Origin of the sequence: Rhizobium sp. MHM7A (assembly GCF_005862215.1) — a bacterium.
In the GTDB taxonomy this organism is placed as follows: Bacteria; Pseudomonadota; Alphaproteobacteria; order Rhizobiales; family Rhizobiaceae; genus Rhizobium; species Rhizobium bangladeshense.
Genome location: NZ_VCHT01000008.1, coordinates 112,491 through 227,238, shown reverse-complemented (window position 1 = coordinate 227,238; position 114,748 = coordinate 112,491). Strand labels below are relative to the sequence as shown.

At 60.6% G+C, this 114,748-nt stretch carries 100 protein-coding genes, 1 tRNA gene, 3 pseudogenes and 1 riboswitch (2 of these 105 only partly in view); of the genes and pseudogenes, 48 read left to right on the top strand and 56 right to left on the bottom strand.

The window, feature by feature from the left end; genetic code table 11:
- A protein-coding gene (locus FFR93_RS24810) for an aldo/keto reductase (protein ID WP_064707081.1) crosses the window boundary here: on the top strand, window positions 1-340 show its end. The gene continues 647 nt to the left of window position 1, outside the view; the window shows 340 of its 987 coding nt (coding positions 648-987); its start codon lies beyond the left edge, outside the window; its stop codon occupies window positions 338-340.
- A 71-nt stretch (window positions 341-411) separates the two neighbouring features.
- Here the strand turns inward: FFR93_RS24810 and FFR93_RS24805 are convergent, their stop codons facing one another.
- A complete protein-coding gene (locus tag FFR93_RS24805; RefSeq protein ID WP_138395126.1) occupies window positions 412-1,401 on the bottom strand; it encodes a zinc-dependent alcohol dehydrogenase family protein in 990 nt (329 codons plus the stop codon).
- Window positions 1,402-1,505: 104 nt separating this feature from the next.
- Between FFR93_RS24805 and FFR93_RS24800 the strand changes: the two are divergent.
- Window positions 1,506-2,364 (top strand): annotated as a pseudogene (locus tag FFR93_RS24800) (LysR family transcriptional regulator).
- A gap of 81 nt (window positions 2,365-2,445) precedes the next feature.
- Here the strand turns inward: FFR93_RS24800 and FFR93_RS24795 are convergent.
- The 6 genes from FFR93_RS24795 to clpP all read right to left on the bottom strand — a co-directional run bounded on the left by FFR93_RS24795 (window position 2,446) and on the right by clpP (window position 11,507).
- Complete coding sequence (locus tag FFR93_RS24795) at window positions 2,446-4,644, bottom strand: esterase-like activity of phytase family protein (protein ID WP_138395125.1); 2,199 nt, start codon at window positions 4,642-4,644, stop codon at window positions 2,446-2,448.
- Between the two features lie 93 nt (window positions 4,645-4,737).
- Complete coding sequence (locus FFR93_RS24790; protein ID WP_138395124.1) at window positions 4,738-5,637, bottom strand: DMT family transporter; 900 nt, start codon at window positions 5,635-5,637, stop codon at window positions 4,738-4,740.
- A 91-nt stretch (window positions 5,638-5,728) separates the two neighbouring features.
- Window positions 5,729-5,880: riboswitch (FMN riboswitch) on the bottom strand.
- 116 nt (window positions 5,881-5,996) lie between these two features.
- Complete coding sequence (hupB, locus tag FFR93_RS24785; protein ID WP_003558438.1) at window positions 5,997-6,272, bottom strand: DNA-binding protein HupB; 276 nt, start codon at window positions 6,270-6,272, stop codon at window positions 5,997-5,999.
- A gap of 206 nt (window positions 6,273-6,478) precedes the next feature.
- Window positions 6,479-8,896 (bottom strand): endopeptidase La, encoded by a 2,418-nt coding sequence (gene lon / locus FFR93_RS24780; RefSeq protein WP_138395123.1) that lies wholly within the window; start codon window positions 8,894-8,896, stop codon window positions 6,479-6,481.
- Window positions 8,897-9,298: 402 nt separating this feature from the next.
- Window positions 9,299-10,576: an ATP-dependent Clp protease ATP-binding subunit ClpX gene (gene clpX / locus FFR93_RS24775; RefSeq protein ID WP_004680013.1), complete on the bottom strand. Its 1,278-nt coding sequence runs from the start codon at window positions 10,574-10,576 to the stop codon at window positions 9,299-9,301.
- A gap of 301 nt (window positions 10,577-10,877) precedes the next feature.
- Window positions 10,878-11,507: an ATP-dependent Clp endopeptidase proteolytic subunit ClpP gene (gene clpP, locus FFR93_RS24770; RefSeq protein WP_038688182.1), complete on the bottom strand. Its 630-nt coding sequence runs from the start codon at window positions 11,505-11,507 to the stop codon at window positions 10,878-10,880.
- 394 nt (window positions 11,508-11,901) lie between these two features.
- Between clpP and FFR93_RS24765 the strand changes: the two genes are divergently transcribed.
- Window positions 11,902-13,155, top strand: a complete 1,254-nt coding sequence (locus tag FFR93_RS24765; protein WP_138395122.1) for a GGDEF domain-containing protein — start codon at window positions 11,902-11,904, stop codon at window positions 13,153-13,155.
- A 147-nt stretch (window positions 13,156-13,302) separates the two neighbouring features.
- On the top strand, window positions 13,303-14,547 hold the full coding sequence (locus FFR93_RS24760) for a cytochrome P450 (protein ID WP_138395121.1): 1,245 nt from the start codon (window positions 13,303-13,305) through the stop codon (window positions 14,545-14,547).
- 121 nt (window positions 14,548-14,668) lie between these two features.
- Here the strand turns inward: FFR93_RS24760 and FFR93_RS24755 are convergent, their stop codons facing one another.
- The 6 genes from FFR93_RS24755 to FFR93_RS24730 form a co-directional block, all read right to left on the bottom strand.
- Window positions 14,669-16,795 carry a bifunctional diguanylate cyclase/phosphodiesterase gene (locus FFR93_RS24755; protein ID WP_138395120.1) on the bottom strand — a complete coding sequence of 709 codons (2,127 nt, stop codon included), beginning with the start codon at window positions 16,793-16,795 and terminating at the stop codon, window positions 14,669-14,671.
- A gap of 235 nt (window positions 16,796-17,030) precedes the next feature.
- Window positions 17,031-17,384 (bottom strand): cupin domain-containing protein, encoded by a 354-nt coding sequence (locus tag FFR93_RS24750; RefSeq protein ID WP_064711203.1) that lies wholly within the window; start codon window positions 17,382-17,384, stop codon window positions 17,031-17,033.
- Window positions 17,385-17,676: 292 nt separating this feature from the next.
- The gene (locus tag FFR93_RS24745; RefSeq protein ID WP_138395119.1) at window positions 17,677-18,129 is read right to left on the bottom strand and encodes a DUF411 domain-containing protein; all 453 of its coding nucleotides are present in this window, start codon (window positions 18,127-18,129) and stop codon (window positions 17,677-17,679) included.
- On the bottom strand, window positions 18,126-21,299 hold the full coding sequence (locus tag FFR93_RS24740; RefSeq protein WP_138395118.1) for a CusA/CzcA family heavy metal efflux RND transporter: 3,174 nt from the start codon (window positions 21,297-21,299) through the stop codon (window positions 18,126-18,128). The genes FFR93_RS24745 and FFR93_RS24740 overlap by 4 nt, the downstream gene beginning before the upstream one ends.
- On the bottom strand, window positions 21,296-22,732 hold the full coding sequence (locus FFR93_RS24735; protein ID WP_246661362.1) for an efflux RND transporter periplasmic adaptor subunit: 1,437 nt from the start codon (window positions 22,730-22,732) through the stop codon (window positions 21,296-21,298). Before FFR93_RS24735 ends, FFR93_RS24740 begins: the two co-directional genes overlap by 4 nt.
- Window positions 22,729-23,133 carry a FixH family protein gene (locus tag FFR93_RS24730; RefSeq protein WP_138395117.1) on the bottom strand — a complete coding sequence of 135 codons (405 nt, stop codon included), beginning with the start codon at window positions 23,131-23,133 and terminating at the stop codon, window positions 22,729-22,731. The genes FFR93_RS24735 and FFR93_RS24730 overlap by 4 nt, the downstream gene beginning before the upstream one ends.
- A gap of 179 nt (window positions 23,134-23,312) precedes the next feature.
- Here FFR93_RS24730 and FFR93_RS41015 point away from each other — a divergent pair, with 179 nt between their 5' ends.
- Window positions 23,313-23,693 (top strand): hypothetical protein, encoded by a 381-nt coding sequence (locus tag FFR93_RS41015; protein WP_171049250.1) that lies wholly within the window; start codon window positions 23,313-23,315, stop codon window positions 23,691-23,693.
- A 367-nt stretch (window positions 23,694-24,060) separates the two neighbouring features.
- On the opposite strand, the gene FFR93_RS24720 is transcribed toward FFR93_RS41015, so the two are convergent.
- Together FFR93_RS24720 and FFR93_RS24715 are read right to left on the bottom strand one after the other, a co-directional pair.
- On the bottom strand, window positions 24,061-25,344 hold the full coding sequence (locus tag FFR93_RS24720; RefSeq protein ID WP_138395115.1) for an O-acetylhomoserine aminocarboxypropyltransferase: 1,284 nt from the start codon (window positions 25,342-25,344) through the stop codon (window positions 24,061-24,063).
- A 117-nt stretch (window positions 25,345-25,461) separates the two neighbouring features.
- Entirely contained in the window at window positions 25,462-25,890 is a 429-nt protein-coding gene (locus FFR93_RS24715; protein ID WP_138395114.1) for a CoA-binding protein, read from the bottom strand.
- A 141-nt stretch (window positions 25,891-26,031) separates the two neighbouring features.
- On the opposite strand from FFR93_RS24715, the pseudogene FFR93_RS41590 reads away from it, so the two are divergent.
- Window positions 26,032-26,216: pseudogene (locus FFR93_RS41590) on the top strand (hypothetical protein).
- 473 nt (window positions 26,217-26,689) lie between these two features.
- A complete protein-coding gene (locus tag FFR93_RS24705; protein WP_138395113.1) occupies window positions 26,690-27,526 on the top strand; it encodes an EamA family transporter in 837 nt (278 codons plus the stop codon).
- Here the strand turns inward: FFR93_RS24705 and FFR93_RS24700 are convergent, their stop codons facing one another.
- Entirely contained in the window at window positions 27,527-28,354 is an 828-nt protein-coding gene (locus FFR93_RS24700) for an enoyl-CoA hydratase (protein ID WP_138395112.1), read from the bottom strand. It lies immediately after the preceding gene.
- A gap of 100 nt (window positions 28,355-28,454) precedes the next feature.
- A complete protein-coding gene (locus FFR93_RS24695) occupies window positions 28,455-28,685 on the bottom strand; it encodes a DUF1127 domain-containing protein (RefSeq protein ID WP_138395111.1) in 231 nt (76 codons plus the stop codon).
- Between the two features lie 72 nt (window positions 28,686-28,757).
- On the opposite strand from FFR93_RS24695, the gene FFR93_RS24690 reads away from it, so the two are divergent.
- From FFR93_RS24690 to FFR93_RS24660, 7 genes are all read left to right on the top strand, one after another.
- Complete coding sequence (locus FFR93_RS24690) at window positions 28,758-29,657, top strand: LysR family transcriptional regulator (protein WP_171049248.1); 900 nt, start codon at window positions 28,758-28,760, stop codon at window positions 29,655-29,657.
- Between the two features lie 313 nt (window positions 29,658-29,970).
- Complete coding sequence (gene rplM / locus FFR93_RS24685) at window positions 29,971-30,435, top strand: 50S ribosomal protein L13 (RefSeq protein WP_012483399.1); 465 nt, start codon at window positions 29,971-29,973, stop codon at window positions 30,433-30,435.
- A 2-nt stretch (window positions 30,436-30,437) separates the two neighbouring features.
- Window positions 30,438-30,905, top strand: a complete 468-nt coding sequence (gene rpsI / locus FFR93_RS24680; protein WP_047616469.1) for a 30S ribosomal protein S9 — start codon at window positions 30,438-30,440, stop codon at window positions 30,903-30,905.
- A gap of 301 nt (window positions 30,906-31,206) precedes the next feature.
- Entirely contained in the window at window positions 31,207-32,397 is a 1,191-nt protein-coding gene (gene cml / locus FFR93_RS24675; RefSeq protein WP_138395109.1) for a CmlA/FloR family chloramphenicol efflux MFS transporter, read from the top strand.
- A gap of 223 nt (window positions 32,398-32,620) precedes the next feature.
- Entirely contained in the window at window positions 32,621-33,583 is a 963-nt protein-coding gene (speB, locus tag FFR93_RS24670; RefSeq protein WP_064711195.1) for an agmatinase, read from the top strand.
- Between the two features lie 62 nt (window positions 33,584-33,645).
- Window positions 33,646-34,578 (top strand): N-acetyl-gamma-glutamyl-phosphate reductase, encoded by a 933-nt coding sequence (argC, locus tag FFR93_RS24665; protein WP_138395108.1) that lies wholly within the window; start codon window positions 33,646-33,648, stop codon window positions 34,576-34,578.
- A gap of 4 nt (window positions 34,579-34,582) precedes the next feature.
- The gene (locus FFR93_RS24660) at window positions 34,583-35,374 is read left to right on the top strand and encodes a sulfite exporter TauE/SafE family protein (protein WP_138395107.1); all 792 of its coding nucleotides are present in this window, start codon (window positions 34,583-34,585) and stop codon (window positions 35,372-35,374) included.
- A gap of 22 nt (window positions 35,375-35,396) precedes the next feature.
- Here FFR93_RS24660 and FFR93_RS24655 read toward each other — a convergent pair whose 3' ends face one another.
- A complete protein-coding gene (locus FFR93_RS24655) occupies window positions 35,397-36,500 on the bottom strand; it encodes a COX15/CtaA family protein (protein WP_138395106.1) in 1,104 nt (367 codons plus the stop codon).
- Between the two features lie 114 nt (window positions 36,501-36,614).
- Here FFR93_RS24655 and FFR93_RS24650 point away from each other — a divergent pair, with 114 nt between their 5' ends.
- Together FFR93_RS24650 and FFR93_RS24645 are read left to right on the top strand one after the other, a co-directional pair.
- Window positions 36,615-36,824, top strand: coding sequence for a DUF2842 domain-containing protein (locus FFR93_RS24650; protein ID WP_064706896.1), 210 nt, complete (start codon window positions 36,615-36,617; stop codon window positions 36,822-36,824).
- A 118-nt stretch (window positions 36,825-36,942) separates the two neighbouring features.
- The gene (locus tag FFR93_RS24645) at window positions 36,943-38,184 is read left to right on the top strand and encodes a GNAT family N-acetyltransferase (RefSeq protein ID WP_138395105.1); all 1,242 of its coding nucleotides are present in this window, start codon (window positions 36,943-36,945) and stop codon (window positions 38,182-38,184) included.
- Between the two features lie 27 nt (window positions 38,185-38,211).
- Here the strand turns inward: FFR93_RS24645 and FFR93_RS24640 are convergent, their stop codons facing one another.
- Window positions 38,212-40,386, bottom strand: coding sequence for a Wzz/FepE/Etk N-terminal domain-containing protein (locus FFR93_RS24640; protein WP_138395104.1), 2,175 nt, complete (start codon window positions 40,384-40,386; stop codon window positions 38,212-38,214).
- Between the two features lie 189 nt (window positions 40,387-40,575).
- Here FFR93_RS24640 and FFR93_RS24635 point away from each other — a divergent pair, with 189 nt between their 5' ends.
- From FFR93_RS24635 to FFR93_RS24620, 4 genes are read left to right on the top strand one after another with little or no spacing between them, the layout of a single operon-like run.
- Window positions 40,576-41,151 (top strand): polysaccharide biosynthesis/export family protein, encoded by a 576-nt coding sequence (locus FFR93_RS24635; RefSeq protein ID WP_064706893.1) that lies wholly within the window; start codon window positions 40,576-40,578, stop codon window positions 41,149-41,151.
- A gap of 3 nt (window positions 41,152-41,154) precedes the next feature.
- The gene (locus FFR93_RS24630) at window positions 41,155-42,324 is read left to right on the top strand and encodes a glycosyltransferase (protein WP_138395103.1); all 1,170 of its coding nucleotides are present in this window, start codon (window positions 41,155-41,157) and stop codon (window positions 42,322-42,324) included.
- 56 nt (window positions 42,325-42,380) lie between these two features.
- On the top strand, window positions 42,381-43,943 hold the full coding sequence (locus FFR93_RS24625; RefSeq protein WP_138395102.1) for an undecaprenyl-phosphate glucose phosphotransferase: 1,563 nt from the start codon (window positions 42,381-42,383) through the stop codon (window positions 43,941-43,943).
- Window positions 43,940-45,184: an O-antigen ligase family protein gene (locus FFR93_RS24620; protein WP_138395101.1), complete on the top strand. Its 1,245-nt coding sequence runs from the start codon at window positions 43,940-43,942 to the stop codon at window positions 45,182-45,184. The genes FFR93_RS24625 and FFR93_RS24620 overlap by 4 nt, the downstream gene beginning before the upstream one ends.
- Before the next feature lie 25 nt (window positions 45,185-45,209).
- Here the strand turns inward: FFR93_RS24620 and FFR93_RS24615 are convergent, their stop codons facing one another.
- The 3 genes from FFR93_RS24615 to FFR93_RS24605 all read right to left on the bottom strand — a co-directional run bounded on the left by FFR93_RS24615 (window position 45,210) and on the right by FFR93_RS24605 (window position 48,401).
- Window positions 45,210-46,043, bottom strand: a complete 834-nt coding sequence (locus FFR93_RS24615; protein ID WP_138395100.1) for a carbohydrate ABC transporter permease — start codon at window positions 46,041-46,043, stop codon at window positions 45,210-45,212.
- Window positions 46,043-46,936: a sugar ABC transporter permease gene (locus tag FFR93_RS24610; RefSeq protein ID WP_138395099.1), complete on the bottom strand. Its 894-nt coding sequence runs from the start codon at window positions 46,934-46,936 to the stop codon at window positions 46,043-46,045. Before FFR93_RS24610 ends, FFR93_RS24615 begins: the two co-directional genes overlap by 1 nt.
- Window positions 46,937-47,066: 130 nt before the next feature.
- Window positions 47,067-48,401, bottom strand: coding sequence for an extracellular solute-binding protein (locus tag FFR93_RS24605; protein WP_138395098.1), 1,335 nt, complete (start codon window positions 48,399-48,401; stop codon window positions 47,067-47,069).
- A 177-nt stretch (window positions 48,402-48,578) separates the two neighbouring features.
- On the opposite strand from FFR93_RS24605, the gene FFR93_RS24600 reads away from it, so the two are divergent.
- Complete coding sequence (locus FFR93_RS24600; RefSeq protein ID WP_138395172.1) at window positions 48,579-49,193, top strand: GNAT family N-acetyltransferase; 615 nt, start codon at window positions 48,579-48,581, stop codon at window positions 49,191-49,193.
- Between the two features lie 20 nt (window positions 49,194-49,213).
- Here the strand turns inward: FFR93_RS24600 and FFR93_RS24595 are convergent, their stop codons facing one another.
- On the bottom strand, window positions 49,214-50,971 hold the full coding sequence (locus FFR93_RS24595) for a glycogen debranching protein (protein ID WP_138395097.1): 1,758 nt from the start codon (window positions 50,969-50,971) through the stop codon (window positions 49,214-49,216).
- Between the two features lie 359 nt (window positions 50,972-51,330).
- Here FFR93_RS24595 and FFR93_RS24590 point away from each other — a divergent pair, with 359 nt between their 5' ends.
- Both FFR93_RS24590 and FFR93_RS24585 read left to right on the top strand, forming a co-directional pair.
- Window positions 51,331-52,512 carry an ROK family transcriptional regulator gene (locus FFR93_RS24590; protein ID WP_138395096.1) on the top strand — a complete coding sequence of 394 codons (1,182 nt, stop codon included), beginning with the start codon at window positions 51,331-51,333 and terminating at the stop codon, window positions 52,510-52,512.
- Between the two features lie 155 nt (window positions 52,513-52,667).
- Window positions 52,668-52,961, top strand: a complete 294-nt coding sequence (locus tag FFR93_RS24585; protein ID WP_064706884.1) for a helix-turn-helix domain-containing protein — start codon at window positions 52,668-52,670, stop codon at window positions 52,959-52,961.
- Between the two features lie 60 nt (window positions 52,962-53,021).
- On the opposite strand, the gene FFR93_RS24580 is transcribed toward FFR93_RS24585, so the two are convergent.
- On the bottom strand, window positions 53,022-53,234 hold the full coding sequence (locus FFR93_RS24580) for a hypothetical protein (RefSeq protein ID WP_138395095.1): 213 nt from the start codon (window positions 53,232-53,234) through the stop codon (window positions 53,022-53,024).
- A 184-nt stretch (window positions 53,235-53,418) separates the two neighbouring features.
- On the opposite strand from FFR93_RS24580, the gene FFR93_RS24575 reads away from it, so the two are divergent.
- On the top strand, window positions 53,419-53,652 hold the full coding sequence (locus FFR93_RS24575; RefSeq protein ID WP_138395171.1) for a DUF982 domain-containing protein: 234 nt from the start codon (window positions 53,419-53,421) through the stop codon (window positions 53,650-53,652).
- Between the two features lie 85 nt (window positions 53,653-53,737).
- On the opposite strand, the gene FFR93_RS24570 is transcribed toward FFR93_RS24575, so the two are convergent.
- Complete coding sequence (locus FFR93_RS24570) at window positions 53,738-53,959, bottom strand: hypothetical protein (protein WP_138395094.1); 222 nt, start codon at window positions 53,957-53,959, stop codon at window positions 53,738-53,740.
- Between the two features lie 549 nt (window positions 53,960-54,508).
- On the opposite strand from FFR93_RS24570, the gene FFR93_RS24565 reads away from it, so the two are divergent.
- Window positions 54,509-55,141, top strand: coding sequence for a class I SAM-dependent methyltransferase (locus FFR93_RS24565; protein ID WP_138395093.1), 633 nt, complete (start codon window positions 54,509-54,511; stop codon window positions 55,139-55,141).
- A gap of 81 nt (window positions 55,142-55,222) precedes the next feature.
- Here the strand turns inward: FFR93_RS24565 and FFR93_RS24560 are convergent.
- The 7 genes from FFR93_RS24560 to bcsN all read right to left on the bottom strand — a co-directional run bounded on the left by FFR93_RS24560 (window position 55,223) and on the right by bcsN (window position 65,222).
- Window positions 55,223-55,299, bottom strand: a tRNA-Pro gene (locus tag FFR93_RS24560).
- A gap of 100 nt (window positions 55,300-55,399) precedes the next feature.
- On the bottom strand, window positions 55,400-56,068 hold the full coding sequence (locus FFR93_RS24555) for an HAD family hydrolase (RefSeq protein ID WP_138395092.1): 669 nt from the start codon (window positions 56,066-56,068) through the stop codon (window positions 55,400-55,402).
- Window positions 56,069-56,146: 78 nt separating this feature from the next.
- Entirely contained in the window at window positions 56,147-58,495 is a 2,349-nt protein-coding gene (locus FFR93_RS24550; RefSeq protein ID WP_171049254.1) for a cellulose synthase, read from the bottom strand.
- Between the two features lie 11 nt (window positions 58,496-58,506).
- Window positions 58,507-59,553: a glycosyl hydrolase family 8 gene (locus FFR93_RS24545; protein ID WP_138395090.1), complete on the bottom strand. Its 1,047-nt coding sequence runs from the start codon at window positions 59,551-59,553 to the stop codon at window positions 58,507-58,509.
- On the bottom strand, window positions 59,550-62,000 hold the full coding sequence (locus FFR93_RS24540) for a cellulose biosynthesis cyclic di-GMP-binding regulatory protein BcsB (protein ID WP_138395089.1): 2,451 nt from the start codon (window positions 61,998-62,000) through the stop codon (window positions 59,550-59,552). The genes FFR93_RS24545 and FFR93_RS24540 overlap by 4 nt, the downstream gene beginning before the upstream one ends.
- On the bottom strand, window positions 61,997-64,189 hold the full coding sequence (gene bcsA, locus FFR93_RS24535; RefSeq protein WP_138395088.1) for a UDP-forming cellulose synthase catalytic subunit: 2,193 nt from the start codon (window positions 64,187-64,189) through the stop codon (window positions 61,997-61,999). Before bcsA ends, FFR93_RS24540 begins: the two co-directional genes overlap by 4 nt.
- 58 nt (window positions 64,190-64,247) lie before the next feature.
- Window positions 64,248-65,222: a cellulose biosynthesis protein BcsN gene (gene bcsN / locus FFR93_RS24530; RefSeq protein WP_138395087.1), complete on the bottom strand. Its 975-nt coding sequence runs from the start codon at window positions 65,220-65,222 to the stop codon at window positions 64,248-64,250.
- A gap of 315 nt (window positions 65,223-65,537) precedes the next feature.
- Between bcsN and FFR93_RS24525 the strand changes: the two genes are divergently transcribed.
- On the top strand, window positions 65,538-65,852 hold the full coding sequence (locus FFR93_RS24525) for a DUF1236 domain-containing protein (protein WP_064706873.1): 315 nt from the start codon (window positions 65,538-65,540) through the stop codon (window positions 65,850-65,852).
- A gap of 23 nt (window positions 65,853-65,875) precedes the next feature.
- Here the strand turns inward: FFR93_RS24525 and FFR93_RS24520 are convergent, their stop codons facing one another.
- On the bottom strand, window positions 65,876-67,534 hold the full coding sequence (locus tag FFR93_RS24520) for an ATP-binding protein (protein WP_064706872.1): 1,659 nt from the start codon (window positions 67,532-67,534) through the stop codon (window positions 65,876-65,878).
- 271 nt (window positions 67,535-67,805) lie between these two features.
- Here FFR93_RS24520 and FFR93_RS24515 point away from each other — a divergent pair, with 271 nt between their 5' ends.
- Window positions 67,806-68,153, top strand: a complete 348-nt coding sequence (locus FFR93_RS24515; RefSeq protein ID WP_064707074.1) for a response regulator — start codon at window positions 67,806-67,808, stop codon at window positions 68,151-68,153.
- Window positions 68,154-68,509: 356 nt separating this feature from the next.
- On the opposite strand, the gene FFR93_RS24505 is transcribed toward FFR93_RS24515, so the two are convergent.
- From FFR93_RS24505 to FFR93_RS24480, 6 genes are all read right to left on the bottom strand, one after another.
- Window positions 68,510-69,052, bottom strand: a complete 543-nt coding sequence (locus FFR93_RS24505; protein ID WP_064706871.1) for a MerR family transcriptional regulator — start codon at window positions 69,050-69,052, stop codon at window positions 68,510-68,512.
- A 151-nt stretch (window positions 69,053-69,203) separates the two neighbouring features.
- On the bottom strand, window positions 69,204-69,542 hold the full coding sequence (locus FFR93_RS24500; protein ID WP_064707073.1) for an integration host factor subunit alpha: 339 nt from the start codon (window positions 69,540-69,542) through the stop codon (window positions 69,204-69,206).
- Window positions 69,543-69,648: 106 nt separating this feature from the next.
- Window positions 69,649-70,620, bottom strand: a complete 972-nt coding sequence (locus FFR93_RS24495) for a beta-ketoacyl-ACP synthase III (RefSeq protein WP_138395170.1) — start codon at window positions 70,618-70,620, stop codon at window positions 69,649-69,651.
- A gap of 20 nt (window positions 70,621-70,640) precedes the next feature.
- Window positions 70,641-71,687, bottom strand: coding sequence for a phosphate acyltransferase PlsX (plsX, locus tag FFR93_RS24490; RefSeq protein WP_064707072.1), 1,047 nt, complete (start codon window positions 71,685-71,687; stop codon window positions 70,641-70,643).
- Between the two features lie 99 nt (window positions 71,688-71,786).
- Window positions 71,787-72,341, bottom strand: a complete 555-nt coding sequence (locus FFR93_RS24485) for a DUF177 domain-containing protein (RefSeq protein ID WP_064711300.1) — start codon at window positions 72,339-72,341, stop codon at window positions 71,787-71,789.
- Window positions 72,342-72,352: 11 nt separating this feature from the next.
- On the bottom strand, window positions 72,353-72,943 hold the full coding sequence (locus FFR93_RS24480; protein ID WP_064707070.1) for a ubiquinol-cytochrome C chaperone family protein: 591 nt from the start codon (window positions 72,941-72,943) through the stop codon (window positions 72,353-72,355).
- A 187-nt stretch (window positions 72,944-73,130) separates the two neighbouring features.
- Here FFR93_RS24480 and FFR93_RS24475 point away from each other — a divergent pair, with 187 nt between their 5' ends.
- The gene (locus FFR93_RS24475; RefSeq protein WP_064706869.1) at window positions 73,131-73,664 is read left to right on the top strand and encodes an outer membrane protein assembly factor BamE; all 534 of its coding nucleotides are present in this window, start codon (window positions 73,131-73,133) and stop codon (window positions 73,662-73,664) included.
- Window positions 73,665-73,766: 102 nt separating this feature from the next.
- Here FFR93_RS24475 and FFR93_RS24470 read toward each other — a convergent pair whose 3' ends face one another.
- The 3 genes from FFR93_RS24470 to ribH form a co-directional block, all read right to left on the bottom strand.
- Window positions 73,767-75,905: a sodium-translocating pyrophosphatase gene (locus tag FFR93_RS24470; protein ID WP_064707069.1), complete on the bottom strand. Its 2,139-nt coding sequence runs from the start codon at window positions 75,903-75,905 to the stop codon at window positions 73,767-73,769.
- A 198-nt stretch (window positions 75,906-76,103) separates the two neighbouring features.
- Window positions 76,104-76,586, bottom strand: coding sequence for a transcription antitermination factor NusB (gene nusB / locus FFR93_RS24465; protein ID WP_138395085.1), 483 nt, complete (start codon window positions 76,584-76,586; stop codon window positions 76,104-76,106).
- Window positions 76,587-76,589: 3 nt separating this feature from the next.
- The gene (gene ribH / locus FFR93_RS24460; protein WP_138395084.1) at window positions 76,590-77,045 is read right to left on the bottom strand and encodes a 6,7-dimethyl-8-ribityllumazine synthase; all 456 of its coding nucleotides are present in this window, start codon (window positions 77,043-77,045) and stop codon (window positions 76,590-76,592) included.
- Window positions 77,046-77,391: 346 nt separating this feature from the next.
- Between ribH and FFR93_RS24455 the strand changes: the two genes are divergently transcribed.
- The 9 genes from FFR93_RS24455 to rfbA all read left to right on the top strand — a co-directional run bounded on the left by FFR93_RS24455 (window position 77,392) and on the right by rfbA (window position 85,713).
- Entirely contained in the window at window positions 77,392-77,751 is a 360-nt protein-coding gene (locus tag FFR93_RS24455; RefSeq protein ID WP_138395083.1) for a hypothetical protein, read from the top strand.
- A 175-nt stretch (window positions 77,752-77,926) separates the two neighbouring features.
- Window positions 77,927-78,430: a cupin domain-containing protein gene (locus tag FFR93_RS24450; protein ID WP_138395082.1), complete on the top strand. Its 504-nt coding sequence runs from the start codon at window positions 77,927-77,929 to the stop codon at window positions 78,428-78,430.
- Window positions 78,431-78,453: 23 nt separating this feature from the next.
- On the top strand, window positions 78,454-78,969 hold the full coding sequence (locus tag FFR93_RS24445) for a GNAT family N-acetyltransferase (protein WP_138395081.1): 516 nt from the start codon (window positions 78,454-78,456) through the stop codon (window positions 78,967-78,969).
- Between the two features lie 293 nt (window positions 78,970-79,262).
- Window positions 79,263-80,069 (top strand): hypothetical protein, encoded by an 807-nt coding sequence (locus FFR93_RS24440; RefSeq protein WP_138395080.1) that lies wholly within the window; start codon window positions 79,263-79,265, stop codon window positions 80,067-80,069.
- Between the two features lie 248 nt (window positions 80,070-80,317).
- Complete coding sequence (locus FFR93_RS24435; protein ID WP_138395079.1) at window positions 80,318-82,312, top strand: glycosyltransferase family 1 protein; 1,995 nt, start codon at window positions 80,318-80,320, stop codon at window positions 82,310-82,312.
- Window positions 82,302-82,880: a dTDP-4-dehydrorhamnose 3,5-epimerase gene (gene rfbC / locus FFR93_RS24430; protein WP_138395078.1), complete on the top strand. Its 579-nt coding sequence runs from the start codon at window positions 82,302-82,304 to the stop codon at window positions 82,878-82,880. Before FFR93_RS24435 ends, rfbC begins: the two co-directional genes overlap by 11 nt.
- Before the next feature lie 6 nt (window positions 82,881-82,886).
- Window positions 82,887-83,942 carry a dTDP-glucose 4,6-dehydratase gene (rfbB, locus tag FFR93_RS24425; RefSeq protein ID WP_138395077.1) on the top strand — a complete coding sequence of 352 codons (1,056 nt, stop codon included), beginning with the start codon at window positions 82,887-82,889 and terminating at the stop codon, window positions 83,940-83,942.
- 3 nt (window positions 83,943-83,945) lie between these two features.
- Window positions 83,946-84,833, top strand: a complete 888-nt coding sequence (gene rfbD / locus FFR93_RS24420; protein WP_138395076.1) for a dTDP-4-dehydrorhamnose reductase — start codon at window positions 83,946-83,948, stop codon at window positions 84,831-84,833.
- Window positions 84,834-84,843: 10 nt separating this feature from the next.
- Complete coding sequence (gene rfbA, locus FFR93_RS24415) at window positions 84,844-85,713, top strand: glucose-1-phosphate thymidylyltransferase RfbA (RefSeq protein WP_064706859.1); 870 nt, start codon at window positions 84,844-84,846, stop codon at window positions 85,711-85,713.
- A gap of 93 nt (window positions 85,714-85,806) precedes the next feature.
- Here the strand turns inward: rfbA and FFR93_RS24410 are convergent, their stop codons facing one another.
- The 7 genes from FFR93_RS24410 to FFR93_RS24380 form a co-directional block, all read right to left on the bottom strand.
- A complete protein-coding gene (locus FFR93_RS24410; RefSeq protein ID WP_138395075.1) occupies window positions 85,807-86,436 on the bottom strand; it encodes a riboflavin synthase in 630 nt (209 codons plus the stop codon).
- Window positions 86,436-87,746 (bottom strand): bifunctional diaminohydroxyphosphoribosylaminopyrimidine deaminase/5-amino-6-(5-phosphoribosylamino)uracil reductase RibD, encoded by a 1,311-nt coding sequence (ribD, locus tag FFR93_RS24405; protein ID WP_138395074.1) that lies wholly within the window; start codon window positions 87,744-87,746, stop codon window positions 86,436-86,438. Before ribD ends, FFR93_RS24410 begins: the two co-directional genes overlap by 1 nt.
- A 3-nt stretch (window positions 87,747-87,749) precedes the next feature.
- On the bottom strand, window positions 87,750-88,226 hold the full coding sequence (nrdR, locus tag FFR93_RS24400; protein ID WP_064706856.1) for a transcriptional regulator NrdR: 477 nt from the start codon (window positions 88,224-88,226) through the stop codon (window positions 87,750-87,752).
- 9 nt (window positions 88,227-88,235) lie between these two features.
- Window positions 88,236-89,534: a serine hydroxymethyltransferase gene (gene glyA, locus FFR93_RS24395; protein ID WP_064711176.1), complete on the bottom strand. Its 1,299-nt coding sequence runs from the start codon at window positions 89,532-89,534 to the stop codon at window positions 88,236-88,238.
- A 215-nt stretch (window positions 89,535-89,749) separates the two neighbouring features.
- A complete protein-coding gene (locus FFR93_RS24390; RefSeq protein ID WP_138395073.1) occupies window positions 89,750-91,051 on the bottom strand; it encodes a L,D-transpeptidase family protein in 1,302 nt (433 codons plus the stop codon).
- A 431-nt stretch (window positions 91,052-91,482) separates the two neighbouring features.
- On the bottom strand, window positions 91,483-91,998 hold the full coding sequence (locus tag FFR93_RS24385; RefSeq protein ID WP_064706853.1) for a MarR family winged helix-turn-helix transcriptional regulator: 516 nt from the start codon (window positions 91,996-91,998) through the stop codon (window positions 91,483-91,485).
- 130 nt (window positions 91,999-92,128) lie between these two features.
- Window positions 92,129-92,566, bottom strand: coding sequence for a DUF6163 family protein (locus FFR93_RS24380; protein WP_138395072.1), 438 nt, complete (start codon window positions 92,564-92,566; stop codon window positions 92,129-92,131).
- Between the two features lie 132 nt (window positions 92,567-92,698).
- Here FFR93_RS24380 and hemB point away from each other — a divergent pair, with 132 nt between their 5' ends.
- From hemB to FFR93_RS41585, 5 genes and pseudogenes are all read left to right on the top strand, one after another.
- Window positions 92,699-93,712, top strand: a complete 1,014-nt coding sequence (hemB, locus tag FFR93_RS24375; RefSeq protein ID WP_138395071.1) for a porphobilinogen synthase — start codon at window positions 92,699-92,701, stop codon at window positions 93,710-93,712.
- Window positions 93,713-93,786: 74 nt separating this feature from the next.
- Window positions 93,787-94,245, top strand: coding sequence for an RDD family protein (locus FFR93_RS24370; RefSeq protein ID WP_138395070.1), 459 nt, complete (start codon window positions 93,787-93,789; stop codon window positions 94,243-94,245).
- 195 nt (window positions 94,246-94,440) lie between these two features.
- Complete coding sequence (locus FFR93_RS24365) at window positions 94,441-95,217, top strand: arginyltransferase (protein ID WP_064706849.1); 777 nt, start codon at window positions 94,441-94,443, stop codon at window positions 95,215-95,217.
- Window positions 95,218-96,093 (top strand): DMT family transporter, encoded by an 876-nt coding sequence (locus FFR93_RS24360; protein WP_138395069.1) that lies wholly within the window; start codon window positions 95,218-95,220, stop codon window positions 96,091-96,093.
- Window position 96,094: 1 nt separating this feature from the next.
- A pseudogene (locus FFR93_RS41585) lies at window positions 96,095-96,178 on the top strand (type II toxin-antitoxin system death-on-curing family toxin); the annotation flags it as partial.
- On the opposite strand, the gene FFR93_RS24350 reads toward FFR93_RS41585, so the two are convergent.
- Window positions 96,168-96,629, bottom strand: a complete 462-nt coding sequence (locus FFR93_RS24350) for an SRPBCC domain-containing protein (RefSeq protein ID WP_064711174.1) — start codon at window positions 96,627-96,629, stop codon at window positions 96,168-96,170. The pseudogene FFR93_RS41585 and the gene FFR93_RS24350 sit on opposite strands and share 11 nt — an antisense overlap.
- Window positions 96,630-96,877: 248 nt before the next feature.
- Window positions 96,878-99,133 (bottom strand): DNA topoisomerase IV subunit A, encoded by a 2,256-nt coding sequence (gene parC / locus FFR93_RS24345; protein WP_138395068.1) that lies wholly within the window; start codon window positions 99,131-99,133, stop codon window positions 96,878-96,880.
- Between the two features lie 234 nt (window positions 99,134-99,367).
- Here parC and FFR93_RS24340 point away from each other — a divergent pair, with 234 nt between their 5' ends.
- Window positions 99,368-100,555, top strand: a complete 1,188-nt coding sequence (locus tag FFR93_RS24340; RefSeq protein ID WP_064711173.1) for a hypothetical protein — start codon at window positions 99,368-99,370, stop codon at window positions 100,553-100,555.
- A gap of 119 nt (window positions 100,556-100,674) precedes the next feature.
- On the opposite strand, the gene aspS is transcribed toward FFR93_RS24340, so the two are convergent.
- The gene (gene aspS, locus FFR93_RS24335) at window positions 100,675-102,465 is read right to left on the bottom strand and encodes an aspartate--tRNA ligase (RefSeq protein WP_138395067.1); all 1,791 of its coding nucleotides are present in this window, start codon (window positions 102,463-102,465) and stop codon (window positions 100,675-100,677) included.
- 255 nt (window positions 102,466-102,720) lie between these two features.
- Between aspS and FFR93_RS24325 the strand changes: the two genes are divergently transcribed.
- The 4 genes from FFR93_RS24325 (at window position 102,721) to FFR93_RS24310 (ending at window position 108,091) form a co-directional block, all read left to right on the top strand.
- A complete protein-coding gene (locus FFR93_RS24325) occupies window positions 102,721-104,112 on the top strand; it encodes a multicopper oxidase family protein (RefSeq protein ID WP_138395066.1) in 1,392 nt (463 codons plus the stop codon).
- A gap of 131 nt (window positions 104,113-104,243) precedes the next feature.
- Window positions 104,244-105,389, top strand: a complete 1,146-nt coding sequence (rnd, locus tag FFR93_RS24320; RefSeq protein ID WP_064706843.1) for a ribonuclease D — start codon at window positions 104,244-104,246, stop codon at window positions 105,387-105,389.
- A 173-nt stretch (window positions 105,390-105,562) separates the two neighbouring features.
- Window positions 105,563-106,624: an adenylate/guanylate cyclase domain-containing protein gene (locus FFR93_RS24315; RefSeq protein ID WP_064706842.1), complete on the top strand. Its 1,062-nt coding sequence runs from the start codon at window positions 105,563-105,565 to the stop codon at window positions 106,622-106,624.
- 108 nt (window positions 106,625-106,732) lie between these two features.
- Window positions 106,733-108,091: an esterase-like activity of phytase family protein gene (locus tag FFR93_RS24310; RefSeq protein ID WP_138395065.1), complete on the top strand. Its 1,359-nt coding sequence runs from the start codon at window positions 106,733-106,735 to the stop codon at window positions 108,089-108,091.
- Window positions 108,092-108,249: 158 nt separating this feature from the next.
- On the opposite strand, the gene ppx is transcribed toward FFR93_RS24310, so the two are convergent.
- The 4 genes from ppx to FFR93_RS24290 form a co-directional block, all read right to left on the bottom strand.
- Window positions 108,250-109,770, bottom strand: a complete 1,521-nt coding sequence (gene ppx, locus FFR93_RS24305) for an exopolyphosphatase (protein ID WP_064706840.1) — start codon at window positions 109,768-109,770, stop codon at window positions 108,250-108,252.
- Window positions 109,771-109,782: 12 nt separating this feature from the next.
- Window positions 109,783-111,987, bottom strand: coding sequence for an RNA degradosome polyphosphate kinase (locus FFR93_RS24300; RefSeq protein ID WP_138395064.1), 2,205 nt, complete (start codon window positions 111,985-111,987; stop codon window positions 109,783-109,785).
- A 64-nt stretch (window positions 111,988-112,051) separates the two neighbouring features.
- Window positions 112,052-112,765 carry a DnaA regulatory inactivator HdaA gene (hdaA, locus tag FFR93_RS24295; RefSeq protein ID WP_138395063.1) on the bottom strand — a complete coding sequence of 238 codons (714 nt, stop codon included), beginning with the start codon at window positions 112,763-112,765 and terminating at the stop codon, window positions 112,052-112,054.
- Entirely contained in the window at window positions 112,758-113,882 is a 1,125-nt protein-coding gene (locus FFR93_RS24290; RefSeq protein WP_138395062.1) for an AI-2E family transporter, read from the bottom strand. The genes hdaA and FFR93_RS24290 overlap by 8 nt, the downstream gene beginning before the upstream one ends.
- A gap of 244 nt (window positions 113,883-114,126) precedes the next feature.
- Between FFR93_RS24290 and purM the strand changes: the two genes are divergently transcribed.
- Window positions 114,127-114,748: the 5' portion of a phosphoribosylformylglycinamidine cyclo-ligase gene (gene purM / locus FFR93_RS24285; RefSeq protein WP_138395061.1), read on the top strand. Its footprint extends 452 nt past the window's final position; the window shows 622 of its 1,074 coding nt (coding positions 1-622); its start codon is at window positions 114,127-114,129; its stop codon lies beyond the right edge, outside the window.

Below are 114,748 nucleotides of genomic sequence, written 5' to 3'. Positions count from 1 at the left end.
GACGCAGTTTGCCAGCGACGACCACCGCAATTTCAACCGCCACGGCGAAGCTTTCGATGTCGGCGAGACCTTTGCGGGCGTACCTCTCGAGGTCGGGCTGCAGGCAGTCGAGGAAGTGCGCAAGCTGGTGCCTCAGGGCGCCACCATGGCCGCCTTTGCGCTACGCTGGATCCTTATGGCTGAAGCCGTCACTGTCGTCATCCCAGGCGCCCGCAATGCCGAACAGGCGAGAGCCAATGCGGCGGCCGCGGATCTCGCGCCGCTCTCGGCTGACGTCATGGCGGCGACACGCGAGATTTACGAGCGACTTATCGCGCCGCATGTGCATCAGCGCTGGTAAGCCCTGACAGCCCGTTCAAGCCCGGCTGTCCGCCTGGCCGGGCTTGAGACATTTTCCCAAGTAGGACGGAATCAGACCGTCACGACAATCTTGCCGAACTGCTCGTTCGATTCCAGGAAGCGGTGTGCCTCGACGATCTGCTCGAAGGGGAATGTCCTTGATATGACAGGCTCCAGCGCGCCGGACGCGAGCCCTTCGAGAATAAAGGTCTTTGCAGCCTGCAGCCGCGCCGGATCGCGGACAATCTCATGGACGAGATAACCGCGTAGGGTCAGGCCTTTGCCGAGCACCGCACGGACCGGAAACGGCGTCGGCTCGGGGTCCAATCCGCCATATTCGATGAAAATGCCGCCCGATGACATTGCCGCGCTCAGCGGCTCGAAGATGGGGCCGGCGACGGCATCGAAGACGACCCGCACGCCATCCGGGCCGGCGACGGCCTTCAGCTTCATTTGCAGATCTTCCTCCTGTGAAGCGAGGACATGCGCAGCACCGGCATCTTGCAATGCCTGACGCTTGACGGAGGTCCTGGTAATCGCAATCGGCGTCGCACCGACCTTGTTGGCAATCTGGATCGCAGCAAGTCCCACGCTGCTCGATGCCGCGGTCACGGCGACGAAATCACCTTTGCTCAACCTCGCAATGTCGATGAGTGCGCCGTAGGCCGTCAAATATGGCATCCAGACGGCAGCGGCGGCTTCCCAGGACAGCGTCGGCGGATGCCTGACGACGAATTCGGCGGGAAAGGTTATGAGTTCCGCATAAGCCGGCCACCGGACCATAGAGATGGGCGGGATGATGCTGACATGGTCGCCGGGCACAAACCCATCCACCCCCTCGCCCACCGCCTCGATGATACCAGCCGCTTCGAGGCCGAGGCCCGAGGGCAGCGGCGCAGTTTCGATATAGGCGCCTGACCGCAACAAAGCTTCAGCGCGATTGATGCCCAGCGCCTTGACGCGGATCTGAACCAACCCCGGCTGGGGCGCGGGAATCACTACATCCTCGATGCGGAGAACCTCGGGACCGCCAAGCTCACGAAAGCGGATTACACGTGCCATTCGATATCAACTCCAAAATGATTGAACCGAATGATCTATGCCAAGCCGCCTCCAGAAGATAAATTGGCCAAAAGGCAAGACAGAAGAAACCACGAGTTTGCAATATGGATCGTCTCACCAGCATGGCCGTCTTCGTGAAGGCCGTCGATCTGGGCTCATTCGCAGCGACGGCCGCGGCGCTTGGCCTGTCCGGACCGATGGTCGGCAAGCATATCCGCTTTCTTGAGGAGCGCCTGGGTGTGAGCCTCCTCAACCGGACGACGCGTCGCCAGAGCCTGACGGATTTCGGACGCGCCTATTACGAGCGCTGCCGGGTGATCCTTGCGGAGACCGAGGCTGCGGATGCGCTAGCAGTCGATCATCTTTCCGAACCCTGCGGAAGGCTGCGCGTCACCATGCGAACTCGCCCAGCGGCATCCGAACCTCGAACTTGATCTATCGCTCAGCGATCCTGTCATCGACCTCGCGGAGGGCGGCTACGATCTCGCGATCCGCACTGGCGAGTTGGAGGACAGGTCTGGCGTCATCGCGCGCCGTGTCGCGCGCCAGCGCATGGTGGTCTGCGCCTCGCCAGCCTATCTCGATGCCCAAGGCAGGCCCGAGCGGCTCGAGGATCTCGGCAGGCACGATGCAATCGTATATGCCCGCTCCGCCCGGCTCCGCCCGTGGCTTTTTCCGCGCGGCGACGAGCCACCGACTGAAATCAGGCCCAAGAGCCGTTTGAGGCTCGACGACCTCGATGCCATTGCTGATGCGGCAACGGCAGGCATGGGGCTCGCCTGGTTGCCCTCCTGGCTTATCCGGGACCGTGTGCAGGCAGGGATGCTGGTGGTGGTGCTGCCGGACGAGCCAGAATTCCCGTATGATTGTCATGCGCTGTGGCTGCAGACACCACATCTGCCGCTCAGAACTCGTCTTGCTGTCGACGCATTGGCGGCTGCATTGCCTAAACTCATGGCGTAGGCCAGGCTGTTCAGGGGCAAACCGGCAAATGAAACCGGCCGGGAGCTAAACCCGGCCTTTCATTTTCATGGGAACGCGAACTCAGTTAGTGGCGGTCAGGTTGACCGGGAAGAACAATGTTTCGCCGGAGGAGTCGCTCACACCGTCATTGTCGGTCACGCCATAGGCCTTGCCCGATGCGTCGAAGGCAAAACCTTCCAGCTTGTCGAGAACGTAGCCGTTGGTGGCCGACTTCAGGTCGCCTATGAAATCATGGGCTTCCGTCTTCCTGACGACAGGCAGTTCGCCACCGAGCTTGCCCGGCTTCAGGTCGGAGATTGCGACCTTGTAGAGCTTCTTCAGCTTGGCGGCGTCGCCGACCAGGTTGTCGCGCTCGATGATGTAGACGCTGTCGCCGTGGGCGGAAATCTCGGACAGTCCGACCCAGCCGCTTTCCGTCTTGTCGAGCGGATAGCGCACGGCGCCCCATTCCTTCTTCTTCGGATTGTAGGAGACGAGCTTCACGAAGCCCTTCTCGTCATCACCCCACTCGCGCTGGACGGCCATCCAGAGCGTGGCATCGTCGCCGGTGCCGACAATGGCGACGCCCTCGAAGCCGTAGCGGATTTCGTTGGCGGCAAATTCCTTCGGCAGGGCGATCTCGGCCTTGATGTCGCCCTTGGCATTGACGTTGTAGAGGGCATGCGGGACGAGGCGTTCGCTATACCCTTCCGAGGCCAGCCAGAAGGAACCGTCGGCGGCAGCCGCGATGCCTTCTATGTCGAGCTTCTGTGCCGGAGTGCCGTCACGCTTGACGACCAGCGCGTCGGTGATGACCGCCGGCTTCTTGCTGGCGTCGATCGTGTAGATCGTCGGCTGCGAGCCCAGAACGCTGTCGCTGACGGCGTAGAGCATGCCCGGTCTGCCGGGGACGGCGGCGAGACCCGAAAGCGCTGCGAAACCGATCGGATTGCCATCCTTCTCGGCGGAGACGATCTGCGGATAGGCTCTTTCGCCTTCCGAACGCTCGTAGATCATCACATGCGAGCGCGCGCCGCCATCCTTTCCGAGGTCGAGTTCATTTGCGGTGGCAAAGAGATTGCGCTGGGGAATCGCGATCGCGCCTTCCGGCGAAATACCCGACGGCAGCAGCTGGACGAGTTCGGGATCGGCGCCGGTATCCTTATAGACGCCGACGATCGAGGCGCGCTCGGCGAGCAGGAAGAAATAATTGTCGTCGCCGAACTTGGCGACTTCGAGACCTTCCGGCTCGACACCTTTCGATCCCGAACGGCTTTCGGGATAATGGCCGATATGGGAAACGGCGCGTTCGAAGGATGCGCCCGATTCGTAGAGGACCTTGCCCGTCTTGTCGAAGATGGTGAAGCCGCGCGAGCCGCCCTGGTAATCGCCTTCATTGGCAACGACGAGGCGGTTGTCGTCCAGCCACTTCACGGCATCAGGCTCGCGCAGCACACCTTTCGATTCGCTTGAGAATTTCAGGGCGCCGTCGCGCTTCGTGTCAATGCCGGAGAGATCGGCGCTGCCGGCGGTAAAGTGGGTCTTCACCTGAGCCGTGTTGGCGTCGATGATGACGATCTCGTTATTTTCCTGCAGCGTCAGGGCAATTTCGTTCAGGCCGTTGAAAGCGACGAATTCCGGCTCCGGATCTTCGGGGGTGACACCGGCACGCCCGGTCAGCGCCACGTGCTTGGTGGTGCCGCAATCGACTGTGCCGTTCTTGACCTGGAAGACGACGAGGTCGCCGGCCGGCATCTGCGGGAGCTTGCCGTCATTGACGTCTTCGTCGCGCTCGTTTTCGATCGCGATGGCACCGAGCGTCTTATCCTTGTTGAGGGCGATCGAATCCGGCTGGCCGCCGAGATCGCAGGTACTCTCGATCTTCTTCGTCGCCACGTCGACGATTGCGAGGCGGCCTGAGGGCTTGGTCTTGCTTTCGGAGGTGTTGACGGCAACCAGCGCCTTGCCGGCGCTCGAGGTGACCGATGTCGGCTCGCCATCCATCATAAGCGCGCCGGCGGCTCTCGGGGCCTTGGCGTCGGTGATGTCGATGAAGCCGATCGCACCGAGCGGGCTGTCGCTATAGATCAGGGTGTTGCCGTCGTCGGTCGCGGTGATGATTTCTGCCGATGTCACCGACAGCTTGTCCTTGTCACCAGGCAGGTTCTGGGCGACCGGGAAGGAGGCGACGCGGTTGAAGACCGGCTCAGCCGCAGCGGGAAAGGCAACAGATGCGAGAAGCACGGCAGCAAGCGCTGCCTTGCGGGATGAAATTGTCATGGAAACCCCCAATGTCGAAAGATCGAATAGAGGGGTTTTGCGGGACTGCCATGACAGACACATGACAGGCTGTAAGATTTCAGAGGCTTGGCGTCATGCGGTTTGCCTTTCCCGCCGCAGCTCGTTCCTCATGATGAAGAGCGATGCGGAAAGAATGAGTGCAGCGCCCAACCACAGATAGCCGGCGGGCGCGTAGCCGAAGAACAGCCAGCCGGCGAACACGTTGAGCGGCAGCTTCAGATCGTCGAACGGCTGGACGTAGGCGGCGTCGGCGCTGGCATAGGCAAGGGTCAGCAAATACTGCGCCACGACCGTCAGGAGGCCTGCCAGAAGGAAGAGCGCGAGTGTGGTGCCGGTAGGCACCGCAAAATCCGCCGCAAGCGCCAGACTGCCGTTGATCGGCGTCAGCAGCACCAACAGCCAGACAGTGATTGTCTCCGGCCTCTCGATGCCCGTCAGGCTCTTGGTGATGAGCGAGGAGGCACCCCAGAGCAGCGCCGAGAGGACCGGCAGGAGCGCGGCCCAGGTGAAACCGTCCGACCATGGCTGAAGGATGATCATCGCGCCGGCAAAGCCGACACCCGTCGCTGCCCAGCGGGCCGGGCCGACGCGCTCACCGAGGAACAGCCGGGCACCGAGGATGATGAAGAAGGGCGAGGTCATGACGAGCGCGATCGCCTGCCAGATCGGCACCGAGGCAAGACCCAGAACCCAGGCCTCGACGCCGAGCGCGGCAAAGAGGACGCGCACGACATGCCGCCACGGATAGTTCGTCCGCATGGCCGAAAGTCCGGCCTTGCGCAGAAAAGGCAAAGAGAAAAAGAAGGCGAAGGCATACTGCCAGAAGGCTGCGGAGGCCGGCGGAAAGGCGAGCCTCATGGTCAGCCACTGGGTGACGACGTTCAGGAGCGAGAAGGCCACGCCTCCGAGCACCATGAAAGCTGCGCCGGCAAAGGCGCGGGAACGCGGGAGTGCAAGGGAATTCTGATTCATGTCTTCCATCCAAAACAGGGACCAACATAAATCAGGACGCATGAGGCGATGACACGCGGACGCCGGCAGTCCCCTGCCCGCTCGCGGCCATGCTCATTCTCTTTCATCCGGACTATACCGTCGGCTCCGGAATTGCACTGGATCTGCTGACCCCTCCCCTGCCGAAGCTTGAGAAGGCGCTCGCGGGCTCGGGCCGCAGCCCTTACCGCCGGTGGGGACTTTCACCCCGCCCTGAGAACGGCATCTTTCGTAAAACAAAGCGCTGCCTGCGGCAAGCGGCAAAACAAAAGGGGTCCGGCACGCCGAACCCCTCGAAATCCTGTTCAGCCGTTCTCGTTTACGACTGGCGGACGATCAAATCAGCCGTTAACGGCGTCTTTCAGGCCCTTGCCGGGCGTGAACTTCGGCACGTTGCGGGCCGGAATATCGACTTCAGCGCCAGTCGACGGGTTGCGGCCCTTCGTTGCAGCGCGATGAGAAACGGTGAAGCTGCCGAAACCAGCAAGGCGGATGTCGCCCTTGTTCTTGAGTTCGGCCTGGACAACGTCGAAAACCGCGTCAACAGCGGAAGCCGCGTCAGACTTCGTCAGTCCTGCCTTTTCGGCGACTGCGGACACGAGTTCATTCTTGTTCATGTTTCCACCCCTTTCAAAATGGTATGAAACGACTCAAATCTAAGCTAGGCGCAGAATAGGTTTCATCAGGCCCGCCGGGAACCCAAAAGCCCTGCAAATCAAGGAAAAGCAAGCGTCTCCATGACGTTTTCACAAAAAAGGCTGGCGTTTCCGCCAGCCTTTTTGTGTCTTTTGCGCCAATTGGGCATAAATGTGGCAAATGCCACTCAATGCGCTATGGCTACGCCCGAGTCATCAAGGCCTTCCACCGATGTGATGACAGGCGTTTCCACCGTGCCATCCCACTCGATCGGCTCCGGCCGGCGGATCAGCGCATGCTTGATCACCTCGCCCATCCGGGAGACCGGGATGATCTCCATGCTGTTCTTCACATTGTCCGGAATCTCCGCCAGATCCTTGGCGTTTTCCTCCGGAATCAGCACCTTCTTGATGCCGCCGCGAAGCGCTGCGAGCAGCTTTTCCTTGAGACCGCCGATCGGCAGCACCCGGCCGCGAAGGGTAATTTCACCGGTCATGGCCACATGCTTGTTCACCGGAATGCCGGTCATGATCGATACGATGGCGGTTGCCATGGCGACACCGGCCGACGGGCCATCCTTCGGTGTCGCACCTTCCGGCACGTGCACGTGGATGTCGTTCTTTTCGAACATCGGCGGTTCGATGCCGAAATCGACGGCGCGCGAGCGGACATAAGAGGCCGCTGCCGAGATCGATTCCTTCATGACGTCCTTCAGATTGCCGGTAACCGTCATGCGGCCCTTGCCCGGCATCATTACGCCTTCGATGGTCAGCAGTTCGCCACCGACTTCCGTCCAGGCAAGACCGGTCACGACGCCGACCTGATCCTCGCCCTCGGCTTCGCCATGGCGGAAGCGCGGGACGCCGAGATAGTCGGCAATGTTGGCGGCCGTCACGTGAACGGACTTCGTCTTGCCCTTGATGATCTCGGTGACCGCCTTGCGGGCGAGCTTCATCAATTCGCGTTCGAAGCTGCGGACACCGGCTTCACGGGTGTACTGCTGGCTGATCGCCATCAGGGCGTCGTCGCTGACCGAGAATTCTTCCGGCTGCAACGCATGTTCCTTGATGGCCTTCGGCAGCAGGTGCCGCTTGGCGATCTCGCGCTTTTCGTCCTCGGTGTAGCCGGCAATCCGGATGATCTCCATGCGGTCCATCAGCGGTGCCGGAATATTCAGCGTATTCGCGGTGGTGATGAACATCACATCCGAGAGGTCATATTCGACTTCCAGATAGTGATCCATGAAGGTCGAGTTCTGCGCCGGATCGAGCACTTCGAGCAGAGCCGAGGACGGATCGCCGCGGAAATCCATGCCCATCTTGTCGATTTCGTCGAGCAGGAAGAGCGGGTTGGACTTCTTCGCCTTCTTCATCGACTGGATGACCTTGCCGGGCATCGAACCGATATAGGTGCGGCGATGACCGCGGATTTCAGCTTCGTCGCGAACGCCACCGAGCGCCATGCGGACATACTCACGGCCGGTTGCCTTGGCGATCGACTGCGCGAGCGAGGTCTTGCCGACGCCCGGAGGGCCGACGAGGCAGAGAATCGGGCCCTTGATCTTGGTGGCCCGGGCCTGCACGGCGAGATATTCGACGATGCGCTCCTTGACCTTGTCGAGACCGAAGTGATCGGCTTCAAGGATCTTTTCGGCGTTGTTGAGGTCCGCCTTGATCTTCGACTTCTTGCCCCAGGGAATGCCGAGCAGCCAATCCAGATAGTTGCGCACGACGGTGGCTTCGGCCGACATCGGGCTCATCTGGCGCAGCTTCTTCAGCTCCGCATCGGCCTTTTCACGGGCTTCCTTTGACAGCTTGGTCTTGGCGATGCGCTCTTCCAGTTCGCTCATCTCGTCGCGGCCTTCCTCGCCGTCGCCGAGTTCCTTCTGGATCGCCTTCATCTGCTCATTGAGGTAGTATTCGCGCTGGGTCTTCTCCATTTGGCGCTTAACGCGCGAGCGGATGCGCTTTTCGACCTGCAGTACCGAAATTTCGCCTTCCATGAAGCCGAGAGCCTTTTCGAGGCGCTGTTTGACGCTCGTCGTCTCCAGCATCTCCTGCTTCTCGGTGATCTTGATCGACAGATGCGAGGCGACCGTATCGGCGAGCTTGGAATAGTCGTCGATCTGGCTGGCGGCGCCGACCACTTCGGGCGAGATTTTCTTGTTGAGCTTCACATAGCTTTCGAATTCGGAAACGACCGAGCGCGACAAGGCTTCCAGTTCGACCGGATCGTCATGCGGCTCCTCGAGCACATGGCCGAGCGCCTCATAGAAATCCTCACGGCTCGTATAGGTGTCGATTTCGGCGCGGGCGCGGCCTTCGACCAGAACCTTGACGGTGCCATCAGGCAGCTTCAGCAGCTGCAGTACGTTTGCCACCGTGCCGACATTGTGGATCGCCGAAGGGTCCGGATCATCGTCGCTGGCGTTGATCTGCGTCACCAGCATGATCTGCTTGTCCGAGCCCATGACCTCTTCGAGCGCACGGATCGACTTTTCCCGACCGACAAACAGCGGCACGATCATATGCGGGAAAACCACGATGTCGCGCAGGGGCAGAACAGGGTAGGCAGTGCTGCTCGCTACAGACGTTTTCTTCGTCATTTTATGTCCTTTCCATCGTCCCGTTGCCGGGCTCTCTGCACGGCCGCTTGGGACCGGCCGGCACTCTCACTTGGCCTACAAGTGGAGGTTCTGACTACGCTTTTCAAGCCACGCTAACGCCCGCGTTCCACGGATGTGACAGCTTTATTACAACGGAACGCCAACACTATGAAGCGCGTGGCTGGACCGGCGCTTACCACTTCCGACCCGCTAAAATACAACGCCAGCAATAGGCTTACGGAATCGCTGCATCTTCACCAAGCACCGCCCCTTGCGCGACATCGGCAAAGGCAATTCCGGTCCCCACCGGCAAGATACTAACAGCGCCTCGCATGGTTTTTCAAATAGAAAGGGGCTCGCCCATGGCAAGCCCCTCAAAATAATGGTGCGAAAGCCACAAGATTACGCGGAAGCGTTGGCTTTTTCTTCCTGACGATCGGCATAGATGTAGAGCGGACGGGCCGAGCCGCGCACCACTTCCTCCGAGATCACGACCTCGCGGACGCCTTCCAGCGTCGGCAGTTCGAACATCGTGTCGAGCAGGATCTTTTCCATGATCGAACGAAGGCCGCGGGCGCCGGTCTTGCGCACGATCGCCTTGCGGGCGATTTCGCGCAACGCATCCTCATGGAAGGTCAGTTCCACATCTTCCATCTCGAATAGGCGCTGATACTGCTTTATAAGCGCGTTCTTCGGCTCGGACAGAATCTGGATTAGCGCGTCCTCGTCGAGATCCTCGAGCGTCGCCAGAACAGGCAGACGGCCGATGAACTCGGGAATGAGGCCGAACTTGACCAAGTCTTCCGGCTCCAGTTCGCGCAGGACTTCGCCGACGCGGCGGTCGTCCTGAGCCTTGACGGTCGCGCCGAAGCCGATCGAGGTCTTTTCGCCACGGGCGGAGATGATCTTGTCGAGGCCGGCGAATGCGCCGCCGCAGATGAACAAGATGTTCGTCGTGTCCACCTGCAGGAACTCCTGCTGCGGGTGCTTGCGACCGCCCTGCGGCGGAACAGATGCAACCGTGCCTTCCATGATCTTCAAGAGCGCCTGCTGAACGCCCTCGCCCGAGACGTCCCGAGTGATCGACGGATTGTCGGACTTGCGCGAGATCTTGTCGACTTCGTCGATATAGACGATGCCACGCTGCGCACGCTCGACATTGTAGTCAGCGGCCTGCAGGAGCTTCAGGATGATGTTTTCGACGTCCTCGCCGACATAACCGGCCTCCGTCAGCGTCGTCGCATCCGCCATGGTGAAGGGAACGTCAATGATGCGGGCAAGCGTCTGTGCAAGATAGGTCTTGCCGCAGCCGGTCGGACCGACGAGCATGATGTTCGACTTCGCCAGCTCGACTTCGCCGTTCTTAGAGGCGTGCGCCAGGCGCTTGTAATGGTTGTGAACGGCGACCGACAGGATCTTCTTTGCCTGCCGCTGGCCGATGACATATTCGTCGAGGACCTTGATGATGTCCTGAGGCGTCGGGACGCCGTCGCGGGACTTGACCATCGAGGATTTGTTTTCCTCGCGGATGATGTCCATGCACAATTCGACGCATTCATCGCAGATGAAGACGGTCGGTCCGGCAATCAGTTTCCGAACTTCGTGCTGGCTCTTTCCGCAGAACGAACAATAGAGGGTGTTCTTGCTGTCGCCGCCGTTGCTGCCGCTGACCTTGCTCATATCACTTTCCTTCCAGCACGCCGCATTTCAAGGCGAAATCGCGGTCCACTCTATCACTCCTGGCGGCACTCCGTTTCCGGAGCCTTTGCCGAGAAGGGCTTCAGGGGCTACGAACCGGTCCCAATCAACCATGTCCGGGTTCCGGCGGCAACGAATTCCCCTTCGAATGCCAAATGCTATGTCATAAAAATTCAACATAGCATTAATAGTTACTATTAGCGTCTTCGTCGCCGGATGAAAGCCTTGTTCGATCACAAATGAGATAGAACTGTGGCGAGGAAAACACCATCCCAATTAATTACTAGGCCTGCTCGCCTTCCATCTCAAGGCGCGACGTCAGAACCTTGTCGATCACGCCCCAGCCTTGGGCCTCGTCCGCATCCATAAAATGGTCACGATCGAGCGTCTTTTCAACTTCCTCATAGCTGCGGCCGGTGTGCTTGACATAGACCTCGTTCAGCCGACGCTTCATCTTCAGGATGTCGCGGGCGTGACGCTCGATGTCCGAGGCCTGGCCCTGGAAGCCGCCCGAGGGCTGGTGAACCATGATGCGGGAATTCGGCGTGGCGAAGCGCATGTCCTTATGGCCGGCCGCCAGCAGCAGCGATCCCATAGACGCGGCCTGGCCGATGCAGAGCGTCGACACCGCAGGCTTGATGAACTGCATAGTGTCGTAGATCGCCATGCCGGCGGTGACGACGCCACCGGGAGAATTGATATAGAGGGCGATTTCCTTCTTCGGGTTTTCCGCCTCGAGGAAGAGAAGCTGAGCGCAGACGAGCGTTGCCATGTGATCCTCGACGGCGCCGGTCAGGAAGATGATGCGTTCCTTCAACAGACGGGAATAGATGTCGTAGGAGCGTTCACCGCGGTTGGTCTGTTCCACGACCATCGGCACGAGGGCCATTGCGGTATCAACTGGGTTTCTCATGTGCGTCCTTTGTCAACGTCATGCCGGCAGGCCGGGAATCAAAGAAAATGTCTTATCCCTACATAGAGTGTCCCTGCCCTCCTCTTCAAGACACGCGTTTGGATAACGTTAAGAAGGCGGGCAAGGCGGCAAGGCTTCGACGCCGGCAGCCTCTTTCTCGCAAACGCCTGTCGGCCGCGAGCCCTCGATCTCGGCTCCCCCCGCTTTTCTCGATGACAGGATGAAGGAAAGGTTACTCCATTCGGCAGCGCTCACGCACGTTTACCCAACGGAAAGCCTATAGCCAGATAGCAGCCGAAAATCATGCCGCAGCGCAATGGCATTAAGGAACTGGCGAACTTCCTCCGCAAGGATGCGGGCCAACAGACAAGCCGACGGGCAAGGGGTTGCTGCCGTGTTCAATATCGCTACAGGTCTCGCCATCTGGTGTTCGGAGGCCATGACGCTCGCTTTGGTGCTTTTCGTCGCCTGGCGCCACAACGTCAGGAACGAAGCCTATCTCTATTGGGGCCTCGGCTTCTTTCTGACCGGCATCGGCTTTGCGATGATCTCGCTGCGCGGCGAAATACCCAGCCTGTTTTCGATCGAGGTGGGCAATGCCATCGCGCTGCTCGGCCAGAGCGCCTGGGTAGCGGGCTTTCTTGCACTCGACCGAAAGAAGATTGAATGGTGGGCTCTGCTGCCGCCGGCAATCTGGCTGGCCGGGGTGTTTCTGCCCTGGGTCAACACCGATTATTCCAACCGCGTCGTGCTCTATAATCTCGCTTCGGCGACGGGTGCCACGGCACTGGCCATGGCAGTCGCCGCCGGCGACATGCGCCGCGAGCGCACCCGCATCAAGCTGATGGGCGTGTTCGTCATCCAGGGCTGCCTATGTTTCGGCTCGGCGCTGACGATGGCGGTGACGCTGCCAAGCGATACCGAGGCAACCAATCTCGGCGGCGTCTCGGCAATGGCTAGCGCCTTCCTGCTCACCATCGCCTTCGCGCTCACATGCCGACTGGTCATGGAGCGCTCCGAACGGCACTTGCGTGCGATGACACTGACCGATTCCCTGACCGGCGTGCTTAACCGCCGTGGCCTGCTCGGCTATTTCGAATCCATCCAGGAGAGAGCCCATAGCGAGCAGCGGCAGGTCGCGGTGGTCCTTTTCGACCTTGACCATTTCAAACGCGTCAACGACCGCTTCGGCCATCAGTCCGGCGACGCCGTGCTCACCGCTTTCGCGCGCATGGCCCGGCAGTATATTCCAAACAACATCTTCGGCCGCATGGGCGGTGAAGAATTCGCCGCCTTCGCGGCCGTCGCGGACCAGACGGAAGCCGAGGCGATCGCCGAAGCTATCCGCACCGAATTCTGCCGCCTTCCCGTCAGCACCGGCGAGTCTATCGTTCCGGTCACCGTCAGCATCGGCATTGCGCTCGCCTCCTCGATCGAAGCCAATATGGACAAGCTGATCTCGGCCGCCGATCGGGCGCTCTATGCGGCCAAGGCCGCAGGCCGCAATTGCACGGTCACCTTCGGTGAGGCGGAAGCGGCGGCCCCGGCGCCTGCCACGCCGAGCACCACCGCCGGCGAACTCGTGCCGACGGTCGACGACCAGGTCGAGGCGCTGCGACGCATGGGCGCGCTCTCACGGGCCGGCTAGCATTAATTCTGAAAAACAGAATCAATCTTCAGGCTTAGACACAGATCTTAAAGTCATTGGCGCCCGATGCGGCGCGCCTCGTGTCCGGCCGGCACTCCTTACCTCTCATCTTTTCGAGGCCGGGCAAATCCGCTAAGCCTTCGGTTCATGACGATACCGCCCTTCCTCTCGATCGACCCTGCCCTCCGCCATGTCTCGCTGGACGCCCGCAATCCGGCCTTTTACGGCAATCCGAATGCCGTCTATGCCGCACTTCACGCCCATTGTCCGACCTTCTACTGGACAGAGCAGAAACAGTGGTTCTTCACCGGCTACGACCATGTGAACGGTCTGCTGCGCGACCGCCGCTTCGGCCGGCAGATCCTGCATATTGCCAGTCGCCAGGAGCTCGGCCTGGGCGAGCCGATGGCGCATCTTGAGAGTTTCGATCTCTCGGAACGTTATTCCCTGCTCGAGCTCGAACCGCCGGAGCACACGCGGCTGCGCACGCTCGTCAACCGCGCCTTCGTCTCCCGCCATGTCGAGAAGATGAAGCCGGAGCTTGTCGAGCTAGCAAACCGGCTAATTGACGACTTTGTGGGGAGGCGCGAGGTCGAGCTGCTCTCGGCCTTTGCCGACATCATCCCGGTGACGATGATTGCCCGCATGATCGGCATCCCCGAGGAGATGGGACCACAGCTGCTTGCCTGGTCGCATGCCTACGTCCGCATGTACATGTTCGGCCGAACGCGCGAGCAGGAGGACGAGGCCGAAAGGGCGGCGAGGGAATTTTCCGACTATGTCAGAGGAGTTATTGCGGAACGCCGGGCCGAACCGCGCGACGACCTGCTGACCCACATGATCCACACGGAGCACAAGGGTCAGTATCTCACCGAAGAAGAACTCATCTCAACGACGATCGTGCTGCTCAATGCCGGCCACGAAGCGACCGTGCACCAGATCGGCAACTCCGTGCACACCATCCTCAACAGCGGCTGCGATCCGGCGGAGCTCTTCCGGGACGAAGCCACGACCGAGCGAACGGTCGAGGAAACCCTGCGCATCTGTGCGCCGGTTCACATCTTCCAGCGTTGGGCTTTGGAGCCTGCCGAGATCGACGGTGTCTCCTTAAAGCGCGGCGACAAGGTCAGCCTCATCCTCGCCGCGGCCAACCTCGACCCGGCTAGATTCACCGATCCCCTCGCCTTCCGGCCCGATCGCAACGAGGCGCCCAACCTCTCCTTCGGCGCCGGCATCCATTTCTGCATCGGCGCACCGCTGGCGCGGCTGGAGCTCAACGTCGTGCTGCCCATCCTGTTCGAGCGGCTTTCCGGCCTCAAGCTGGCGAGGACGCCCGTGGTCAAGGACGTCTATCATTTCCACGGTCTCGACCGGCTGGATCTGCGGTGGTGAATGCCCCTTAGTAGATCAGCCGTACCGCCCGGTGATGTAATCTTTTGACCTTCATTGACTGGAAACTTTCAGGGGCCGGCCCGTATTCTACCACATAGCCTGATGTCGCAATCTCGTGGCATTAGGCTGCTTGTTCTTGAAGCTTGCTGGATATGTCGAACGCCGACATGGGTTTTCCGATTAAATAGCCTTGCAGTTGGTCGCAGCCGGCCTCCCGCAATATCGCTGCCTGGTGCATATTCTCAATGCCTTCTGCGGTGACCGGAATCTGCAGGGCGGTCGCCAGAGAGATGGTTGCCTTGAGAACATCGGCACCGTTCGAGGCCTGGTCGAGAGCGGACACGAGCGATCGGGCGATCTTCATCCGATCAAAGCCAAACTGCCGCAATGCGCCAATACTTGCATAGCCGCAGCCGAAGTCATCGAGCGCGAATTTGATACCGACCTGTTTTAGGTGATCTATCGACCGGCGGGCCTGATCCGGATTTGTCATGAGGACACCTTCGGTGATCTCCAATGTCAGGCGCCTCGGATCGAAATCGAGTTCCTGCAGGAGCGAGATCACCTCGGCGGCAAATTCCGGGTTGCAGAGCTGGACCGGCGAAACGTTGACGGACAGCGCCAGACCGGGCCAGTTCTTGGCATGCTCGATCGATGTCTTCAGCATATGCTCGCCGAGCGCATCGATGAGGCCGCATCTTTCGGCAAGCGAAATGAAAATCTCCGGGCTGATATTTCCTGTCGCAGTCCGCCAGCGGGCTAGCGCTTCAAGACCGGTGACAGCACCCGTCGTTGCAGAGACGAGAGGTTGGAAAACGGCTTCGATCGCACCGTTGCTTATGGCGCTCTTCAACTGGCTTTCCAATTCAGCGACCCTTTGGCGCTCCCGATCCAGCTCGAAATCGTATTCGATCGCCCGGCCTCTGCCATTCTCCTTGGCGCGATAGAGCGCCATATCAGCCCTGCGCAGAAGCTCCAAAGGCTCGATGTCTCCGTCACGCGCAGCAGCACCGATGCTCGCGCCAACCTCGATCGTTCGTCCATCGATTTTGAAGGGATCGGCAAACAGGGCCAGAATGGTCTCTTCTATCTCCTGGCGCGCGGCGGTTCCGACCTGCACCAGAGCAAATTCGTCGCCTCCGAGCCGCGCCGCGGCGACGACTTCTGAATGGCAGGCGCTCAGCCCGCTCGAAACGATCCGGATGAGGTCATCCCCAACCGCATGCCCCCAGGCATCATTGACCGCCTTGAAGCCATCGAGATCGACCAGATAGAGCCGAGGCGGCGAAATATCCGAGCCTTCCAGCTCTTCTAGCAGGGCGAGAAGCCCGTGCCTGTTCAGCAGGCCGCTCAGGCTATCGTGGTTCGCTTCGAATATAGCTGCCAGCGCCAGTTGGCGCAGGCGCCGCGCCTCGGATGCGCCCACCAGCAGAACGCCGACCAGGAACAGCACGAGGATGATGGTGGCGGCTGCAACATAAGGATAGACCTGCTGGAACACGGCGCTTCCCGGCGCTTTGCTCGGCCAGACGAGATGGCCCAAGACGGCCCCCTTCATGTCCGTGATCGGGGTGTTCAGCAGGCCCGGCTGGGGCGCGGCTGCAAGGCGCAAGCCCTCGAGTTCGTGTTCGTTCGAAAGTGTGCCAAGAACTTCCGAGTTGAATTCCTTGTAGAAGCTCAGCACGCTGAGCTCCGGGAGCTCGCCCTCCTCATCATAAGGCTGAATTGCCTGTGACGCGATCAGCGCGATCCCAGTTTCGGTCTTGATGAAGTTGACCACCGGCGCCTGTTCGAAATCGGCGGCTGTGTTGATCTGCCGGAAGAAGGCCTGGCCGAAGAAAGCACTCGGCTCGATTGGTTTGCCTTTGCCATAGGCGGAGATGACGGAGGAGCGGTCGGGACCGATCACGATCGCGCCGTCATAAAGCGGGTAGTCCTCGCTGGTTTTGCCCCAGTTCTCATAGGCCCAATCCGCGGCGCCGGCAGATGAAATCGCCTTATAGGCATCATCCCATACGGCGTTATCAGTCGTTGTCGCGCTCAGGCGACTGACAAAGGCTGCGATCGACGCGCGAGCGGCGCGGTTGGCCCTTGCATCGTCGATCTCGTTCGCCGACCGGGTCATCGTGGCGACGACGTGGGCCACAAGGCCGGTCAGTACGAGCGCGACGACGAGGAAGCAAACTGTTGTCACAATGATGGAAGACGTCTGCGTACGAACGTGCCTACCCGCAAGATTTGACGACATGCCAATCCCGAAAAGAATGAATTGCAAGGCCATGTCTGTAGTGACTGCAGGAGACATCATGTCCGCAATGCGCTGCAGATCAGATCTAGCATTTTGACGATGCAGGTCCCATTAATGGGAAAGATCAAATGCCTTCTATCCGCGAAAGAGAAGCGGTTATTTCAGGAGAAACAGCCCGTAATCGCCGCAAACCGGGACAGGCCCGTCATCGTCACAGTCGATCCGCAGCCGCTGCTCAAATCTTGATCACGTAGTCCTTGCGAGTCGTTTCAACGACTTCCCAGGTTCCCTTGAAGCCGGGTCTCAGGATCATCCGGTCGCCGCCCTTCAGGTGGACCGGCTCACCGCCGTCCTCCGTGACGATCGAATGACCGGACAGCAGGTTGAAATATTCCCACTCCTCGTAAACGATCCGCCACTTGCCGGGTGTCGCCTCCCAGATGCCGGAATAGAGGCCGCCTTCCGACTCCTCCAAGTTCCACGTACGGAACTGCGGGTCGCCGGAGATGATCCGGCCGGGGTCCGGGGCACCGAACTCCGGTTCGATGCCATCGATGTTGAAGGTGATGAAATTGGTGGCGGTCACCATGGGTCCCTCCGATCTCAGATGTTGTTCGTCACATACGTTTGACAACACCCCCGTTGAAATCATTGAGTTTCAAAGGAGACGACTTCACGTAGTGTGGCTGTTTCCTCACATTCCATTGCTCAGGTATAGGCCTTACGTCAAATACCTTGACCAACTCTGCAACCAGAACGTAGATCATTGTTTTGTTGACTGTTTTCGCACATCTTTAGTCGCCGAGGCCGGTGCCCTGGACGGTCAACCCTCGGCAACTTGCACCGTCGACATCATCGAAATTGAGCCGCATAGTTGATGGCTAAGCCTTGCCCATCCGCATGAACATTGTCGGCGTCATCTCCGGCTTGCTCAGGCTGTATACCTCATAAGCCGCTTTCGGATCGTCCCCCATTCCCAGTGAGCCGGCAGGCATGCCCGGCACTGCAAGACCGGCAATACGGGGTTTCTCGCTCATGACCTTTTCGACGGCTTCCAATGGGACGTGTCCTTCGAAGAAGTAATCGCCCACCACAGCGGTGTGGCACCCCTGCATGTTTTCTGGGATGCCAAGCTTGGCCTTTATTGCCATGAAATCCTCATCGCGAACAACGACGTTGAAATCAGCGTCGGCCATGGCTTTCGACCAAGCCTCGCAACACCCGCAGGTCGGGTCCTTGTAGACGTCCATCCGGAGCTGGGATGCGGACGCAGGTCGAGTTATGGCAGCAATAGCACTTGTCGCCGCCAGGCACATGAAAGCTCTGCGTTTCATGCTCGTTTCTCCTTCCGTTGATATTCGATTTCGTCAGGCTCGGCAGTTGCGAAGCCTGCTTCAGAGAGCGACCATCCCTTTATCAATCCGTAGACGGCCGGGATGACGACCAGTGTCAGGATGGTTGAAGACACCATCCCACCGATCATAGGCACGGCGATCCGCTGCATGATCTCCGAGCCGGTTCCAGTGCGCCACAGGATCGGAAGCAGCCCGGCCATGATCGCGACGACCGTCATCATCTTGGGCCGTACGCGCTCGACTGCTCCAATCATGATGGCGCGGTTCAGGTCCTGCCGTGTGAAGTCCCTTCGTTCCGCGAGCGCTTCGGCCTTCTGCTCGTTCATCGCATGATCGAGATAGATCAGCATGATGACACCTGTCTCCGCGGCGACGCCCGCCAGTGCTATGAAGCCGACCGCCACCGCGACGGAAGCGTTGAAGCCCAGCCACCACATTAGCCAGATGCCGCCTACCAGGGCAAAGGGCAGCGACAGCATGACGATCATCGTTTCGGTCAGCCGCTTGAAGTTAAGATAGAGCAGCAGGAATATCAGGGCCAATGTCAGCGGGACGACGATTGTCAGCCGCGCTTTTGCTCGCTCCAGGTATTCGAACTGTCCACTCCAAGCGACGGAATAGCCGGGGGGCATCCTGACCTTGTTGGCGACAGCCTTCTGTGCCTCAGCCACGTAGCCGCCGAGATCGCGGTTGGCGATATCGACGAAGATATAGACGGCCAGTTGGCCGTTTTCGGTTCGGATCGTCGTCGCCCCACGTGTGAGGTTGACTTCGGCCACCTCTCCGAGGGGAACGTTCCCGCCGCCGGGCAACGAAACAAGGACGTCCCGTGCGATAGATTGAGGGTCGCTTCGGGTGGATCGCGGATAGCGGATCGCTACGCCGTACCGCTCCCGGCCTTCCACGGTCGAGGTCACGACCTCCGAACCTAGCGCCTTTCCTATCACAGTCTGAACGTCGTCTACAGTCAAACCATAGCGTCCGAGCGCGATCCTGTCGGGAACGATATCCAGATAGTAGCCGCCGATTACCCGCTCGGCATAGGCGCTTGAGGTGCCCCGGATCGTCTTCAGGACGGCCTCGATTTGCCGGGCCACCTTCTCCATTTCGCCGAGGTCGGTGCCATAGACCTTGACCCCGACGGGCGTTCTGATGCCGGTGGAGAGCATGTCGATACGAGCGCGGATCGGCATGGTCCAGGCATTCGAAACGCCCGGGAATTGCAGGGCCGCATCCATCTCCCGCTTGAGGCTTTCCGTGGTCACCCCTGGCCGCCACTGTGACTTTGGCTTCAAGGTGATGATAGTCTCGAACATCTCCGTCGGTGCCGGGTCCGTGGCAGTCAGCGCCCTGCCGGCCTTGCCGAACACGCTTTCAACCTCAGGGAAGGATTTGATGATGCGATCCTGCGTCTGCATCAACTCCGCCGCCTTGGTGACGGAAATCCCCGGCAGTGTCGTCGGCATGTACATCAGCGTGCCTTCGTCAAGGTTCGGCATGAACTCGCTGCCGATATGCTGAACAGGCCAGACGCTTGCGGCGAGGATCGCAACGGCGGCAAGGATCGTCAGCGTCTTCACCTTGAGCACTCCCGATATGATCGGTCGATAGACCCAGATCAGAAACCGGTTCAACGGGTTCTTATGCTCGGGAACGATCCGGCCCCGTACGAAGACGACCATAAGCGCCGGAACCAGCGTGACCGACAGGAAGGCAGCTGCCGCCATGGCGAAGGTCTTGGTGTAGGCTAGTGGACCGAAGAGCCGCCCTTCCTGCGATTCCAAGGTGAAGATCGGCAGGAAGGAAACCGTAATGACCAGCAGGCTGAAGAACAGCGCCGGCCCGACCTCGCTGGCCGCCGCCACCAGTACCTCGATCCTTGGCTTGTCCGGCGGCGCTCGTTCCAGATGCTTATGGGCATTCTCGATCATGACGATGGCGGCGTCGATCATCGCCCCGATTGCGATGGCAATCCCTCCGAGGCTCATGATGTTCGCACCGATCCCCAAGAATCTCATGGCGATGAAGGCGATCAGGATGCCGACAGGGAGCATGATGATGGCGACAAGAGCACTCCGCAAATGAAGCAGGAACGCGACCGTCACCAGCGCGACCACGATGGATTCCTCGACGAGCGTCCCTTTGAGTGTCTCGATGGCGGCTTCGATCAGCGTCGAGCGGTCGTAGACCGGAACGATCTCCGTCCCCGCTGGCATACTGGTCTTGACCCCGTCGATGCTCTTCTTGACGTTGTCTATGACGGTCAGTGCATTGGACCCGAACCTCTGGAGGACGATGCCGCTCGCGACCTCGCCGTCACCGTTCAATTCGGTGATCCCGCGCCTTTCATCCGGAACAAGCTCGACCCTCGCGACATCTGCCAGCCGCAGAGGCACGCCGTTAGTCGACTTCAGGGTGATGTTCTCGATATCGCTAACACTCTTGAGGTAGCCACGCCCCCGGACCATGAATTCGAATTCGGAAAGCTCGATGGTCCGGCCGCCAACGTCCGTGTTGCTTGCCCGGACGGCGTTGGCGATATCGTTCAAGGAGACACCCTGTGCTTTCAGGCGCGAGGGATCGACGACGATGGAATATTGCTTCACGAAGCCGCCGACACTTGCGACCTCGGCGACACCTTCGGACTTCGCGAGCCCGAAGCGGATCACCCAGTCCTGCAACGAGCGTAGCTCTGCAAGCGTCAGGTTCTGGGCGACAACTGCGTATTGATAGACCCAGCCCACACCAGTGGCATCGGGCCCAAGCGTTGGCGTGACCCCCTGTGGCAGTCGGTTCGACACCCCGTTCAGGTATTCCAGCACGCGGCTCCTTGCCCAATACGGATCGGTGCCGTCCTCGAAGATCACGTAGACGAAGGAGGAGCCGAAGAAAGAAAACCCACGAACGACCTTGGACTTCGGGACCGTCAGCATCGATGTCGTCAGCGGATAGGTCACTTGGTCTTCGACGACCTGCGGCGCTTGGCCGGGGTATTCGGTATAGACGATGACCTGGATGTCCGAGAGGTCGGGAATGGCGTCGAGCGGAAGGGACCGGAGTGCGTAGATACCTGAGGCAACCAGAAGTGCGGCGGAGACGAAGACAAGCAGAAGATTGTGCGCAGACCAGGAGATGGCTTTAGAGATCATGGCTTTGCCTCCTCGGTCATCGAACTCAACGCAGAATTCAAATTGCTCTCTGCATCGAGGAGGAAGTTCGCCGCAACGACGACCTTGTCGCCCGCGACGATGCCCTTGAGGATCTCCGTGTGCTCGCCGCCACGAACGCCTACGGAGACATCCTTGGGCTCGAAGCGTCCGTCGCCCTTGTCGATGAACACTACCCGGCGGTCGCCCGTGTCGATCACGGCGCTCGACGGAACACTAACCACAGGCTTGGGCGCACCCGCTTCGATCTCGACGTCGGCGTACATGTTCGCCAGAAGCAGTCCATTGGGGTTCGCCAACTCGATCCGGACCTTCGTCGTCCGCGTCTGCTCTTCGATCTGTGGATAGAACAAGCTGACAGTACCGGAGAACGACTGCCCAGGCAGGCTTCTAACCGAAACCTTGACCGGAGACCCGATCTTCACGGAGCCAATGTCGTATTCGGGAACTTCGGCAACGATCCAAACCGTGGAGATGTCGGCGATCTTGAACAGAGGGTCGCCGGGCTTCGCCATCATACCCGTGGTCGCCAAGCGCTCCAGGACGACCCCGTTGCGCGGCGACATGTAGTCTATGCTCGTCGGGACCTGGCCTTTTGCAGCAATCCCGTCGATGACCTCTTGAGGCACGCCGAGGTTCTTCAGTCGGAGCGCGGAGCCGCTTTCCGTTGCGCGGCCAGCGCTCCTTCCTGCCGCGAACTCTGCGCCGGCGGTCGCGATTTCCTGGGAGTAGAAGCTGAAAAGCTTCTGGCCCTTCGACACACGGTCGCCCGTCGTGATGCCAGCCACCTCATCTACGAAGGAGTCCGTTCGCATCGAGATGACGCTCACAAGCCTTTCGTCCCAGGTAACAGTTCCGGGAACCCGTACCTTCCGGGATATGGCCGCCATTTCGGCGACCGCAGTCTTCACGCCTGTCCGCTGCAGCTTGCCGAGGGAAACCTTGACCGTAGAAGCATCAGCCTGATCACCCTCGTAAACAGGAAGGTAGTCCATCCCCATGCTGTCTTTCTTGGGAACCTTCGACGTGTCCGGCAGACCCATGGGGTTGCGGTAATAGAGAATTTTGCGCTGTTCCTGTGCCTGCTCAAGCACGGGTGCGCTTTGGGAAGCGTCCTTCGCCGCCACGACGCCAGAGGCGTCGAAGCTGATGTCGGCAGTCTGCCTGACAGCGACGAAGTCACGGCCGTCGGCAGCCTTCTTGGCCTGGCGCGAATACTCGGGGCGACCATCGGGATGGCGGTAATAGATAATGCTTCCGGTGCCGACGGGGATCACCGGCTCCGCCTCTGCAGACGCCAACCTTAGCAAATAGTCGAGCTGTTGCTGGCCAACCCCAGTGGCACCAGCCAAGTACGCTCCCCCGCCGATCACGGCGAAGGAGGTTACGGCGACCAGCCATGTGGTCGTCTTCACGGGGTAGCCTTTACGACGACTTCACCATTCACGGTTTCGCCTTCGCCCTGCACCTTGGCCCCGATCTGAAAGCGCCAACCGCCTTCCATGCTGAGGTTCGTCTTGAACTTGTAGGTTCCGGGCTGCGAAGACGGAAGCTCCTCGACCGGGGTCGCCATCATCTCCATGCCCTCGGGAGCCATGTCCATCCGGGTCGTGAAAATGACCGCATCCGAGACGAGACTGCCCGTCCTCTTGTCGACGAGGCGTACGGAGACTTCGGCTGCCGGCCCCGTCTTCACCTCGGACGGGAAAAGCTGGAACTCATAGTCTTGTGCGCCAGCGTGGGCACCGGAAAGTGAAAGAGCGGCATAGGTGATTGTTGCGAGCAGCGCCCGCGAAAGGAGGTTGGTTTTCTTCATGTTTGACTACATCTATTTTGCGGAAAGCCATAGGCATGCCGCGAACAATGGTTGCCGAACGCGTCGTGGAACCAGCGTCAGCGTTTCGCAATTGTCGATATAGTCAGGCTCTTGGGGGTCGGGCGGGCGGCTCCGGGACAGCCGATGCCAAGCTGGCATCGCGGGAAACGCGGAAGGAGATGGCCAGAGGGAGCGCCAAATCGCCAGACGGCAGCTGCAGAGGATGGACAAAGACCATTGAGGCGCAGATCAGCGCCAACGGGCAATTCTTCTGGCAGTCAGGCGCAACGGGCTGGGCTTTGGGGCAGCACGGCATGTCGTCCGCCGCCCCTGCCGTTTCCGTTTCAGCCGCAGACATGTGCATATCGGGCATCGAGTTCGACACCGACATACTAGCCGAAGAGGCCATCGCGCTTTCGGCAACGCCGATGCTCACCGGGCCAAACACGACCCCGAGCATTGCGAGCACGCCAAGCATGCGCTGGAACACGAAGATGACCCTCATACGACTATTCTGGCACGCGGTTTTCGCCTCGGGCAAGTGGCACACGAAAGATTGAACGTTGCGTTAACCTCCATCCGTCATAGTGAGAAGGCTTACAGAGGCATACATCCCACCTTTTTCTTCTTGGAATGGATGGCTATTTGAGAGAGCTCAGGCCGGTCGCCAAGCCAGTGTAGGACCCGGCCCTCTCCCTCGCCCCCCTGAATTGGGCTTCCGGGCCCGCCATCCCGCGACCGCTGTCGCGCGGCAAGGGGTTAACAAACGGCCTTCGAGCACCACAAATTTAAAATGCCGCTTTTTCAAAGTTCGAGCGCCGAAAGCGCCCTGTTTTCAGGGCTCCTCGGCGGTCGACTCAATACAACCTGCTCAAAAAAGTTGTCAAAGGTGCTGACGTACGAGTCAGATATACGTGACGAACTACATCAGATCCTCGAGAGCGCCTGCTCGAGATCGGCGATGATGTCCTTGACGTCTTCGATCCCGACGGAAAGGCGCACCACGTCGGGTCCGGCACCGGCGGCAATCTTCTGCTCGTCGTTCAACTGCCGATGCGTTGTCGAGGCCGGATGGATGACGAGCGAGCGGGTGTCGCCGATATTGGCAAGGTGGGAGAAGAGTTCAAGTCCTTCGACCAGCGTCTTGCCGGCCTCATAACCGCCCTGGACGCCGAAGGTGAAGACGGAGCCTGCGCCCCTGGGCGAATAGCGCTGCTGCAGGGCATGGTTCGGATCGTCTTCAAGGCCGGCATAATTCACCCAGGCGATCTTGCTGTGCGCCTTCAGCCATCTCGCCACGGCGATGGCATTGTCGCTGTGGCGCTGCATCCTGAGAGGCAGTGTTTCGATACCGGTTAGGATGAGAAAGGCATTGAAGGGCGAGATCGCCGGCCCGAGGTCGCGCAGGCCGAGAACGCGGGCAGCGATCGCGAAGGCGAAATTACCGAATGTCGCGTGCAGCACCATGCCGTTATATTCCGGCCGCGGGCTCGAGAGCATCGGATAATTGCCTGACTTCGACCAGTCGAAGGTGCCGCCGTCGACGATGAGGCCCCCCATGGAATTGCCATGGCCGCCGAGGAATTTCGTCAGCGAATGCACGACGATATCGGCGCCGTGTTCGATCGGACGGATGAGATAGGGTGTTGCCATCGTGTTGTCGACGATCAGCGGCAGGCCATTGCGATGCGCGACGTCGGCAATCGCGGCGATATCGACGAAGGTACCGCCCGGATTGGCAAGGCTCTCGATAAAGATGCCGCGAGTCTTGTCGTCGATCTGGCTTTCGAAGCTCGCCGGATCGGCGGAATCGGCCCAACGCACCTGCCAGCCGAAATTCTCGAAAGCATGGCCGAACTGATTAATCGAGCCCCCATAGAGCTTGCGGGCGGCGATGAAATTTTCTCCTGGGCGCATGATGGTGTGAAAGACGATCATCTGCGCCGCGTGGCCGGAGGCGACGGCAAGGGCTGCCGTGCCGCCTTCGAGCGCGGCGACGCGCTCCTCCAGCACGGCCTGCGTCGGGTTCATAATGCGGGTGTAGATGTTGCCGAACGCCTGCAAGCCAAATAGGGCGGCGGCATGATCGGAATCGTTGAAGACGAAAGCGGTCGTCTGATAAATCGGCGTTACCCGCGCGCCGGTCGCCGGGTCGGGCTGTGCGCCCGCGTGGACCGCCAAGGTGTTGAATCCAGGATCATTCTTGGCCATCTCGCCCTCCAATTATTGCTGACGGGCAGGATCATAGCCTGCCGGCAGCGAAAGTTAACCGCGATCCGTTTTAAGCCTTGGGCGTTCGGTGGAAAATCCGTCTCAGCGCAGCCCTGCTCAGGCAATGAGACGGGGATATTCGATCGCCGGGCAGCGGTTCATAACCACTTTGATGCCGGCAACCTCCGCCTTTGCCGCCGCGGCATCGTCGCGGACGCCAAGCTGAGCCCAGATGACCTTCGGCAACGGCCTCAGCGCCAACGCCTCCTCGACGATACCATCGAGATATTCGGAGGCGCGAAAGACGTCGACCATATCAATCGGCACCGGAACGTCGGCAAGCCGGGCATAGACGGTGCGGCCCTGGATCTGTTTGCCCGCCTGCCCCGGATTGACGGGTATGACCTCGTAGCCGCGCGACAACAGATAACCCATGACGCCGTTGCTCGGTCTGGCCGGATTGGGCGAGGCACCAGTCAACGCGATGGTCTTTACCGACTGCAGGATTCCGGCGAGATAATCATCCGTGTAGACGTCGTGATCCATTTCCGTTTCTCCATTCCGGGAATGCCTTTGAGCCCGCCGGCATTTTTCGCATTTCGGTTAAACCGGCTGCACATGTTTTGCGTATATAGCAGTTGAATGGCCCTGAGGATGATTCAATGAGAAAAATTGCTCTTGCCCTTCATGCTTGTGCTCGCCGCTACGCCGGCATTGGCGATCTCGCGCCGCAACAGTAATTATTGTGACGCGACCGCTTAGCGGAATGGACGCATATCCCTGCAAAGGACGATCCCCGCTGCCCCGTTTTGAACTGCCAAAGCATAGACAACCTTGACGGGATGCTTTCCATTCCGCATCATCAGCTTTGACATTTTTGCGCCGTGGCTGCGGCAGGCTGCATACGCGTTTCGCGTTTGCGAATAGGTTTCCGGCTCAATCGCGCGCTGCGATTTATCCATCATGATACAATCATAAGCTTTATAATTCACGTATGTCAAAGTTATAGAATAATATCTGTATTTCAGCAACATAGAAAGATCCACTCGTGAATTCCCCCAGTCTGTTTTCTTGTTATGTTCACTGCAAGATCACTTTATGTTCTCGCGTCCATTAGAAACATCTCATAGTTGAGAAGATCGCGTGGATTGAACGCATATCGCGCGCACGTAAAAATTGTCGACAGACCCCGCCATTGTCTGGGTATTGAAAGGGTGGTATTGGAGCTCGGAAAGCATCCGCACCCGCGGCAATGCATTTTCGTGCAAATCCCAGTTGTCTTTCCAAAAGTTTGCCCTGTTGGACGAAGCGCTTGCCTTCCTCCGCGCAGCACCGGATTTATCCATTGCCCCTCGACGTCATCCTGCTCGTTCTGTTCGGTGCGTTCCTGCATGCGACATGGAATGCGATCGTCAAAGCGGGAAGTGATAAATCCCTTGATGCGGCGCTGATTTCGGCCGGCGGCGCAGTGTCAGCTTTGCCGTTTCTGGCATTTTTGCCATTGCCGCAAAGCGCTGCCTGGCCGTTCATCGGCGCTTCGGCCATCCTGCAGTTCGCCTATTTCCAGCTGGTAGCCGCGGCCTACCGAGCCGGTGATATCGGCCTCGTCTATCCGCTGATGCGTGGTTGCGCGCCGTTGCTGGTCGCTGCGACAAGCGGTGTTGTCCTGCGGGAAAACCTTTCCGGCGCCGCTCTGGCCGGTATCATGACGATTTCAGCCGGCGTCCTGACGCTCGCCCTGGAGGCTCGGCGAAATAGCGGCCGTGCGATCGCCTTCTCCATTGCCAATGCTTTCGTCATCGCCTGCTACACCTATGTCGACGGCATCGGCGCGCGCCTTTCAGGCAATGCGGTTTCTTATACGTTGTGGATGTCGCTGCTACCGCCCATGCTGTTGTTTGTGTGGGCGGCGTCCCAGCGCGGCAGCTTGATGGTGCTGCGTCACGTTCGCCGCAACTGGTGGCGTGGTCTTATCGGCGGCGCGGGATCGATTGCATCCTACGGACTGGCACTTTGGGCGATGACGAAGGCGCCGGTGGCGACGGTTGCCGCACTACGGGAAACTTCGATCCTTTTTGCGCTGGTAATCTCCGTTGCGGTATTCAAGGAAAAAGCAGGTATCTGGCGTTACGTCGCCGGCATCGTCATCGCGATGGGCGTGCTGTTTCTGAAACTCGCCTGATCATTCGCCCTTCCATTCCGGCTTGCGTTTGCCGAGAAAGGCGCCGATCCCTTCCTGCGCATCCCGCGTCAGCATGTTCTCCACCATAACCCTGGAGGCGTAGTCATAGGCCGCCGCCACCGGCATTTCGAGCTGGCGATAAAACGCTTCCTTGCCGATTTTCAGGATCAATGGCGATTTGCCGGCAATCACGGCTGCATACTTGGAAACGACCTGCGCGAGATATTGCTTCGGCACGATCCGGTTGACGAGGCCGAAATCCTTGGCGGTCGAGGCGTCGATCGTTTCGCCGGTCAAGAGCATCTCCATAGCCTGCTTGCGGTGCGCGACACGGGAAACGGCGACCATCGGCGTCGAACAGAACAGGCCGATATTGACGCCCGGCGTGCAGAAGGTCGAAGTGTCGGTGCAGATAGCCAGATCGCAGGAGGCGACGAGCTGACAGCCCGCAGCCGTTGCAAGCCCATCGACCTCGGCGATGACAGGTTTTGGCAGATGCGCAATCTTCAGCATCAAATCGGCGCAGAGCCGGAAGCTCTTCTCGAAGAAAGCGCCGCCCTGATCTTCGTCGACGCGATGGGCCGTGAGTTCCTTGAGGTCATGGCCGGCGGAAAAGACGGCGCCGGTCGAGGCGATGACAACCACGCGCACATCCAAATCCACCTCCGCCTTTTCGAGCTCGGCCATCAGCGCTTCGAGAAGCGCGATCGACAGCGCGTTTGCGGGCGGGTCGTTAAGCACGAGCCGCAGCACGCCGTCGTGCAACGAGCGGAGCAACAATCCCTCCGTTTTGCCTGCTTCCTTTCGGAAGGATACGATCTCGGCCATGATGGGTGCTCCCTGCGCTCGATTTCCATCTAGCCGTTCTGCCACAAGGCGCCGCCAATTTCGAGCAGGATCCTGCCCTGCCCCGCCGCCGCCGTCTGGGTCAGAACCAGAACCATGATTTCGACGTCTCCGCTTTCACCTGCGCAGGGGTGAGACCGATGTCGCGAAGTTCGTCATCGCTGAGGTCCGAGAGCCTACGGCGGCTGCGACGCTTTTCGAGCCGACCCTCGATGGCCGCCAGTAGCCACCAGCCCAGGCGCCTCATCGCGCGAAGTTTCAGCCGAAGGGCGTCGCGCGGTGTCTCTAGGATTTCGCCAAATTCCACAGTCATCTCTTGATCCTTTCCTGGTGGAGGAAAGATGCGCTGGAAGGCGCGCCAAAAGAAGCTTATGGATATTATGATATGCATAAGGATTTCTTTGGTATGCCCCTTAACCTCGATCAGTTGGCAACCTTCATCAATGTCGTCGATCTCGGAAGCTTTACGGCCGCCGCCGACAAGGAAGGCGTGACGCAACCGGCCGTGAGCCTGCAGATCAAAGGGCTCGAACAGCGGCTCGGCGTCAGGCTGATCGAGCGCGTCGGACGGCGGGCGCAACCGACGGCGGCGGGCCTCGACCTGCTTTCTCATGCAAGGCGTCTGCTTCAGGAAGCGGCCACGGCGGAAGAAGCGATGATGCCCCACAGGGATGGCGCCAGCGGACGGGTGCGCATCGGCAGCGGCGGCACGGCCTCGATCCATCTGCTTCCCGGCGCCATCGCCGCCGCACGGAAATCCATGCCCGGCCTCGAAATCACCGTCTCCATCGGCAATGCAGACGATATTTTGCGCGATCTGGAGGCCAACAGTCTCGACATCGCCGTCGTGGCCCTGCCGGCACCGGGACGGAACCTGGAGATCGAATCCTTCTACGAGGAGGAATTGCTGGCCGTCGCCCCCGCGGGCAGCCCGGTGCCCGAGGGTGGACCGGACGCCGCCTTCATGCGCGACAGGACACTGCTCCTCTATGAGGGCGGCAATACGAGGCGGGCAATCGACGCGTGGCTGGCCGCCCCGGAAACCAGGATGCGACCGGCGATGGAGTTCGGCAGTATCGAGGCAATCAAGGAGCTTGTGGCGGTCGGACTCGGCTGGTCGATCCTGCCGGGGCTGGCGGTGAAGCGCGACCGAGGCAGGCCCCTGACGACGTCGTCGCTGCAGCCGAAGCTGACACGCCGCCTCGGCATAGTTCTTCGCCGCGACAAACATCTGACACGCGGCCTTCGGGAGGTGATAAAATGTCTGCGTGCGTTGGGAGATTAGCGGTCGCCCTCGGCCAAAGCGCGCTCTCCGAAAGGGGCAGGCCGACGTGAAAAATGTCAAATTCGGCAGATTTTCAAGCGACAAATTTGAGGTATGATAACACCACACCAGTAACTCGTTGTTTTTCTTTTAGTTTTTTTTGAGCGACCGCAGAGCCCGATATTGACCCTATGTCACATCCGCTTTATACACCGCGCCAGAACGCAGCCTATCCGGGCTGCTTTCTTTTTGGCACGTTCGCGCTTGCCAATCCAAGCAACAAGAAACGCCCTTCCAGCCTTCGGGCCAAGGGTCCCAAAAGAGAGTATTCACTATGGCAACCTTCTCTCAGAAGCCTGCAGAGGTGGAGAAGAAGTGGGTGATCATCGACGCCGAAGGGCTGGTCGTTGGCCGTCTCGCTTCCATCATCGCTATGCGCCTGCGCGGCAAGCACAAGGCAACCTTCACCCCTCACGTTGACGACGGCGACAACGTCATCGTAATCAATGCCGACAAGGTCGTTTTCACCGGCAAGAAGTATTCCGACAAGGTCTACTACTGGCACACCGGTTATGCCGGCGGCATCAAGGAACGCACCGCACGCCAGATCATCGAAGGTCGCTTCCCGGAGCGCGTCCTCGAAAAGGCGGTCGAACGCATGGTTCCGCGCGGCCCGCTCGGCCGTCGCCAGATGAAGAACCTGCGCGTCTACGCCGGCTCCAACCATCCCCATGAAGCCCAGCAGCCGGTCGCCCTCGACGTTGCCGCGCTCAACAAAAAGAACGTAAGGAGCGCCTGATCATGGCTGACCTCTCCTCCCTGAAGGATCTCGGCACGGCTTCCGAAGCTGCTGCTCCGGCCCATGTCCGCAAGGTCGATTCGCTCGGCCGCTCCTACGCCACCGGCAAGCGCAAGAACGCTGTCGCCCGCGTCTGGGTCAAGCCGGGCTCCGGCAAGATCATCATCAACGGCAAGGAATTCGCGGAATATTTCGCCCGTCCGGTGCTGCAGATGATCCTGCGCCAGCCGATCGTCGCGGCTGCCCGTGATGGCCAGTTCGACATCGTCGCAACCGTTGCCGGTGGCGGCCTGTCCGGCCAGGCCGGTGCGGTTCGCCACGGCCTCTCCAAGGCGCTGACCTACTTCGAACCGGGCCTGCGCTCGGTGCTGAAGAAGGGCGGCTTCCTGACCCGCGACAGCCGCGTCGTCGAACGCAAGAAGTACGGCAAGGCGAAGGCCCGCCGTTCGTTCCAGTTCTCCAAGCGTTGATCGCTTCGGACAGACGGAATTACGAAGGCCGGGGAAACCCGGCCTTTTTGTTTGCTGGTTTGAAGAAACTCCTGGGATCGCCTGCGCCGGCCACCATTGCCGCATCCCGGTTCTGCTGGTAGAAATCCGGCAAAGCGCTTCGCGAACGGGCGAACCCGCAGCCAAGGTCGCATCATGGGAACAACCAAGTCCGCAGACAACTAAGCCGCAACAACTGCGCTGTTGTTGCGGCATCTGTCCCAGCAAATCCTGATGAAAAGACAGATTGCCGCCGAATGAATCATTTGAGCGGATCTTACCCATGTCTTATCCGAAAATTCCGTCCTGGAATTATTCCGTGCCTGCAGCCATGTTGCTGATGGCTCCTTTCGACATCCTCGCGTCGCTTGCCATGGACATCTATCTCCCGGTCGTGCCGATGATGCCCAAGGCGCTCGGCACCTCGCCGGAAGTCATCCAGTTGACCCTCAGCCTTTATATGCTCGTGCTCGGCGTCGGCCAGATCGTCTTTGGTCCGATCTCCGATATCGTCGGGCGACGGCCCGTGCTGCTCGGAGGGGCGGCGCTCTTTGCTCTTGCATCCTTCCTGCTTGCCGGGACCTCCTCCGCGTCGCTGTTCATTGCCCTGCGATTGCTGCAAGGCATCGGCGCCTCAGCGGCGCTGGTCGCCACCTTCGCGACGGTGCGCGACGTTTACGCGGAACGGCCGGAAAGCAGCGTGATCTACAGCCTGCTCGGATCCATGCTATCGTTTGTGCCTGCGCTCGGGCCGATCCTCGGAGCGCTGATTGCCGAGCGCTATGGCTGGCAAGCGATCTTTCTCGTTATCGGCCTGCTCTCGATCGTCGCAATTCTCAATGCCGGTATGCGGTGGCATGAAACCCGCCCGACTACTGCGGCGGCAACCATCGCATTGCGCCCGATCTTCGCGAGCTTCCCCTTCTGGATCTACACGGCCGGCTTCAGCGCGGCGATGGGAGCCTTCTTCGTCTTCTTCTCGACCGCGCCGCGCATCCTGATCGATCGAGCCGGCTTTTCCGGCTTCACCTTCAGCGTCATCTTCGCCTCGGTGGCATTGGTGATGATCGCGACGGCGCGCTTTGCCAAACGCTTCGTCAGACGCTGGGGCATCGCCGGCAGCCTCGCAAGAGGCATGGCGATGCTGCTACTCGGCGCGGTGATGCTCGCCACGGGAGAGATGTTTCTGCAGGCGCCGCTTGTCGGCCTCATCCTGCCGATGTGGATCATCGCGGTCGGCATTGTCTTTGCGACAGCCGTCACGGCCAACGGTGCGCTCGCGGCTTTCGGCAATACCGCGGGAACGGCCGTGGCGCTCTACTTCTGCGTGGAAAGCCTGCTGGTCGGTATTGCAGGCACATTGTTCGTATTTCTGCTCGATGGCGACACGGTCTGGCCGCTCGCTGGTTACACCGGCGCGACAGCGCTGATAACGCTAGCCGGATTGCGCCAGCTCCCGAAGAAGGCAATCTGACGAAGCTGCTGCGGAATGGCGGCAGAGCGGTCGTCAGCGAGGGATCGCTTGAAATCTCGGCACACCTCGCCTACCCCTTACCTGTCCCGAAAGGAAACATCAGTTCCTTTCGGGGCAGGATCAGGCAGACGCCGACCGGCGGCTTGGTCGCGACCGGTGGCCGGACGATATAAGGGCGACATCGAAAGCGACTAAGTTGGCGCCCACAGAGAAGGAGCCCCCCTTGGCGAACAGGACCATCGATCATGCCTTCACGGCGACCAGCCTCACTTCGGCTGCCAGCGATCCCACCTTTGCCGGCGCTTTGTCCTTCATGCGCCGTCGCTTCACCAAAGAACTTGCCGGCGTCGATGTCGCCGTCTGGGGCATCCCCTTCGACGCCGCCACATCGAACAGGCCGGGCACGCGCTTCGGTCCCCAGGCGATCCGGCGCGCCTCGGCGGTCTTCGACAACGACGCGCAATATCCCTTCAACCGCGAACTGTTTGCCGACATGGCCGTGATAGACTATGGCGATTGTCTGCTCGACTACGGCAACCATCAGGACACGCCTGCTGCCATCGAACGCCAGGCCAACGCGATCCTCGAAAGCGGCGCCTTTCTGCTGACGCTCGGCGGTGATCATTACGTCACTTGGCCGCTGCTGAAAGCCCATGCGGCCAAACATGGCCCTCTCGCACTCGTGCAGTTCGATGCTCACCAGGACACCTGGTTCGACGAAGAGCGGCGCATCGACCACGGTTCCTTCGTAGCGCGGGCAGTGCGCGAGGGCATAATCGATCCTGACCGCTCGATCCAGATTGGCATCCGCACCCATGCGCCGGAGGATTGCGGCATCAATATTCTCTATGGTTATCAGGTCGAAGACATGAATGCCGGCGACATCGCGTCGGCGATCATCTCTCAAACTCGCGGCGCCCCCGCCTATCTCACCTTCGATATCGATTGCCTCGACCCCGCCTTCGCCCCGGGCACCGGCACGCCCGTTGCCGGCGGTCCGTCGAGCGCCAAAATCCTCTCGGTGCTGCAGCGCCTGCATCAGCTCGATGTCCGCGGCGCCGATATCGTCGAGGTGTCGCCGCCCTACGATCATGCCGATATCACCGCCATTGCGGGGGCGACGGTGGCAATGTATATGCTGGGGCTTCATGCGGAGCGACGCGCCATCGCAGCTTCACACGACTGACTCATCAGTCTCACAAATTGAATCCGGAAACGTTCAGAACCTCTTGAAAGCGCAGGTCTAACATGGCACCGAAAATCTTCATCGACGGCGAACACGGCACTACGGGTCTACAAATCCGCACGCGCATGGCCGGCCGCCGCGATGTCGAGCTTCTGTCCATTCCAGAGGCCGAGCGGCGCAACGCCGCCATGCGCGAGGACATGCTGAACAGCGCCGATATTGCCATTCTATGCCTGCCCGACGACGCGTCGAAGGAAGCAGTCCAGATGGTTTCGGCCAATAATAACGTCCGCGTCATCGACACCTCGACGGCCTTTCGCGTCAACCCGGGCTGGGCCTATGGCTTCGCCGAGATGGACAAGGAGCAGGCCGGGAAAATTGCTTCGGCCCGCTTCGTCGCCAATCCCGGCTGCTATCCAACGGGCGCCGTCGGCCTGATCAGGCCGCTGCGCGCTGCCGGCATTCTGCCGGATGGCTATCCCGTCACGGTAAACGCGGTTTCCGGTTACACCGGCGGCGGCAAGCAGCTGATCGCCCAGATGGAAAATCCGGATCATCCGGACGCGATCAGCGCGCCGCATTTCCTTTACGGCCTTCCCCTCACCCACAAGCACGTGCCGGAGATGACCGTGCATGGTCTGCTCGGCCGCGCGCCGATCTTCTCGCCGTCGGTCGGCAAGTTCGCGCAAGGCATGATCGTACAGGTGCCGCTGCATCTCGGCGATCTCGCCGAGGGCACGACGATGGAAAGCATCCACGCCGCGCTCGTCGCTCATTATACCGGGCAGGACATAGTCACCGTCGTGCCGCTCGCCGAAAGCAAGGCGCTGCCCCGCGTCAACGCCGTCGAACTCGAGGGCAAGGACACGATGAAGCTCTTCGTCTTCGGTACGCCGGGCGGTTCCCAGGTCAATCTGGTGGCGCTGCTCGATAACCTCGGCAAGGGCGCTTCCGGTGCTGCCGTGCAGAACATGGACCTGATGCTCGCCAGCTGAGGTCATGATGCTGGATAGGCTTGTCGCCGACATGCAGGCGTGGTTTGCCGCCGCCCTGCCCGGTCACGGCATCTACGCGTTGATGGCATTTGCCTTCATCGCCGGGCTTGCCCGCGGCTTTTCCGGTTTCGGCGCAGCCCTGATCTTCATTCCGCTCGGCGGCGCCATCATCGGGCCGAAGCTGGTCTCGCCGATCCTGCTCGTCATCGACGGCATTGCCACCCCGGGATTGATCCCACCCGCCTGGCGCAATGCCAACCGCTCCGAAGTCTTCGTCATGGCGGCGGGTGCTGCGCTCGGCGTCCCGGTCGGCACGGCGCTGCTTGCGCTTCTCGACCCGACGCTCCTGCGCTGGAGCATCACGGTCATCGCCATCTGTCTGCTCGCGCTCCTCGTATCGGGATGGCGCTACCAAGGCGCGCCGTCGGCGCCGCTCAGCAGTGGCGTCGGCCTGATCGCCGGACTTTTCAGCGGCGCTGTGCAGCTCGGCGGACCGCCTGTCGTCGCCTATTGGCTAGGCGGCAAGAGCGACTTCACGCGGGTCAGAGCGAATGTCGTGCTCTATTTTTCGATCTCCTCCGTCTTCAGCGCCATCAGCTATTATATCGGCGGATTGTTCGTGCCCGCCGTCTTCGCCCTCACCGCCGTCATCCTGCCGAGTTATGCGCTCGGTCTCTTTGGCGGCTCGAAGCTGTTCGGGCTTGCCGAGGAGCGGACCTTTCGCATCGCCTGCTACGTGCTGATTGGGGCCGCCGCCATCATCGGAATGCCGCTGCTCGACGGCGTGCTGCGATAGAACGAATGAAGGCTTCTCGCTGTCAATCGCGTTCGCTGATCATTGTCTCGTGCGGGTATTCCCCGTAAAAGCCGCGCCAGTTGGCGACGGCGAAACCGAATACAACAAGCGCACCGGCCTGATGCAGCAGCCCCCAGTGAAGCGGCACCTGCATCAGCAGCGTGACGATGCCGATCGCCGCCTGAACGGTAACCAGAACGAAAAGCAAGCCGGCGCGACGGGCATGGGTGGTCCAAGGTGCCGCGCGAAGGGCGATCACCATGTTGATCAGCACCAGTGCGAAGAGCGTATAGGCGCCGATGCGGTGGATGAACTGCACCGCTTTCGGGTTCTCGAAGGCATTGATCCAGAAGGGCTGCTGAATCAGCAGATCGGAGGGAATGACGGCGCCGTCCATCAGCGGCCAGGTATTGTAGGTAAAACCGGCGTCGAGCCCCGCCACCAGCGCGCCAAGATAGATCTGGAACAGCGCGAAAACGGCGATCACGGCAGCAAAGCCGCGCGAACTGCGCGCCGGCGCCGGATCGTCCGAATGAGGGGAGAGACCGCGCATGATCCACATGCAGCCGGCAAAGATCAGGCAAGCCATGACGAGATGGGTTGCCAGCCGGTACTGACTGACGTCGGTGCGGACCGACAGGCCGGAAGACACCATCCACCAACCAATAAAACCCTGCAGGCCGCCAAGGGCAAGGATACCGACAAGCGGCCAGCGCAGGCGTTTCTCGATGCGCCCCGTCAGCCAGAAATAGAGGAGCGGCAGCGCGAAGATCACGCCGATGCCACGGGCGATCAGCCGGTGCGCCCATTCCCACCAGAAGATGCCTTTGAACTCGTCGACGGTCATGGAACTGTTCAACTGCTGAAACTCGGGAATGCGCTGGTAGAGGCGGAATTCCTCTTCCCATTCGGCGGCCGACAGCGGCGGAATGACGCCATGAATCGGCTTCCACTCGGTGATCGACAGGCCGGAATTGGTCAGCCGCGTTGCCCCGCCGACAAGCACGAGACAGAAGAGCGCCAAGAGCACGACGCCGAGCCACAGCCGCAAGGCGCGGCGATTGCGGTTCTGTTTGCCTACTTCGGTCAGGATCGCCTGTTCCATGGTGGGGTTCGCGACGGCCATGATGTCTCCTTCTATCCGGCAGTTGATTTGCCCCACCAGCTCATGCAAAACAAGCCCCGAAGCTTTGCGGCATGCCGTCGCGCCGCTCCACGTTACCCATACAAGAGATAAGCAATGCCCGTCCGTCTCCGCAAATTCATCGGCACGATCCTTATCATCGTGCTCGTGCTCGTCTATGCGCTGGTGGCGAACACGGTCGCGGTGGCGACGCTCGGCAACGTCCCCTGGTGGGGGCACCTGCTCTACTTCCTGCTGACCGGCCTGCTTTGGGTCTTGCCGGCAATGTTGATCATTAAATGGATGGCCGGGCCGCGCCAGCAGTAAGCATTAACGGCCGAATAACCGTGATCGGCGGAAAACCTCGCCGATGGACGGCCGTTAAACCAATTATACGTCCCGCATACCTACCTTCCCGTTCAGCATTTTGACCGGAGAAGTTCCCGTGCAGACGCAAAAGCTCGATGTTGATGAACAGCCGTCAGACGATGGCGCGCTGGCCGATATGGCAATCTCACGCCTACGCCAGGTGAGCATGAAACTTGCCATGGCAAAAATCGACATCTCGGTATTCGATGCGATGCAGCCGCTGGAGGATGATTGGCGGGCCTTGGAGACGGACGATCTCCACTCCCTTCATCAGAGCTACGATTGGTGCGCCGCCTGGGTAAAAGCCTTTCAGCGGCCGCTGGCGATCCTCACGGGCACCTATGCCGGAGAGACGGCCTTCATTCTGCCGATCGAGATCGTCAAATCCCGTGGATTGGCCGTCGCGAAGTTCATCGCTGCCGATCACAGCAATATCAATACCGGTCTGTTTTCGGGGAACTTTGCCGAAAGCGGCGGGAGCATCGACGCGGAGAAATTCGCGGGGCAGCTTCGGCACGCCTTAAGGGGTTACGCTGATCTGTTGCTGCTGCAAAACATTCCGTTGGAATGGCGGGGGCGGCAGACCCCGCTCACCGGACTGCCGATGGTGCAGAACCAGAACCACGCTTATCAATTACCATTGCTCTCCAATTTCGACGAGACGCTGAAACAGTTGAACGCCAAGAGCCGGCGTAAGAAATTCCGCGTTCAGTCGAGGCGTCTGGAAGCGGTCGGTGGTTTCGAATACATCATCCCCGAAACGTCGGAAGAACAGCACCACTTGCTCGATGTGTTCTTCCGCCTGAAGAGTATCCGCTTCGCAAGGCTTGGCCTGCCCGACGTCTTCGCCGATCCGGAGACGCAGAGCTTCCTGCATGGCCTCATCGACAAGCGGGATGATAGAAGACAGTATTTCGGGCTGCAGATGCATGCGTTGCGGCTGAAGGGCGAGAATAAGGACCGGATCGCTGCGATCTCGGGCATTTCGCGCAAGGGCGACCACGTCATCTGCCAGTTCGGGGCGATTGACGAAGATCTTGTGCCCGATACGAGCCCCGGCGAATTTCTCTATTGGCAGACCATCGCGGGACTGCATGGCAGGGGTGTCGCGCTGTTCGATTTCGGCCTCGGCGACCAGAGCTATAAGCGTTCCTGGGCACCCGTTGAGACCGCGCATTATGACGTGGTCCTGCCGGTCTCCCCGTTCGGGGTCGCCGCCGCCGCCGCGCACCGGATCGTCACCCGCGGCAAGGCTCACATCAAGGCGCGTCCGAAACTCTATAAGCTCGCCCAGGGCATCCGCGCACGGATCGGCTGACATAGCTGGCCATTTTTCGCGACGGCTCTAGGCGGCCTGTCCGATCTCCTGCTCGTCCGCCTGGCCGGCAGACATCAGCACGACGCGCTCGTAACCCGCCGCCTGGAATTCCGTCATCAGGGCAACGAAGATCGTCTCCTCCAGCTGCGGCAGCGAGAGGATGATCTCGACATCCCGGCTGCGCGTCAGCCGCGAGACGCCGGCGACATCGGCCGCACCGCATTCGACTACCACGAGGTCGTAGGCGGCGGCGAGCGCATCGAGCAGCAGCGACAGCCGGTCGACACCGCGCATGGCGCGCCGCGCGTCGCTCTGACCCTGCGGGATCAGATGGGCATCGGAAAGGCGATCGCCATGAATCGTATCTCCAAAGGCGGCCTCGCCGCACAGAAGGTCAGTAACGCCGAGCGCGGACTGGTCCTCTGCCATCAGTTCTGTGGGATAGCCGGAGCCGGTCATGTCGATCAGAACCACGCGCCGGCCGGCATCGGCGAGCATGCGGGTCAACGAAACCGTCGCAGCCGAGCCATTGTCACCAGTCGGAGATATGGCGATCGCCAGCGGTGCGCGGCTATCGGTCAGATAGTCCGCAACAGAGGCAATGGAGAACTCGTTGTCGTCCTCGGGCACCTCTTCGGCAGCCTCCACGTCGTCGACCTCGTCCGTTCCATCATCATCCGTGACAACGGCGAGCATGCTCGGCTGGACGGGCCTCCTGACGGCAGCAATGGCCACAGCGGCTTGCGGCACATCCTTCTCCTCGGCGACCGTTTCCGCTTCGATCGTGTCACGCGACGCATCGACGGGACGAAGCGCCCGGCCGCTGAAGAGTTCGGCGAGCATGGTGACGATGGCACTCAGGATCAGCGTCGCGACGGCCGCGACGACGACGATCGGCACCACCTTCGGGAAATAGGGATCGACCGGCTCAATGGCCCTGGAGACGATACGGGCGTCCGCCGGGCTCGAATTGCTGTCGGCGCGCGAGGCGGCTTCGCGGTAGCGAACGAGATAGGTTTCGAGCAGCTGGCGCTGGGCGTTCGCTTCGCGCTCAAGTGCGTTGAGCCCGACCTCATCTTCGCCGGCACGAGCGCTGTTGGCTTGCACTGTATCTTTCTGGCGCTCGAGTTCGCTCGCGCGGAGGTCGGCAACCTTCGCCTCGTTTTCAATGCTAGCCAGTATCTTCTGCGTCTCCTGGCGAATTTGGCCGCGGATATCGGAGAGCTGGGCGCGCAGACTCTTCAGCCTGGGATGACTGTTGAGAAGGCTGGTCTGCAGATCTGATATTTGCGATTGCAGGCCCGATTCCGTCGCCTTCAGACGCTGGATCGCCTGAGAGGATATGATGTCAGGCAGCGTGTCGGACGCTTCTCCCGATGACAGCGCATTGCGCACCGCCTGTGCCCTCGCCTCGGCATTGGCCTTGTCGCCCCGCACGCGGGTGAGTTCTGCGGAGATGTCATTAAGCTGCTGGGCGGGAAATGTGGTCGTGCCGTTCGTCTGCAGCAGACCGTGGGTGGTGCGATATTCGGCAACCTTCTTTTCGGCCTCGCTGACCCTCTGTCGCAGGTTTTCGATCTCCGGCTCAAGCCAGCGCGTCGCTTCCGAATTGGAATCGAGCTTGGCGCCGCTCTGAGTGGAAAGATAGACATTCGCCATAGCGTTCGGAATGGTGGCGGCGAGCTTCGGATCCTTTGACGTGAAATTGATGCCGATGACGCGCGAACCCGGCACCTGGTAGACCTGCAGCCGCTCGACGAAAGCGTCGATTACCCGTTCTTCCGGCGGGTTCTCCATCGGGTTCTTCTTCAGATGCAGCTTCACGAGGATGCTGTTCATAGCCGAGCCGTTGGCGGCGTCGTCGAATTCCGGCAGATCATAGAGCTTCAGGTCGTTGATCACCTTCTTAAGGAGATCGGCAGATTGCAGGAGCTGCACCTGGCTGGCGATATTCAGTTCGTCCATCAGTGGGCCGGCGCCGGCGTCGTTCGCCTGCTGGGTGCTGGCAAAGGCCGGCGCGCGGGGCTCGATGAGAATGCGTGTTTCGCTGCGATATTGCGGCGAGATGAGCTTGGCGCCGGCAAAGGCGACGCCGGCCGCCACGAGCGTGATCGTCAATATCCTGAGCCGGCGCGCCCAGACGGCGCGAGCCAACTGGCCGAGGTCAATGTCCACATCCTGATCACGCACTACGCCGGACATGCTCTTACTCCACAACAAAGGTGCCGCAAGAGTAAACGACCATGGTAACTCAACGGTTAATAATGATCTTGCCAAGAAATAGCGCGGGGCGGCAAAGAACTCGGAAATTGTCGCGCGTCTTTTACCAGGCATTAACCCTAACGGATCGATAACGACTGCACCAAGTTCATTTTCTGTGAGCACAAGCGGATGTCTGTCGCCCCGCCCAATATCCTTTTGGCCCTGAGCCTTGCAGCCATGACGGCAGCATTGGGCGGATGCACGACGTACAAGCCGGCTCCAAAGGCCTTCAACGAGGCGACCATCCAGCCCTACACGCTCGACAGCGGCGACCGGCTACGCATCACCGTCTTCGACCAGCAGAGCCTGACCAACACCTACACGGTGGATCAGGCCGGCTATATTGCCTTCCCCCTCATCGGCCAGGTCCCTGCCCGCGGCCGAACCCTGCAGCAACTTTCAGGCCAGATCGCCCAGAAACTGCAGCAGGGCTATCTTCGCGATCCGGACGTCACCATCGACGTCGACCGTTACCGCTCGATCTTCATCATGGGCGAAGTCGGCCAGCCCGGCCAATATGCCTATGTTCCTGGCATGACGGTGCAGAACGCCATTGCGGTTGCCGGCGGCTTCACCAGCCGCGCCAACCAGAGCATGGTCGACGTTACCCGCAAGATAAACGGGCAGGTGCTGACCGGCCGCATCAACATATCCGGCCCGATCATCGCCGGCGATACGATCTACGTACGCGAACGGCTCTTTTGAGTAATGGCACAGGAAAAGCCGCTCCGCATCCTCCACTGCTTCAGGTCGCCGGTCGGCGGGATTTTCCGCCATGTCCGCGACCTGGTCGAAGAACATAGCAAGGCAGGCCATGACATCGGCATCCTCTGCGACAGCTCGACCGGAGGCGAGCACGAGGACAGATTGTTCGACGATATTCGTCCCTACCTGTCGCTCGGCCTGACGCGGGTGCCGATCCGGCGCTCTGTCAGCCCGTCCGATATCGCGACGATGTGGGACACATACAAGAAGATCAAAAGTTTGCGGCCGGATGTGCTGCACGGGCACGGCGCCAAGGGCGGCGTGCTCGCGCGACTTGCCGGCTCAGCCTTGCGGGTGAACAGGTATCGCGTAGCCCGCCTCTATACCGCGCATGGCGGAAGCCTGCATTATTCGCGCTCCTCGCTCAGCGGACAATTCGTCCTCAGGATGGAACGCCTGCAGGAATATTTCACCGATGCGCTGGTCTTCATCTGCGAGTATGAGCGGGACACCTACATGCGCAAGGTGGGCAAGCCGCGGACGAAGACGAAACTGATCTATAACGGCATCGGAGACCGTGAATTCGAGCCGATCCACACCCGGTCGGATGCCGTGCATTTCATCTATGTGGGAATGCTTCGGGACCTCAAGGGTCCCGATCTGTTTGTCGATGCCTTCGCCAAGACCGAGCGGCTGCTCGGCAGGCCCCTTTCGGCGCTGATGATCGGCGACGGACCTGACCGAGACCGCTACCGCGAGATGATGGTCGAACGCGGTCTCGGCAAACGTATCGGGATGCTGCCGGCAATGCGCGTCCACGAAGCCTTTGCCATGGCGCAAAATCTCGTCGTCCCGTCTCGCGCCGAAGCCATGCCCTATATCGTGCTCGAGGGGCTCGGCGCCGGCAAAACGATCATTGCAAGCCGCGTCGGCGGCATTCCCGAGGTGCTCGGCAAGGACAGTCCGGCCCTTGTAGAGCCCGGCAATTCCGACGATCTTGCCCGCGTCATGGCGGAAGCGTTGAGTACGCCTGGCTGGCACTCCAGAACAATGCCGCCGCGCGAAGCAATAAAGGCTGTGTTCTCGTCGACGGTGATGGCTCAGGATGTCCTCAAACTGTACCATGAGCTGGTCAATCCCACCGCCGGACAAGCAATGTCCGGCGCGCCGTAAATATTTCTTAGGGGCTTTCTGGTATTTCGCTTGCTGACAACGAGCGATAAAACCCCATGAACAAACTGGAAAGAGGCGATCAATTCGACTTGGAAGCGCTGCGCAAGCAGGTCTCCGACGTCGAGGCGCGCGGCAACGCAGGTCAGGAGCACTCCTCCGGACCGATCGAAATCAACCCCTATGCCCGGCAGATCGCCGAACAGTTCCGCGACGGGACGCGTTCGCCTGTCATCGTTATCGGCCAATTGCGGCTCCTGGAACTCCTGGCGCTCTTTTCGATCGCCTTGATCGTCCACTACTTCTGGCCCGGCGACGGCAGCGATACCCTGCTGGTGCGGGCGGGCATGGCGGCGATCGCTTCAGCCTTGACTGGCGTCGCCCTGCAGATCGCCGACACCTATACCATTCCCGCACTTCGCGCGAAGCTGCGGCTAATGCCCCGCATTGTCGCAGCGTGGACGATCGCGCTCGTCCTCACCATAGGCCTGTTCGCGCTCATCCGCGGCACCACATGGGCGATGGTCGATGCCTACCTTCCCTGGTTCATCGCCGGGGCGCTCTTTCTCGCAACCGAACGCTTCCTCGTCGCCTACGGCATCCGCAACTGGGCGCGCAACGGCGTCATGGAGCGGCGTGCCGTCATCGTCGGCGGCGGCGAGCCCGCCAAAGAGCTGATCCGGATGCTCGAACAGCAGGCGGATAACGACATACGCATCTGCGGCATCTTCGACGACCGCGGCGAAAAGCGCTCACCAATCATGGTCGCCGGTTACCCGAAGCTCGGCACAGTGGCCGAGCTCGTCGAATTCGTGCGGCTGACGCGCATCGACATGCTGATCATCGCCCTGCCGCTTTCGGCCGAAGCCCGCATCTTCGATCTCCTGAAGAAGCTCTGGGTCCTGCCGGTCGATATCCGCCTTGCCGCGCATGCCAACCGGCTGCGCTTCCGGCCGCGCGCTTATTCCCATGTCGGCGCCGTACCGATGCTCGACATTTTCAAGAAGCCGATCCGCGACTGGGATTCCGTGGCCAAACGCGGCTTCGACATCTTCTTCACCCTGATTGCGCTTGCACTGCTCTGGCCGCTGATGGTCGCAACTGCGATCGCCATCAAGGCGACCTCGGAGGGCCCTGTCTTCTTCATGCAGAAGCGTCACGGCTTCAACAACGAAGTCATCAACGTCTTCAAGTTCCGCTCGATGTACACCAACATGGCCGACCCCACAGGCAAGGCCGCGGTGGTCAAGGGCGATCCGCGCGTCACCCGCGTCGGCAAGTTCATCCGCAAGACTTCGATCGACGAGCTGCCGCAGCTCTTCAACGTGCTGCGGGGAGAACTCTCGCTGGTCGGTCCGCGCCCGCATGCGGTTCTTGCCCAGGCGCGCGACCGCGCCTTCGCCGATGTCGTCGAAGGTTATTTCGCCCGCCACCGCGTCAAGCCCGGTGTCACCGGCTGGGCGCAGATCAATGGCTGGCGCGGAGAGGTCGACAATGACGAGAAGATCAAGTTCCGCACGGCCTACGACCTCTACTATATCGAGAACTGGTCGCTCTGGTTCGATCTTAAGATTCTGTTCCTGACGCCGATCCGGCTGCTCAACACGGAAAATGCCTATTGAGCGCGGTCAAGGCGACATATTCGCGTGTCGCCCAGCCGCAGAGGGCAGCGCTGCGCCTGATCGGCTCGGCTGTTGTCGCCATTGGCGTTTTCCTCTCCGGCTTCGTCATCGATGAGCCGGCGCCCTATGAACTCTGGATGGCAGGGCTGATCGGCCTCTGGTTCATCCTCGGCCTGAAGATTTCGCGCGGCGTCGCGCCGTTGCTTGCCCTGCTGCTCACTTTCAATATCGGCGGCATGCTGTCGCTGACCCAGATGAAGGACCTTGCGACGGCGCCGATGTATATCGCTGTCTCGACCTTCCTGGCGCTGACCGCGGTTTTCTACGCGGCAATCATCGAGGACAGCCATAAACGGCTGCCGCTGATCTTCAACGCCTGGACCCTGGCCGCCGTCGCCACGTCGGCGCTTGGCGTGCTCGGCTACTTCCACGCCTTCCCCGGCTCGGAAGTGTTCACTCTCTACGACCGCGCCAAAGGCGCATTCCAGGATCCGAACGTCTTCGGCCCCTTCCTGGTGCCGCCGTCGCTCCACCTCATCCACGGCATTCTGACCGGGGACTTAAAGAAATCGCCCTTGAAGGCAGCCGCCCTTCTGGTGATTGCGCTCGGTATTTTCCTCTCCTTTTCCCGCGCCGCCTGGGGGCTCTTTGCGCTGGGCGTAATGCTCCTGATTTTCATCATGCTGCTGAAGGAACGCAGCGGCGTCTTCCGTTTGCGAGTGCTGATCCTGTCGCTGGCGGCGATCATCATGCTGGTCGCATCACTGCTGGTGGCGCTGCAGATCCCGAAGGTCGCAGAGCTGTTCTCGGCACGCGCTCAGCTCGTGCAGCAGTATGACGGCGAACATCTCGGCCGGTTCGAGCGCCACCGGATCGGCTTCACCATGATGATGGAGCGCCCGCTCGGCATCGGGCCGCTCGTGTTCGGCACGATGTTTCCTGAAGACGAGCATAATATCTGGCTGAAATCGCTCACCTCCTACGGCTGGCTCGGCTTCGTCAGCTATGTCGGAATGCTCCTCTGGACGCTCATTCTGGGTTTCCGGAACCTGCTGTTCGATCGGCCATGGCAACCCTTCCTGATGATTGCCTGGATCTCCGTTCTCGGCCACGCGGCGATCGGCAATGTCATCGACATCGACCATTGGCGCCATGTCTATCTGCTCTTCGGCACGGTCTGGGGCTGCGCGGCGCTGGAAGCGCGTCGCAGACGCGGCCGAATGCCCAGGGGAACGGCCTAGGTCCTCCCGCCTCTCGGCTTATTGTTTATTTCGTCGCCCCGGCTGTCAAGCCGGCGATGAACCGCCGCTGGAAAATCAGATAGGTCAGGATGAGCGGGGCGATAACGATCACCGCACCGGCGGTCAGAACCGGCGTGTTGACCGTGTAACGCCCCTGGAAAAACAGCATGCCGAGGGGCAGCGTCCGATAAGCATCGTCGTTGACCAGAATGAACGGGATGAGAAACTCATTCCAGGTCCATATGAACAAGAACAGCGCCAGTGTCGACATTGCCGGCACCATGAGGGGTACGACGATCTTGCGCAGGATATAGAAGCGTCCGGCGCCATCGAGGACAGCCGCCTCGAGAATTTCTTCCGGCAATTGCTGCATCGCGCTGGCAAGAAAGATCGTCGAAAATGGGATCGACATCGCGATCTGCGGCACGATCACGGCGGCATAGGTATTGATCCATCCGAGATACCGCATTTCATAATAAAGCGGGATGATGAAGGCCTCCGCCGGTACCATCATGCCGAGCGTCAGTATAGCGAACAGCGTACGTCTGAGCGGGAAAGACAGAAAAGCGAAGGCGAAGCCCGTCAGCAGGCCCAGAAAGACGCTCGCGGCTACGACGGGTATGACAACGATGATCGAATTCCAGAAGTAGATGTTGAAATGTCCGGCATTCCAGGCATCCAGGTAGTTTTCGAAATGCGGATATGCCGGCAAGGCAAACGCACCCTTCAGGACGTCGGCTTTGCTCTTTATCGACGTCAGAAGCAGAAGCAGAAATGGAGTGATCGTTACGAATGCGAGAAGCCAGAGGAGAATGCGAAGTGGGAGCGTAGCGGCGGGGATGTTGGACGAATGACTCATCAAGCCACCCCTCTGCTCTGCGAGCCCACAAACCGGTGAATTCCATAGTTGATCGCGAACGTCAGCAAGGCGCCGACAATGGCGATGGCCGCCGCCGCTCCGAACCGATTGAGCTCGAAGCCAAGCTGATACATGTAGATATTCGGAACGAGCGTGGCGTTCGCGGGTCCGCCGCGAGTCATCGTGAAAATCAGGTCGAAGCTTTTGATCGAGGCTATGACCGTCAACAGCAGCACGACCCTTATCTCCGGCATCAGAAGCGGCAGCGTCACCCAGAAAAAGGTCTTCCGCGCCGAAGCGCCGTCGACTTTTGCGGCATCGAAGAGAGACGGGTCAATGCGCTGAATTCCGGTAAGGAAAATGACCATGCAAAAGCCGAAGAAATACCAGGTAGCGACGATCCCGACTGCCGGAAGCGCAAAATTGAAATTTCCAAGCCACGGCAATGCGAAAATGCCCAGACCCACCGCCCTGAGGAACTGATTGAACGGGCCAAAAGCAGGATTGTAGAGCCATGCCCAGATGATGCCCAAGACGGCAGTCGGCATGATGTAAGGCAGGAACAAGAAGGTTCTGAGAGCAAGTTGCTCGCGCTGCTTCAGATTCCAGACGCAGGCAGCAAGTGTGATGCCGAGCACGAGCGGCAGGACACAATAAAAGATCATCAGCTCGGCATTGTTACGCAGGGCGATATAAAAGCGACCATCTGAAAAGAGGTCGATATAATTGCTCAATCCAACCCAGCGGGGCATGCTGACGCCGTCCCAGCTGGTCAGGCTCAGCCCCAGAGCCGCAATGATCGGGCCGAAGACGAAAGCCGCGTAGAGCAGCAATCCGGGCAACAGATAAAGCAAATTGGTAGGTTGGGAGCCGTCGAGTTTGGAGCGCATCATCCCAATACTCCGTGAAGCCAAAGCTCTGGTCATCACGCAGCAAGCCGCAGCTTGCTGCGCTGGTTTCAATGTGGTCCGCGAGACGCCGCTCACGACCGCCAAATGGCCGGCCGCGACGGCCCCTCGCCTCTCATTTCTTATCCTTCAGATAAGCCTGATAATCCTTGTCCATGGCGTCGACAAAGGCTTCGGGCGTGATATTGCCGGACAAGAGAAGTGGCGTGTTGTCGTCTATCGTCTTCAGCATAGTCGGGCTCGACCAGTCGGGATAATGGCCGAGAGCATCGTTGGCATTGAGGGTCTTCCACATTTCGATGCCCGACGTAAGCAGTGGCGTGAGCTTCGGCTTTGCGTCCGGCGCCAGCGAAGTTGCGGGGAGGTAGCCGGCATTGGCCCAGGTTTCAGCAGCCTTTTCCGAAACCATATAGTCGATATAGTCGCCGGCAAGGTCCTGCTTGGTCTTGTCTTTGGCAAGGCTCGTTATCGCCCAGGCAAGATCGACGCCGCCGACGCTGAGCGGCTTGGCGATACCTTTCGGGGCGGGAATGGCCATGAAGCCGATATCGGGATTGTGTTGCATGTCACCGAAATACCAGGTCCCGGAGATCAGGAATGCGCCCTGCCCCGATATGAAGAGCTGAACGGCGTCATCACCTGAGATTCCCTCGAAACCTGGGAAGAAATAGCCGCCCTGCGCCCAATTTTGTACGAGTTTGGCGGATTCGATATTCCCTTTCGTGTTCCAGGAGCCGCCCCGGCCGTAGATCAGATCGTCCAGTTCGGCGCGATTGCTCGCATCGATATGCGCCTGCTCGATGGCGCCGATCATGTGCAAGGCCAGATGCTGCTTGGCCGTGCCCATCATGAACGGCGCGACGCCCTTTTCCTTCAGCTTATCGAGACCGGCCAGAAACTCCTCGAAGGTTTGCGGCACCGCGACTCCCGCGTCGGCAAGAATCTTCTTGTTGTAATAAAGGCCGACGATCTCGGCGAGGCCTGATATGCCGTAGGTCTTGCCGACCCCGAACTTTGCCCCGTCCCAACGATCTCGAGCAAGCACGGAGTCCGACTGCCGCTTATCCCAGCCATATTTCTTGATGTAATCGTCGACCGGCAGGAGCAACCCTTCCTTTACCATCGCACCCATGTCGCCGGCACCCTGGTTGACCTTGGTAACGACAGGGCCGTCACCGGCCGAAACCGCGAGCTTCAGCGTCAGCTTCATGTCGTCGAAAGTGCGGGCGGTGCGTTTGATGGTGACGCCGGGATGGGCAGCTTCGAACTCCTTATTCAGTTGTTCGATGACCGCGCTTTGACCTTCATAGGTCTGGTCGTCCCAAACCGGCAGGTCGTCGGCGCGGGCGGTGGAAAGTCCGAAACTCACAAGCGCCGCGCCGGCAAGCGCGACGGCTACTTTCAATGGGTATGCAGGCAGTATGCTGATCGATTTCACGCTTCTTTTCATCTGCTCCACCTCACTTGGTTTATTCTCCACTCCCCGCTCAGGCCTCGTGCCAGGCACCGGCCGAACGATTTCTTCCCCCAGAGCTTTGCCTGACCGGCGAATCTGAGGTAATCGTCAATGCATCAGCTCCTCTCGCGACCAAAAATGACGAAGCGCCACGCAGGAGGTGGCATAGTGATGGACACCAGCTGCTTCATCCGTCCCGCGATCGAAGCGGATATCGAAACCTTTTTTGAAATCTGCCTGAAAACCGCGAATGGCGGGCACGATGCCAGCGCTCTCTATAGCGACCCGCGTCTTCCCGGCTACATCTGGTCGGTGCCGTACCTCAAGTTCGCCAAAGACTTTGCGTTTGTCCTCGTCCATGACGGCCGCCCGGCCGGCTATGTCGTGGGCGCACCCGACACCAGCCGGTTCGACCAGGACCTGGCGGCAAACTGGTGGCCGGTCGTGCGCCGAGAGATCGCCGGACTGTCGCCGACCCGCCCGCGCGACGCCGACGTCCTGGAACGAATCCAAAATCCGCGCAGCGGGACGGTCTGGCTTCAAGACCAGTATCCGGCGCATCTTCACATCAACATCCTCCCCGGGCTTCAGGCCAGCGGCTGGGGACGAAAAATGATAAATACCGAGCTGCAGGCGCTTCGAGATCACGGGGTTACGGCCGTGCATCTCGGCGTCGACCCCGCCAACGAGCGGGCCAGAGGCTTCTACCGTCACCTGGGGTTTTCCGAGTTGGAACGCGATGGCGCGGTCGCCTTTGCAATGCGGATCGATGAGGGTTCCCGCTAAAGTCGACGGCGCCAGATCGCTCATGACATCGGCTCCGAATTTGCGGCGTCAAGCCCATATTTCAAAACGACGGCCGCCGGCATGGCGCTCCAGCCTTGAAGCAGTGAGCCGCGTCCATATGGTGGCGAGAAATATTCCACCGCGCCGAGCCAGCCGTTGTCGAGGCAGGTTTCCCACCAGCGTGTCAGCGCATAACGGGCGCCTCCAAGCCCGAGGCGCAGGCGCTCCTCGGCATAGACGCCATCCCAATAAGGCCAGTCCGAGCCATTGTGATAGCGGTAGGGAAAGGCGGTTTTGGATCGTAAATCGGCTTGCCGCTTGAACGGCGGATAGGCGCACATCACGCCCCAGCTGCCATAGGGTTGGTGTTGATTGTGACGCGTTTCCAGTCTGGTTTCAAATGCTTTGAGCAGGCCGATAGCCTTCTGCCGCGAGATTGCACTGAACCGCGATAAGGTGAGGCTGTCGAGGGCCAAATGATCTTCGACAAAAGCGCCGGGCATTCCATAGTCGAGATATCCACCCGTTTCCGGCACGAAGAGCCTGGCTTCAATTTCGGCGCGGGCGAGATCTGCTGTTTGGCGCGCACGTCGGGCAAGCGCCGGATCGAGCTTCTCGCCGAGCCTTGCCACCGCGTCCATGGCGCCGACGAAAAGGCCGAGATCATACGAGACAAGACCCTCGCGAAAGACGTTGTCCGCCCAGTCCCGATCATTACGCGGTTTCAGCGGCAGAACGCTGTTGGGGCCAGCCAGGCCGAAGTAGCGGTCGGTGATTGCCTTGACGAGCGGCCAGTGCAGCTGCACCTCGGCCAGATCCTGGTTTGCGACGACATAGTCATTCAGGAAAAGAATGAAGAACAGCGGGCTGTCGAAGTGGTCGCTCCACCAGTCCTGCGGACGGTTGTGGTATTCCGGAACCGCCCTTTTGTGGGTTTTAGGATTGGCACTGCATTCGCCGACGAAACGTTGCCAAGCGTCTGATTGTGCAGGCCCTGTCACGATCACGCCACTTGGAGCCTCCCCATCCGGCTGCACCCCCTTGGCGAGCAAGCGGATCTCCTCGCGCACGGCCTCCGGTGCAAGCGTCAACAACGGCTGCATCGTCCAGTAGCCGTCGCGGTAATAGGTCCGCGCCGGAGCGCTATAGGCCTGTCCGGCGGCAAGACCCGCGAAGGCGCCGTTTTCGTCGAGCCTTATGCTGGATAGGGCTGCATGTACGCCCTGGCTGACCATGCTGCGCATCAGCGGGTCGGCCTCGGGCGTCATGTCGCAACGTGTCACATATTCAGCGGCTTCGGCGATAATGGCAGCTTTGGTGAGATCGAGCGCTTTCTCGGCTTCGTCTCTCGAGGCGCCACCGACAATCCGCAGTTCGGAATCGAGAGCATCCACGATAAGGACACCCCAGCCCATTGCGAAGACCTGCCGATGATCGCTCCGAGACATCTTCGCTTTAGCGCCCTGCCCATCCGGTTCGTGCCACCAGGCGCAACGGCGCGCCGGGTAGATGCCCTGCAGCCTCACTCCGCTGATCAGCATCACAGGCTGCGACTGCGCAACAAAAACACCGCCCTGTTTCGAGACGAGCCGGTTCGGAGCGTACGTATAAGGGCCGGAAATCGGAGAAAACCGCACACGCCCCAGGCTGCCGGCACCCCAAAGGGCAAGATCGGCATATCCGCCCGGGTGGACATCGCCCTGAAGGCGGGGCGCCATGATCGGCAGCAAGACGGCTGCATCGGCTGAAAGCTGTCCATCCGTCGAGGGCTTTATCATCGGCAGGTCCCCGACAGCCTCGTTGAGAAACCTGCAGAATGCAAAACGGAAAAATAGCTGAACCAGTCTGAGCCAATTGCTCCTTGGGCGATCTTGGCGCGTGTGCGGCGACCCAGACAATATGTATGGCGCATACTTGTCCTCGACCCTCTTCAGATCGCGCATTTGATTGCGCGTTAAACTCAGCCTACAGGGGGCTCCCAGTTTGTCAAGGACGTAGACAAATTGTCAGCTTGCGTGTTACTGAACCCAGCTATGAAGATAGGGTTGAAGGTCTACACCCGTCATTTCGTGATGGTTGAGAACCGAACCATCTTTCATTAGGTATATGCTTCGAACTAATTGGGATGAGCAGCCGGATGGCAATACCGTCGTCTCTCGTACAGACTCCCATCGCGCGAAAGATTTCGACGAACGCGGTGATCCGGACCGTGTTAGCCAAGGGTAGGATCTCCCGCGCCGACATTGCCAAGCTGACCGGCCTGTCAAAGCAGACGATTTCCGATGTCGTGCGCGATCTTGAGGATGACGGGTGGCTGAAACCCGTCGGGCAGACCGATGGTCGTCCCGGCCGGAACGCGATCATCTACGAAATCAACGCAAGGGCGGCCCTAGCCGTTTCGATCGATCTGGGAGGCACCAAGATCGCTGCGGCTATTTGCGATCTGTTGGGCAACGTTGTTGCCGAAACCACAGTTCCCACCGACCCGCGCGGCGGGCCGCATCTCGTCAACCAGTTCAGTGACCTCATCACTCAACTCGCGCTCGCGGCCGGGACCAAGGCCGACAAGCTGCGTCTCGTCGTTCTTGGCAGTCCCGGCGTACTCGATCCCGCCACCGGACATATCAACGTCGCACCAAACATTCCTGGCATCGACGCAATGGATCTGCGACAAGTCTTCAGCGATAAGATGGGCATACCTCTGATCGTCGAGAATGACGTCAACCTTGCCGCGCAAGGGGAGAGATGGCGGGGACACGGCCTCGAGGTCGGCAATTTTGCTTTCGTGGCACTTGGGACTGGCGTCGGCATGGGCATCATCGCCAATGGCGCGCTGTTGCGCGGCGCGCGCGGCGCGGCCGGCGAAATCGCTTATCTTCCACTTGGCGGCGATGCTTTTGATCCCGGCGGTTTTATGCTGGGAACCTTTGAGAGTGCGGTCGGCAGTGTAGCGATGTTGCGCCGCTATGCCGGTTTTGGCGGGCGCAACGCCTCTACGGTGGCCGATCTCTTCGCTGCATTCAATGCGGGCGAAACGAGCGCCATCGCCGCAATCGAAGAGACGGCACGGCTGGTGGCGGTCGCCATTGCTGCCATCGGAGCAATGCTCGACCCCGAACTGGTGATCACTGGCGGCAGCATCGGCGCAAGACCGGAGCTCGTAAATGCCATCCAGCGCTTTCTCCCACGTTGCACGCCTTACCCGCCGCGCATCGAGATCAGCCGTTTTGGCAACCGCGCCGCCCTGATAGGAGGCATGGGGATCGCCGTCGAGCGCATGCATGATGATCTGTTTGGTGTAAAATTGCAGGATACTTGAAGACTGCAGGGTCACGGATAGCTCGCCCATCGCGCCCGTCCCAAACGGGCCGCGGATCATTCGAGCCCGTACGCGCCAAATCATCGCCGCCTTATGAGTGCATTCAAACCGCCGCCCCACTTGCGAAGCCCCGCAAATGCGCTAGATTTTCCACCATGATAACAGCAACGCAGATACGCGGCGCGCGCGCCATGATCGGAATGAGCATCGAAGAGCTCGCCACCGCAAGCGGCCTTCCGGTCGAGACCGTGACGGCATTGGAAAAGGGTGAGTTTGAGGGCGAGCCGCATGCGCTGTTCGATCTGCGCAGCACGCTCGAGGCGCAGGGCATCATATTTCTTTCGAGCGGCAACCAAGATGAAGGCGGCCCTGGCATCCGCCTGCGGGCACGGACATCAAGCGATGACGGCATCCGGCCAGAAAATCTCAATGCCGCGAATGACGATTAACTGAAGGCAATCTTCGTCGTCACGTCTTATTGTCCCATCCATTGTCGCGGAAACCGCGTATCAGAGATAGGCCCTGGCTAGGTCGGCGAGTTTGCCGCCGTCTTTCACGCCCTGCCTGTAAAGCTGAATGATGACCGCACCGATCCTCTCGGCCTCCGGCGTCGTCCTGACGAGTCCGCGTTCGTTACATACCTTGTCAAGCACCTGCGAAAGCAGATCGAGATCTTCCGAAAAGAGCGGTAAATCATGCGGATGAATTGTTGATCGTAACATCACGCCGCACTTCCCTCCGAGGGCAAACGCCTACACGCTTGCATCGCCGTCCGCCCTCCGCAACCGGCAATGAAGTTATTATGCGCGAGGGTCCGAATTTTAGCAACTGCGCAAATTCCTGTGGAACAATATTTTTGCGCGCGCGTTTGCCGCGTTTTGTAGCAAGAAGTAGCGAGTGCAGACGTTGAGTGATAAACGCTTTCCCTCCCCCGTCCGAGTCCATTCTCCAACCAGCAGTCTGATCGTTTCCACCGCCTGGGATGCCGTCGAATATCTGAAACGGTGGCCGGGCAAACGCGGGCGCGATTATCGGATCGCACTCCAACATTGCCTTGATGCGCTCGATGGGCTGCGCAGTCCGCGGACCGCACAGGTTTCCTTTGTCACGGCGGCGAAGACGGCAGGATTGCTGCTGTGAGACTGGCTCAGGCGTGTCGCGATCCTTCCGGTTCGCTCTTAGCGGTATAATCCTGATCCAGCGGACGGCGTTGTCGCAACATGCCTTAGCGGTTGCGGCCGCCGCCGGCTGCGATGAACGGCGGCTGGATGGAGCCTTCCATGATCACCTTGGCAGTCACCTCGATCACCCGCTCTTCAGCGAGCTCGGCAAGCGCGAGGGCGACGTCACCCTCCGGCCAGCCGGCCTTGACCGCCTCGTCCGACAAAGCTTGGAAAGCAACGGCGAGAGCCTGCCTGCAAGTTAGATTCCGGTTCATATCCGCCATGCGCTCGCACCAGGTCATCCGTGAGAGGAACAATGCTTAATCTACACGCATTCGCAAAAATGCGAAGCGCAACAAGCCATTTTCAATTCAAAATCTGCTCTTTAAACAAAAATTCCGCATAGACTCAACAAGAATAAACTATTAGCCCATCGCATTGATGGATTCTCAAAAACAATTAGAGTGATTATCTTGAACCTCTCCCGCTATGGGAGCATGTCATCTCGCCATTTACTTGAAATGGTCAAAAATGATAAACGGGCTATTTTCCGTCGAAGGGGCGTAGATCCGAAGTGTGGCCCGGTTTCAGCATCTTCGCGACACCCTGTCAATCAACTCCGAGACCTTCCCCGGCGCGGACATGATCATTAATCGCATCGTGATGAAGAGGGTCTTAAAGGGTGCGGACCAATGCGCATCGGAGGGCGCCGCCTGATGACGCGGCCGACCCACGCCTATCGGCTTTAATCACCGTAATGCCATAACGGCACCACACTGCCGTCAAAGTCCGCCGTACGATTGCGCCGGGAGGCTATTTTTTCAGGAGGTAAAATGTCTATCGAACTGGACGCTACTACCTATGTTCACGCCAAGCCAACGACCGCTCATTCCTATATCTTGCCAACCGTTGTCGATGTTCTTGAAAACAGTTTCCACGAGGCAAACGAAACGGCGGTCTTCGATCTCGGCTGCGGCACCGGCGGCGCTGCTTCGGTGCTCGCGGAGAAAGGCTACGATGTCGTCGGCGTCGACCCCTCGGAGGACGGCATCGCAAAAGCGAAAGCGGTCCATCCCGATCTACCGCTGGAAATCGGTTCTGGCTACGATGATCTTTCCAGCCGTTACGGCACCTTCGATGCGGTAATCAGCCTGGAGGTCGTGGAGCATGTTTACGACCCGAAGGCTTTCTCGGCGACCATGTACGATCTGGTGAAACCGGGAGGCATCGCAGTCGTATCGACGCCTTTTCACGGTTACTGGAAAAATCTGGCTTTGGCGGTAAGCGGGAAAATGGATGACCATTTCATGCCCCTCAAGGACCACGGTCATATCAAATTCTGGTCCCCTGAGACACTCAGCACGCTACTGCTCGACACAGGCTTCGAAGACGTCGACTTCGAATATGTCGGGAGGATTCCGCTTCTGGCAAAATCGATGATTGCAATCGCGCAGAAACCGCACTGACGACGCGTTCTCAGCCGCGGCCACGTACACGCTGCACTCACCATCAACATGGTGTTCTGACTGGGATTTCAAGGGGATAAATGGTCGGGGCGACTGGACTCGAACCAGCGACCCCTTGACCCCCAGTCAAGTGCGCTACCGGGCTGCGCTACGCCCCGACCTGCCGAAACGGCTTGCTTCGTTTAGTTTTTCGGAGCGTGCAATGCAAGCAGAAAAAGCCTGCATCGGATAAAAAGGAAGGAGTTCTCCGGGTAACCGTCAGATCGCGGTGAGCTTGAGCCGGCCTTCTGCGGTCTGGCGGGGCTGCCACGCCCGGTAGTTGGCAATCGAAAAATGTGGGGTTTCGAAAGGGGTGGCGTGGGTTTCGGTGATGACCGCGACGTCGGCGCCGGAGGCCTCGCCGGCGAGAATGCCGGCAACGGCATCTTCGAAGACCAGGCACTTCGCGGGTTCGACTCCGAGGCGGCTTGTACCGAGCAGATAACCTTCCGGGCTGGGCTTGCCGGCCCTGACCTCCTGGCCGCTGACCATGACCTTCGGCATCGGAATCCCGGCTGCAGCCATGCGGCGCCTGGCGAGCTCGATCGGCGCCGAGGTGACGATCGCCCATCTGCCGTCGGGGATGGCGTTAAGGAAGCGGACGGCATCGGGGATTTCGACGATGCCGGAGACGTCCTCCATCTCCTCGGCCAGCAGCAGATCCGCCTCGTAGGCCGGATCGACGCCCGGCAAACCGAGGCCGCGGATCACGTCGGAGGCACGGATGCCGTGGATCGTTTTCAGGAAAACCTCCGGCTCGAAGTCATGACGTCTTGCCCATTCGCTCCAGACGCGCTCGACGACGGCAATGGAGTTCAGCAGCGTTCCATCCATGTCGAAGAGGAAAGCATCATAGGATCTGTCGAGGATGTCATGGCGAGCGGGCACGGCTGTTTCCTTGCGAGCACGAGGCAGCGGGCGGCCCCTTCGACAGGCGAGTAACCGAGAGCGGCCACGGCGTCAACGTCAGTTGTTGACCTCCGGATGTATGACGTTGCGAACATCGGCCAGACCGCGTGCGGCGTCGCGATTGCCGGTAGCAGCGGCGGCTTCGAAGATCCGCATAGCGTCGTCGTACATTTTCAGATTGAGGTAGCAGTAGCCGCGCAGAACCATCAGATCGATCCGCTCCTGCTGTAGCTGGGCGCGCTGATCGAGATAGATGAGGGTTTCGCGGTAACGTCCAGCGTCGAAGGCCGATAAGGCACGATCGCCAAGGATCGCCACCTGCAGTTCGGCAGCACGCTGGCGGCTCTGCGGCGCCTTGGTTGCCGCAACGGCGGCATTGCTGGAAAGGCCAGCGCGCAGATAGGCAAGGCTCTGACCGTAGGCTGCGTCTTCCCGGATCTTGCGGGCTGGGCTCTGCAATGCCGTCTCAAAGGCAGAGACCGCCTCCATCGGCCGGTTGATATCCATGAGGCACCAGCCGCGCGACAGCGCCTCGCCCGGCCCGAGTCGTCCCGCGTCGATGGTCGTCGAGCAGCCACGCGCCTGGCGCGGGCCGCGCTCGACAGTCACCGCCTGCATCGCCGGTCGTGCGGCGCGGACGGCGACTTCCGGCTCCGGCTGCCGCCCAGCTCGCGGGTCGGCCGGCGGCGGCTCCGTGCGGGCGGTCGGATGCTGCGGCGGCTCTTCCGGCTGTACCGGCTGCTGCAGCGCAAGCGGCTGCTTTGCGGGCGTACCAGCATTCGAAACCGGCAAGGAAGTGTCCCTGAGATTGGCGATTCGCGCCGACCGGCCGGCCCAGGCGCGCTGGAGGTCGAAGACGCCCTTGCGGTCGTTCAGCTGCTCGCGGGTGACGGCAAGGCCATAAGCGGATGGTTCGTCGTCAGGTTTCCAGGCCAGCGCGGCTTCGAACCAGCGCGCTGCGGTATGGAACTGGTTGAGGGAGCGGGCATACCAGCCGAATTGCTGCGCCGTGGGCACATGTTTCCGGGCGATGACCTCGGCCGCGATCCGATGAAGCACATCCTCGGTCAGGTCGGCTGGCGGCTGCAGCGCCATCAGATTGGCGGTGGCGGCAAGATAGGTTGCGGTCGCATCATCGGAATCGGCGCGCCAGCGGAACATTACGTCCTCGGCTTCCTGAGGCGCCTTGCGGGCGATCAGCGCCAGCGCAAGCCCCTGCGAGGCAGCCGCCGTATCCTCCTTGGCTCGAGCGGCGCGAAACCACTTTTCAGCATCGGGAGGATTGTTGCGGCGCAGCTGGTGCCAGCCGAGCAGCAACGCATCAGAGGCGAGCCCCTGGTTCGCGGCGAGCCTTTCCAGGCGAGCGATGTAATCCGGCGCGATGGTGAGCTTCGGATCATCATTGCTTTCGGCGACGAAGCGTCGCGCAAGGTTGTCGCGGATCGCGTCGAACTCCCTACTGCCGTCGATGGCGGGCTTCTCCATCGCAAGCAGCACCTGCATCGGCTGGTAGTCGAGCAGTGTCGAGGCTTTTTCGACCGTCGCCTGCCGTTCGGCGGGGTCGGTGCAGTTTTTCAGGATATAGGTATAGGCATCCTGGCCGCGCTGTGCCCTTTCCGTGCGAATGAAGGCTTCGGCGACACGCCAGAGCACGTCAATCTCGCCGCAGGTGAGCAGGCTCGGCGTCGCGGCGGCGATATCGACCACGGTCGCATATTGCTTGAGGTCCGAAGCGTTGATGAGGCGGGAGCGGGCCTCCGCCACACCAAGCCGATCGATGAGATCGGCCGGTGGCTGCCACCCGACATTGGTTGCCTGGCGATCGGCGATCGCTTTGCGCAGCTCCGCATAGCGGCCATCGGAATAAAGCCTCCACATGGCCTCGAGCTGCTTGTCGCCATTCTGCGGCACGGCGAGCGGATCGGCAGGCGGAACCCAGTTCGGATAGAGCGCCTGCAGGCGGGAGATTTCAGCTTGAAGGCGCACCTTGTCGCCGCGGCTGGCAAAATAGCGAAGCGCGCTTTCATCGATGGCAGGCGGCGGCCCGCCGGCCTGCTGAGGCGCCGGCGGTTCCGAAACCATCGGCGGCGAGACCTGGTCTGGCGGTGCATCCGTCTGAGCCATGTCAGATTGCGGCGCTGCCGGCTGCTCAGCAGCGGTGTCCGGCTCGCGCGTGTCCGGTGTCGATGCCGGCGCAGAGGTAATCGCTTCGATCTTGTCGGCGACTGTCTCGGCGTTGAATTCGGAACTGCCTGCGGGAGCATCGGCCGGCTTGATGCGGCCCATCATCAGCAGCTCCGGCGCCGGGTTGGCTCCAGAACCAAGACCGAACTTTTCCTGTAGAGCGCGACGATCCTTCAGCCCCGTGACGAGAGTCGCCACCACGACTGCTGCTGAAATCGCCATGAGAGAAGACTTCACAGACACTCCGGATGCTTCTCCCCAATATAGGCCAGCCCCAACAGCTGAAGCGTGGACGGATAATAGAGTGTTGGCGCAAATTGCAGAGCCGAAACAGGCAGTTTGGTCCCGTCGACTACACAGGCCACAACATCGTTAACAATTCTATAACCAGGATCCGGCAACACCGTCTTCGGCCGGCCCGTGGTGAGATCGATCGTGGACGGAATGCCATCCTGCGACATCCCCGCTCGCAGACGGTTCAACAGCGGCTTGTCGATGATGCCGCCGCGAGCGAGATAGAGTGGGATTCGAAGGGCATTATAGGCAAATTCCGCATCGAAACCTTTTGCCGGCCGCGGGGGGCCGCTGAGGCTGACCCATTCGGCGGGAAGCTTGCGCGGGCCGAACTGCATCGTCTTCAACAGCGCCACGCCATCGTCGGACAGCTCCTTCCAGGCGCCGGAGGGAGCAAGCGCCGCCATGACAGGCATTGCCTCGTAAATCCAGTAGGAAGGATTGACGACAGGGCCGTCGTCACGATCGGCGGCGCCGAAACCTTCGCTGCCCGGCATCAGCAGCGTTCGACCCGCCGAGCGTACGACGGTTTCCGCAAGTAGCGACTGCGCCATGCGGGAGGCAGCCAGGATATAATCGTTGCGCTTCCATGCGGTGCCGGCAAGCGCCAGGGCATAGGCGATCAGTATGTCCCCGTCCGTGGCATTATTGGTATCGGTCACGTGCGGCCGGACATTGGGATCCCATTTCCAGACAGCCAGGCCATCGTCGCGCAACAGCAGTTCGGTACGGGTAAAGTACCAGATCTGCTCAAAATCCGCGGGGCTCGCCGAGAGATAGGCGAGCAGCATTCCATAGCCCTGCCCTTCGCTATGGCTGATATTGCCGTTGCCGTTGTCGATGATCCGGCCGCTCGCATCGAGAAACTTCGCCTTGTAGGCGGACCACGCATCGGCATTGATCATCGCCTGCTGTGCAGCGGCGGGTGGGCTTGCGGGGGCGAACGTCACGGCTGCCGCAAAGAAGAACGTGCGCAGCCCCCTCATTCCGACCGGCCCAGTGTTTTGAGCATCTTGGACGTGGCGACGCCGATCAGCAGCACGAAGACGACGAGCAGCGAGGCATAGGATAGGATATTCGTCGACAGCCAGTTGGCCGCGATCAAGCGGTAGTTGGAAATCGACCACGGCGTGGACGGGACGAAATCGAAACGAGTGACTGGCACTGTCTCGATCTTGCCCGTCTTGCTCGAATAGGTGGTGATGTGACCGGACATCTGCGACCAGTTCAGCTCACCGGTCAGCACCTCGAGCCCTTCGCGCAAGTCCTTCGCCGAGGGTGCCGCCACCACGGTCCACGAGCCCCCTCCCAAGGGGCTGGAGCCTTGCGCAACCATGAGGGTGTCGGCGTTGGACGGAGTGAAAACCTTCTCGGCGCCCGGGATGAATTGCAGCGAGCTGCGGGTGATGTCGAAACTGCGCCCAAGCCATTCGCGGAGGGCCGTGATGCGGCTGCGCAGGATGCCGCCGCTCACCTTTGAATTCCACTCCTCAAAGGCCGTGTCGGTATCAACAGCGCCTGGCTGCGGGTCGGCCACCGGACGCCATGAGGCTTGGCTCGCCGTGGAGATATTGGCCTGCGTCAGCGCCGTTGCCGGCATCTGCGAAATTGACCCGATAAAGATGGTGTCCCGATCACCGATCGTGTTCGGGGAAGCGACAGTCTCGACGGCGATTGGATGGCCGGCCATTACCGCCATCTGACCGAGCAACGTCGCGGCCGCCGAAAGCGTATCGGCATCGACGCGATCGATGAACAGCGGCGTCGGCTCCGCCGCTCGGCCATAGGGATAGGCCGTGCCTGACATTGCCGCCAGGTTCGGACGCTGCCCGACGCGGGCAAAATCCGGAATGTGCACTTCGGAAGTATCGAACAGGGCAAAACGGGGATTGGCAGTGGCCGTAGCACCCGGAGCGCAAGCCGCATCGTCTTTCGTCATCAGGATGGTCTCGATCGCAATCGTATTGAGACCGGGCTTGAAATGGCGCATCGTCACGCGGATCGGCAGATGACGGAGAATGCCGCCGGTGGTGGTGGTAAGCGGCACGGTGGAGGCGATATTATCGTTGACGTAGATATCGATGTGGCTGCCGGGCAACACGTTGTCGGTATAGGCGGCATCGAGCAGCACCTTCGCCTCGCCATAGCCATTGGCATAAAAATCGGCCGGCACGGCGATATTGAAGCTGGTACGGAACCTGCGGCCAGAGAATTCGGTGGTTTTTACGCCAAGCTGAGACAGAGCTATCCTGGTATCGGAAAAGACCAGCGGCGCGTTCGGCGCGCTCCAGCGCTCTGTGGTCAGCGCATCGCGGCGGACGCCGGCGGATCTGTCCGTTGGCGAAACGATCGTATCGATCGCCGACGAGACCGCCTGCCAGGAGGGGCCGCTGATCAGAAGCACCGGCGAGCCGCTGCGCGGATCGGTCACGAAAGCGGCGAGCGGCGCACTTTCGGCGCCGGGCGGCAGCCTGGGAAAGAGCGGCCGCAGTTCCGCGGCGGTGCCGACAAGTACCCCGAGCTTGCCGGGACCGGCGGCCGGAAGCGACGCGGTGCTGAAGGCAACTATCTGGTTCGGCATGCTGCTCAGCACCGACAGACCCTGTGCCAACCGCAACAGTGGTTTGGTCGTCCCCGGCTGCTCCAGCGCCGGGACGACGATGTCGAACTCCGTCCTTCCGGCGCCGTCGACGCCTATGGCGCGGATCGCGTCCGCACTCGAAAGCTCCGCGGCATTCCCGCCGGCAAAGCTCAGATAGGTTCCGGCCGGATCGATATTCGACCATAATTCATAGGTGGACTGGATGCTGCAATCGGTCCGATGGCGTTGCTCCGCCTGGAAGGTGACAAGATTGGCGCCCGGCTGCAGCAGGCCGGAGGGAACTTCGAAAGTGACGGCGGAAGAGCCGTCTGCCGAGCCGACCCGCTGCTGGCCGATCGGACGATTGTTGAGATAGACGGTCAGTGCGGAGGCCTCGGGCGCGACGACGATCGAATTCTGATAGGCGAAGGTGAAACTTGCCTTGGCGGCGGCCTGCTCGGGCGTCAGGTAGACAGACCATGACCGGCGATCATATTCGCCGCCGAGGCTGAATTTTGAAAAGGGCACGAGATAACGCCTGATATCGCGCGGGCGCGGCTGCGAAGCGGCATTTGCCGCCGCGCCCGGCTGAGATGCCTGCGCCGCCGGCGGCGGCAGGACAGTGATCGGCGCAGCAACGGGCGCAGGCGGCCTGGCCGGCGCTGGCGTTACGGAAATGGGCGGCGTGACGGGTACAGGCGGCGTCGCTGCGGGCGGAGCCGGCGGCGTCAGTCTCGGGGCCGTGGACGCGCCTTGTGGCCGCTCGCCCGACATGTCGAACGGCGCGGTCTGCGCCTGGGCTGCGGCGGAGGCATGCAAAAGGAGAAACGAGGCGGCGACGATCTTTCTCATCCGGCATTGACCTTTGCCGCCTGCTGCTGCGCCTCCCGCTCCGGCCGCATGCTGCGGAAGAAGTAAACGAGGCCTCGGCTGGTCTGATAGAGCGACAGGCCGAGGAACCAGATAGTGCCGCGGATCAGGCCGGGATTGCGGCGGCGTGATTCCTGAAACTGGGTCCATTGATCGGAATTGGCAAACATCAGATCGGCTATCAGACGATGATCGAGCGCGCTCTTCGGCACATATTGGCAGCCGACATTGCTGATATCGCCTGATGGCTCGATGTTGCGGACGATGAGCGGCAGGGTTTCAAGATCAGCGCCGCTATAGGGCCGGAAGCGCATCTCGCCGGGGGTGCCGACGATCAGTTCATCGAGATGCTTGTTGAAGATATGCAGCCTTGCACCGTGAACAGAGACATCCTCGATCGAGGCCGCATACCACTTGCCGTTGGCATAGAACTCGCAGCGCCTGTTGACGCGGACGCGGCGGGACAAGGCACGTTCGCCGCGTTCCGACACGACGCCGAGCGCGCAGCCGGCCATGATCAGATTGATGACATTCCACCCGCCGACGACGAGGGTCACATCGGCCTTATAGGGTTCGGCATAGATCCTGTAGATGGTTATGACGAGCGCAATGATCTGCACCGCAAAGATCACGAAGAACGGACGGCTGATCTCCGAGAGGCGGCTGACGGCGATGGATTCATCCTTGGCGGTGACCTTGAAGGTGGGCTTTCTCGGATTGAGCATGACTGAAACGACGGCCGGCAGCAGGTGCACCGTCTGCACATATTCGTAAAGCTCGGAAATCCAGGGCCAGCGGAACGACCCGTAGAGATAATTCTGCATCATCAGGTTCACGAGCATGTAGGCAAGGGTATATGCAAGGAACTCGCCGCCAGACGCCGTGAAGATTTCCAGGTCGAAGAACAAGTAGAAGAGCGGCGCGAACAGGAAGATCGTGCGCGGGAATGGGAAGAGCCAGAAAAGCGTGGATGACATGTAGCACAGGCGCTGCGGGATCGACAGGCCGCGCTTCAGAAGCGGGAAGCGGAAGCGCAGGATCTGCATCATGCCCTGCGCCCAGCGGCTGCGCTGGCCGATGAAGCTCGCGAAGGTGGCCGGCTGCAGCCCGGCGATCAGCGGCTTGTCGACATAAATGCTGTTCCAGCCGCTGCCATGGAGCGCCAGCGCCGTCTCGCAATCCTCGGTGATGCTGATACCGGAAAAGCCGTTCTGGGATTCGAGCGCCTTGCGGCTCAAAACCGCGGCCGAGCCGCAGAAGAAGGCGGCGTTCCATTTGTCGAGGCCGCGCTGGATGATGCCGTAGAACATCTCATTCTCGCTCGGCATCTTTTCGAAAGTGCGCAGGTTGCGCTCCAGAGGATCGGGATTGATGAAGAAGTGCGGGGTCTGGACGAGAAATAGCTTCGGGTCGTCTTCGAAATAGCCGACGGTTTCGATCAGGAAATCGCGCGCTGGGGCGTGGTCCGCATCGAAGACGGCGATGAGCTCGCCGGTCGAATGTTTCATGCCGTTGTTGAGATTGCCGGCCTTCGCGTGCTCATTGCGGTCGCGCGTGAGATAGGTAACGTCAAGATCTTGGCAGAGTTGCTTCAGCTCGACATGTCGGGCTGCCGCCGCCTGGGCCTCGAGCAACTTGCCGGAATTGCGCTTCTGCAATGTGCCGCCATCGTCGAGCAGCCAGACATGCAGCTTGTCGGCGGGATAGTCCATGGCCTTGGCGGCAGCCAGCGTGTTTCCCAGAAGGCCGGCATCCTCGTTATAAGTGGGCACGAAGACGTCGACATGGGGCAAACGCCCCGGATTGGCGGCACGCGACCGGCGCGGCGGAAGCGGAGTGGCGACGATAAAAAGGCTGAGCGCCAGCATCGCGACACTGTACATTTCTGCAAGATAGAGCAGCAGGCCCGGAATGAAATTCTCCGGCTGATTCAAGGGCGGCAGCGTGTTGGTGGTGCGCCAGTAGACGTAGCGCAGCACGATCGACGTGCCGAAGGCCAGCGCGACCAGGCGCCACGTCCCCTCGCCTTTCAGTATCTTGATCAGCGCCATCACAGTGACGACGGTGATACTGGTGATGAGCTGGGTCTGCAGATTAACCGGCAAGGTGATCAGCACGATCATGCAGAGCGTAACCACGGCCCAGATGATGACACTGCGGGCTTTGCGCATCGACCTTCCTTCGAAATCGCTCGCCGGGGCCCCGTCCGTTCCCCGGGGGGCATGTTCATTATCTCCGGCAGACGGCCGCCGCGTCGCCTATGCAGTCCGGCGACGGCACGGTGACGCCGATCGCCCTTGCTGATTGTTTGAGCGAGGCGGCTGCTGCCTCCGGCGCTGCACTCGTCTGTGGCACCTCGCTCGGCAGCGGCACCCGCGGACCGATGGGCGCCGGCAAGGGTGCAGTGCCTTGCGCCGGTTTCGGACCCGGGTCGCTGCGAACCGGGGCCGTCCCCCGCGAACGGATTACGAGGGGCGCCGGCTCATAACCGATCGGCATCGGGCTTGGGCGATATCCGCCCTCATCGGGATAGATCGGTTCACCGGTACGCCCGAGCGACGCGCTGGCAGGCGGCGGGCTACCATACGGGTTCCAGGTCGGACCGTCGAAGGTGCCGGTGATGGTATAGCCGTAGACCATGCCGAGCAGCTGGCGCTCGGTTGCGCGGGCGTCACAGAGGCGCAGGCGCAGCTGGATCATGCCGAAATTGCGTGCTTGGGTATTGGCTGCCGCGCTCGAGCGGATCTGCTGCCAGGCATAGATGCAGGCATCGCCGGCGCGGCTGCGGCCAGAGGCATAGCCGAAGGGACCATAGGCGTTCTGCAGGAAAGTCGCCGATGTCGCCATCGGCACGCCGGGGACCGAACGGGCCACCTCGCGAGCAATGCCGCTCTCGTTGATCATGCTGAAGTTGGCATCACCTATTCCGGGATTGGCCCCGGAAGCGCCGAAAAACTGGGCCTTCAGAAAATTCTGGCCGGGTACGGAAGATGAGGTAAACAGCGATATCGTCTGTTCGACGCCATTGCCGCGCTTGCGCTCGACGACGCTGACGATCGAAGGGCCGCCCGGCGGCGGCAGAACCAGCGCTTTCTCAGGCGCCACCGTCTCCGGCCCCGAAGGATGGCGCACACCGCCTGTCGACGTGCAGCCGGCCATCACGCCCGCCACGGCTACCAGCGATATCGTCTTCCCCAAGCGCATGTCTCGAGCCGCCGTAATCGTCTTTCCAGATATCCATTCGCAGACCGAAACGCGACGGACCTTCGAATCAACAGCCGTCCGGCCGTTCACCTGACATAAATCGCCGACATGGTTAACGAAGGGTAAAAAGCCCGAACCTGATGCCATCGGACGACTCGCTGAACCTGATTCGGACGGCTCAACCGTATGGTGCATATATTAGTTTAGCAACAAACAATTGGCACCCCGCCGCGGCCACGATGGCAAGCCGGTGGCGGAACTATGCCCTACGGCCGGCGTTGCGTTGTTGTCCGACTTCAAAAAGGAGAACATCCCATGCGCAAGATCATGCTCGCTACGGCCGCCGTGCTGACCATCAGCTCGGCCGCCTTCGCCCAGAGCACCGTCGTCGTCACCGACCCCGCACCAACCGGCTCCGTCGTCCTACCCGGCGAGGTGCGCACCTATGTCATGGAGCAAAACACGCCATCGGTCGTCTATGACGGCGAGATCACTGTCGGCGCGACGCTGCCGGATACCATTGAAGTCCATACCGTGCCCAATGTCGACGGCTATGCCTACACCGTCGTCAACGAGCGGCGCGTGATCGTCGAGCCGAAGACACACCGCGTGATCCAAGTTCTCGAATAACGGATGTGGGGGGCTGGAGCGCGTCATGCGCGACTTCCCGTCCCCTCGCCTCCCGCGCTGACCGGCACATTCAGGAGTTCGCGGATCTTATGGGCGAGTTGCTCGAGGCTGAAAGGCTTGGCGAGCAGCGAGACGCCGTGGTCGAGCACGCCATTGTGAACGATGGCGTTGCGAGTGTAGCCGGTGGTGTAAAGAATCCGGATCCCCGGCCATTTTTCCTGAACGGCATCAGCAAGCTGACGTCCGCTCATCTGCGGCATAACGATATCGGTGAAGATCAGATCGACCTCGGGGTTCCCCTCCAGAAGAAGAAGTGCCTCCACGCCGCTTGCCGCCTGCAGCACGGTGTAGCCGAGTTCGTGCAGACTTTCGGCGGTCATGGTGCGGACATGTTCATCGTCCTCCACCACCAGGATAGTATCGTTGACGCTTCCTTGAGGGATCGGCTGGGCGCCGGCGGCGGCGAGGCGGGCATCCGCCTTGCCGACATGACGCGGCAGATAGATCTTCACCGTCGTTCCCCGGTCAATCTCCGAATAGATCTTGATGTGGCCGCCGCTCTGCTTGATGTAGCCGTAGACTTGGCTAAGCCCGAGACCAGTTCCCTTGCCGGGTCCTTTGGTGGTGTAGAACGGGTCGAAGGCGCGGTCGATCACCTCGGGCGACATGCCGGTGCCGGTGTCGGTCATGCTGATCATTACATATTGGCCCGCCTCGACCTCCGAATGCATACGCGAATATCGCTCGTCAAGTTCGGTATTGGCGGTCTCGACCGTCAGATGGCCACCGCCGGGCATGGCGTCTCGCGCATTGACGGCAAGGTTGAGCATGGCGTTTTCGAGCTGGCTCAGATCGGCGAAAGTCGGCCAAAGGCCGCCGGCAAGCACCGTCTCGATCCGGATATGTTCGCCGAGCGTGCGCCGCAGCAATTCCGACATGCCGCCGACAAGCTTGTTGACGTCGATCACCTCCGGGGCCAGCGGTTGCTGGCGTGAGAAGGCGAGAAGGCGCGCGGTCAATACCGCGGCCCGCTGGGCTCCATCCCTGGCATTCTGAAGGGAGTTCAGCAGGCGCGGATCCTCGTGTCCGGTCATCCGCCGCTGGGCGAGATCGAGATTGCCGATGATGATCGCCAGCATGTTGTTGAAATCATGGGCGACGCCCCCGGTGAGCTGACCGATCGTCTCCATCTTCTGCAGCTGGCGCACCTGTGCCTGGGCGGCGGCGTTCTCTTCCATCTCATGCCGGAGTTCGGCAGTGCGCTGGGCCACCGTCTCTTCAAGGCGCGCATTGAAGCTGTTGAGTTCGCTGCGGAGGCGGCTTTGTCTGCCATGAGCGACAATAATCATCTCCATCAGGCTGACAATGATGACGGCATTGATCAGAAAAGTCGCAAGCCCGATCCACTGGACGGCGCTCACCGGCCAGAAAGCATCGTGCGGCTCGACGAAAAATTGCTGGACGAGGGCACCGGCGAGCATGGCCGCCAGCAGGCCCGGCCCGGCGCCGCCCACGAAGCTTGCGAGCAAAACCGCCGGAAGGAAGCTCAGGAAGGGGAACCCGGAGAGATCGTCGCCAGCGGCAACTCTTAGAAGAAAGGTCAGGCCAACTAAGGCAACGGCAAGCGGATAGGTATAGCCTGGCCTGTGACGCAGCCAATCGGTGGCACTCAGCAAATCCATTCCACACCCCTTCTCGGCCGTCACAGAAACGGCATTCCAGCTTTTGCACATCGAATTTCGCCGGGCAATATGCTGTTTCCAAAGGGCGGCGCGATCTTTCAGATTCGCTTGCCGCGCCTTAAGCTTTTATGTTTACACATATCGCCGTTGCAAAACGGCTGCACTGTTTTGTGCGACAAGTTTACCACCGCTGCGCGTGGCATCTTGACGAGCTGCGCAAGCGGTCCACATAAATCTTCGTGCCCGGCAGGGGGAATGGGTGGACGGGATCATGAAAGACATATTCATCGTCGAGGACGATGCACTGATTGCCATGTTGCTCGAGGACATGCTCAGCGATCTCGGCTATCGGGTTTGCGCGAGCGCGCCAGATCTGGAACGGGCGCTCGTAACCGCGAGGGACGCGGAGTTCGACGCCGCAATCTTAGACGTCTCCCTCGCCGGCAAGAGTTCACTGCCGGTCGCGAAGCTGCTCGACGAACGCGGTAAGCCCTATCTCTATGCGACTGGGTATGGCAGCGCTCCAGAAGGCAGCGCACCCAGCACACTCCCAGTGCTGCGAAAGCCGTTCCAGCTCAGCGAACTCGAACTGGCGATGAAGCAGCTTTCCGAAAGCTAGAGCCTTTCCGGGTTAGCTTGAAGCATTCTGCCGGAGCAGGTTTTCGTCAGGGCAAAGGCGATTGGCGACGGGCATACCTCTTGGTACGTCCGAGCCGATCGCCCTTGATCCTGGCCAGAGATGCCGGCCCCACCGGACGCACCGCTTCGCCGTGGCGAAGCGACAAGTGCGTCCGGCTGAATCTAAAGTCTCGCAGATTTGCCAGGCAAATCTGCGGGAGGGTTGGCTGAAACGGGCCGGCTGATCGACCGGCCGGCTTGGCCGTAGAGCTTGGCTACGGCACGCGCCGGCCGGTCGATGGACTCCGTTTTGAGCCAACAGAATGCTTCAAGCTAACCCGGAAAGGCTCTCGACAATCAGCGCACCTGGTCGAGCAGACGCTTGCATTCCAGGAGGTCGTAGAGCGCCTCCTGAAGCAGTGCCCTGTCTTCCTTGCCGACGCTCGATTTGCCGATCGAAACTTCCGGTTGCTCATCGTCTCCGGCAACGAAATTGAAGAACCGGCGGGTGATCGGCGGCTTGGCGCGGCCGACGATCTGGTCTTCCTCGGCCATGGCGACACGCGGCTCCCCTGCGCCCATCTCCTGTGCACCCGAGGCGAGCGCCTCGACGCTGGCGAGATCGCCGTGGCCGACCGAGATGACGAACTTGTTGCCGTTGGTCTTCAGAAGCTTCTGCACGCCCTTGATCGTATAGCCGTGATCATAGAGCAGATGCCGGATGCCCTTGAGGAGGTCGACGTCCTCGGGCCGATAGTAACGACGGCCGCCGCCGCGCTTCATCGGCTTTATCTGGGGAAACCGTGTCTCCCAAAAGCGCAGCACATGCTGCGGCAGATCAAGATCGTCTGCGACTTCGCTGATGGTGCGAAAGGCATCGGGGCTCTTGTCCAACGTCATACTGCTACGCAACCTCGCAGGCTCGATCCAACGGCGACTCACCATATTTCAAAGGTTTGGCGCGGACAATTCAAGTCATGTCTCGACGTTGCGCACAGGGGATGGACTTGCGCCAGAAAAAAACGCCATTCCGAGGGGAGGAAGCTCGATATCAGGGAGCCGGATTCTGCGGCTTCAGCTTGACCTTGCGGGCGACATGGGCCTTGAGGATGCGCGTCTTCAGCACGTTCGACGCCTTGAAGGTCATCACCCGGCGGGGAGAGATCGGAACCTCCTCGCCAGTCTTCGGATTGCGGCCGATCCGCTCGTTCTTGTCGCGCACCTGAAAGGTGGCGAAGGAGGAAAGCTTTACGGTTTCACCACGCACAATGGCGTTGCAGATTTCGTCGATGACGGTTTCCACCAGTTCGGCAGATTCTGTCCGGGAAAGACCAACCTTCCGGAAAACGGATTCCGCCAGGTCTGCTCGCGTCACTGTCTTTCCGGTCATGGTTTCCCCGCCCATTACAAAATATTTTTTGAAAGCGAACGAAGAGTATTTGTCTTGCGCCTCACGGTCAAGCTCTTGTTCGCCGCCAGTTTTTTAGGATTCGTGCTTACCAGCGCAGGAGAACGGCGCCCCAGGTGAAGCCGCCGCCCATTGCTTCGAGCATCACGAGGTCGCCCTTCTTGATGCGGCCGTCGCCGGCAGCGGTCGCAAGCGCGAGCGGGATCGAGGCGGCCGATGTATTGCCGTGCAGGTCGACGGTGACGACGACCTTGTCCGCATCGATGTTCAACTTCTTCGCCGAACCGTCGATAATGCGTCGGTTGGCCTGGTGCGGCACCAGCCAATCGAGGTCTTCGGCGGTGGTCCCGGTCGAATCAAAGGCGGCTTGGATGACGTCGGTGATCATGCCGACGGCATATTTGAAGACTTCGCGGCCTTCCATGCGCAGCTTGCCGACGCTGCCCGTCGTCGACGGCCCGCCATCGACATAAAGCTTGTCCTTGTGCGAACCGTCGGAGCGCAGATGCGCGGTCAGCACGCCGCGGTCGGCAGACGTCCCCTCACCTTCGGCCGCCTCAAGCACGATCGCGCCGGCGCCATCGCCGAACAGCACGCAGGTGGTGCGGTCGTTCCAATCGAGAATGCGCGAAAAAGTTTCGGCGCCGATGACGAGAACTCGCTTTGCCAGCCCGCCGCGAATATAGGCATCGGCGGTCGTCACCGCATAGACGAAGCCGGTGCAGACTGCCTGGACATCGAAGGCGAAGCCGTGGCTCATGCCAAGACGGTTCTGGATATTGACCGATGTTGCAGGAAAGGTGTTGTCAGGCGTCGAGGTGGCGCAGATGATAAGATCGATATCGGCGGGCGTCAGGGCGCCATTGGCTAGCGCCGCACGCGCGGCCGCCTCGCCGAGCGAGGCCGTCGTCTCGTCGTCGCCGGCCACGTAACGCTGGCGGATGCCGGTGCGCTGGACGATCCATTCGTCCGACGTATCGACGATGGCCTCCATGTCACGATTGGTCATAACGCGCTTCGGAAGTGCGGCTCCGAACCCGCGAACCACTGAACGGATCATATTCGATTGAACCTCATCGCTCATGCCGCTTCCGGGCCCATCGGGGGCAAGCGCTTGGCATGATATTTCTTAAGATCGTTTTCTATTTTCTGATTGAGGCCGTTCTTGGCCATGTCGTAGCCGACCTCGATGGCAGCGGCGATGCCTTCGGCATTCGCGCCGCCATGGCTCTTGATGACAATGCCGTTCAGGCCCAGGAACACGCCGCCATTGACCTTGCTCGGATCGAGCTTCTCTCGAAGCATATCGAAGGCGCTTTTGGCGAAGACGTAGCCGATGCGGGCGAGCAGCGTGCGCGACATTGCGGCACGCAGATATTCGGCGATCTGCTTGGCGGTGCCTTCGGCGGTCTTAAGTGCGATATTGCCGGAGAAGCCTTCGGTCACGACGACGTCGACCGTGCCCTTGCCAAGATCGTTGCCTTCGACGAAGCCGGAATATTCGAGAGAATCGATATTCGCCTCGCGCAACAGCCGGCCGGCCTCCTTGACCTCTTCCTGGCCTTTAACCTCTTCGACTCCGACGTTCAGAAGACCGATTGTCGGGCGCTCGATCTCGAAAAGCGCGCGCGCCATGGCACCGCCCATCAAGGCGAAATCCATCAGTTGCTGTGCATCGGCGCCGATCGTCGCACCGACATCGAGCACGATGCTTTCGCCCTTCAGTGTCGGCCAGATAGCCGCGATCGCCGGGCGCTCGATATTGGCCATCGTGCGAAGACAGAATTTCGCCATCGCCATCAGTGCGCCGGTATTGCCGGCCGAGACCGCGACATCGGCATCACCCGTCTTCACCGCCTCGATCGAACGCCACATGGTGGAGACATAGCGGCCGCGGCGCAGCGCCTGGCTTGGCTTCTCTTCCATGCTGACAGCAAGCTCGCAATCATGGAAGACCGATTTTTCCTTGAGTTTCGGGAACTTGGCGAGAATGGGATCGCATTGTTCCTTAAGACCGTAGAAAACGAAGGAAATATCCGGATGCCGATCCAGCGCCTTGGCGGCGCCGGGGATGACAACCTGGGGACCAAAGTCGCCACCCATGAGGTCGAGAGATATTCTGATCACGCGTCCCTGATCCTTCTTTTCGCCGAGGGGCGAAATTTCGGCCAAAATACCGGTTTTGGCGTCGCATACAACTGAATTGTGTCAAATGCCAGAGAGGCTTCAGTCCTTTTTCCAGTCCTTCAGGACCGCGAAAGCGGAAGGCTTTTTATCGTTTTCGCCGCTGTCCTCGATATGAGCTTGGAACTCGACGCCTTCCTTGCGCGGATAGGGATCGATCGCAAGGGCGGCGAATTCCGCGACCACCTCGCCGGCGTCGATCGTATCGCCAACAAAGGTCTCTGGCAGATCAGGACCGTCTGGGTCGAGCAGCATTTCGCCGGCGTCATTACCGGGCTGGCGGGCAAGCTTGGAACCCTCAGGCACGAAGATCTGCTCGAAGCTCTCGTCGATCAACGATTGGACCGGCTCCAGCGTCACGACGCAGGACTGGACGATCTTCGCCTGCACACGGCCTTTGACGCGCACGCCGTCGCGCTTCCAGCGGGCGATCTGCAGATCGGCGCTGAGATCGTCGACGGAGACCACGCTCCAGGCCTCGGCAAGTGCCTTCAACTCGCTGGGGTCGGCCTCGATATGGACTTCGACGGGGTTGGCGGAGATATGGCCGACCTTCACGCGATAGGAGAAGGGAACATCGTCCAGATTATCTTTCATCGTTTCCTCCTTCACGCAACTGGCGGCAGCGTTGCCGAACCGCTGGCAATCATCGCTTCCGGAACGGCGGACAGATGGGCTTCCGCGGCCACCATCCAAGCGGCAAGGCCGGACATATCCGCCGGCGCCTGGCTTTCGGGGTAGATATTGCGCTGGAGAGCAAGAGCGAGCGCTTCGGGATCGCCGGCATCCATCGCCTTGGAATAGGTTTCGAGCCGGCCATAGAACATGCCGGCGAGCTTCTTCATGCGTTTCGGCACGCTATTGTCGCCGATGCCGAGTTCGCGAATCGAATAGTCGATGTCCTGGAAGAAGGCGTCGACGATCTCCTGAGCTATCTCCTGGCCGCTGACAGCCGAGGCGCGCGTGCGCCGAAAAAACAGAATCATGACGATCGACAGCATTTCGAAACGGCCCATGACCGTATCCGGTACATTGAGCCGCTCATAGAGATCGGGCATGCGCGCAGCCGCCGTCAGCGCCGCATACTGCCGGTCGACGATCGCCTGATTGTTGTTTTTCTTACGGAAGAGCCCGAGGATCATTGTTTTTTCCGGAAATGCCTCATTCTTCACGCCGGCTGGCGTCCGGCCTTGTTGCATGATTTCGAAAGCTGGTTTACCGAAGCAGGCGCGAATTGCAATGCCGATCGTGGCCAGCTTCGGGACGACCCCTTCGAGGCGCCAGCGAAGCAAATTCGGGAAACTCGACCCGGAATGGCCACAATGGTTTTGCAGGAGGAAAGCGTACAAGGCCCAAAATGGCTGCTATCGACACTCAAGGGAGTAGATGTCGTTGAAGAAACGGTATTTCAAGTCTGACATGAAATTCTTCAGCAGCGCGGCCATTGCCTTCATAATCGCCTCCACATCAGCTCTTTCAGGCTGCCAGACAGGCACCGTCCTCAACGGCGGCTATGTCGTCGATCAGCAGTCGCTCGATCTCGTTCCGGAAGGGTCCAGCCGGGAACAGGTACTGCTATCGCTCGGCACGCCGTCGACGACGGCGACCTTTGACGGCGAGGTCTTCTATTATATCTCGCAGCGGCGCACGCGCGCCGTCGCCTTCCAGAAGCTGAAGGTCGTCGATCAGACCGTTCTGGCCATCTATTTCGACAAGGAGGGCGTCGTCAACCGCCGCGCCAACTACACGCTGCAGGACGGCAAGGTCTTCGATACGATCGGGCGTGTCACGCCGACCGGCGGCAAAGAACTCACCTTCCTGCAGCAGATGCTCTCCGGCGGCAGCGCAGCAAGTGCGGCCCGCAGCCTGTTCGGCGGCGGCGCCGGCGGCACGCCGCAAAATCCGAGCAGCCTGCGCTGATCGAACATGCCTTCAACGAAAAACCCGCCGGAGCGATCCGGCGGGTTTTTCAATGAGCGTGCTTCGGCGCCGCGGCTGACCGCGGTGCCTTTGCGATGTGCGTCAGCCGGCGAGAACGGCGAGCAGCAGCAGCGCGACGATGTTGGTGATCTTGATCGCCGGATTGACGGCGGGGCCTGCGGTATCCTTGTAGGGATCGCCGACGGTATCGCCGGTGACGGAGGCCTTGTGCGCATCCGATCCCTTCATGTGACGCACGCCGTCCTTGTCAACAAAACCGTCCTCGAAGCTCTTCTTGGCATTGTCCCAGGCGCCGCCGCCCGAGGTCATCGAGATGGCGACGAAGAGGCCGTTGATGATGACGCCGAGCAGCGATGCGCCGAGAGCGGCAAAGGCCGAGGCCTTGGAGCCGGAAATCAGAAGCACGCCGAAATAGACGACTACAGGCGCCAGCACCGGCAGAAGCGAAGGCACGATCATCTCGCGGATGGCCGCCTTGGTCAGCAGGTCGACCGCCTTGCCGTAATCCGGCTTTTCCGTGCCCTGCATGATGCCCGGCTTCAGCTTGAACTGCCGGCGCACCTCCTCGACGATCGAGCCGGCGGCGCGTCCGACGGCCGTCATGGCGATGCCGCCGAAGAGATAGGGAATCAGGCCGCCGAAAAGCAGGCCGGCGACGACGTAAGGATTCGAAAGTTCAAAGGAGATCGTGCCGATATTGGCGAAGTAGGGATATTGGTCGCCGTGGGCCGCAAAATATTGCAGGTCGTTGGCGTAGGCGGCAAAGAGCACCAGCGCGCCGAGACCGGCAGAACCGATCGCGTAACCCTTGGTGACCGCCTTGGTGGTGTTGCCGACGGCGTCGAGCGCATCGGTCGACTTGCGCACTTCCGGCGGCAGATGCGACATTTCGGCGATGCCGCCGGCATTGTCGGTGACAGGGCCGAAGGCATCAAGCGCGACGATCATGCCGGCAAGGCCAAGCATGGCGGTAACGGCGATGCCGGTACCGAAGAGGCCGCCGAGCTGATAGGTGGCGATGATGCCGCCGACGATGACGATTGCCGGCAGGGCGGTCGATTCGAGAGACACCGCCAGACCCTGGATCACATTGGTGCCGTGACCGGTCACTGAGGACTGGGCGATCGAAACGACCGGACGCTTGCCGGTGCCGGTGTAGTATTCGGTGATGACGACGATCAGTGCGGTGACGACGAGGCCGACAAGCCCGCAGATGAAGAGGTTCGTGCCCGATACGTCGGCGCCTGCGACCGTGCCGAGCGAGCCCCAGCCGACGGTGAGCGACGTGGCGGCGCCGAGGCCCACGATCGAAAGCAGGCCGGTGACGATGAGGCCCTTGTAGAGAGCGCCCATGATCGAGCCGTTCGAGCCGAGCTTGACGAAGAAGGTGCCGATGATCGAGGTGATGATGCAGGCGGCGCAGATCGCCAGGGGATAGACCATTGCCGATTGGAGGATCGGCGCACCGGCAAAGAAGATCGCGGCGAGGACCATGGTGGCGACGACGGAGACCGCGTAGGTCTCAAAAAGGTCGGCGGCCATGCCGGCGCAGTCACCGACATTGTCGCCGACGTTATCTGCAATCGTTGCCGGATTGCGCGGATCGTCTTCGGGGATACCGGCCTCAACCTTGCCGACGAGGTCGCCGCCGACATCGGCGCCCTTGGTGAAGATGCCGCCGCCGAGACGGGCGAAGATCGAGATCAGCGAGGCGCCGAAGCCGAGTGCCACCAGCGCGTCGATTACTTCGCGCGAGCCGCTCTCATGGCCAAGCCCGATGGTCAATATCGTGTAGTAGATGGAGACGCCGAGCAGCGCGAGGCCCGCCACCAGCATGCCGGTGATCGCGCCCGACTTGAAGGCGATGTCGAGGCCGGCGGAAAGGCTGGTGGAGGCCGCCTGGGCGGTGCGCACGTTGGCGCGGACGGAGACGTGCATGCCGATGAAGCCGGCAGCGCCTGATAGCACGGCGCCGATCAGGAAACCGATGGCGGCAATGGCGGAAAGAAGCAGCCAGGCAGCAATGAAAACGACGACGCCGACAATGGCAATGGTCTTATACTGGCGGGTCAGGTAGGCCTGAGCACCTTCGCGGATATAGCCCGCGATCTCCTGCATCCGGCTGTTGCCCTGATCGGCGGCAAGCACCGACCGGGTTGCCCAGGCGGCATAGACCACCGAGAGCAGACCGGATGCAATTACGCATAAAAGAATGGTCATTTCGCTCTTTCCTCCCATAGGCCGGAGCTCACTCCTTCTCCGGCAGATACGCCGCCGAATCGCCTTTCCTCTCCACAGAAATGCCACAGCTAAGCCGTGCGGAGATTGCGTGGTCGATGACGTGGCGTCAAGACCGCAACGGGTGAAAACCATTGCGGTACGTAGAAAGACGCAGGGAGATTGTTCGGGGGCTAAGAGCTACTTCTTGGGCTCGCCGCGGACCTGCTTGGCGATGCGGTCTAGCACGGCGTTGACGAGCTTCGGCTCATCGTCATCAAAAAAGGCTCGGGCGATCTCGACATATTCGGTGACGATGACAGCCACCGGGACGTCTTTGCGATCGAGGAGTTCGAAAACTCCGGCGCGCAGGATGGCGCGCACGGTGCTATCGAGGCGCGACAGCGCCCAATCGTCCTGCAGTGCAGCGGCAATCAGCGGATCGAGACGGACCTGATCGCGCACGACTCCGGAGACGATGGAGCGGAACCAGGCGGCATCAGCCTTCAGATAGGTCGCGCCATCGAGCTCCTGGCCGAGGCGGTGCGCCTCGTATTCGGCGACGATTTCCAGAACGCCGGTGCCACCGACATCCATCTGGTAAAGCGCCTGAACGGCCGCCAGGCGGGCAGCGCCCCGCTGGTTCGCAGTCTTGACCGGCCGTTCCGTCTTGTCGTCGTTCATTCGTTATGCACCCAGTTTCTGCTTCAGCCCGATCATCGTCAGAGCCGCACGAGCGGCAAATCCGCCCTTGTCCTTTTCCAAACGGCGCGCGCGCGCCCAAGCCTGTTCGTCATTTTCCACGGTCAGAATGCCGTTGCCGATAGCGAGGGACTCGCTGACCGCGAGATCCATCAAAGCGCGCGAGGATTCGTTCGATACGATATCGAAATGATAGGTCTCGCCGCGGATGACCATGCCGAGAGCGACATAGCCATCATAATGCGTGCCGCCATTGTCGTCCCCATCGAGCGCCATGGCAATCGCTGCCGGAATTTCCAGCGCGCCGGGAACGGTGACGACCTCATAGGTGGCGCCGGCCTGCTCGAGCGCAAAGGTCGCGCCCTCGAGCAACGCGTCGGCCATGTCGTCGTAGAAGCGAGCTTCAACGATCAAAATATGGGGAGCGGTCTCTCTCGACATTGTTTACCTTCGGTTGGCGGGACTTTTTCCACTCGACAGCCCGCGGTCAAAACATGCCTTCAAGAGAATGGCAAGCACTTTCGGCCAGTGCCGCAAATGCGAAAGAGGAAATATCGGCAAGGGGATAGCCGCACCATCATCGCCAAGCCGGGCAGGCCTTCGAGATCTGCTTTCCCGGAATCCCGAAAAATGGCAATTCGAAGGCCGCTTGCGTGAAGGTTTTGTAATGTATTTTCAGTTACTTAGACCATTGACTCGCGGAGGCTGCAACGCCAATTCCATCTCGTGACGCAGACGATCCCCTGCAACGACAGCCGACCGTCAAAGCAGATGAAAGGATAAAATCATGAACCGCGTTGTCACAATTACCATCGCCGCCGCCCTCTCCTCCCTCGCATTTGCCGGCGTCAGCCGGGCCGAGAGCTTCGGGATGAACTCCGCCCACGGCATCGAGCAGACGCTCAAGACGTTCCGGGGCAATAACTTCAATGTCGAGCAGGTCCATAACTGGCACAATCTCGACGGCGATACGACAGGTCCGCGCTCGGCCCCGGAACGTTCCGGCCAGGCCATTCGCGGCATCCAGGCATCGATCGATGCCAACAGGTCGCTTGCCCATCGACTCAACAATGAGGGCGTCGACGTCCGCAACATCGTCAACGCCGAACAGGCGGCGGACGGAAGCGTGACGTTCTACGTCCGCTGAGATCACCCAAGTGCAAGCAACAGAGCGTTAGGCACGTCCATCCGAAGCGCACCGCGCCATCCATGGGCGGCGCTCCCCTCTCCGCCCATGCCGAGGATTTTCCCTGGTCAGCGAGCGATCGCCATTGAATTTTCCGGCAAGATGATAGCTTCTCTTCTTGCAACAGGAGGACATCATGGCGGCGGAACCGAAGGCGGTCATCAATATCGCTGATCTCAAGCTCGACAACTGGAAACGGGGCGAGTTCTACGCAGGCGCCGACGTCTCGTTCGGCGCGCTGCTCGGCCTGGCGGGCCTCGGCATCAGCTATAATGAGGTGCCATCGGGCAAATCGAGCTGCCCCTTCCACAATCATCACGTCGAAGACGAACTGTTCTACGTGATCGCGGGGACCGGCGAATACCGCTTCGGCAGCAAGCGCCATCCGATCCGGGCGGGCGACGTACTTGGCGCACCGGCGGGCGGTCCGGAAACGGCGCATCAGCTTATCAACACCGGCACAGCGACGCTCGTCTATCTCGGCATTTCGACAATGGCGAAAACCGAGATCGTCGAATATCCCGATTCCGGAAAGTTCCTTGCCAAGACCAACAGGGACGCGACAGCAACCGGGCGCTTTCGCCATATCGGACGCACGGAAGGCGGCCTCGACTATTGGGACGGCGAGCCCGGCGCCTGAACGCGATTTCTGCAAGGACCACCGTGATCGACATACCTACTCTTGAAACGGAGCGGCTGATGCTTCGTCCTCATCGCCTCGACGACTTCGAGGCGCATGCGGCGCTCTGGGCGAACGAGGATGTCGTTCGCTTCATCACCGGCGCGCCGTCGACGCGCGAGCAGAGCTGGGGCCGAATGCTGCGCATCGCCGGAATGTGGCACCATATGGGTTTCGGCTTTCTGGCGATCTTGGAAAAGGAAAGCGGCAGATTCATCGGCGAAGCTGGCTTCCTCGAAGCCCGGCGCGATATGGAGCCTTCGATCGAGGGAACGATGGAGACCGGCTGGGCGCTGATGCCGGCAGCCCATGGCCGCGGTTATGCCACAGAGGCGCTGACGGCTCTGATCGGCTGGGCGGAAGCGCATTTTCCGGGAAAGCCGATGAGCTGCATCATCAGTCCCGAGAACCACGCCTCGCTGCGGGTCGCGGCCAAGCTCGGCTTTCGCGAGACAGGGCGCACACAATACAATGGCGAAGTCATTCAGTTTTCCCGTTAGGCACGGGAAGACCAACCGCCATCGCGGGCTTGCCGGCGCGTGCCGGTTCGGCAACACCAAGCTCAAGCAAAAGAATGTCGACGACCTTCAGCTTGCGGCACCCGACTTCATCCCCGGATGGGTCTGGGCGCACCTGCTTCGCGCAAGGAACGGGCTTTAGAGTCGCTGACAAGAGGCAGAAACGCTCGGAATCCTGACGTCCGCCACCTTGACACAACTAAGCATTGGCGGGCGAGCCGCGTGGTAATTGCAGCCGGCAGAAACTCCCCATCCATAAGAGGCTGATCACAAATATGACCATTTTCATTGTTTGCCACAAGGATTTGCCGAGCTACCCTCCTCCCGAGGGCGCGAAAATCATATGGCTCAATTCCAGACCTCCTTTGGAAAACAAGGGAATGGATGTCATTGCCGGCTATGATTTTTTCAGCGAGCCGGAGGAGATTCACACGAAATTGTCAGGATCGCTGGGAACGCTAGTCATCGCAAAAGTCGTTTCGGAAGAAGTTGTAAAACCTCGCAACATTACCATCTGGCAGTATCGTAAATTTTTAACAAGACTGCAAATCGGAAGGCCGAATCCCGAATATCCCGGCATGAATATAGCAACTTCAGAAGAAGTAGAAATCACAAGACCAGAGGATCCGGCGCTTTTTTCAGAGAGTTTCTTTCTGCCTCGCCCATTGAATCTCCACAACATATCGTATCACTATGCAGGCTGCCACAATATTGTTGACTTTTTCAGATATACGGCGTTTTCAGTCGAAGCAAATACTTTAACGCAAGCCGAAGCTTTGCATTTTTTTAATTCCGGCACTCTCGTTCCTGGAGGCATTGAGCTCGGCACATATCCGACGGACTGGTGGCTGGATACCTTTGTGCGCCTTGTGGCGCCGTCTCTTGAATTTGCGAAACGATATCAACCGTTTCAAGCCGAGGATCCCGTGCAGAAACGTGCGATCTCATTTTGCCAGGAGCGTCTGGGAAGCTATCTTCTAATCAAGCGGTTGGCCGAGCTCTATGGCAACAGCCTGCCTGGGTTCTTGTTCGGCGATATGGCCACCGTATCGAACGATGGCGTCTATAGAACCGGCGTATAAACCGAGGCAACCCCAAACGTAGTATCGCAAGTCTTTGCGATACTGGCAGCAGAAGCGTCTGAGCGAGCAAAGCTGGCTAGAGAAAACTGACCCCGGATAGGTCGAGCTCCTGCAATCCTCCAGGCTGACCAGCGAAAGTCCTGGAAACAGTGTGGCGCAAGCTTCACGTCCAATAGTCGGCACCTAGACCAGCCCGAATGCCGTTTCGTGAATCGCGGAGACGGCGACCATGCACTGAGGATGATGCCTTGACGATCAATCAGCCCGTTTCCGCTCCGCCCGCCGGTCTTCCTGATCTGGCGCTTCTCACCGAGAAAGCTGCCGGCACGGGGTCCGTCATTATCTACCAGCCTTATCTCGGCCCTTCGCAGCACAGCCAGCTCGACGCGGCTGCCGTACCGCTCGACATCTCATTCAACACGCAGGCTGCGACGCTCGAATACGAGCTCCTCCGTATCCTGCATGCGCATCACGAGGCGATCGGCCTCGGAGACGACGTGTTTTGGGGACTGCTGTCCAGCAAATTCGAGATGAAGTCGGTGACGAGCTTCCCATCATTCGTTACCGAGGCGGAAAGGGCCAGGGCGGAAGGCGCGGACGCCTATCTCTACAATCCGCTGATCGGCCACGCCGCGATCTACAGCAACGTCTGGGAGCATTCGCTGCTTGGCGGCCGTCCAGGCATTGAGCCGATCTTCCTGCATATCCAGGAGCTCGGCTATCCGATCGCGCCGCCGCAGGACAAAACCGCCTTCATATTCTGCAACTATTTCTGCGGCAACAGGAAATTCTGGTCCGGGTATTTCGCCTTCTGCGAACGCATTCTCGAGTCGCTGGAAGCCCAAGCGCGCGCTGGCACGGCGGCGGGCATCGCCTATGCTGGTACGGCCCACTATTCACGCGATGCCAACGCGACCATGCGCCCCTTCGTGATCGAGCGTCTGCTCGGGCTTTATGTCCAGCAGGCCATTGCCTCCGGATTGAAGATCGCCGCCTTCGTACCGACCGTTGCCGATTTCGAATGGAAGTTCGGTGTCCGCCTAGGCCGGATGCTGCATGGCCTCTTCGCCGCCAAGGAAGCCTTTCTGCGGAGCCGTGACGAGGCTCTCCTGACCTCGTGGCAGCAAGGCCGCCAACCGCTCATCAAGCAGCCGCACCTGATCTGGATGGCCGATGATCCGCCCGCCTGGATGCCGCGCGGCGAGTTCATCGGCGGCCGCGAATTAATGCGCGCCACTGCCCAGCAGCCTTCAGTCGCCTTACCGGTGCCGCAGCAGCCGACCGCGACGGAAAGGCCCGCCATACCGGCCGCACCGAAGATCGAGCAGCCGCTTGGAAACCAGTTGCAGCCCTTTGCCGGCGGATGGCAGGCGCACAAGGACCGCCATTGCATCTGGATCGTCACGCCCGAGAACTACAATCACAGTCACGCCTTCGACGAAGTCGCGCTCGGCCTGCAAGGCGCCTTCGAAGAACTCGGCGGCTCGGCACCGATCGTCCGCGACATGAACGCATTCGCCGGCCGTGCGCCGATCATCTACGGCGGCAATCTTCTCCCCGCCGAAATCGTCGGCCATCTGCCGAAGGACAGCGTCATCATCAACCTCGAGCAGGTGTCAGAAGAAAGCAGTTGGATGAATTCGCGATATACGTCGATCCTGAGAGCGATGCCGGTGCTCGACTACAGTCCGCGCAACCGCGAAAACCTTGCCGCCAAGGGTATCGATCACGCCGGCGTGCTCGAAATCGGTTACAGCCGTTGCCTGAGCCAGATCCAGCACGCCCCCGTCAGGGATATCGACGTCCTCTTCTACGGCTCGATGAACGAACGCCGCCACCATATCCTGAAGACGTTGAACGACAGCGGGCTCAAGGTCGCTCATCTCTTCAACATCTATGGTGCGGAACGCGATGCGGCGATTGCCCGCGCCAAGATCGTCATAAACATCCATCATTATGCGAGCGGCGTCTTCGAGATCGTGCGGATTTCCTATCTGCTAGCCAATCGCGTTTGCGTGCTGACGGAAGGCGACATCCGCGATCCAGACCTTCAGCCCTTCGTCGGCGGCTTGGCAATTGAGCGCTATGACGACATGATCGAGCGCTGCTACAAGCTGATCGCAGATGCCGACGAGCGCGATGCCATTGCCGCGACAGGCCTAGCGGCCATTCGCAGCCGCTCGCAGGCGGACATGCTGATGAGCGTCATGAAGGCCTCAGAAAAGGTACGTCATGCACATTGAGACCGCGACCATCGAGGGCATTGTTGCAATCACGCCGCCGAGGTTCGGCGATCACCGCGGCTACTTCTGCGAAGTATTCAAGGATGCCTGGTTCCGGGAAAATGTGGCCGACGTCACTTTCATCCAGGACAACGAATCGCTTTCAGCGCAGGCTGGAACCGTCCGGGGGCTGCATTTCCAGATCCCGCCCTTCGCGCAGGGCAAGCTGGTGCGCTGCCTTGCCGGCCGGATCATGGATGTCGTCGTCGATATTCGCGAGGGATCGCCGAGCTTCGGCAAATGGCTCTCTCAGGAGCTCTCGCCTGAAACCGGCAAGCAGCTCTGGATACCGGCCGGTTTCGCACACGGATTCGCAACGATCGAGCCGAACAGCGTCATCAGCTACAAGGTAACCGCACCCTACAGCCCGCAGCATGATCGGGGCATCGCGTGGAACGATCCGATGATCGGCATTCGCTGGCCCTTCGATGAGAGAGACATGGTGTCGTCCGCCAAGGACAAGACGCTGCCGCGGCTCGCCGATCTGCCAAGCCATTTTTCCTATACAGCACAGCAACCCAGGGATTGATCGCCGATGCGCATACTGGTCACGGGCGGAGCGGGCTTCATCGGATCGGCCTTGGTGCGCCATCTTGTCAGCGAGATCGGCGCCGAGGTACTGAATGTCGACACGCTGACCTATGCCGGCAATCTGGCATCGCTGAAATCCGTCGAATCGGCGCCGAACTATCAATTCCTGCGCGCCGACATCTGCGACCGCGCCAGGATGCAGGAAGCATTCGCGTCCTTCCGCCCCGACATCGTCATGCATCTCGCGGCGGAGAGCCATGTCGACCGCTCGATCTCGGGCGCGGCCGATTTCATTCAGACCAATATCGTCGGTACATTTAGCCTGCTGGATACCGCACGGCACTATTGGGACGGGCTTGAGGCTCGCCGCAAGAGAGCCTTCCGCTTTCTGCATGTCTCGACTGACGAGGTCTACGGCTCGCTCGGCGCCGAGGGCCTCTTCGCGGAGACGACGCCTTACGATCCGTCCTCGCCCTACTCAGCCTCCAAGGCGGCGAGCGACCATCTGGCGATTGCCTGGCACCGCACCTACGGGCTGCCGGTCGTCGTCTCCAATTGCTCCAACAACTACGGCCCCTTCCATTTCCCGGAAAAGCTCATTCCGCTGATGATCCTGAACGCACTGGAGGACAAGCCTCTTCCGGTTTACGGCAATGGCGCGAACGTTCGCGACTGGCTCTATGTCGAAGACCACGCCCGCGCGCTCTTCACGATCGCATCCAGAGGGCGCCCCGGCGAAAAATACAATGTGGGCGGCCGCAATGAGCGCAGGAACATCGATGTCGTTCACCGCATCTGCGCTATTCTCGACGGCGTCTACAATGACAAGGCACCGCATGCGCGTCTGATCACCAACGTCACGGACCGCCCCGGACACGACGCACGCTATGCAATCGATGCCTCGAAACTCGAAAGCGAACTCGGCTGGAAGGCGCAAGAGACCTTCGACACCGGCATCGAGAAGACCGTGCACTGGTACCTGGAAAACGAATGGTGGTGGAAGCCGCTACGCGAAAACGTCTACTCCGGCGAACGCCTCGGCGTTTTCAAGGGACAATAAGCGATGCGCATCGCCGTCACCGGCAAACAGGGCCAGGTCGTTCAGTCGCTGCTCAGACGTGGCGCCGAAAGGGGCATCGAAATCATTGCGGTCGGGCGGCCGGAAATGGACCTTGCGGATCCTCCAAGCATCGCAGCCGCCTTCTCGGCTCTGCGCCCGGAAGTGATCGTCTCGGCCGCCGCCTATACGGCGGTCGACAAGGCCGAGAGCGAGCCCGATCTTGCTTTTTCTATCAACGCGACAGGCGCCGGGGCGGTGGCCGAGGCTGCCGCGCGGATCGAGGCCCCGGTCATCCACATTTCAACCGACTACGTCTTCAGCGGCGACAAGGCATCCGCGTATTCCGAAGAGGATGGGACGGCGCCGATTTCCGCCTATGGGCGTTCGAAGCTCGCGGGCGAGAAGGCCGTCGCGGCGGCGAACCCGAACCACGTCATCTTGCGCACCGCCTGGGTCTATTCGCCCTTTGGCACCAATTTCCTGAAGACAATGCTGCGACTATCGGAGACGCGCGATCATCTTCGCGTTGTCGCCGATCAGACAGGATGCCCGACCTCGGCACTCGACATAGCCGACGCGGTTCTTGCGATCGCAACCCGTGTTGTAGCGGACCCAGCGCCATCGCTCCGCGGCACCTTTCACCTGACCGGCAGCGGCGAGGCAAGCTGGGCGGACTTTGCCGAGGAGATATTCGCGGAGCTTCTCAAATCCGGCGGCAGAAAGGTCAGGGTCGAACGCATCCCGACGGCGGACTATCCCACACCTGCGATGCGTCCCGCCAATTCGCGTCTCAGCGGCGACAAGCTCGCCAGAATATATGGAATCCGGCTCCCGGAGTGGAAGCAGTCCATGACGGTTGTCATGCAAGACCTTTTGAATAAAGGTCTTTAAGGAGATAGGCATGAAGGGGATTATTCTCGCCGGCGGCACGGGCACGCGTCTGCATCCGATTACGCAGGCCGTCTCGAAACAGTTGATGCCTGTCTACGACAAACCGATGATCTACTATCCGCTGACGACGCTCATGCTCGCCGGCATCAGGGAGTTGCTGATCATCACTACGCCTCATGACGTCGAAGCCTTCAAACGCCTTCTCGGCGACGGCTCGCAATGGGGAATTTCGCTGACCTATGCCGTACAGCCGAGCCCGGACGGCCTTGCCCAGGCCTTCATCATCGGTGCCGACTTCGTACACGGCGACAGCTCGGCACTCGTTCTCGGCGATAACATCTTCTTCGGGCACGGACTGGCGGAAATCATGAAATCCGGCACGAGCCGGCAGGAAGGCGCGACGGTCTTCGCCTATCACGTCACCGATCCGGAACGCTATGGCGTTGTCAGCTTTGACAAAGAGATGAATGCGCGGTCGATCGAGGAGAAGCCGAAGGAGCCGAAAACGAACTGGGCGGTGACCGGCCTCTATTTCTACGACCAGCAGGTGGTCGATATCGCCGCCAACCTGAAGCCTTCACCGCGGGGCGAATTGGAAATCACCGATGTCAACCGCACCTATCTCGAGCGCGGCCAGCTTTTCGTCGAATTGATGGGCCGGGGCTATGCCTGGCTCGACACCGGCACACCGGACAGCCTGCACGATGCCGCAGGTTTCGTCAGCACACTGGAGAAACGCCAGGGCTTCAAAATCGCCTGCCCCGAAGAAGTCGCCTGGCGTATGGGTTACATCTCTCAGGACGAGCTCGCCAAGCTGGCGAAGAAGCTCGGCAAGAGCGCCTACGGCGAGTATCTGACGAAATTGTCCCCGGATTTTTGAATTGTCCGGCCCGCCCGATGCGCTGTCCCTTTCAACCGGCGCATAACCTCCAAAATGGACCGCGTGTTCTGTGTTATTTATTCGCCCGTAGCATCAGACGTTTCCTGCTGCTTGCGTGCTCGGAAATTCCGCCAGTCGGGCAGCGTAACGCGCCATGGTATCGACTTCGAAATTGACGAAATCGCCAGCCTTTCGCTCGCCCCAGGTGGTGACTTCGAGCGTATGGCGGATGAGCAAAACATCGAAGTCGGTGCCGTCGACCGCGTTGACCGTCAGCGAGGTGCCGTCGAGCGCGATCGATCCTTTGGGGGCGACGAATTTCGCCAGATGCTCGGGAGCGCGTAAGCGATAGCGCGTCGCGTCGCCCTCGGATGTCACCGACAGGATTACCGCCTTGCCGTCGACATGGCCGGAAACGATGTGGCCGCCAAGTTCATCGCCGATCTTCAGCGACCGTTCTAGATTGATGCGGCTGCCTTCTTGCCATGTGCCGATCGTCGTCAGCCGCAGCGCCTCTTCCCACGCCTCGACCTCGTACCAGCGGCCGTTGGTTCCTTCGGCAGGCAGGCCGGTCACGGTGAGGCAGATGCCGGCATGCGAGATCGACGCGCCCATATCGATTGTCGCCGGGTCGTAACTCGTGGCGACGCGGAGCTTGATGCCGTCCTTGAGCGGCGAGATGCTTTCGATCGTACCGACGTCAGTGACAATTCCGGTGAACATCAATTCTCTCTTTCATATTCATCCAGGCGATCGGCGCCGAATATATACGTGCCCCTATGGGCGAAACCGGATGGTATGTCGGTTGCCTGCAACGGCGATTCAATACCACCTTCGCCGATGATGACAGGAGCCTGGTAAAGATGGATGCGGTCGACGAGACCTGCTTCAAGGAAAAGCCGCGCCGTCTTTGCGCCGCCTTCGACCAGAAGTGAAGAGATGCCGCGCGTCGCAAGCGCCGGCAGCAGGACCTGGGGATGATAGGGATTGCAGTAGACAATCTCGACGCCGGCGGCTTCGAGTGCTGCGCGGCGGGATTCCACGTTGGCTGTCTCGGCGGGTGCATCACCCCCCTCTGCCCTGCCGGGCATCTCCCCCACAAGGGGGGAGATCAAATCGTGGCCAACTTTCTTCCCAGCATCTTCAGATCCTGGTGATGAGAGGTCATCTTGGGAATGCGAATCGCGCTCCTTGCCGATCTCCCCCCTTGTGGGGGAGATCTCCGGCGGGACAGAGGGAGGCAATCCCTCGGCATCCGCAGCCAATGGCGATACTTCCTCGCTCGCCACCACGATGACCGGCACCTCCCGCGCCGTCTGAACCAGCTTGCTCGTCAGCGGCAATGCCAGCGAGGGATCGAGCACAATGCGGATTGGCGATTGCGCTTCGAGCCCTGGTGTGCGCACCGTCAGAAGCGGATCGTCTGCTATCGCCGTGCCGATGCCGACGAGGATGGCGTCGGTTTCGGCTCGCAAGGCCTGCACCTGGGCGCGGGCCTGCGGCCCGGTGATCGCCACCTGGCCCTCCCCCGGGCGGCCGATCATGCCATCGGCGGAAACGGCAAGTTTGAGAGTCACATAGGGCCGATTCTTCGTCTGGCGGGTGAGATAGGCGGCCAGCGAGCGCCTGCCCTCGACCTCCAGCACGCCCGTCGTTACCTCAATGCCTGCGTCACGCAGCATGGAAATGCCACGGCCCGAAACCCGCGGGTCGGGATCGGTGACGCTGATCACGACGCGGGCAACGCCATAGGAGATCAGCGCCTCGGCGCAGGGCGGCGTTCTGCCGTGGTGCGAGCAGGGCTCGAGCGTCACATAGGCGGTAGCGCCGCGGGCAAGTTCGCCAGCTTCCGCCAGCGCTTGAGGCTCGGCATGCGGGCGGCCGCCGGGCGCCGTGACCGCGCTGCCGACGACGACGCCGTTCCTGACGATCAGGCAGCCGACGGAAGGATTGGTGGCGGTGCGGCCGAGATGCCGGCGAGACAGGCGGATCGCGGCTGCCATGAAATCTTCGTCATCTCCCGTGACGCTCATGGCTCATCCGTCCAGCGGGTCGCGGGCGATCTTCGCGTTGATTTCGGAAATGACCTTCTCGAAATCCTCGGCAAGCGAGAAATCCCGGTAGACCGAGGCGTAGCGCACGAAGCCGACATCGTCGAGGCTCTTCATGGCTTCGAGCACCTGCAGGCCGATCTGCTCGGAGGAAATCTCGGTCTCGCCGGAGCTTTCGAGCCGGCGGACGATCCCGGAAACGGCGCGCTCGATGCGATCGCGCTCGACGGGGCGCTTGCGCAGCGCCACTTCGAAGGAGCGCACCAGCTTATCGCGGTCGAACGGAACCTTGCGGCCGGTCTTCTTGATGACCATCAGCTCGCGCAGCTGCACGCGCTCGAAGGTGGTAAAGCGGCCTCCGCAATCCGGACAGATACGCCGCCGGCGGATCGACGTGTTGTCCTCCGCCGGGCGCGAATCCTTGACCTGGGTATCTTCCGAACCGCAATAGGGGCAGCGCATCGCTACTCCTTATCCCATGTAGTCATACATTGGGAAGCGGTCTGTGAGGTTGACCACTTTGCCGCGCACAGCGGCTTCGACGGCGGCGTTACCTTCATCGGAATTGGCGACCTTCAAGCCGTCCAGAACCTCGACAATGAGATTGCCGATTTCGCGGAATTCAGCTTCCTTGAAGCCGCGGGTCGTCCCGGCCGGTGCGCCCAAGCGCACGCCGGAGGTGACGAAAGGCTTCTCCGGGTCAAAGGGGATGCCGTTCTTGTTGCAGGTGATGTAAGCCCTGCCGAGCGCTGCCTCGGCGCGCTTGCCCGTGGCGTTCTTCTTGCGCAGGTCGACGAGCATCAGATGGTTGTCGGTGCCGCCGGAGACGACGTCGAGGCCGCCAGCGATCAGTGTCTCGGCAAGCGCCCGGGCGTTCTTGACGATCTGGGCGGCATATTCCTTGAATTCCGGCTGCAGCGCCTCCCCGAATGCGACTGCCTTGGCGGCGATGATGTGCATCAGCGGACCGCCCTGCAGACCGGGGAAGACGGCCGAATTGAACTTCTTGGCGAGATCCTCCTCATTGGTGAGGATGACGCCGCCGCGCGGGCCGCGCAGCGACTTGTGGGTCGTGGTCGTCGCGACGTGGCAGTGTGGGAACGGCGACGGATGCTGCCCTCCGGCGACGAGGCCGGCGATGTGGGCCATGTCAACCATCAGATAGGCGCCGACGCTGTCGGCGATCTCGCGGAAGCGCTTCCAGTCCCAGATACGGGAATAGGCTGTGCCGCCGGCGATGATCAGCTTCGGCTTGTGCTCTTCGGCCTTGCGGGCGACCTCATCCATGTCGAGAAGGTTGTCACCTTCGCGTACGCCGTAGGAGACGACATTGAACCACTTGCCGGACATGTTGACCGGCGAACCATGGGTGAGGTGGCCGCCCGAATTCAGGTCGAGACCCATGAAAGTGTCGCCGGGCTGCAGCAGCGCCAGGAACACGGCCTGGTTCATCTGCGAGCCGGAATTCGGCTGAACATTGGCGAAATTGACGCCGAACAGCTTCTTCGCACGCTCGATCGCCAATTCTTCGGCGATATCGACGAACTGGCAGCCGCCGTAATAACGCTTGCCGGGATAACCCTCGGCATATTTGTTGGTCATGATGGAGCCCTGGGCTTCCAGCACGGCGCGGGAAACGATGTTCTCGGAAGCGATCAATTCGATCTCATGCCGTTGGCGACCGAGTTCCTTTCCGATCGCGCCGAAAATCTCGGGATCAACATCCGCAAGCGAGCGATTGAAGAAGGATTCGGTGGAAGCATTGGTCATGGGCGGGCTCCTCAACTGGAATGCGGTGAGGTATTAGCCTTCCGCCGTGGCAAGGGCAATACGAAGAACGACATTTGCTGGGCAAAGCGCGCGCTACGGCCCTTTTATGAAGGTTCGTCGCGGTTACTGGGCGGCCGTGGTGCCGAAGCGCCCTCCCCGGCATAAAAAACCGCGCCGGAAGCGCGGTTCTCAAGTCATGATGCTGAGATCGCCGCTTACTGGACCGGCTGTTCCATGCCAGCCGTGGTGTCGAGCGCGAGTTCGGCATTGCCATCCATCTGATAGATGTCGTCGCGGAACTGGACGATGCCGTCTGGCATGCCCCAGGCGGAGATGTAGACGAAATAGACCGGAATTTCCATGGCGAGCTTGATCGGCGTGTTGACGCCGCTTGCGATCACCTGCTCCATCTGCTGGCGGTTCCAGCCTGGCGTTTCGCGCAGCAGCCAGTTCGTCAGGTCACGAACATTCTGAACGCGGACGCAGCCCGAGGATTCGAAACGCATGAGCTTGTTGAACAGGCCTTGCTGCGGCGTGTCGTGCATGTACTCGCCGTTCTTGTTGTAAAAGTTGATTTTCGTCGACGCCATGGCGTTGATCTTGCCGGGGTCCTGACGGAACATCAGGTTCGGCGCCTCGCCGTTCCAGTCGACGGTTTCGGGAGAGACTTCGTTGCCCTTGCCGTCGATCAGGCGGATGGCGTTCTTTTCGAGATAGGTGGGATCCTTGCGCATCAGCGGCATGATGTCCTTTTCGACGATCGAGCGCGGCGCAGTCCAGTAGGGATTGAGGATGACTTCGTAGATCTTGGAGTTGACGATGTGCGTCGGGCGGCTGAGACGGCCGACGACCGCGGTGTGGCGCGTCGCAACGCTCCCGTCTTCGACAGCTTCCACATAGGCGGCCGGGATATTGACCATCACGTGGCGGCGGCCGAGATCTTCGGGGAAAGTCTGCAGGCGGATGAGGTTGGTGTTCAACTGCTGCAGGCGGACATCGCAGGGGATGTTCAGCGCCTTCAGCGTGAATTCGCCGAGAACGCCATCGGCCGGAAGACCGTGACGCGCCTGGAAGCGCTTGACGGCGCCGTCTACATAGGAATCGAAGGCGTTGGAGAGGCCCGCCTCGCGCGGCAGGTCGCCGGTGATCGCCAGACGCTGGCGCAGTGCCTGTACGGCAGGATGGCTGACGCCGAGCTGCAGGCGCTGATCACCCGGATTGACTTCAGGCCAGCCGCCGGCAGCGGCAATCTGCTGATACTGCATGATCGCCTGCTGGGCGCTCGCGACCGACTGGGGGCCAAGGATCGGCGTGTTGGAAACGACGGCGGTCGCCGTGCGCGAAGCCGCCTTGGCGTCGAACTGGTCGTCCCAGTTGCCGCGCCGCGGCGCGTTGATCAGAGTATCGAGTGCAGACTGGGCGAAGGCCGGCGCGGCAATTGCGCTGGCGCCAACCGTTGCCGCCGACGCAAGGAAAGCGCGGCGCGAGAGAGCTTCATTTCCGTTTTTCTTCGACATAGTCCCAACCACTGAATGCCGCTACAAAGGAAGCGCGGCCCTTTGCGATATCACTGCGCCGTAACGCAGATCCCATCCATTCGTTACTCCCGGCACATCGGAAAATTCCGCCCGCCGCATCACAAGATTGCGATGCGAAAGCCTGAACGTTCCTGGTCCATTGAAAGCGCCGGTTGTCAACCTTCCGCTGCCACACCAATATGGCTAATTCGTGTTGCCAGGCCGAAGACAGCCGACGATGGCCGAGTCTTCACGCAACGAACCATGTGATGGGGTAAATCGTGCCGGTTAATAACGGCTAAAAAACGGCTTGAATACCGGCTCTTACGCTTGCCTGCAATGCGTTGCAAAGATGCCACGGGCGCGACGACAAACCGGACGCGCAGGGAACGCATCCGGTTTTCTTCAACCCTGAAAGGAGGTCGAGGGTCTTAGAGGCGATACATGATCGAGTCGTTCCAGAAGCGGTCGAGGCGCTGGAGCAACTTGTTCATCTGGGTGAACTCGTCGGTGCCGATGCCGCCGACCTTGTCGATCGAGGCGATGTGGCGTTCGTAGAGCCTGGCGACCGTTTCGGCGATCTCCTGGCCGGTTTCGGTCAGGCTGATGCGGACCGAGCGGCGGTCGATGCGGGAGCGCTGGTGGTTGATGAAGCCGAGATCGACCAGCTTCTTGACGTTGTAGGAAACGTTGGAGCCGAGATAGTAGCCGCGAGAACGCAGCTCGCCGGCCGTCAGCTCGGAATTGCCGATGTTGAAAAGGAGCAGCGCCTGAATGGCGTTGACGTCGCTGCGGCCCTGCCGGTCGAACTCGTCCTTGATGACGTCGAGAAGGCGGCGATGAAGACGTTCGACAAGATGAAGGGATTCCATGTAAAGATCACGGATGCCCTGATCCTGCTGGTCACGGAAGTTCGATACCGCCTGCGGCTTGATTTTCGTGTTCATATTGACTGCCTCACTGTTTTGTTTGGCGGTGTCGTTTTCTTCCCGCCTTGAGTGAGACCCTATCGAATACATATAAAATTCGACTTAAACCGCAGGCTTAATGGAGCCTTACCGGAAACTCCACGTTGTCTCAGGGTAAATCAACACTTACCTGGCGGCGGTGCCGGCGCTTTTCCAGCCAGAGCAGCAGGCGGAAAATGCAGTAGACCGCAGCGACCATGAGATGCAGCAGGATGATCAGCTTGTTGGGCCCAAAAATGTCAGGCAACAGCCCATACATCAGGATTTGCCCGCCTGCGGCCAGCACCCAGATGACCGGTCCCCAGGAGACGGTGAGCCAGAGGCCGAGGGAAGCGACGGGGAAAAGCACGGCAAGGCTGGTGCTTGCGACCTTCCACGGCAGGCTCAAAAGATCGAAGCGGCCGGCCCCGACCAGGGAATAGCCGACGAGCATCGCCCAATATTGCAGCCCGAACCAGAAGCAGGATACGGCGACCAGCCTCAGAAAGAGGATGAAGAGAAGATCCGCCAGCGTGCGTTTCGGTATTGTCGGGGATTCGGTTTCCATGGCGCAAACATCGGTTCGGGATCGGATCGTTACAAGCAGGTTTTTCCGCCGCGGCCAATCGTCCGGTTTGGATTTTCCGGGCGCCATGATAATGAGCGCTCCGATAAATGGAATGGCGTGGGGATAGATATCATGCAGGATAAGACGCATCTCGTCGACGACATCACCGGCCATCGCCGCATGCGGCGCAACCGCAAGGCGGACTGGACGCGCCGACTCGTACGGGAGAACCAGCTGACGGTCGACGACCTGATCTGGCCGATCTTCATCGTGCCGGGCTCCTGTATCATCGATCCGATCCCGGCCATGCCGGGCGTCAACCGCATGAGCATCGACAAGGCGGTCGAGGCCGCGCGCGAAGCGGCCGGCCTCGGTATTCCGGCGCTGGCGACCTTTCCCAATATCGAGATGGAGCTGCGTGACGAGACCGGTTCGAACAGCCTTGAGGCCAACAATCTGATCAATCAGGCGACGGCGGCGATCAAGAAGGCAGTGCCGGAGATCGGCGTCATCACCGACGTCGCGCTCGACCCCTTCACCAGCCATGGCCATGACGGAATTCTGAGAGGCGGCGAGATCGTCAACGACGAGACGGTCGATCAGGTGTCCCGAGCCGCCGTGATGCAGGCCGATGCCGGCGCCGACATCATCGCGCCGTCGGAGATGATGGACGGGCGCATCGGGGCGATCCGCAGGGCGCTCGACGCCGCCGGCCATCAAAGCGTCGGTATCATGAGCTATGCAACGAAATTCGCCTCCGCTTTCTACGGCCCCTATCGCGAGGCAATCTCGACGGGCGGTCTGCTGAAGGGCGACAAGAAAACCTATTATATCGATCCGGCCAACGGCACCGAGGCGATCCGCGACGCCGCCCTCGACGTCGAAGAAGGCGCCGACATGCTCATGGTCAAGCCCGGCCTGCCCTATCTCGACATCTGCTGGCGGATGAAGGAGGCCTTCGGCCTGCCGACCTTCGCCTACCAGGTTTCGGGTGAGTATACGCAGATCAAAGCCGCAGCCATGAACGGCTGGATCGACGGCGAGCGGGCGATGCTTGAAACGCTGCTGTCGTTCAAACGGGCAGGATGCGACGGCGTCCTCACCTATTTCGCGGTCGAGGTGGCGAAAATTCTCGCAAAGAGGTGATTTTAGGGCGGATGATTGTATTTCGCCCCGCTGACACCATATCAGCGCCATCGCTTTTGCGAGCGGAGATTAAGATGAGCTACAACCCCAATCCGCTTTATGCCGCACCGGAGGACTGGCGCGCCTATAGCGGCGTGTTGAGCCGCCGCGTCTTCGCCTTCATCCTCGATTACGTCATCGTAGCGCTGCTCTGGATTCCAGCTGCGGTCGTGCTGTTCTTCCTGTCAATCCTCACGCTGGGACTCGGCTTTCTTCTCTACCCCGCCCTGTTCGTGATCGTCGCGGGCATTTACTTCGGCCTGACCGTCGGCGGGCCGAGCCAGGCTTCGCTCGGCATGCGGGCGATGGGAATCGCGATGATGCGCGTCGACGCACGTCCGATGGATTTCCTGACGGCGATCGTGCATCTGGCGCTGTTCTGGATCCTCAACTCGGTACTGACGCCACTCATCCTGCTTGCCGGCCTGTTTACCGAACGCAGCCGTCTCATCCACGACCTCCTGGTCGGCACGGTGACGGTGCGCACTGCCTGAGACCTTCTGCCTGAGACCTTGGCGGCGGAGACGAAAAAACTCTCCGCCTTCCCTATACCCCGGATGACGACGCTCCATATCCAAAATTAGAAGACTGAAATGAAGGGCGAAGACCGCCGCGCTGTTGACGTTTTCCATTCTTAGGTCATGCTGTCAGAAAACGGCACTGTCTCGACAAGGAAACTTCCGCGACAAATGAATACGCAGACGACGCCATCCCCGCAGTTTTATCTGACGGCTCCGGCTGCGTGTCCGTATCTGCCGCATGAGATGGAACGCAAGGTCTTCACTCATCTGGTCGGCCCGCGGGCCGCCGAGATGAACGACATTCTCACCCAGGGCGGGTTCCGCCGCTCGCAGAACATCGCCTACCGGCCGGCGTGTGAATCCTGCCGCGCCTGCGTTTCGGTGCGAATCCTCGCCCAGGAATTCGAACCGACGAAATCAATGAAGCGGGTGCTTGCCGCCAATGCCGACGTCATCGCCACCGAATTCGCCGCTCAGCCTTCCAGCGAGCAATATTCACTTTTCCGGCGCTATCTTGATTATCGCCACCAACAGGGCGGCATGTCCGACATGACGGTGCTCGATTATGCAATCATGGTGGAAGACACGCATGTGAATACGCGAATCGTCGAATACCGCCGGCGCGAGGAAGGCTCCGGGCTGGAGGAGCGGCCGAAAGGCGAGCTGCTTGCCGCCGCACTGACCGACACGATGAGTGACGGGCTCTCGATGGTCTATTCTTATTTCAATCCGGCTCTTGAGCGACGTTCGCTCGGCACCTTCATGATTCTGGACCATGTCAGGCGCACGAGGGCGCTCGGCCTGCCGCATGTCTACCTCGGCTATTGGGTTCAGGGATCCCGGAAAATGGACTACAAGACCCGCTTTCAGCCGCAGGAGCATCTGACGCCGCGCGGCTGGGAACGTTTCGACCCCTCCTCCATGCCCGAAAGCACCCACGACTGAATGTCCCATACTTCCGACCACCGGAAGGGCTTGCTGCTGACGGCGATCGGCGGCCTGGCGCTTTCGATTGATATTCCGCTTGTCCGCCTCGGCGAGGGCGACATCTGGTCGATTCTCGGAATGCGAAGCGCAGCAACGGTTCTGGCCACGCTTGTCATCCTTGGAGCAATGCGCCTTGCCTCAGGCAAATGGCCGGTCCTTGTGCCGGGGCGACCCGGTCTACTCGCCGGTCTGCTCTATGGCCTCTCCTCACTTACCTTCGTGCTGGCCGTTTTCAATACGAATACAGCCAATGTCGTCTTCATCGTCGCCTTCAACCCCATGTTCGGGGCTCTTCTTTCCTGGATCTTTCTCAAGGAGAAGCCGCAGCCCGCAACGCTGATCGCCATGCTGTTCATGATCCTGGGTGTCGGACTGATCGTCAGCGAAGGGCTTTCCAGCGGCCATGCTTTTGGCGACGCCATGGCGCTTCTCAGCGCGCTTATTCTTGCCGCAGCCATCACGGTCGGGCGTGCGTCGCGCCGGGAAATGGGCTTCGTGCCGCTGCTCGCCGCCTTTTTGCCGGCTGTGCTTGGCCTCGCGCAGGCACTGCCCTCAGGCCTTGCCATCGCCCGTCCCGGCTGGATTCTCTTCAACGGTGCCATCGTGATGCCGGTTGCGTTCTGGTGCCTGGCAACGGGGCCACGTTATCTTTCCGCGCCCGAAGTCGGCATGTTCTATCTGTTGGAAACGGTGCTTGCGCCGATCTGGGTCTGGCTGATCTTTGCTGAAACGCCGGCGGCGATGACACTCGTCGGCGGCAGCATTCTGGTGGCGACAATTGCCGCGCATTCCCTCTGGATGGCGCGGCGGAAGAGCATCAGGCAAGTGTTGTAACGTCCTTGCCGTCGCCGCCAGAGAGATCGACGAGGACGGCGCGACCCGCTTTCTTCGGGATTTCAGCAAACCGCTCAACCCGTAGCCTTAAATTGCTGCTGTTCCAGCTCCTTGCCGAGCGATTCGACCACATGCGCCCAGCCCTGCCGGGTCTTTTCCTCGTGTTCGGCCCACTCAGCGCACATTGTGTGGGTCAATGTCAGGCGGCTGCCGCTGCCGAGAGACTCGATATCGATCTCGACCCGGTCGCAGTTATGATCGTGTTCCTCGACGGTGAAGCTGAACGCCATGTGCCGGGGGCGCTTCAATTCCAGGAACACGCCCTGGTGAAAAGCGTCTCCTGTCGGGCGGCGGTCGACGATGAAGAAGCGCCCGCCGACGCGCGGGTCGATATCGGCCCGGATGACATGACCATCGTTGGTCGCAAACAGGAAACGGCGGGCGATTTCGGGGTTGAGCCAGGCGTCGTAGACGACAGCCGGCGACGCCTTATAGGTGTGGCTGACACGGCATTTGATCGTGTTGGCGGCAAGCATCGATTTTCCTCCGTTAAGGCGCGCGCGCCTTCCCTAAGCGCACGGGCAACAGCCGCTCCGTCCGCCCACGGAACCGGCCTTCTCTTATTTTTTGTAACAGGCATAAGATAGAGAGGTTCCGGAGCTCGCCAAGAGCCTAACGCAGAATTTACCGCACACCCCTGAATCGGGAGGATGAGATCCGGAATATTATGAAGATTCAGGTGTTTACGGGCCGCGCCTGACGGCACACGCGGCCCAGTGAAAGCTCAGCCGGCGAACTTGCCGCTGCGCGGAAAACCCTTCGGCACGGTGCGGCCGGCGCTGGCGCGGTCGCCCAGCCATTCGGCAAGTTCGTCCCGGTTCTTCGTGAAGGTGCGGCCGGCGCTGTCTTCCCAGACGAGGCCGTCTGCTATCGCGAAGCAGCGGACGTCGGAAATGCCGCCGTCCTTGTAGCGCTGCAGGCGAACGCCCTTGCCGCGCGACATTTCCGGCACCTGCGCAAGCGGGAAGACCAGCAGCTTGCGGTTCTCGCCAACGACGGCGACATGATCGCCGCTAACGGGCACCAGCAGCTGCGTTTCCTCCGGCAGCGCGACATTCATGATCTGCTTGCCTTTTCGCGTATTGGCGACCAGTTCGGACTCGGGAACGACGAAGCCGTTGCCCGCCGTCGAGACGATCAGTTGCTTGCGCGAGGGATCGTGGACAAAGGCGGTCAGCACTGCCTGGTCGTTATCCATGTCGACCATAATACGCAAAGGTTCGCCGTGGCCGCGGCCACCCGGAAGCTTGTCGCCACCGAGCGTGAAGGCCTTGCCGCCCGTGGTGACGATCAGGATCTTGTCCGTCGTCTGCGCCGGGAAGGCCACCTTCAAGCCGTCGCCTTCCTTGAAGGTCAGCGTCGCCGTATCGGTGATATGGCCCTTCAGCGCACGCATCCAGCCCTTTTCTGAGATCACGACGGTGATCGGTTCCCTCTCGATCATCGCCTGCTGGATCGCTTCCTCATCGGCCTCAGGCGCATCGGCGAACTGGGTGCGGCGGCGGCCGACTTCCGTCGCCTTGGCGAATTTCTTCTTCACTTCGCCGATTTCCCAGGCGACCGTCTGCCACTGTTTGTCGTCGGAGGCGAGCAACGCCTCGATCTCGCTCTTTTCCTTGGTGAGTTCGTCGAACTCCTTGCGGATCTCGAATTCTTCCAGCTTGCGCAGGGCGCGCAGACGCATGTTGAGGATCGCCTCGACCTGATTATCGGTCAGATCCCATCGCGCCATCATGACGGGCTTCGGCTCGTCTTCCTCGCGGATGATCCGGATCACCTCGTCGATGTTGAGGTAGGCGATCAGAAGGCCTCCGAGGATTTCGAGTCGCTTGTCGATCGCGGCCAGACGGAAGCGCGACCGGCGCTGCAGGACCTCACGACGGTGGTCCAGCCACTCCTTCAGCACCTCGTTCAGCGCCATGACCTTCGGGATTCGGCCCATGGACAGAACGTTCATGTTGAGCGGGAAGCGGCTTTCGAGTTCCGTCAGCTTGAACATCGATTCCATCAGGATCGTCGGATCGACGCTCCGGGACTTCGGTACCAGGACGATACGGATGTCCTCGGCCGATTCATCACGAATATCTTCCAATAGCGGCAGCTTGCGCGCGATCAGCAGCTCGGCGATCTTTTCGATCAGCCGGGATTTCTGCACCTGGAAGGGAATTTCGGTGACGACGATCTGGTAGCCGCCGCGGCCCAGATCCTCCGTCTGCCATTTCGCCCGCACGCGGAAACCGCCACGGCCGGTGCGGTAGCTCTCGACGATGCTGTCGCGGCTGTCGATGATGATGCCGCCGGTCGGGAAATCCGGGCCGGGAATGAACTCGACCAGCTTCTCGACGGTCGCGTCGGGATGCTTGATCAGATGCAGGGCCGCGTCGCAAAGCTCATGGGCATTGTGCGACGGGATCGAGGTCGCCATGCCGACGGCGATGCCGGAGGAGCCGTTGGCAAGCAGGTTCGGGAAGGCGCCGGGAAGCACGACCGGCTCGGAATTCGATTCGTCGTAAGTGTCACGGAAATCGACGGCATCCTGGTCGATGCCTTCGAGCAGCAGTTCGGAAACCGCCGTCATCTTCGATTCAGTGTAACGCATGGCGGCGGGGCTGTCGCCGTCGATATTGCCGAAATTGCCCTGGCCGTTGACCAGCGTGTAGCGCTGCGAGAAATCCTGGGCAAGACGGGCAAGCGCGTCGTAGATCGACTGGTCCCCGTGCGGATGGTAGTTACCCATCACCTCGCCGACGATCTTGGCGCATTTTCTGAAGGCCGAAGTCGGCCTCAGGCCCATCTCGTTCATTGCGTAGACGATGCGGCGATGGACAGGCTTCAGCCCGTCGCGCACGTCAGGTAAGGCGCGGTGCATGATGGTCGACAGCGCGTAGGCGAGGTAACGCTGCTCGAGCGCCGCCCTCAGGTCGACCGGTTGAATGTTGTCGTCGTCTCCGCCGGAAGGCGGCAAAATCTCTTGTCCCATGGGTCCTGACTAGCTCAGAAGAGCCCGGCGGGCAAGGAATCCAGGCCATTGCAGCTGTGGATGAAGTCTACCGATCGACATTGAAGAATGAGACGAGCTCTTCACCCGCAATTTGGATTTTGTTTGCCCTTCCTTTCAACAAAAAATTAGTGGGCCGCAATATAAAGCCGACCTAATCCGTAGTAGCGTAACTGCAGATTTCCAAACAGCCACACGCCACCAGAGGAATCACCCATGAACTTTCACCGGACAACGCGGCTGATGCTATCGAGCGCAGCCTTTTTCTCGCTCGCCGGCTCGGCTTTCGCTCTCGATGGCGCCGACCTGCTGAAGAAACTCAATGCCGCCTATGCCGCACAGGGCGGAACGATTTCGGCTGACGGCGTCGATGTCGAGGGCACCACCGTGACCTTGAAGAACGTCAGCGTCAAACCCACCGGCGGCGAGAGCCTCGCCATCGGCGAAGTCACTCTGTCCGGCGTGGAAGAAGACGAGGAAGGCGGATATTATATCGAACAGGCCGCCTTCCCGGACATCAACACCACCAACGACGGCGTCACCGTGACCGCGCAGGAGCTGACACTCGGCGGCATTTCCGTCCCGGCCACACCGGGCGGCGACAGCCTGGATACAATGATGCTCTACGAAAACGCCCATACCGGCCCGCTGAAGGTGGTCAAGGACGGCGCGGAAGTGTTCTCGGTGCTTGAAAGCGACATGAACCTGACGTTGCGGGAAGACGAATCCGGCTTCGATTTCGACGGTGCCTTCAAAAGCATGAAGGCCGATCTCAGCAAGACCGAGGATGCACAGAGCAAGGATGCGATCGAGAAGCTCGCCCTGCAGCACATCCAGGGCGACATCACCATGAAGGGCGCCTGGGAACTTGCGCCCGGCACGATCGACATTTCCGAATTTGCGCTGGACTTCACCAATATCGGCAAGCTCAACCTCGGCTTCAAAATCTCCGGCTACACGATGGCCTTCGTCAAATCGCTGCAGGATGCGATGAAGCAGTCCGAGACCAACCCGAACAAGGAGCAGTCGCAGCAAGCGCTCGGCCTTGCCATGCTCGGCTTGATGCAGCAGCTCTCCTTCGAGGGCGCTCACGTGCGCTTCGAAGATGCCTCGATCACCAAGCGCGCACTCGATTATGCTGGCGCGCAACAAAACATGTCGGGCAAACAGATGGCGGATTCGCTGAAGGCGATGACGCCGATCATGCTGGCGCAGTTGAATATTCCCGAGCTGCAGAATGCCGTTTCGGCCGCTGTCAACACCTACCTCGACGACCCCAAAAGCCTCACGGTCAAGGCCGCTCCTGAAAAGCCGGTGCCGCTGCCGACGATCGTCGGTGCCGCGATGGGCGCGCCGAACACGCTGCCGCAGGTGCTCGGCGTCAAGGTTTCGGCCAACGACTGATCGCTTACATCTTAAGCAAAGGGCCCGGCAGTTCCGCTGCCGGGCCCTTTCTTGTTTCAAATCAAACGATCCGCGCAAACAAAAACCGCTGGGCTCTTTCGTTCGACAATGAGCCGAACTCAGTCCTTTTTCGCCGGTGGGATCGGGCGGATCGCGAGTTCGCGCAGCTGCGTCGGCGTCGCCGGGCTCGGAGCGCCCATCAACAGATCCTGAGCCTGCTGGTTCATCGGGAAGAGCGAGATCTCGCGCAGGTTTTTAGCACCCACGAGCAGCATGACGATACGGTCGATGCCGAAGGCAGCACCGCCATGTGGCGGCGCGCCATACTGGAAGGCGCGGTAGAGGCCGCCGAAACGATCCTCGACGTCCTGCTGGCTGAGGCCGACCTTTTCGAAGGCGGCGACCATGGTTTCCGGCGACTGGTTGCGGATCGAACCAGAGGCGATCTCGAAACCGTTGCAGACGGCGTCATACTGGAACGCCTTGATCGTCAATGGATCCTGGCTCTGCAGCGCTTCAAGGCCGCCCTGCGGCATCGAGAACGGATTGTGGGCGAAGTCGACCTTCTTCTCTTCCTCGTTCCATTCGAAGAAGGGGAAATCGACGATCCAGCAGAGTTCGAAGCGGTCGCGGTCGACGAGGTTCAGTTCTTCGCCGGCCTTGGTGCGGGCCTCACCTGCAAACTTGTAGAATTTTTCCGGCTCGCCGGCGACGAAGAAGCAGGCGTCGCCATCGCCGAGACCGAGCTGGGTGCGGATCGCTTCGGTGCGTTCCTCACCGATGTTCTTGGCAAGGGGACCCGCGCCTTCGAGCTTTTCGCTTTCGCTGCGCCAGAAGATGTAGCCGAGGCCCGGCTGGCCCTGGCTCTGCGCCCAGGCGTTCATGCGGTCGCAGAAGGCGCGCGAGCCGCCGGTCTTTGCCGGGATCGCCCAGACCTGAACCTTCGGGTTAGAGGCGATCATGCCGGCGAAGACCTTGAAGCCAGAGCCGGCGAAATGCTCGGTCACCGCTTCCATGACGATCGGGTTGCGAAGGTCCGGCTTGTCCGAGCCATATTTGCGGATTGCCTCGTCATAAGGGATGCGCGGCCATTCCTTGGTGACCGGCTCGCCGTCCGCAAACTCCTCGAACACTTTGGTCATCAGCGGGCCCATCGTGTTCCAGACGTCTTCCTGGGTCACGAAGCTCATTTCGAGATCGAGCTGGTAGAATTCGCCCGGCAGGCGGTCGGCGCGCGGGTCTTCGTCGCGGAAGCACGGCGCAATCTGGAAATAGCGGTCGAATCCTGCGACCATCAGCAGCTGTTTGTACTGCTGCGGCGCCTGCGGCAAGGCGTAGAAGGTGCCGGGGTGAATACGGCTAGGCACGAGGAAGTCGCGCGCGCCTTCCGGCGAGGAGGCCGTCAGGATCGGCGTGGTATACTCGGTGAAGCCCGCGCTGCCCATTTCACGGCGCATGGCCGAAATCACCTGGGTGCGCTTGACGATGTTCTTATGCAGGGTTTCGCGGCGAAGGTCGAGGAAGCGATACTTGAGGCGGACGTCTTCCGGATAATCAGGCTCACCGAAGACCGGCAGCGGCAGTTCCTTGGCGGCGGAAAGCACTTCTATCTCCTGCGCGTAGAGCTCGATCTCGCCGGTCGCCATGTTCTTGTTGACTGTCTCTTCGGTACGCGCCTTGACGAGGCCGTCGATACGGATGACCCATTCGCCACGGACGGTTTCCGCCGTCTTGAAGGCGGGGCTGTCCGGGTCGGCGACGACCTGAGTGATGCCGTAATGGTCGCGAAGGTCGATGAAGAGAACGCCGCCATGGTCGCGAACGCGATGGACCCAGCCGGAGATACGGACGGTCGAGCCGACATCCGTCTTGCGGAGGGCGGCGCATGTGTGGCTGCGGTAGCGATGCATGATCTCAAATCCTGGCATGTGGCTTAAGACGGCAGCAGGGGTTCGAAGACCCTCACGCGCCGACAAGAAAATCGGGCGGAAAAGCGCATGGACGCTCCGATTTGTCAAGGCTCGGCGCGCCCCGCCCCTGGGTTTGGCACGCGTTTATGGCGAGGCTGCGACCCCCAGGCTGCGGCAGTTTAGCCGCCATTCCCTTATTGATGAAGATGCGGCTCAACTTTAAAAGGAGCGGCATTCCCATCATGGAGCCTCCGCATGCCTCTCCTGACCCGCCGCAACCTTCTGAAGGCATCCGCCGTCGCGGGCGCCTATGGCGCCGGCATCGCCATTGCGGGCAAATTCGGGCTTGCCGAGGCTGCACCTGAGCCGCAGCTGCTGACGGCTGTAAAGACCGAGGCCGTGCTGACCAAGGCTGGACCGACCAGGAATATCATGAGCTGGGGCCATGAGGGCATGCCGCCGGTTCTGAGAATGACCAAGGGGCGGCGCTATGCGGCGAGGCTGAAAAACGAGCTCGACGAGCCGACCACAATCCATTGGCACGGGCTTCGCATCGACAACCGCATGGATGGCGTGCCCTTCGTGACGCAGCCCTATATCTATACCGGCGACAGCTTCGACTATGCGTTCACGCCGCCCGATGCCGGCACCTTCTGGTATCATCCGCATTGCAACACGCTGACGCAGATGGGGCACGGCATGACCGGCATGCTCATCGTCGAGGATCCGGCCGATCCGGAGTTCGACGCCGAGGTGCTGCTCAATCTGCGCGACTGGCGGCTCGGAGGCGACGGTCAGTTCATCGCCCCCTTCCGGCCGCGCGACGCTGCCAAGAGCGGCACCTACGGCACGCTACGCACCGCCAACTGGCGTCAGGAGCCGCAATATGATGCGCCGGCCGGCGGATTGGTGCGGCTGCGCATCGCCATCACCGACGTGACGCGCATTTTCTCGCTGAAGATGGTGGGCGCAGAGGCGACAGCCATCGCAATTGACGGCAATCCGGTGCCGAAACGCTTCCCCCTGGACCTCCTGCAGATCGGGCCTGGCCAGCGGCTCGATCTTGCCGTGCGCATGCCGGATGAAGAAGGCGCCGTCGCGACACTGGAAGATATTCGCGGCACGGCGCCAAAGACGATCGCCAGCCTGCGTTCGATGGGAGCATCGTTGAAGCGCGATATCGGCGATCTCGGACCTCTTGGCCAAAATCCTGTTCCGGCGCTCGATCTTTCCGCTGCCGAACAGATCCCGCTGGTATTGAGCGCCACCGCGGAAAATGCCGCCGCCGAAAGCATCTGCGGCACGCTCGGCTACAGCTTCTGGGCAATCAACAAGGTCCCGTGGCCGGGAGACACGCCGGATCCGACGGCGCCTCTCGCGGAATTGAAGCTCGGCAAGAGCTATGTGTTCAATCTCGAGAACACCACACCGCACGCACATCCTATCCACCTCCATGGAATGAGCTTCACGGTGATCTCCTCCTCGACGCGGGAGGTGATGCCGCTGGTGTCCGATACCTACCTCGTCCAGCCGGACGAGAAGGTGCAATTGGCCCTCGTCGCCGATAATCTTGGCGACTGGGTGCTGCATTGCCATATCATCGAACACCAGAAGACGGGGATGACCAGCTACGTCAGGGTGAGCTGAAGCATTCGCTTTGCCTCAGTTTGGACGTGATTCTTCTTCAGCAATGCGCGAAGCGTATGCTGTTGTATTGACATATCGAAGCGAAAGGAGAAGGAAGGTTCAACCAACCTTTTCCTTGCGAATGAATTGATATGATCGAAACCACCGCCGATTTGGCGGCCGCCTGCAAAGAGCTGGCCAAGTCCGACTTCATCACCATTGACACCGAATTCCTGCGTGAGACGACATTCTGGCCGGAGCTCTGCCTGATCCAGATGGCAAGCCCGACCTTGGAAGTTCTCGTCGATCCGCTGGCGAAGGGCATCGATCTCGCGCCCTTCTTCGAGCTGATGGCAGACACGAAGGTGTTGAAGGTCTTTCACGCGGCGCGCCAGGACATCGAAATCATCTTCAATCGCGGCAATCTCATTCCGCATCCGATCTTCGACACGCAGGTCGCGGCAATGGTTTGCGGTTTCGGCGACAGCGTCTCCTACGACCAGCTGGTCAGCCGCATCAAGAACGTCCATATCGATAAGTCGTCGCGCTTCACCGACTGGAGTCGCCGGCCGCTTTCCGAAAAACAGCTGGAATATGCGCTGGCCGACGTCACCCACCTGCGCGATGTCTACCTGTCGCTGAAGGCTGAACTCGACCGAGAAGGCCGCACGTCATGGCTTCGCGAGGAAATGGACATTCTCGAAGCGCGTGAAACCTACGACATGCATCCTGATGATGCCTGGCAGCGGCTGAAGATGCGTCTGCGCAAGCCGCAGGAGCTGGCGATCCTGAAATACGTCGCCGCCTGGCGCGAGCGCGAGGCGCGGGCGCGCAACGTTCCACGTTCGCGCGTGTTGAAGGACGATGCGATCTACGAGATCGCCCAGCAGCAACCCAAGGATGCCGAGGCGCTCGGCCGCTTGCGCACCATTCCCAAGGGCTGGGAGCGCTCGGCCGCCGGGACGGCAGTCGTCGAAGCGGTTAACGCTGCGCTCGCTCTTCCGAAAGCCGAAATGCCGCATGTGCCTCGTCAGGCGCAGGCGCCCGAGGGCGCAGCGGCGGCCGTCGAGCTGCTGAAAGTGCTGCTGAAGCTGATCTCGGAAAAACATGGCGTGGCGCCGAAGGTGATCGCCAACAGCGAGGATCTGGACAAGATCGCCGCCGATGGCGAAAGGGCTGATGTCGCTGCCCTGCACGGCTGGCGACGCGACCTTTTCGGCGAGCCGGCGCTGCAGCTGATTCAGGGCCAGATCGGGTTGCGCTTCGCTGGCCGGAAGGTTGAAACCGTCAGCCTCTGAAAACAAAGGCGCGTCGCATCAAGCAATTCAGGCGACGCACTTCAGTCCTTGTTTAATGCATGTCGTTATCCCCGCTGCAAACGTCGGGGCGACATCCATGAATTCGAATCCGCTTGACGCTTTTTTTCCAGCCGAAACAATGGCTGGAGGAAAGCTCAGCGCGAAGAGGCCGCATGCGGGAAATATCTCCGACGCAGAACTGGATCTTGATTACGATCGTGCTGGCTGCCAGCGGCGTCGTCTATGATATGATGTTCTACTCCAATCAGACTCCGGTTGTCGGGGCGATCTTTGCGCTTTTCATCGGCATTCCGATTCTTGCCTTCGAGCGCAAGCTGCTGTTTCGCACTCTCTACAGACGCATCCACAGGCTGCCGACCTTCGTCTTCATCATCACGGAGCTGGTGATCTACGAAATCCTGATGAGCGTCGGCTTTGCCTGCGCGGGCCTGCTGCTCTGGTCGCTCGGCATGCTGAAGCCGACGTCGCTCCTCGACCTCGTCATCATGCCGTTCGAGGTCTTCCTCTATGCTCTTGCCGTCTGCTCGGCGCTGATCTTCATCCTGCGCGTGCGGGAGCTGCTCGGCCGCGAAGTTTTCGTCAGCATGCTCATCAGCCGCTATCGCAATCCGGTCAAGGAAGAGCGTGTCTTCCTGTTTATCGATCTCGTCGATTCGACGGCTTTTGCCGAAAAGCACGGCGACCTCCGGGCACAGCAGTTGCTGAGCTCCCTATTTGCGACCTTTGCCGAGCCGGTCCGGCGCCACAAGGGCACGATCAATGACTATGTGGGCGATGCGGCGATCATTACCTGGCCACTTGCCCGCGGCGTCAAGGATGCCCGCTGCGTTCGTTGCATCTTCGATATCCTCGCCGATATCGAAGCCAATGCCGCCGGCTGGCGGAAAAATTACGGGCAGGTGCCGAAGCTTCGCGCCGCTCTTCATGGCGGCGAGATCATCACGGCGGAAGTTGGCGTCGACCACCACAAGATCAGCTATTTCGGCGATACGGTGAATACGACCGCCCGGCTGGAGACGCTCTGCCGTAGCCTCAATCGGCACGTTCTGATCTCCGCAGAGCTTGCCCGGCGCATGACTTTTCCCGAGGACATTTCCTGCGAAGATCTCGGCATCCACGCCGTCAAGGGACGCGGCCAAGCGCTCGGCGTCATGGCGCTTTCCTCACGTGCGGTGACCGTACTGAACACGCCCGCAGTCGTTCTGCACGGCTGAGCAGTATCCATTTAACCAGCGTCACCAAAGCTTCACTCAACCGTCAATTCGCTGACACGGAAGCCCTGTTAAGCGGAAGCCATTCGCATCCGTTCCATGGGGATATTTATGAAGAACGCCCTTTTTGCTTCCGTATCGCTTTTCATCCTGATTGCCGGCCCCGTTTCGGCCGACCAGCAGCAGTTCCCGGCCAAGCTCGCGGGCCAGGCGATCCTGCCTGCCAACACAATGGTTCCTGCTCCGGCCGACGCCCCCGATTTCCTCAAGCATTCCGGCAAGTTCACGACGTCGGACCGCAAGCGTACCGAAGCGCTCGGTACCGTTCCAGGCAAGGACGGCGCGCGTGTAACCGACCTGAAACTTCCGTTCGACGGCCAGCCGGTCCAAGGTTTTTCAGGCGTCAAGACGATGGCCGACGGGTCCTTCTGGACACTCTCCGACAACGGCTTCGGTTCCAAGGCCAACTCTTCCGATTCCATGCTGTTCCTGCACCAGATGAAGTTCGAGTGGGCCGCCAACAAGGCTGAGGTCGTCAAGAACCTCTTCCTCTCCGATCCGAACAAGATTGCCCCGTTCCCGATCGTGCTCGAAGGCACCGACACGCGCTACCTCACCGGCGCCGACTTCGACATCGAATCGATCCAGCCGGTTGCCGACGGCTTCTGGCTCGGCGACGAGTTCGGCCCCTATATCCTCAAAGTTGACACCGAAGGTCGCCTGACGGACGTGATCCCGACCACCCTCGACGGCAAGCCGGTGCTTTCGCCCGACAATCCGATGATCCAGCTGCCGGGCAACCCAGCCGCCAAGATGCCGGCCTTCAACCTGAAGCGCTCCGGCGGCTTCGAGGGCCTTGCCATGTCAAAAGATGGTTCCAAACTCTACGGCCTGCTCGAAGGCGCCATCTACGGGGATGACGCGACGATGGAAACAGCCGGCGGCCATACAGCTGTCCGCGTCATCGAATTCGACGTCGCCTCCAAGAAGTGGACAGGCCGCAGCTGGCTTTATCCCCTCGAAGACAAAGGCGTGGCGATCGGCGATTTCAACATGCTCGACGATACCACCGCCCTCATCATCGAGCGCGACAGCGGCGCCGGCACCAGCGATAAGGCATGCGCCGATCCAAAGCAGCCGAAGCCGGATTGCTTCGAAGCTCCGGCCGTACTCAAGCGCGTCTACAAGATCGAATTCAATGACGCCAATGTCGGCAAGGCCGTCCGCAAGATCGGTTATATCGATCTCCTGAACATCCAGGACCCCGACAACAAGAAGAAGGCGGGCAGCAAGGACGGCGTCTACGACATGCCGTTCGTCACGATTGAAAACGTCGACCGCGTTGACGCCACGCACATCATCATCGGCAACGACAACAACCTGCCCTTCTCGGCTGGCCGCGCTGTCGACAAGGCTGATGAGAACGAGTTCAGCTTGCTCGAGGTCGGCGAGTTCTTGAACGCGAAGTAAGCAGAAAATTCTGAGGACATCCGGAGGGCGGTGCGGTCAGCGCCGCCCTTTTTTTTCGCGAGGCACTACCTCAACCTCCCTCATTCCTGTGCTCGTCAGAGGAATGAGGGAGTGCGAACGAACCGCACCGCCGGAAGAGCCGCCGAAAGAATGCCTGTCTACTCGAACCGGAAAGCCAGCCGCTTGTTCGTCAGTCTCGACAACTGCTGCAGGCGGCCGTTCAGCCGCTCGCCGGCGAAATCGCGATATTCCGGCGGCACGACGAATTCGAGGTCGAAGTCCGGGTTCGACGATCTACGGAAGGTCAGGTTCTTGACGATACCTGGCATGGAGGCCGAGAAGAGATAGACGACGCGCAGCATGCCGCCGAGCAGCTTGGCGCGCTCGATGAACTGCGGCGTGGCGATCTGTGCCAGCGGACCGGTCGCGCCGTCGTCGTGCAAGCCCTCGAAACGGTAATAATTGGTGAGCGCGATAAAGGCGCGGCCGGGATGGCTGATGCCGACAAAGGAGGAATGGGCGATGACGTTCAGCGCCTGCAGGCCACGATAATCGGGATGGGCGCGCCAACTGATATCGGCGAGCAGACAGGCGGCCTGGCGATAGCGGCTTTCCTCTTCGGTTTCCTGGACGTCGAAGAAGGGCATCATCCGGCCCGTCCATTCCGCCAGCTCGCGGGCATGCTCGGGCGAACGCGCACGCAGGATCGCCAGTTCGCCGGCGGCCGAAAGCAGCGGATCGAGGCGGCGCTCGGATTCGGAAAGCAGAGAATAGAGATAGCCCTCACGCACACCCTGCGCCGAGAAGGAAATCACCGAGGGCTTCATCGTGCCCAAGACTTCCTTCATGGCGATGGCGCCGAAGGGCAGCAGCGAGCGGCGATGTTTCGACACGGCCTGGAGCGCCGGCTCCCTGGAGTCGCGCGCGGTCATCACCTGATCGAGGAACAGCATCATCTCCTCGAACGATACCTCGTAGCCTTGCATCATGTGCAGCGGATAATGGGTGATCTCCATGTGCAACTTGGCTATGTTTCGCCAAGTGCCGCCAACGGCATAAAAGGTACGCCCCTCGCCTTTCGTCAAAAGCTTTGCCGTCTTCACCTGCTTGCGGGCGAAGTCGCGTGCTTTGGAAAGGGAGCCGCCGGCATATTCCGACAGGCGCAGGCCGCCGAGCGGCAGGGTGATGCCCTTGCCGATCTCCTTGCCCTTGATGTCGATCAGTTCCAGGGAGCCGCCGCCGAGATCGCCGGCGATGCCGTCGGGATTGTAGAAGCCGCTGATGATGCCGAGTGAGGCGAATTTCGCCTCCTCCTCGCCCGACAGCACGCGGATCTTGCGGCCGAGGATCGTTTCCGCCTGATGGATGAAATCAGGACCGTTGCTCGCCTCGCGCGCAGCCGCCGTCGCCAGAACATACATGGTAGCGGCGCGCGCTTGATCTGACAGGGCCTTGAAACGGTGCAGCGCCGCCAGAGCCCGGCCGACGCTCTCTTCATCCATCTTGCCGGTGACGGCTATGCCCTTGCCGAGGCCACAGAGGACCTTCTCGTTGAAGAGGATGGTCGGAGAGCGAGACATGCCTTCGTAGACGACAAGACGGATAGAATTCGATCCAATATCGACGACGGAGACCGGAGCGATCCCCGGAAGGCGCCCCTGGGCTTCAGATTCAACCATTTAGGTCCAGTTTTACTTGTTGTTGCGGCCTTCGAGCAGGCCGGCGATCAGCTTCGGCGCGCTTGATTTCAGCGCTTCACCGCGACCCGACAGGCTCGGATTGGTCATGAAATACTGCTGCGCATTGAAAGGTTCCTCGCCTCTGCGCACTTCCATGCGTCGGGACGTACCGTCGGGCAATATCTCGTAGCTTTGCTGATTGTCAATCACGTTGCCGAGCATAATCTGGGATAAGACCTGCTCGTGGACTGTCGGATTCGTTAGTGGGACCATGGTTTCGACGCGGCGATCGAGGTTTCTCGGCATCATGTCGGCCGAGCCGATATAGACCAGCGCCTTGTCGGACGGCAGCCCGTGGCCGTTGCCGAAGCAGAAGATGCGGCTATGTTCGAGGAAGCGGCCAACGATCGACTTGACGCGAATCTTCTCCGAAAGACCGGGCACCTGCGGACGCAGGCAGCAGATGCCGCGCACGACGAGATCGATCTCGACGCCGGCATGGCTGGCACGATAGAGGGCATCGATGATGTCGGGGTCGACCAGCGCGTTCATTTTCATCCAGATCGCCGCCGGCCGGCCGTTTCTGGCGTGTTGAATCTCTTCTTCGATGTGACGCAGGATGCGCGGGCGCAAGGTATTGGGAGAGACGGCGATCTGCATTCCTTCTTCCGGCTCGCCGTAGCCGGTGATGAAATTGAAGATGTTCGCCATATCGTGGGCGATAACGGGATTACAGGTGAAATAAGAGAGATCGGTGTAAATCTTGGCGGTGATCGGGTGGTAATTACCCGTTCCCAAGTGGCAATAGGTCCTGAGCTTGGCTTCCTCGCGACGGACGACCATCGACATCTTCGCGTGGGTCTTCAACTCGATGAAGCCGAAGACGACCTGCACGCCGGCGCGCTCGAGGTCGCGCGCCCAGCGGATATTCGCCTCTTCGTCAAAGCGAGCCTTGAGCTCGACCAGCGCCGTCACTGATTTCCCGGCTTCAGCGGCATCGACCAGCGCACGGACGATCGGGCTGTCGTTGGAGGTGCGGTAAAGCGTCTGCTTTATCGCCAGGACGTCAGGATCGCGCGCAGCCTGGAGAAGGAACTGGACCACCACGTCGAAGGATTCATAGGGGTGATGGACGACCATGTCCTTTTCGCGGATAGCGGCGAAGCAGTCGCCGGCATGTTCGCGGACGCGCTCGGGAAATCGCGCATTGTAGGGCTGAAACCTGAGATCGTCGCGCGGCGCCCTGGTGATCTCGGACAGTGTGTTCAACGCCAGGAGACCCGGCAGAACGGCGACGCGATTTTCCGGAATGCTGAGGGCCTGAACGACGAACTGGCGCAGCGATGGCGGCATTTCCGAATCGGTCTCGATACGGATGACCTTGCCGCGGCGGCGGCGTTTCAGCGCCGTTTCGAAGAAGCGGACGAGATCCTCGGCCTCTTCTTCGACTTCGATATCACTGTCGCGGATGACGCGGAACGTACCGGAACCCTGCACTTCATAGCCCGGATAGAGACGGTGGATGAAGATGTTGGCGACGTCTTCCAGCGTGATGTAGCGGATCGTGTTCGCATCATCCGGCAGGCGAACGAAGCGGTCGAGCGCCGGCGGCAGGCGCAGCAACGCCGTCATCGGCTCACGGCCATTCTTGCTGACGAGCTGCAGCCCGATCGAAAAACCGAGATTGGGAATGAAGGGGAACGGATGAGCCGGATCGATGGACAGGGGCGTCAACACCGGGAAGATCGCCTGTTCGAATTCCGCGGCGAGCCATTGACGGTCTGCATCGCTCAAGGCGCCGGGGCGCACGATCAGGATGTCTTCCTTGGCGAGGTACTGCTGCAGCACGGCGAGCGAGGCCTGCTGCTCCATCTGCAGATGGTCGATCTCCTGCAGGATCGAGTCGAGCTGTTCGGCCGGTGTCTTGCCGTCAGGGCTGCGTATGGCGATGTTCTGACGCACCTGCCCCTCAAGGCCGGCGACGCGCACCATGAAGAACTCATCGAGGTTGGCTGCCGAAATCGACAGGAAGCGGACGCGCTCGAGCAGCGGATGCTCTGTATTCAGCGTCTCTTCCAGGACGCGGCGGTTGAACTGCAGCCAGGAGAATTCGCGGTTGATGAAGCGCTCGGGGCTTGTCAGCAACTCTTCCAGAGGGGGGACGTTGTCGTTGGTTTCCGGAGTGAGTTCCTGATGTTCTGCGACTGCACTATCCATGGTCCGCTACCCCGTTTCAATCGCCGACGGCAATTATATCAGTTTCACGACGGAACTGTGACAGTCAATCGGCCCGTTCCGAATTTCCCAATTCATTCAATACCTCGGCTGCAAGCGACCGGGTGATCCTGGTGCCCCGCGAAAGGGCCAGCCGGTCGAGCCTTTCGACGATCGTCTGGGCCGCGTTGAGCGACCGCTCCATCCGGTTAACGATATAGAGCACGACCTTGTCATCTATATAAAGCTGCCGGTCGGCGAAGAGCTTGACGATCACCTGCGACAACAACGCCTCGTCGGGTTCGCCGATCTCGACGACGGTTGCGGCCTTCAGGCGCGAACGCAGATCGGGCAGCGAAACCGGCCAGGATATCGGCCAGAGACGACTTGTTACCAATAGGCTGGTGCCGTTTTCGCGCACACTGTTGATGACGTGGAAAAGCGCATTGTCGTCGAAACCGAGGCGGTCTGCATCCTCGAACAGCACCGGGCCGGCGGCCGCTGCCACGGCGGCGTCCGAGCCACGCTCGGGATGGATGCTGACGGCGCCGCTCAGCTCGCGCCAGATGCGGGCGAGGTGCGATTTTCCCGAGCCGACGGGGCCGGCAAGCACCACGACCGGCGACGGCCATGCCGGCCACGCATCGACGATTGCCACAGCGGCGGCGAGACGCTCCGAGATCAGGAGGTCGTCGCGCCCGCTTGCGGCAGCATGCGAAAACACCAGCGGCAGCTGCTCTCCGGCCTTGCGCTTCGGATCAGCGTTTTTCACGTCATTCATTGGGTACTGATTTCGTCTTCGGGGCGCGGCCGTCTGATGACCCGCCAAAATAAAGATCGCTCTGAAGGTAGCGCGAAAGCGCGAAGCGAACAAGAACGCCAACGGCCGCGGCGGCCGGCACGGCGATCAGAAGTCCGACGAAACCGAAGAGCGCACCGAAGGCAAAGAGCGCAAACATCAGCCAGACCGGATGGAGACCGACACTTGAGCCGACGAGCTTCGGCTGCAGGATATTGCCTTCGAGGAACTGGCCGCTGAAAAAGACGACGAGCACCAGCCCGATCCAGGGATAATCCGGCCAAAACTGAACGAGCGCCACGCCGACGGAGAGAACAAGACCGACCAGCGAGCCGACATAGGGAATGAAACTGATCATGCCGGCGAAGAGGCCGATCAGCAGGCCGAAGTTCAGCCCGACGAGAGAGAGGCCGGCGGCATAATAGATGCCGAGGATCAGGCAGAGCGAACCCTGGCCGCGGATGAAGCCGGCGATCGCCTGGTCGATCTCGCTGGCGATCTGGCGGACATCACTGACGTAATCGCGAGGGATCCATTGGTCGACCTTGGCGACCATGCGGTCCCAGTCGAGCAGGATATAGAAGGCGACGACGGGGGTGACGACGAGCAGCGATATGACGTCGACGATTGCCTTGCCGGAATTCCAGATCTGCGCGAATAGCCCGGTCAGGAAGCCCATGCCTTCGGAGAGGATGCCGGAGAAATTGTCCTTGATCGTGCCGGCCTGGCTCCTGATCCATTGCGGCAGCAGCGAATTCTTCGAGGTATCAATGAACTGCTGGAGCTGGCTGATGTAACCTGGCAGCCGCTCGGCGAATTCGTTGAACTGGCTGACGAGCACGGGGATGAGGATCATCAGCGCCAAGGTGAAGACGATAACGAAGGCGATCAGGATCACGATCGTCGCCATCATGCGGTTTAAGCCAAGCCGCTGCAACCTGTCCGCCACCGGATCGAGGAAATAGGCGATCGCCATGCCGACGACGAAGGGCAGCAGGATCGAGCTGAAGACATAAAGGAAGGCGACGAAGAAGACGAGCACGGCCAGCCAGAAGAAGATCTGGCGCTTCAGACTATTGCCGCTGACATGCTGTGGCATCGCTTCCCCGCTGATCGCTCGCCGCCGCTAAACGCCGCGTTCTATCCGACGCGGTCATTCAGCACATAGGATGCAGGCGCGAAGATGGTCAACCCTATAGCGCCAAATCACGGAAAGGCGGGTTGAAGACGCGGGAAATTGGGGGCTTTTCCCATGCGACGCTTGCATAAAGGCCCCTGTCATGTAATTGCGACCGGCAGATGACGCGGCATGTTGGCCGCCTGAACAGCCATCGGAGACCAGCATGAGCCAGTCTGGGAAAAACGGCCTGACCTACAGCGATGCGGGCGTCGATATCGATGCCGGCAACCTCCTCGTCGAAAAGATCAAGCCGGCGGTGCGCTCGACCCGCCGCCCGGGTGCCGACGGCGAGATCGGCGGCTTCGGCGGGCTCTTCGACCTCAAGGCCGCGGGCTTTACCGACCCTGTCCTCGTCGCCGCCAATGACGGCGTCGGCACGAAGTTGAAGATTGCCATCGACGCCGATTACCACGACACCGTCGGCATCGATCTCGTCGCCATGTGTGTCAACGATCTCGTCGTGCAGGGCGCCGAGCCGTTGTTCTTCCTCGATTATTTCGCAACCGGCAAGCTCGATCCCAACCAGGGTGCGGCGATCGTCGGCGGCATTGCCGCGGGCTGCCGCGACGCCGGCTGTGCACTGATCGGCGGCGAGACGGCCGAGATGCCCGGCATGTATTCCTCCGGTGATTATGATCTCGCCGGCTTTGCCGTCGGCGCCGCCGAGCGCGGCAAGCTGCTGCCCTCGGGCGATATCGCCGAGGGTGACGTGATCCTCGGCCTCGCCTCCTCGGGCGTCCATTCGAACGGCTTTTCGCTGGTGCGCAAGATTGTCGAACTGTCCG

What these genes read in the sequence shown, in the direction of transcription:
- FFR93_RS24805 (WP_138395126.1), bottom strand. Translation starts at nt 1,401, where the DNA reads ATGGCACGTGTAATCCGCTTTCGTGAGCTTGGCGGTCCCGAGGTTCTC.
- FFR93_RS24795 (WP_138395125.1), bottom strand. Translation starts at nt 4,644, where the DNA reads ATGACAATTTCATCCCGCAAGGCAGCGCTTGCTGCCGTGCTTCTCGCA.
- FFR93_RS24790 (WP_138395124.1), bottom strand. Translation starts at nt 5,637, where the DNA reads ATGAATCAGAATTCCCTTGCACTCCCGCGTTCCCGCGCCTTTGCCGGC.
- hupB (WP_003558438.1), bottom strand. Translation starts at nt 6,272, where the DNA reads ATGAACAAGAATGAACTCGTGTCCGCAGTCGCCGAAAAGGCAGGACTG.
- lon (WP_138395123.1), bottom strand. Translation starts at nt 8,896, where the DNA reads ATGACGAAGAAAACGTCTGTAGCGAGCAGCACTGCCTACCCTGTTCTG.
- clpX (WP_004680013.1), bottom strand. Translation starts at nt 10,576, where the DNA reads ATGAGCAAGGTCAGCGGCAGCAACGGCGGCGACAGCAAGAACACCCTC.
- clpP (WP_038688182.1), bottom strand. Translation starts at nt 11,507, where the DNA reads ATGAGAAACCCAGTTGATACCGCAATGGCCCTCGTGCCGATGGTCGTG.
- FFR93_RS24760 (WP_138395121.1), top strand. Translation starts at nt 13,303, where the DNA reads ATGACGATACCGCCCTTCCTCTCGATCGACCCTGCCCTCCGCCATGTC.
- FFR93_RS24755 (WP_138395120.1), bottom strand. Translation starts at nt 16,795, where the DNA reads ATGTCGTCAAATCTTGCGGGTAGGCACGTTCGTACGCAGACGTCTTCC.
- FFR93_RS24750 (WP_064711203.1), bottom strand. Translation starts at nt 17,384, where the DNA reads ATGGTGACCGCCACCAATTTCATCACCTTCAACATCGATGGCATCGAA.
- FFR93_RS24745 (WP_138395119.1), bottom strand. Translation starts at nt 18,129, where the DNA reads ATGAAACGCAGAGCTTTCATGTGCCTGGCGGCGACAAGTGCTATTGCT.
- FFR93_RS24740 (WP_138395118.1), bottom strand. Translation starts at nt 21,299, where the DNA reads ATGATCTCTAAAGCCATCTCCTGGTCTGCGCACAATCTTCTGCTTGTC.
- FFR93_RS24730 (WP_138395117.1), bottom strand. Translation starts at nt 23,133, where the DNA reads ATGAAGAAAACCAACCTCCTTTCGCGGGCGCTGCTCGCAACAATCACC.
- FFR93_RS41015 (WP_171049250.1), top strand. Translation starts at nt 23,313, where the DNA reads ATGGCCAGAGGGAGCGCCAAATCGCCAGACGGCAGCTGCAGAGGATGG.
- FFR93_RS24720 (WP_138395115.1), bottom strand. Translation starts at nt 25,344, where the DNA reads ATGGCCAAGAATGATCCTGGATTCAACACCTTGGCGGTCCACGCGGGC.
- FFR93_RS24715 (WP_138395114.1), bottom strand. Translation starts at nt 25,890, where the DNA reads ATGGATCACGACGTCTACACGGATGATTATCTCGCCGGAATCCTGCAG.
- FFR93_RS24700 (WP_138395112.1), bottom strand. Translation starts at nt 28,354, where the DNA reads ATGGCCGAGATCGTATCCTTCCGAAAGGAAGCAGGCAAAACGGAGGGA.
- FFR93_RS24695 (WP_138395111.1), bottom strand. Translation starts at nt 28,685, where the DNA reads ATGACTGTGGAATTTGGCGAAATCCTAGAGACACCGCGCGACGCCCTT.
- FFR93_RS24690 (WP_171049248.1), top strand. Translation starts at nt 28,758, where the DNA reads ATGCATAAGGATTTCTTTGGTATGCCCCTTAACCTCGATCAGTTGGCA.
- rplM (WP_012483399.1), top strand. Translation starts at nt 29,971, where the DNA reads ATGGCAACCTTCTCTCAGAAGCCTGCAGAGGTGGAGAAGAAGTGGGTG.
- rpsI (WP_047616469.1), top strand. Translation starts at nt 30,438, where the DNA reads ATGGCTGACCTCTCCTCCCTGAAGGATCTCGGCACGGCTTCCGAAGCT.
- cml (WP_138395109.1), top strand. Translation starts at nt 31,207, where the DNA reads ATGTCTTATCCGAAAATTCCGTCCTGGAATTATTCCGTGCCTGCAGCC.
- argC (WP_138395108.1), top strand. Translation starts at nt 33,646, where the DNA reads ATGGCACCGAAAATCTTCATCGACGGCGAACACGGCACTACGGGTCTA.
- FFR93_RS24660 (WP_138395107.1), top strand. Translation starts at nt 34,583, where the DNA reads ATGATGCTGGATAGGCTTGTCGCCGACATGCAGGCGTGGTTTGCCGCC.
- FFR93_RS24655 (WP_138395106.1), bottom strand. Translation starts at nt 36,500, where the DNA reads ATGGCCGTCGCGAACCCCACCATGGAACAGGCGATCCTGACCGAAGTA.
- FFR93_RS24650 (WP_064706896.1), top strand. Translation starts at nt 36,615, where the DNA reads ATGCCCGTCCGTCTCCGCAAATTCATCGGCACGATCCTTATCATCGTG.
- FFR93_RS24640 (WP_138395104.1), bottom strand. Translation starts at nt 40,386, where the DNA reads ATGTCCGGCGTAGTGCGTGATCAGGATGTGGACATTGACCTCGGCCAG.
- FFR93_RS24635 (WP_064706893.1), top strand. Translation starts at nt 40,576, where the DNA reads ATGTCTGTCGCCCCGCCCAATATCCTTTTGGCCCTGAGCCTTGCAGCC.
- FFR93_RS24630 (WP_138395103.1), top strand. Translation starts at nt 41,155, where the DNA reads ATGGCACAGGAAAAGCCGCTCCGCATCCTCCACTGCTTCAGGTCGCCG.
- FFR93_RS24625 (WP_138395102.1), top strand. Translation starts at nt 42,381, where the DNA reads ATGAACAAACTGGAAAGAGGCGATCAATTCGACTTGGAAGCGCTGCGC.
- FFR93_RS24615 (WP_138395100.1), bottom strand. Translation starts at nt 46,043, where the DNA reads ATGAGTCATTCGTCCAACATCCCCGCCGCTACGCTCCCACTTCGCATT.
- FFR93_RS24610 (WP_138395099.1), bottom strand. Translation starts at nt 46,936, where the DNA reads ATGATGCGCTCCAAACTCGACGGCTCCCAACCTACCAATTTGCTTTAT.
- FFR93_RS24605 (WP_138395098.1), bottom strand. Translation starts at nt 48,401, where the DNA reads ATGAAAAGAAGCGTGAAATCGATCAGCATACTGCCTGCATACCCATTG.
- FFR93_RS24600 (WP_138395172.1), top strand. Translation starts at nt 48,579, where the DNA reads ATGGACACCAGCTGCTTCATCCGTCCCGCGATCGAAGCGGATATCGAA.
- FFR93_RS24595 (WP_138395097.1), bottom strand. Translation starts at nt 50,971, where the DNA reads ATGATAAAGCCCTCGACGGATGGACAGCTTTCAGCCGATGCAGCCGTC.
- FFR93_RS24590 (WP_138395096.1), top strand. Translation starts at nt 51,331, where the DNA reads ATGGCAATACCGTCGTCTCTCGTACAGACTCCCATCGCGCGAAAGATT.
- FFR93_RS24585 (WP_064706884.1), top strand. Translation starts at nt 52,668, where the DNA reads ATGATAACAGCAACGCAGATACGCGGCGCGCGCGCCATGATCGGAATG.
- FFR93_RS24580 (WP_138395095.1), bottom strand. Translation starts at nt 53,234, where the DNA reads ATGTTACGATCAACAATTCATCCGCATGATTTACCGCTCTTTTCGGAA.
- FFR93_RS24570 (WP_138395094.1), bottom strand. Translation starts at nt 53,959, where the DNA reads ATGGCGGATATGAACCGGAATCTAACTTGCAGGCAGGCTCTCGCCGTT.
- FFR93_RS24565 (WP_138395093.1), top strand. Translation starts at nt 54,509, where the DNA reads ATGTCTATCGAACTGGACGCTACTACCTATGTTCACGCCAAGCCAACG.
- FFR93_RS24550 (WP_171049254.1), bottom strand. Translation starts at nt 58,495, where the DNA reads ATGGCGATTTCAGCAGCAGTCGTGGTGGCGACTCTCGTCACGGGGCTG.
- FFR93_RS24545 (WP_138395090.1), bottom strand. Translation starts at nt 59,553, where the DNA reads ATGAGGGGGCTGCGCACGTTCTTCTTTGCGGCAGCCGTGACGTTCGCC.
- FFR93_RS24540 (WP_138395089.1), bottom strand. Translation starts at nt 62,000, where the DNA reads ATGAGAAAGATCGTCGCCGCCTCGTTTCTCCTTTTGCATGCCTCCGCC.
- bcsA (WP_138395088.1), bottom strand. Translation starts at nt 64,189, where the DNA reads ATGCGCAAAGCCCGCAGTGTCATCATCTGGGCCGTGGTTACGCTCTGC.
- bcsN (WP_138395087.1), bottom strand. Translation starts at nt 65,222, where the DNA reads ATGCGCTTGGGGAAGACGATATCGCTGGTAGCCGTGGCGGGCGTGATG.
- FFR93_RS24525 (WP_064706873.1), top strand. Translation starts at nt 65,538, where the DNA reads ATGCGCAAGATCATGCTCGCTACGGCCGCCGTGCTGACCATCAGCTCG.
- FFR93_RS24520 (WP_064706872.1), bottom strand. Translation starts at nt 67,534, where the DNA reads ATGGATTTGCTGAGTGCCACCGATTGGCTGCGTCACAGGCCAGGCTAT.
- FFR93_RS24515 (WP_064707074.1), top strand. Translation starts at nt 67,806, where the DNA reads ATGAAAGACATATTCATCGTCGAGGACGATGCACTGATTGCCATGTTG.
- FFR93_RS24505 (WP_064706871.1), bottom strand. Translation starts at nt 69,052, where the DNA reads ATGACGTTGGACAAGAGCCCCGATGCCTTTCGCACCATCAGCGAAGTC.
- FFR93_RS24500 (WP_064707073.1), bottom strand. Translation starts at nt 69,542, where the DNA reads ATGACCGGAAAGACAGTGACGCGAGCAGACCTGGCGGAATCCGTTTTC.
- FFR93_RS24495 (WP_138395170.1), bottom strand. Translation starts at nt 70,620, where the DNA reads ATGATCCGTTCAGTGGTTCGCGGGTTCGGAGCCGCACTTCCGAAGCGC.
- FFR93_RS24485 (WP_064711300.1), bottom strand. Translation starts at nt 72,341, where the DNA reads ATGAAAGATAATCTGGACGATGTTCCCTTCTCCTATCGCGTGAAGGTC.
- FFR93_RS24480 (WP_064707070.1), bottom strand. Translation starts at nt 72,943, where the DNA reads ATGCAACAAGGCCGGACGCCAGCCGGCGTGAAGAATGAGGCATTTCCG.
- FFR93_RS24475 (WP_064706869.1), top strand. Translation starts at nt 73,131, where the DNA reads ATGTCGTTGAAGAAACGGTATTTCAAGTCTGACATGAAATTCTTCAGC.
- FFR93_RS24470 (WP_064707069.1), bottom strand. Translation starts at nt 75,905, where the DNA reads ATGACCATTCTTTTATGCGTAATTGCATCCGGTCTGCTCTCGGTGGTC.
- nusB (WP_138395085.1), bottom strand. Translation starts at nt 76,586, where the DNA reads ATGAACGACGACAAGACGGAACGGCCGGTCAAGACTGCGAACCAGCGG.
- ribH (WP_138395084.1), bottom strand. Translation starts at nt 77,045, where the DNA reads ATGTCGAGAGAGACCGCTCCCCATATTTTGATCGTTGAAGCTCGCTTC.
- FFR93_RS24455 (WP_138395083.1), top strand. Translation starts at nt 77,392, where the DNA reads ATGAACCGCGTTGTCACAATTACCATCGCCGCCGCCCTCTCCTCCCTC.
- FFR93_RS24450 (WP_138395082.1), top strand. Translation starts at nt 77,927, where the DNA reads ATGGCGGCGGAACCGAAGGCGGTCATCAATATCGCTGATCTCAAGCTC.
- FFR93_RS24440 (WP_138395080.1), top strand. Translation starts at nt 79,263, where the DNA reads ATGACCATTTTCATTGTTTGCCACAAGGATTTGCCGAGCTACCCTCCT.
- rfbC (WP_138395078.1), top strand. Translation starts at nt 82,302, where the DNA reads ATGCACATTGAGACCGCGACCATCGAGGGCATTGTTGCAATCACGCCG.
- rfbB (WP_138395077.1), top strand. Translation starts at nt 82,887, where the DNA reads ATGCGCATACTGGTCACGGGCGGAGCGGGCTTCATCGGATCGGCCTTG.
- rfbD (WP_138395076.1), top strand. Translation starts at nt 83,946, where the DNA reads ATGCGCATCGCCGTCACCGGCAAACAGGGCCAGGTCGTTCAGTCGCTG.
- rfbA (WP_064706859.1), top strand. Translation starts at nt 84,844, where the DNA reads ATGAAGGGGATTATTCTCGCCGGCGGCACGGGCACGCGTCTGCATCCG.
- FFR93_RS24410 (WP_138395075.1), bottom strand. Translation starts at nt 86,436, where the DNA reads ATGTTCACCGGAATTGTCACTGACGTCGGTACGATCGAAAGCATCTCG.
- ribD (WP_138395074.1), bottom strand. Translation starts at nt 87,746, where the DNA reads ATGAGCGTCACGGGAGATGACGAAGATTTCATGGCAGCCGCGATCCGC.
- nrdR (WP_064706856.1), bottom strand. Translation starts at nt 88,226, where the DNA reads ATGCGCTGCCCCTATTGCGGTTCGGAAGATACCCAGGTCAAGGATTCG.
- glyA (WP_064711176.1), bottom strand. Translation starts at nt 89,534, where the DNA reads ATGACCAATGCTTCCACCGAATCCTTCTTCAATCGCTCGCTTGCGGAT.
- FFR93_RS24390 (WP_138395073.1), bottom strand. Translation starts at nt 91,051, where the DNA reads ATGTCGAAGAAAAACGGAAATGAAGCTCTCTCGCGCCGCGCTTTCCTT.
- FFR93_RS24385 (WP_064706853.1), bottom strand. Translation starts at nt 91,998, where the DNA reads ATGAACACGAAAATCAAGCCGCAGGCGGTATCGAACTTCCGTGACCAG.
- FFR93_RS24380 (WP_138395072.1), bottom strand. Translation starts at nt 92,566, where the DNA reads ATGGAAACCGAATCCCCGACAATACCGAAACGCACGCTGGCGGATCTT.
- hemB (WP_138395071.1), top strand. Translation starts at nt 92,699, where the DNA reads ATGCAGGATAAGACGCATCTCGTCGACGACATCACCGGCCATCGCCGC.
- FFR93_RS24370 (WP_138395070.1), top strand. Translation starts at nt 93,787, where the DNA reads ATGAGCTACAACCCCAATCCGCTTTATGCCGCACCGGAGGACTGGCGC.
- FFR93_RS24365 (WP_064706849.1), top strand. Translation starts at nt 94,441, where the DNA reads ATGAATACGCAGACGACGCCATCCCCGCAGTTTTATCTGACGGCTCCG.
- FFR93_RS24360 (WP_138395069.1), top strand. Translation starts at nt 95,218, where the DNA reads ATGTCCCATACTTCCGACCACCGGAAGGGCTTGCTGCTGACGGCGATC.
- FFR93_RS24350 (WP_064711174.1), bottom strand. Translation starts at nt 96,629, where the DNA reads ATGCTTGCCGCCAACACGATCAAATGCCGTGTCAGCCACACCTATAAG.
- parC (WP_138395068.1), bottom strand. Translation starts at nt 99,133, where the DNA reads ATGGGACAAGAGATTTTGCCGCCTTCCGGCGGAGACGACGACAACATT.
- FFR93_RS24340 (WP_064711173.1), top strand. Translation starts at nt 99,368, where the DNA reads ATGAACTTTCACCGGACAACGCGGCTGATGCTATCGAGCGCAGCCTTT.
- aspS (WP_138395067.1), bottom strand. Translation starts at nt 102,465, where the DNA reads ATGCATCGCTACCGCAGCCACACATGCGCCGCCCTCCGCAAGACGGAT.
- FFR93_RS24325 (WP_138395066.1), top strand. Translation starts at nt 102,721, where the DNA reads ATGCCTCTCCTGACCCGCCGCAACCTTCTGAAGGCATCCGCCGTCGCG.
- rnd (WP_064706843.1), top strand. Translation starts at nt 104,244, where the DNA reads ATGATCGAAACCACCGCCGATTTGGCGGCCGCCTGCAAAGAGCTGGCC.
- FFR93_RS24315 (WP_064706842.1), top strand. Translation starts at nt 105,563, where the DNA reads ATGCGGGAAATATCTCCGACGCAGAACTGGATCTTGATTACGATCGTG.
- FFR93_RS24310 (WP_138395065.1), top strand. Translation starts at nt 106,733, where the DNA reads ATGAAGAACGCCCTTTTTGCTTCCGTATCGCTTTTCATCCTGATTGCC.
- ppx (WP_064706840.1), bottom strand. Translation starts at nt 109,770, where the DNA reads ATGGTTGAATCTGAAGCCCAGGGGCGCCTTCCGGGGATCGCTCCGGTC.
- FFR93_RS24300 (WP_138395064.1), bottom strand. Translation starts at nt 111,987, where the DNA reads ATGGATAGTGCAGTCGCAGAACATCAGGAACTCACTCCGGAAACCAAC.
- hdaA (WP_138395063.1), bottom strand. Translation starts at nt 112,765, where the DNA reads ATGAATGACGTGAAAAACGCTGATCCGAAGCGCAAGGCCGGAGAGCAG.
- FFR93_RS24290 (WP_138395062.1), bottom strand. Translation starts at nt 113,882, where the DNA reads ATGCCACAGCATGTCAGCGGCAATAGTCTGAAGCGCCAGATCTTCTTC.